The organism is Sulfurovum sp. UBA12169, from assembly GCA_002742845.1.
GTDB lineage: Bacteria > Campylobacterota > Campylobacteria > Campylobacterales > Sulfurovaceae > Sulfurovum.
Window position 1 is genome coordinate 1 of record DLUH01000004.1, and the last position, 105,355, is coordinate 105,355.

The 105,355-nt window shown below is 39.9% G+C and carries 112 protein-coding genes and 2 pseudogenes; 63 read left to right on the forward strand and 51 right to left on the reverse strand.

From position 1 onward, the window contains the following. A partial coding sequence (locus tag CFH81_04350) for a hypothetical protein (protein DAB40477.1) occupies positions 1 to 479 on the forward strand: 479 nt, incomplete at its 5' end. Between the two features lie 9 nt (positions 480 to 488). Beyond that, the gene (locus tag CFH81_04355) at positions 489 to 1,475 is read left to right on the forward strand and encodes a hypothetical protein (protein ID DAB40478.1); all 987 of its coding nucleotides are present in this window, start codon (positions 489 to 491) and stop codon (positions 1,473 to 1,475) included. A 46-nt stretch (positions 1,476 to 1,521) separates the two neighbouring features. Here the strand turns inward: CFH81_04355 and CFH81_04360 are convergent, their stop codons facing one another. Next, positions 1,522 to 2,097 carry a hypothetical protein gene (locus CFH81_04360; protein ID DAB40479.1) on the reverse strand — a complete coding sequence of 192 codons (576 nt, stop codon included), beginning with the start codon at positions 2,095 to 2,097 and terminating at the stop codon, positions 1,522 to 1,524. Positions 2,098 to 2,226: 129 nt separating this feature from the next. Between CFH81_04360 and CFH81_04365 the strand changes: the two genes are divergently transcribed. After that, on the forward strand, positions 2,227 to 2,673 hold the full coding sequence (locus tag CFH81_04365; GenBank protein ID DAB40480.1) for a MarR family transcriptional regulator: 447 nt from the start codon (positions 2,227 to 2,229) through the stop codon (positions 2,671 to 2,673). Then, positions 2,663 to 3,373, forward strand: a complete 711-nt coding sequence (locus CFH81_04370) for a short-chain dehydrogenase (GenBank protein DAB40481.1) — start codon at positions 2,663 to 2,665, stop codon at positions 3,371 to 3,373. Before CFH81_04365 ends, CFH81_04370 begins: the two co-directional genes overlap by 11 nt. A 73-nt stretch (positions 3,374 to 3,446) precedes the next feature. Here CFH81_04370 and CFH81_04375 read toward each other — a convergent pair whose 3' ends face one another. Together CFH81_04375 and CFH81_04380 are read right to left on the reverse strand one after the other, a co-directional pair. Beyond that, on the reverse strand, positions 3,447 to 4,244 hold the full coding sequence (locus tag CFH81_04375) for a hypothetical protein (protein ID DAB40482.1): 798 nt from the start codon (positions 4,242 to 4,244) through the stop codon (positions 3,447 to 3,449). Positions 4,245 to 4,265: 21 nt separating this feature from the next. Continuing rightward, positions 4,266 to 4,940, reverse strand: coding sequence for a phage repressor protein (locus CFH81_04380; protein DAB40483.1), 675 nt, complete (start codon positions 4,938 to 4,940; stop codon positions 4,266 to 4,268). Positions 4,941 to 5,094: 154 nt separating this feature from the next. On the opposite strand from CFH81_04380, the gene CFH81_04385 reads away from it, so the two are divergent. The 4 genes from CFH81_04385 to CFH81_04400 are packed head-to-tail and all read left to right on the forward strand — an operon-like array spanning position 5,095 to position 11,898. Next, the gene (locus CFH81_04385; GenBank protein ID DAB40484.1) at positions 5,095 to 6,384 is read left to right on the forward strand and encodes a DNA polymerase IV; all 1,290 of its coding nucleotides are present in this window, start codon (positions 5,095 to 5,097) and stop codon (positions 6,382 to 6,384) included. Between the two features lie 52 nt (positions 6,385 to 6,436). Then, positions 6,437 to 7,729, forward strand: coding sequence for a hypothetical protein (locus CFH81_04390; GenBank protein ID DAB40485.1), 1,293 nt, complete (start codon positions 6,437 to 6,439; stop codon positions 7,727 to 7,729). Continuing rightward, positions 7,602 to 8,804, forward strand: coding sequence for a hypothetical protein (locus CFH81_04395; GenBank protein DAB40486.1), 1,203 nt, complete (start codon positions 7,602 to 7,604; stop codon positions 8,802 to 8,804). Before CFH81_04390 ends, CFH81_04395 begins: the two co-directional genes overlap by 128 nt. Further along, on the forward strand, positions 8,797 to 11,898 hold the full coding sequence (locus CFH81_04400) for an acriflavin resistance protein (GenBank protein DAB40487.1): 3,102 nt from the start codon (positions 8,797 to 8,799) through the stop codon (positions 11,896 to 11,898). The genes CFH81_04395 and CFH81_04400 overlap by 8 nt, the downstream gene beginning before the upstream one ends. 78 nt (positions 11,899 to 11,976) lie before the next feature. Here the strand turns inward: CFH81_04400 and CFH81_04405 are convergent, their stop codons facing one another. Both CFH81_04405 and CFH81_04410 read right to left on the reverse strand, forming a co-directional pair. Further along, a complete protein-coding gene (locus tag CFH81_04405) occupies positions 11,977 to 13,218 on the reverse strand; it encodes a helicase DnaB (protein ID DAB40488.1) in 1,242 nt (413 codons plus the stop codon). Positions 13,219 to 13,755: 537 nt separating this feature from the next. Continuing rightward, complete coding sequence (locus tag CFH81_04410) at positions 13,756 to 14,862, reverse strand: hypothetical protein (GenBank protein ID DAB40489.1); 1,107 nt, start codon at positions 14,860 to 14,862, stop codon at positions 13,756 to 13,758. A 199-nt stretch (positions 14,863 to 15,061) separates the two neighbouring features. Here CFH81_04410 and CFH81_04415 point away from each other — a divergent pair, with 199 nt between their 5' ends. Together CFH81_04415 and CFH81_04420 are read left to right on the forward strand one after the other, a co-directional pair. Then, positions 15,062 to 15,682: a plasmid partitioning protein gene (locus CFH81_04415; GenBank protein DAB40490.1), complete on the forward strand. Its 621-nt coding sequence runs from the start codon at positions 15,062 to 15,064 to the stop codon at positions 15,680 to 15,682. 3 nt (positions 15,683 to 15,685) lie between these two features. Continuing rightward, the gene (locus CFH81_04420; protein DAB40491.1) at positions 15,686 to 16,549 is read left to right on the forward strand and encodes a hypothetical protein; all 864 of its coding nucleotides are present in this window, start codon (positions 15,686 to 15,688) and stop codon (positions 16,547 to 16,549) included. A 25-nt stretch (positions 16,550 to 16,574) separates the two neighbouring features. On the opposite strand, the gene CFH81_04425 is transcribed toward CFH81_04420, so the two are convergent. Together CFH81_04425 and CFH81_04430 are read right to left on the reverse strand one after the other, a co-directional pair. Beyond that, the gene (locus tag CFH81_04425; GenBank protein DAB40492.1) at positions 16,575 to 16,763 is read right to left on the reverse strand and encodes a hypothetical protein; all 189 of its coding nucleotides are present in this window, start codon (positions 16,761 to 16,763) and stop codon (positions 16,575 to 16,577) included. After that, entirely contained in the window at positions 16,760 to 17,149 is a 390-nt protein-coding gene (locus tag CFH81_04430) for a hypothetical protein (GenBank protein ID DAB40493.1), read from the reverse strand. Before CFH81_04430 ends, CFH81_04425 begins: the two co-directional genes overlap by 4 nt. Positions 17,150 to 17,288: 139 nt before the next feature. Here CFH81_04430 and CFH81_04435 point away from each other — a divergent pair, with 139 nt between their 5' ends. From CFH81_04435 to CFH81_04490, 12 genes and pseudogenes are all read left to right on the forward strand, one after another. Next, positions 17,289 to 17,654, forward strand: a complete 366-nt coding sequence (locus CFH81_04435; GenBank protein DAB40494.1) for a hypothetical protein — start codon at positions 17,289 to 17,291, stop codon at positions 17,652 to 17,654. 222 nt (positions 17,655 to 17,876) lie between these two features. Further along, positions 17,877 to 18,221: a hypothetical protein gene (locus CFH81_04440; GenBank protein ID DAB40495.1), complete on the forward strand. Its 345-nt coding sequence runs from the start codon at positions 17,877 to 17,879 to the stop codon at positions 18,219 to 18,221. Between the two features lie 17 nt (positions 18,222 to 18,238). After that, complete coding sequence (locus tag CFH81_04445) at positions 18,239 to 18,910, forward strand: cytochrome C (protein ID DAB40496.1); 672 nt, start codon at positions 18,239 to 18,241, stop codon at positions 18,908 to 18,910. A 1-nt stretch (position 18,911) separates the two neighbouring features. After that, a complete protein-coding gene (locus CFH81_04450; protein DAB40580.1) occupies positions 18,912 to 20,345 on the forward strand; it encodes a nitric-oxide reductase in 1,434 nt (477 codons plus the stop codon). A gap of 403 nt (positions 20,346 to 20,748) precedes the next feature. Next, positions 20,749 to 22,467, forward strand: coding sequence for a nitrite reductase (locus CFH81_04455; GenBank protein DAB40497.1), 1,719 nt, complete (start codon positions 20,749 to 20,751; stop codon positions 22,465 to 22,467). 187 nt (positions 22,468 to 22,654) lie between these two features. Further along, complete coding sequence (locus tag CFH81_04460; GenBank protein DAB40498.1) at positions 22,655 to 23,926, forward strand: hypothetical protein; 1,272 nt, start codon at positions 22,655 to 22,657, stop codon at positions 23,924 to 23,926. Between the two features lie 161 nt (positions 23,927 to 24,087). After that, a complete protein-coding gene (locus tag CFH81_04465) occupies positions 24,088 to 25,179 on the forward strand; it encodes a hypothetical protein (protein ID DAB40581.1) in 1,092 nt (363 codons plus the stop codon). Between the two features lie 73 nt (positions 25,180 to 25,252). Next, complete coding sequence (locus tag CFH81_04470) at positions 25,253 to 26,251, forward strand: type I glyceraldehyde-3-phosphate dehydrogenase (GenBank protein ID DAB40499.1); 999 nt, start codon at positions 25,253 to 25,255, stop codon at positions 26,249 to 26,251. A gap of 140 nt (positions 26,252 to 26,391) precedes the next feature. Then, entirely contained in the window at positions 26,392 to 28,488 is a 2,097-nt protein-coding gene (locus CFH81_04475; protein DAB40500.1) for a ribonucleoside triphosphate reductase, read from the forward strand. After that, a pseudogene (locus CFH81_04480) lies at positions 28,485 to 28,816 on the forward strand (hypothetical protein). Before CFH81_04475 ends, CFH81_04480 begins: the two are co-directional and overlap by 4 nt. Next, positions 28,809 to 29,291 carry a hypothetical protein gene (locus tag CFH81_04485; protein ID DAB40501.1) on the forward strand — a complete coding sequence of 161 codons (483 nt, stop codon included), beginning with the start codon at positions 28,809 to 28,811 and terminating at the stop codon, positions 29,289 to 29,291. Before CFH81_04480 ends, CFH81_04485 begins: the two are co-directional and overlap by 8 nt. 190 nt (positions 29,292 to 29,481) lie before the next feature. Beyond that, entirely contained in the window at positions 29,482 to 30,156 is a 675-nt protein-coding gene (locus CFH81_04490) for an anaerobic ribonucleoside-triphosphate reductase activating protein (GenBank protein ID DAB40502.1), read from the forward strand. Here the strand turns inward: CFH81_04490 and CFH81_04495 are convergent. Beyond that, positions 30,143 to 30,517 carry a cytochrome C gene (locus tag CFH81_04495; GenBank protein DAB40503.1) on the reverse strand — a complete coding sequence of 125 codons (375 nt, stop codon included), beginning with the start codon at positions 30,515 to 30,517 and terminating at the stop codon, positions 30,143 to 30,145. The genes CFH81_04490 and CFH81_04495 overlap by 14 nt on opposite strands. 71 nt (positions 30,518 to 30,588) lie before the next feature. Next, positions 30,589 to 31,506 carry a glycosyl transferase gene (locus tag CFH81_04500; GenBank protein DAB40504.1) on the reverse strand — a complete coding sequence of 306 codons (918 nt, stop codon included), beginning with the start codon at positions 31,504 to 31,506 and terminating at the stop codon, positions 30,589 to 30,591. Between the two features lie 238 nt (positions 31,507 to 31,744). Here CFH81_04500 and CFH81_04505 point away from each other — a divergent pair, with 238 nt between their 5' ends. The 5 genes from CFH81_04505 to CFH81_04525 all read left to right on the forward strand — a co-directional run bounded on the left by CFH81_04505 (position 31,745) and on the right by CFH81_04525 (position 35,898). Continuing rightward, positions 31,745 to 32,065 carry a cytochrome C gene (locus tag CFH81_04505; protein DAB40505.1) on the forward strand — a complete coding sequence of 107 codons (321 nt, stop codon included), beginning with the start codon at positions 31,745 to 31,747 and terminating at the stop codon, positions 32,063 to 32,065. Further along, on the forward strand, positions 32,065 to 33,192 hold the full coding sequence (locus CFH81_04510) for a radical SAM/SPASM domain-containing protein (GenBank protein ID DAB40506.1): 1,128 nt from the start codon (positions 32,065 to 32,067) through the stop codon (positions 33,190 to 33,192). Before CFH81_04505 ends, CFH81_04510 begins: the two co-directional genes overlap by 1 nt. Further along, positions 33,193 to 34,287 carry a nitrite reductase gene (locus CFH81_04515; GenBank protein DAB40507.1) on the forward strand — a complete coding sequence of 365 codons (1,095 nt, stop codon included), beginning with the start codon at positions 33,193 to 33,195 and terminating at the stop codon, positions 34,285 to 34,287. A 3-nt stretch (positions 34,288 to 34,290) separates the two neighbouring features. Beyond that, entirely contained in the window at positions 34,291 to 35,031 is a 741-nt protein-coding gene (gene cobA / locus CFH81_04520; protein ID DAB40508.1) for a uroporphyrinogen-III C-methyltransferase, read from the forward strand. A gap of 165 nt (positions 35,032 to 35,196) precedes the next feature. Beyond that, on the forward strand, positions 35,197 to 35,898 hold the full coding sequence (locus tag CFH81_04525; GenBank protein DAB40509.1) for a Crp/Fnr family transcriptional regulator: 702 nt from the start codon (positions 35,197 to 35,199) through the stop codon (positions 35,896 to 35,898). A 2-nt stretch (positions 35,899 to 35,900) separates the two neighbouring features. Here the strand turns inward: CFH81_04525 and CFH81_04530 are convergent, their stop codons facing one another. Further along, positions 35,901 to 36,902 carry an AsnC family protein gene (locus tag CFH81_04530; GenBank protein ID DAB40510.1) on the reverse strand — a complete coding sequence of 334 codons (1,002 nt, stop codon included), beginning with the start codon at positions 36,900 to 36,902 and terminating at the stop codon, positions 35,901 to 35,903. Positions 36,903 to 37,027: 125 nt separating this feature from the next. Here CFH81_04530 and CFH81_04535 point away from each other — a divergent pair, with 125 nt between their 5' ends. The 17 genes and pseudogenes from CFH81_04535 (at position 37,028) to CFH81_04615 (ending at position 52,757) form a co-directional block, all read left to right on the forward strand. Continuing rightward, positions 37,028 to 37,597 (forward strand): siroheme synthase, encoded by a 570-nt coding sequence (locus tag CFH81_04535; protein ID DAB40511.1) that lies wholly within the window; start codon positions 37,028 to 37,030, stop codon positions 37,595 to 37,597. 105 nt (positions 37,598 to 37,702) lie between these two features. Next, complete coding sequence (locus CFH81_04540; protein DAB40582.1) at positions 37,703 to 38,014, forward strand: hypothetical protein; 312 nt, start codon at positions 37,703 to 37,705, stop codon at positions 38,012 to 38,014. Between the two features lie 8 nt (positions 38,015 to 38,022). Then, positions 38,023 to 39,267, forward strand: coding sequence for a hypothetical protein (locus tag CFH81_04545; GenBank protein DAB40512.1), 1,245 nt, complete (start codon positions 38,023 to 38,025; stop codon positions 39,265 to 39,267). Positions 39,268 to 39,270: 3 nt separating this feature from the next. Continuing rightward, a complete protein-coding gene (locus tag CFH81_04550; protein DAB40513.1) occupies positions 39,271 to 39,591 on the forward strand; it encodes a DNA methyltransferase in 321 nt (106 codons plus the stop codon). 56 nt (positions 39,592 to 39,647) lie between these two features. Continuing rightward, on the forward strand, positions 39,648 to 40,559 hold the full coding sequence (locus CFH81_04555) for a hypothetical protein (GenBank protein ID DAB40514.1): 912 nt from the start codon (positions 39,648 to 39,650) through the stop codon (positions 40,557 to 40,559). Between the two features lie 180 nt (positions 40,560 to 40,739). After that, positions 40,740 to 43,556 (forward strand): periplasmic nitrate reductase subunit alpha, encoded by a 2,817-nt coding sequence (locus CFH81_04560; GenBank protein DAB40515.1) that lies wholly within the window; start codon positions 40,740 to 40,742, stop codon positions 43,554 to 43,556. 11 nt (positions 43,557 to 43,567) lie between these two features. Then, positions 43,568 to 44,419, forward strand: a complete 852-nt coding sequence (locus CFH81_04565; GenBank protein ID DAB40516.1) for a ferredoxin-type protein NapG — start codon at positions 43,568 to 43,570, stop codon at positions 44,417 to 44,419. After that, positions 44,409 to 45,212, forward strand: a complete 804-nt coding sequence (locus CFH81_04570) for a quinol dehydrogenase ferredoxin subunit NapH (GenBank protein ID DAB40517.1) — start codon at positions 44,409 to 44,411, stop codon at positions 45,210 to 45,212. Before CFH81_04565 ends, CFH81_04570 begins: the two co-directional genes overlap by 11 nt. 14 nt (positions 45,213 to 45,226) lie before the next feature. Next, on the forward strand, positions 45,227 to 46,189 hold the full coding sequence (locus CFH81_04575) for a hypothetical protein (GenBank protein ID DAB40518.1): 963 nt from the start codon (positions 45,227 to 45,229) through the stop codon (positions 46,187 to 46,189). Then, a complete protein-coding gene (locus CFH81_04580) occupies positions 46,189 to 46,731 on the forward strand; it encodes a nitrate reductase (protein DAB40519.1) in 543 nt (180 codons plus the stop codon). The genes CFH81_04575 and CFH81_04580 overlap by 1 nt, the downstream gene beginning before the upstream one ends. A 43-nt stretch (positions 46,732 to 46,774) precedes the next feature. Beyond that, positions 46,775 to 47,734 (forward strand): hypothetical protein, encoded by a 960-nt coding sequence (locus CFH81_04585; GenBank protein ID DAB40520.1) that lies wholly within the window; start codon positions 46,775 to 46,777, stop codon positions 47,732 to 47,734. A gap of 64 nt (positions 47,735 to 47,798) precedes the next feature. Beyond that, positions 47,799 to 48,275, forward strand: coding sequence for a chemotaxis protein (locus CFH81_04590; GenBank protein ID DAB40521.1), 477 nt, complete (start codon positions 47,799 to 47,801; stop codon positions 48,273 to 48,275). Positions 48,276 to 48,328: 53 nt separating this feature from the next. Continuing rightward, entirely contained in the window at positions 48,329 to 48,679 is a 351-nt protein-coding gene (locus CFH81_04595; GenBank protein ID DAB40522.1) for a nitrate reductase, read from the forward strand. Beyond that, positions 48,680 to 48,976 carry a hypothetical protein gene (locus tag CFH81_04600; protein DAB40523.1) on the forward strand — a complete coding sequence of 99 codons (297 nt, stop codon included), beginning with the start codon at positions 48,680 to 48,682 and terminating at the stop codon, positions 48,974 to 48,976. A gap of 2 nt (positions 48,977 to 48,978) precedes the next feature. Beyond that, positions 48,979 to 49,178 (forward strand): annotated as a pseudogene (locus CFH81_04605) (hypothetical protein). A 153-nt stretch (positions 49,179 to 49,331) separates the two neighbouring features. Then, positions 49,332 to 51,818 carry a hypothetical protein gene (locus tag CFH81_04610; protein DAB40524.1) on the forward strand — a complete coding sequence of 829 codons (2,487 nt, stop codon included), beginning with the start codon at positions 49,332 to 49,334 and terminating at the stop codon, positions 51,816 to 51,818. A gap of 225 nt (positions 51,819 to 52,043) precedes the next feature. Then, entirely contained in the window at positions 52,044 to 52,757 is a 714-nt protein-coding gene (locus CFH81_04615) for a cell filamentation protein Fic (protein DAB40525.1), read from the forward strand. 149 nt (positions 52,758 to 52,906) lie between these two features. On the opposite strand, the gene CFH81_04620 is transcribed toward CFH81_04615, so the two are convergent. The 5 genes from CFH81_04620 to CFH81_04640 form a co-directional block, all read right to left on the reverse strand. Further along, complete coding sequence (locus CFH81_04620) at positions 52,907 to 53,356, reverse strand: hypothetical protein (protein ID DAB40526.1); 450 nt, start codon at positions 53,354 to 53,356, stop codon at positions 52,907 to 52,909. A 127-nt stretch (positions 53,357 to 53,483) separates the two neighbouring features. Continuing rightward, complete coding sequence (locus CFH81_04625) at positions 53,484 to 54,758, reverse strand: hypothetical protein (protein DAB40527.1); 1,275 nt, start codon at positions 54,756 to 54,758, stop codon at positions 53,484 to 53,486. Then, a complete protein-coding gene (locus CFH81_04630) occupies positions 54,751 to 55,002 on the reverse strand; it encodes a hypothetical protein (GenBank protein DAB40528.1) in 252 nt (83 codons plus the stop codon). Before CFH81_04630 ends, CFH81_04625 begins: the two co-directional genes overlap by 8 nt. Further along, on the reverse strand, positions 54,999 to 55,439 hold the full coding sequence (locus CFH81_04635) for a hemerythrin HHE cation-binding protein (protein ID DAB40529.1): 441 nt from the start codon (positions 55,437 to 55,439) through the stop codon (positions 54,999 to 55,001). The genes CFH81_04630 and CFH81_04635 overlap by 4 nt, the downstream gene beginning before the upstream one ends. A gap of 25 nt (positions 55,440 to 55,464) precedes the next feature. Further along, complete coding sequence (locus CFH81_04640; GenBank protein ID DAB40530.1) at positions 55,465 to 56,067, reverse strand: hypothetical protein; 603 nt, start codon at positions 56,065 to 56,067, stop codon at positions 55,465 to 55,467. A gap of 238 nt (positions 56,068 to 56,305) precedes the next feature. Here CFH81_04640 and CFH81_04645 point away from each other — a divergent pair, with 238 nt between their 5' ends. The 10 genes from CFH81_04645 (at position 56,306) to CFH81_04690 (ending at position 64,506) form a co-directional block, all read left to right on the forward strand. After that, positions 56,306 to 57,265 (forward strand): histidine kinase, encoded by a 960-nt coding sequence (locus CFH81_04645; GenBank protein DAB40583.1) that lies wholly within the window; start codon positions 56,306 to 56,308, stop codon positions 57,263 to 57,265. Positions 57,266 to 57,274: 9 nt separating this feature from the next. Then, the gene (locus tag CFH81_04650) at positions 57,275 to 57,979 is read left to right on the forward strand and encodes a molybdenum cofactor biosysynthesis protein (GenBank protein ID DAB40584.1); all 705 of its coding nucleotides are present in this window, start codon (positions 57,275 to 57,277) and stop codon (positions 57,977 to 57,979) included. Positions 57,980 to 58,115: 136 nt separating this feature from the next. Continuing rightward, entirely contained in the window at positions 58,116 to 59,948 is a 1,833-nt protein-coding gene (locus tag CFH81_04655) for an indolepyruvate oxidoreductase (GenBank protein ID DAB40531.1), read from the forward strand. 1 nt (position 59,949) lies between these two features. Next, positions 59,950 to 60,474, forward strand: coding sequence for a ferredoxin oxidoreductase (locus CFH81_04660; GenBank protein DAB40532.1), 525 nt, complete (start codon positions 59,950 to 59,952; stop codon positions 60,472 to 60,474). 20 nt (positions 60,475 to 60,494) lie between these two features. Next, positions 60,495 to 61,802 carry a phenylacetate--CoA ligase gene (locus tag CFH81_04665; protein DAB40585.1) on the forward strand — a complete coding sequence of 436 codons (1,308 nt, stop codon included), beginning with the start codon at positions 60,495 to 60,497 and terminating at the stop codon, positions 61,800 to 61,802. Next, entirely contained in the window at positions 61,789 to 62,208 is a 420-nt protein-coding gene (locus tag CFH81_04670) for an amino acid-binding protein (GenBank protein ID DAB40533.1), read from the forward strand. The genes CFH81_04665 and CFH81_04670 overlap by 14 nt, the downstream gene beginning before the upstream one ends. Before the next feature lie 11 nt (positions 62,209 to 62,219). Next, positions 62,220 to 62,642 carry a thioesterase gene (locus tag CFH81_04675; protein ID DAB40534.1) on the forward strand — a complete coding sequence of 141 codons (423 nt, stop codon included), beginning with the start codon at positions 62,220 to 62,222 and terminating at the stop codon, positions 62,640 to 62,642. Next, a complete protein-coding gene (locus tag CFH81_04680; GenBank protein ID DAB40535.1) occupies positions 62,617 to 63,051 on the forward strand; it encodes a hypothetical protein in 435 nt (144 codons plus the stop codon). Before CFH81_04675 ends, CFH81_04680 begins: the two co-directional genes overlap by 26 nt. Beyond that, complete coding sequence (locus tag CFH81_04685) at positions 63,048 to 63,662, forward strand: lysine transporter LysE (protein DAB40536.1); 615 nt, start codon at positions 63,048 to 63,050, stop codon at positions 63,660 to 63,662. The genes CFH81_04680 and CFH81_04685 overlap by 4 nt, the downstream gene beginning before the upstream one ends. A 574-nt stretch (positions 63,663 to 64,236) precedes the next feature. Then, positions 64,237 to 64,506: a cell division protein FtsZ gene (locus CFH81_04690; protein ID DAB40586.1), complete on the forward strand. Its 270-nt coding sequence runs from the start codon at positions 64,237 to 64,239 to the stop codon at positions 64,504 to 64,506. A gap of 106 nt (positions 64,507 to 64,612) precedes the next feature. Here the strand turns inward: CFH81_04690 and CFH81_04695 are convergent, their stop codons facing one another. Further along, positions 64,613 to 65,053 carry a heat-shock protein Hsp20 gene (locus tag CFH81_04695; GenBank protein DAB40537.1) on the reverse strand — a complete coding sequence of 147 codons (441 nt, stop codon included), beginning with the start codon at positions 65,051 to 65,053 and terminating at the stop codon, positions 64,613 to 64,615. A gap of 173 nt (positions 65,054 to 65,226) precedes the next feature. Here CFH81_04695 and CFH81_04700 point away from each other — a divergent pair, with 173 nt between their 5' ends. The 3 genes from CFH81_04700 (at position 65,227) to CFH81_04710 (ending at position 67,766) form a co-directional block, all read left to right on the forward strand. Then, a complete protein-coding gene (locus tag CFH81_04700) occupies positions 65,227 to 66,429 on the forward strand; it encodes a methionine adenosyltransferase (GenBank protein DAB40538.1) in 1,203 nt (400 codons plus the stop codon). Positions 66,430 to 66,563: 134 nt separating this feature from the next. After that, positions 66,564 to 67,130 carry a hypothetical protein gene (locus CFH81_04705; GenBank protein DAB40587.1) on the forward strand — a complete coding sequence of 189 codons (567 nt, stop codon included), beginning with the start codon at positions 66,564 to 66,566 and terminating at the stop codon, positions 67,128 to 67,130. Beyond that, the gene (locus CFH81_04710) at positions 67,131 to 67,766 is read left to right on the forward strand and encodes a TetR family transcriptional regulator (protein ID DAB40539.1); all 636 of its coding nucleotides are present in this window, start codon (positions 67,131 to 67,133) and stop codon (positions 67,764 to 67,766) included. A 199-nt stretch (positions 67,767 to 67,965) separates the two neighbouring features. Here the strand turns inward: CFH81_04710 and CFH81_04715 are convergent, their stop codons facing one another. After that, the gene (locus CFH81_04715) at positions 67,966 to 69,096 is read right to left on the reverse strand and encodes a hypothetical protein (GenBank protein ID DAB40540.1); all 1,131 of its coding nucleotides are present in this window, start codon (positions 69,094 to 69,096) and stop codon (positions 67,966 to 67,968) included. Positions 69,097 to 69,564: 468 nt separating this feature from the next. On the opposite strand from CFH81_04715, the gene CFH81_04720 reads away from it, so the two are divergent. Together CFH81_04720 and CFH81_04725 are read left to right on the forward strand one after the other, a co-directional pair. Further along, positions 69,565 to 70,278: a hypothetical protein gene (locus CFH81_04720; GenBank protein DAB40541.1), complete on the forward strand. Its 714-nt coding sequence runs from the start codon at positions 69,565 to 69,567 to the stop codon at positions 70,276 to 70,278. 122 nt (positions 70,279 to 70,400) lie between these two features. Next, entirely contained in the window at positions 70,401 to 71,540 is a 1,140-nt protein-coding gene (locus tag CFH81_04725) for a hypothetical protein (protein DAB40542.1), read from the forward strand. A gap of 45 nt (positions 71,541 to 71,585) precedes the next feature. On the opposite strand, the gene CFH81_04730 is transcribed toward CFH81_04725, so the two are convergent. The 22 genes from CFH81_04730 to CFH81_04835 form a co-directional block, all read right to left on the reverse strand. Further along, a complete protein-coding gene (locus CFH81_04730) occupies positions 71,586 to 72,497 on the reverse strand; it encodes a hypothetical protein (GenBank protein DAB40543.1) in 912 nt (303 codons plus the stop codon). A 238-nt stretch (positions 72,498 to 72,735) separates the two neighbouring features. Further along, entirely contained in the window at positions 72,736 to 73,197 is a 462-nt protein-coding gene (locus tag CFH81_04735) for a hypothetical protein (protein DAB40544.1), read from the reverse strand. 9 nt (positions 73,198 to 73,206) lie between these two features. Then, on the reverse strand, positions 73,207 to 74,034 hold the full coding sequence (locus tag CFH81_04740) for an ABC transporter permease (protein DAB40545.1): 828 nt from the start codon (positions 74,032 to 74,034) through the stop codon (positions 73,207 to 73,209). Continuing rightward, positions 74,031 to 74,513 (reverse strand): hypothetical protein, encoded by a 483-nt coding sequence (locus CFH81_04745; protein DAB40546.1) that lies wholly within the window; start codon positions 74,511 to 74,513, stop codon positions 74,031 to 74,033. Before CFH81_04745 ends, CFH81_04740 begins: the two co-directional genes overlap by 4 nt. Further along, complete coding sequence (locus CFH81_04750; protein DAB40547.1) at positions 74,500 to 75,138, reverse strand: ABC transporter ATP-binding protein; 639 nt, start codon at positions 75,136 to 75,138, stop codon at positions 74,500 to 74,502. Before CFH81_04750 ends, CFH81_04745 begins: the two co-directional genes overlap by 14 nt. After that, entirely contained in the window at positions 75,135 to 76,043 is a 909-nt protein-coding gene (locus tag CFH81_04755; GenBank protein ID DAB40548.1) for a ferredoxin, read from the reverse strand. Before CFH81_04755 ends, CFH81_04750 begins: the two co-directional genes overlap by 4 nt. 12 nt (positions 76,044 to 76,055) lie before the next feature. Continuing rightward, the gene (locus CFH81_04760) at positions 76,056 to 76,538 is read right to left on the reverse strand and encodes a hypothetical protein (protein DAB40549.1); all 483 of its coding nucleotides are present in this window, start codon (positions 76,536 to 76,538) and stop codon (positions 76,056 to 76,058) included. Continuing rightward, positions 76,538 to 77,104 carry a hypothetical protein gene (locus tag CFH81_04765; GenBank protein ID DAB40550.1) on the reverse strand — a complete coding sequence of 189 codons (567 nt, stop codon included), beginning with the start codon at positions 77,102 to 77,104 and terminating at the stop codon, positions 76,538 to 76,540. Before CFH81_04765 ends, CFH81_04760 begins: the two co-directional genes overlap by 1 nt. After that, positions 77,101 to 77,853 carry a 4Fe-4S ferredoxin gene (locus CFH81_04770; protein ID DAB40551.1) on the reverse strand — a complete coding sequence of 251 codons (753 nt, stop codon included), beginning with the start codon at positions 77,851 to 77,853 and terminating at the stop codon, positions 77,101 to 77,103. Before CFH81_04770 ends, CFH81_04765 begins: the two co-directional genes overlap by 4 nt. Before the next feature lie 10 nt (positions 77,854 to 77,863). After that, positions 77,864 to 79,078: a nitrous oxidase accessory protein gene (locus CFH81_04775; protein ID DAB40552.1), complete on the reverse strand. Its 1,215-nt coding sequence runs from the start codon at positions 79,076 to 79,078 to the stop codon at positions 77,864 to 77,866. Between the two features lie 3 nt (positions 79,079 to 79,081). Continuing rightward, complete coding sequence (locus tag CFH81_04780; protein ID DAB40553.1) at positions 79,082 to 79,864, reverse strand: cytochrome C; 783 nt, start codon at positions 79,862 to 79,864, stop codon at positions 79,082 to 79,084. 136 nt (positions 79,865 to 80,000) lie between these two features. Continuing rightward, the gene (locus tag CFH81_04785; protein ID DAB40554.1) at positions 80,001 to 82,592 is read right to left on the reverse strand and encodes a cytochrome C; all 2,592 of its coding nucleotides are present in this window, start codon (positions 82,590 to 82,592) and stop codon (positions 80,001 to 80,003) included. Between the two features lie 107 nt (positions 82,593 to 82,699). Beyond that, complete coding sequence (locus tag CFH81_04790) at positions 82,700 to 83,407, reverse strand: beta-carotene 15,15'-monooxygenase (GenBank protein ID DAB40555.1); 708 nt, start codon at positions 83,405 to 83,407, stop codon at positions 82,700 to 82,702. Then, positions 83,407 to 83,913, reverse strand: coding sequence for a hypothetical protein (locus tag CFH81_04795; protein DAB40556.1), 507 nt, complete (start codon positions 83,911 to 83,913; stop codon positions 83,407 to 83,409). The genes CFH81_04790 and CFH81_04795 overlap by 1 nt, the downstream gene beginning before the upstream one ends. Then, a complete protein-coding gene (locus CFH81_04800; GenBank protein ID DAB40557.1) occupies positions 83,910 to 84,869 on the reverse strand; it encodes a hypothetical protein in 960 nt (319 codons plus the stop codon). Before CFH81_04800 ends, CFH81_04795 begins: the two co-directional genes overlap by 4 nt. Beyond that, positions 84,866 to 85,534 (reverse strand): ABC transporter ATP-binding protein, encoded by a 669-nt coding sequence (locus tag CFH81_04805; protein DAB40588.1) that lies wholly within the window; start codon positions 85,532 to 85,534, stop codon positions 84,866 to 84,868. Before CFH81_04805 ends, CFH81_04800 begins: the two co-directional genes overlap by 4 nt. A gap of 5 nt (positions 85,535 to 85,539) precedes the next feature. Next, positions 85,540 to 86,709 carry a hypothetical protein gene (locus tag CFH81_04810; protein DAB40558.1) on the reverse strand — a complete coding sequence of 390 codons (1,170 nt, stop codon included), beginning with the start codon at positions 86,707 to 86,709 and terminating at the stop codon, positions 85,540 to 85,542. After that, positions 86,696 to 86,938 carry a hypothetical protein gene (locus CFH81_04815; GenBank protein ID DAB40559.1) on the reverse strand — a complete coding sequence of 81 codons (243 nt, stop codon included), beginning with the start codon at positions 86,936 to 86,938 and terminating at the stop codon, positions 86,696 to 86,698. The genes CFH81_04810 and CFH81_04815 overlap by 14 nt, the downstream gene beginning before the upstream one ends. Positions 86,939 to 86,944: 6 nt before the next feature. After that, positions 86,945 to 88,063: a nitrous oxide reductase gene (locus CFH81_04820; protein DAB40560.1), complete on the reverse strand. Its 1,119-nt coding sequence runs from the start codon at positions 88,061 to 88,063 to the stop codon at positions 86,945 to 86,947. Continuing rightward, positions 88,050 to 88,853: a hypothetical protein gene (locus tag CFH81_04825; GenBank protein DAB40561.1), complete on the reverse strand. Its 804-nt coding sequence runs from the start codon at positions 88,851 to 88,853 to the stop codon at positions 88,050 to 88,052. The genes CFH81_04820 and CFH81_04825 overlap by 14 nt, the downstream gene beginning before the upstream one ends. Before the next feature lie 113 nt (positions 88,854 to 88,966). Beyond that, positions 88,967 to 89,782 (reverse strand): histidine kinase, encoded by an 816-nt coding sequence (locus CFH81_04830; protein DAB40562.1) that lies wholly within the window; start codon positions 89,780 to 89,782, stop codon positions 88,967 to 88,969. A gap of 13 nt (positions 89,783 to 89,795) precedes the next feature. Beyond that, a complete protein-coding gene (locus tag CFH81_04835) occupies positions 89,796 to 90,452 on the reverse strand; it encodes a DNA-binding response regulator (protein ID DAB40563.1) in 657 nt (218 codons plus the stop codon). A 285-nt stretch (positions 90,453 to 90,737) separates the two neighbouring features. On the opposite strand from CFH81_04835, the gene CFH81_04840 reads away from it, so the two are divergent. The 3 genes from CFH81_04840 (at position 90,738) to amrS (ending at position 92,963) form a co-directional block, all read left to right on the forward strand. Then, the gene (locus tag CFH81_04840) at positions 90,738 to 91,334 is read left to right on the forward strand and encodes an SAM-dependent methyltransferase (protein ID DAB40564.1); all 597 of its coding nucleotides are present in this window, start codon (positions 90,738 to 90,740) and stop codon (positions 91,332 to 91,334) included. 142 nt (positions 91,335 to 91,476) lie between these two features. Next, positions 91,477 to 91,914: a hypothetical protein gene (locus CFH81_04845; GenBank protein ID DAB40565.1), complete on the forward strand. Its 438-nt coding sequence runs from the start codon at positions 91,477 to 91,479 to the stop codon at positions 91,912 to 91,914. A gap of 23 nt (positions 91,915 to 91,937) precedes the next feature. Further along, the gene (gene amrS / locus CFH81_04850; protein DAB40566.1) at positions 91,938 to 92,963 is read left to right on the forward strand and encodes an AmmeMemoRadiSam system radical SAM enzyme; all 1,026 of its coding nucleotides are present in this window, start codon (positions 91,938 to 91,940) and stop codon (positions 92,961 to 92,963) included. Here amrS and lpdA read toward each other — a convergent pair. From lpdA to CFH81_04910, 12 genes are all read right to left on the reverse strand, one after another. Further along, positions 92,960 to 94,306 (reverse strand): dihydrolipoyl dehydrogenase, encoded by a 1,347-nt coding sequence (gene lpdA, locus CFH81_04855; protein DAB40567.1) that lies wholly within the window; start codon positions 94,304 to 94,306, stop codon positions 92,960 to 92,962. The genes amrS and lpdA overlap by 4 nt on opposite strands. Further along, the gene (gene lipA, locus CFH81_04860; GenBank protein DAB40568.1) at positions 94,303 to 95,157 is read right to left on the reverse strand and encodes a lipoyl synthase; all 855 of its coding nucleotides are present in this window, start codon (positions 95,155 to 95,157) and stop codon (positions 94,303 to 94,305) included. The genes lpdA and lipA overlap by 4 nt, the downstream gene beginning before the upstream one ends. Further along, positions 95,138 to 95,929 (reverse strand): ligase, encoded by a 792-nt coding sequence (locus tag CFH81_04865; GenBank protein DAB40569.1) that lies wholly within the window; start codon positions 95,927 to 95,929, stop codon positions 95,138 to 95,140. Before CFH81_04865 ends, lipA begins: the two co-directional genes overlap by 20 nt. Positions 95,930 to 95,934: 5 nt before the next feature. Continuing rightward, the gene (locus CFH81_04870) at positions 95,935 to 96,183 is read right to left on the reverse strand and encodes a phosphopantetheine-binding protein (protein ID DAB40570.1); all 249 of its coding nucleotides are present in this window, start codon (positions 96,181 to 96,183) and stop codon (positions 95,935 to 95,937) included. Beyond that, positions 96,180 to 97,307 (reverse strand): pyruvate dehydrogenase, encoded by a 1,128-nt coding sequence (locus CFH81_04875; protein DAB40571.1) that lies wholly within the window; start codon positions 97,305 to 97,307, stop codon positions 96,180 to 96,182. Before CFH81_04875 ends, CFH81_04870 begins: the two co-directional genes overlap by 4 nt. After that, the gene (locus CFH81_04880; GenBank protein DAB40572.1) at positions 97,304 to 98,287 is read right to left on the reverse strand and encodes an alpha-ketoacid dehydrogenase subunit beta; all 984 of its coding nucleotides are present in this window, start codon (positions 98,285 to 98,287) and stop codon (positions 97,304 to 97,306) included. The genes CFH81_04875 and CFH81_04880 overlap by 4 nt, the downstream gene beginning before the upstream one ends. Next, entirely contained in the window at positions 98,284 to 99,258 is a 975-nt protein-coding gene (gene pdhA, locus CFH81_04885; protein DAB40573.1) for a pyruvate dehydrogenase (acetyl-transferring) E1 component subunit alpha, read from the reverse strand. The genes CFH81_04880 and pdhA overlap by 4 nt, the downstream gene beginning before the upstream one ends. A gap of 12 nt (positions 99,259 to 99,270) precedes the next feature. Beyond that, on the reverse strand, positions 99,271 to 101,022 hold the full coding sequence (locus CFH81_04890; GenBank protein ID DAB40574.1) for an acetate--CoA ligase: 1,752 nt from the start codon (positions 101,020 to 101,022) through the stop codon (positions 99,271 to 99,273). A gap of 149 nt (positions 101,023 to 101,171) precedes the next feature. After that, positions 101,172 to 102,299 (reverse strand): 2-alkenal reductase, encoded by a 1,128-nt coding sequence (locus tag CFH81_04895; protein DAB40575.1) that lies wholly within the window; start codon positions 102,297 to 102,299, stop codon positions 101,172 to 101,174. 22 nt (positions 102,300 to 102,321) lie between these two features. Continuing rightward, a complete protein-coding gene (locus CFH81_04900; GenBank protein ID DAB40576.1) occupies positions 102,322 to 103,296 on the reverse strand; it encodes a calcium/sodium antiporter in 975 nt (324 codons plus the stop codon). Between the two features lie 122 nt (positions 103,297 to 103,418). Beyond that, on the reverse strand, positions 103,419 to 103,598 hold the full coding sequence (locus CFH81_04905) for a hypothetical protein (protein DAB40577.1): 180 nt from the start codon (positions 103,596 to 103,598) through the stop codon (positions 103,419 to 103,421). A 4-nt stretch (positions 103,599 to 103,602) separates the two neighbouring features. After that, a complete protein-coding gene (locus tag CFH81_04910; protein DAB40578.1) occupies positions 103,603 to 103,953 on the reverse strand; it encodes a hypothetical protein in 351 nt (116 codons plus the stop codon). A gap of 213 nt (positions 103,954 to 104,166) precedes the next feature. Between CFH81_04910 and CFH81_04915 the strand changes: the two genes are divergently transcribed. Continuing rightward, positions 104,167 to 105,222: a hypothetical protein gene (locus CFH81_04915; GenBank protein ID DAB40579.1), complete on the forward strand. Its 1,056-nt coding sequence runs from the start codon at positions 104,167 to 104,169 to the stop codon at positions 105,220 to 105,222. Positions 105,223 to 105,355 lie beyond the last annotated feature (133 nt).

Sequence of the window (105,355 nt, forward strand, 5' to 3'; positions counted from 1 at the left end):
TCTCTTTTTTGGCATACGCGCAAAATGCTTCTGCCAAAATTTACAATCCCTGCCAACTGTTGACTACAAAAGAGATACAAAGCGTATTTCCCGCTGCAAACATCACCATAACCCTGCAGGACGATAAAGCTGCAAATCCTCTTGGGACAAGAAGATGCTTTTGGGATGCGAATGAAACCAATATGCAGTTCGTCCAGCTTTCCATCACGTCAGATGCCGAAGCAAAAACGATGCAAACAGCCCAACAGTTTGAAAATAACAAGCAGTATATAGAAAATGTTCAATCCGTACCGAATCTAGGCGACGAGGCTTATTACGGAGGGAGCGGGCTTAAAGCAGGCGCAGGGCTTCATGTTCTGGTAAAAAACAAAGGGGTCCTCATCCATATCGTTGTAGGGCTTGGCTTTGGAAACAAAGACGAGCAAAAACATTTAGAGATTGAAACATCGATCGCAAAAAAAGTAATTGAAAAACTATAGGAAAGAACCATGCATAAAATATTGATACTGTTAACCATATTCTGTTTGAATTTTGTTATAGCGCAAACCGGACAAAAAGACATTCCCGGAAGTCAAAACCATCCTATGATATCCAAATATAAAGATTCGGTGATTGTCGGATACGCGTTTCAAGAATACGGAGAATTGACGCTGCCCCTTGGGAAAGCCGTTCTTAACAACAACGTGGCCTACCTTAAGAGTCAGAAGGAAGAAGGGAAGCTTACGCGTCTTCTTTATCTGATACCTCCCAAACGCTCTACGCTTGAAGTATATAAAAACTATGCATTAGAGCTTGAAAAAGCGGGTTTTGAGATTTTATTTACTTGTGCGGGCGACGATGAGTGCGGTACGCTTTTCCATCAAGCTATATGGGCGCCCCAAAGAGCATTGAAAAATTCACGTGATCTTTCAACGATTTTTGCAATGCCTTCAGAACAACGTCTGCTGGTGGCCAAACTGACCCGCCCTGAAGGCGATGTTTTTGTATCGCTTTATGTTGCATCCAATGACCAAAGCGAACCAAAATGGGCATCCAAAAAAGTCACCGCGCTCCTTGAAATTCTTGAAACGATTCCTATGCAAGAAGCGATGGTGAGCGTCAATGCTGAAACCATGTCAAAAGAAATAAACACGGCAGGACATATCGCGCTCTACGGAATATACTTCGATGTAGACAAGTCGGATATCAAACCCCAATCAAAACCCGTTCTTGATGAGATAGCAAAGCTGCTAAACGGCAATCCTGCATTGTCGCTTTATATCGTCGGGCATACTGATAGTACAGGTACGTTTCAGCACAATATGAATCTGTCGCAAAAAAGGGCTCAGTCTGTTGTCAAATCTCTTGCTTCAGACTACAAAATCAACGCAAAAAGACTTTCCGGGCATGGGGTTGGTCCTCTTTCTCCTGTAGCAACAAACGATACCGATGAGGGAAAAGCAAAAAATAGAAGAGTGGAACTGATCAAAAAATAATGGCTGCCCGCATACCGGCTGCACCCTGAAAAATGAGATACAAGAACTATAATTTTTTTGTATCGCTATTTTCATACATATTGTCAAGAATATTTAAAAGAGGCAGATAGATCATCTCCGCTTCCGAAATATCAAAGCGCGCCATATTGGGAAAAAAGAAATGACTGTTTCTGTTTCTCCTGGTGCGTATGATAAGATAGAATGCTTTGGCTATAAATTGAAACTTCTCTTTGTCTATGCACAGCTTCTCAAAAGATGCCTCGGCTGCCTTTAACGCGCTTGAGGCTGTTCCCGTGTTGATCTGTGAAATATAAGAAATATGAAGGTCTTTAAGATTGGTGTCAAGCCACTCATTTTTTAAGGCAGTGACCTTTTCTCCATACTCACAATTCTCACGTCGTTTAAAAAAATTGATGTGATGCTTAAGCAGCGCGGCTTTAAAAAGGAGCTCACACGCCAAAGCAATATTTCTATAAAAATCTACCGCCAAGTGCGGCTCTTTTAATTCATATTTTTGAAGCGAGAAAAAACCGTCTTTATAGCTTATGATATTTTCATAAGTTGCCAAATGGATTGCATAGTGATGGTTCTCTTGGGCTAAATTACTGATATCAATCGCCATGATCTCTCTTTTGTTTATTGTTTATTGTTTACAGATTTAATTTTAACATATTTAGAAGTTTTTAGATTCTTGTCTTGACAAGTATTTAAAAACTTTCTATAATGGTGTAAAAAAAGGAGGGGAATTGAAATGAAATTTGACATGGACAATTCATTGGGGTTTATCTTGAACAAGACCTCTTTGCTTTCAAAAGCAAACTTCAGCCAACAAATCAAAAAATTTGATATCTCTCCTGAACAGTGGTCTTTGCTGTTTCGGGTTGTAGAAAAAAAAGGCCTTACACAAAAAGAGCTGTCTGATTCTACCTATAAAGATCAGGCAAACATCACTAGAAGCATCGATAGACTTGAAAAAAAGGGTTTAATCCAAAGGGTTTCAAACGACTTTGACAGAAGGATTATCAATCTGTATCCTACTGATGAGGCAATCACGCTGACAGAAAAAATCATTCCGATATCCGCAGCATTCAATCGGCTTTTAGCCAGAGGTTTTACACAAGAAGAGTACAAAACGCTTCTTGTGCTGCTAAAAAAAATTTATTCCAATCTAGAAAAAAAGGAACACTATGAATCTTGAAAATAAAATTATTCTAATCACCGGAGCAAATGGCGGACTGGGAAGAGCATTTGTAGAATATGCCATTAAAAACCATGCAAAAAAAATTTACTGCTGCGCAAAAGATATCGCTGCACTTGAAGATCTAAAAAACAAAAGCAACGCCATTGAATTATGCAGCTTGGACATTACCGACAAAGAGCAGATTAAAAAACTGGCTTCAACTATCGAAGCTATCGATATTTTGATCAACAATGCAGGCGTCAATAGTTCAAAAAAAGTATTTGAAGAATCGGCTATTGATTTTGAGGTTAATGTCTTTGGCACACTCAACGTCTGTCGAACACTCAATCATAAAATAGCAAAAGAAGGCGCGATCATCAACGTCAGTTCGATCTTGGCATTGGTAAATCTTCCCGTTAACGGCTTATATTGTGCCTCAAAAAGTGCCCTGCACTCTTTAACGCAGGCAATGCGGGCCGAACTTGCTTCAAGACAGATTGAAGTTTATGAAGTTTTGGCAGGACCTATCGACACCAATATGTCAAAAGATCAGGAGATGGAAAAATCAAAACCGCAAGACATTGTAAATGGAGTTTTTAAAGAATATGAAAATAAAAATTATGAAATTTATCCTGATGGTTTTTCACAAATGATCAAAGAAGGACTCTCCAAAGATCCGCTCTCCGTAGAGAAGAATTTTGCACAATCTGTGCAATAAGACTGCGCAATCACCCGTATGCGGGCGATTGCGAACTATAGATGGGGGCACTAAACAGCTCTTTTTGCCTCGTCTATTCTTGCGCTTTTGGCTCCTTTAATTTTTTGCTCCATTCGCACCCTTCGGCATTCCCGCCTTCACAGGCCTTGTCAAAAAGTTCTGCCGCCTTATTTTTATCCTGCTCTGCCCCTTCTCCGTACTGATACATCAATCCAAGCAGAACACACCACTCTTCCTCTCCGCTTTCGCAGGCCTTAGCATAGAGTTCTGCTGCTTTTGGTTTGTCTTGCTTCACACTCTCTCCCCACGCATACATATTGCCGAGTTTGCCGCATCCAAATGCATCCCCGCCTTCACAGGCTTTGGCAAAACACTCCGCTGCTTTGGCTCTATCTTGTTTTACATTTTCTCCCATGTCATACATACTTCCCAGTCTTGCGCACCCAAAAGAATCCCCCCCCTCACAGGCTTTAGCGTAAAGCTCTTTGGCTTTTTGCTTGTCTTGCTCTTTGTCTTGCGCTGATTCATACATAGCGCCAAGCTTTCCGCACCCAAAAGCGTCCCCTCCTTCACAGGCTTTAGCGTAAAGCCCCTTAGCTTTTTGCTTGTCTTGCTTGACACCCTCTGCAGCTTCATACATAAAACCGAGCTTGCTGCACCCGCGAATATCTGTTTTCTCACATGCTTTGCTAAAAAACTCTACGGCGCTTTGATACTCTTTGTCTTCATAGGCCTTCATCCCTTTGTCAAAATCGCTGGTTAAAAGATTGATCCCCAGCACAATACCGGCTGCTGCTATTACAAGTCCTGCTATAATCAATATTATTTTTTTCACTAGTTTCCTTTTTTGTACATTTAAAACATTTCTCATTCAAGTGAAAGATCACACCGTTTATATAAGCGAAACTTTTCCGATCACCCGACCGACAAGATGCAGCTCCAAAAGCTCTTCGCTGCTTATCCGTTCACTGTTGTAGTTTTTGTTATCGCTTATCAATTCGATACTGCCGTCGATCATAAGAGCTATTCTTTTTACAAAAAGTCCGGCATTGGTAAAAACTACAAACACACCTCCTTTAGAAATATCGCAAGCCGCCGTATCAAAAAGAATGATTTCTCTGTCATGCAGCGTAGGTTCCATTGAGTCCCCTGTTACATTAAGTGCTGCCACATGAGAAGGGTTTGGCTGCTTTGTTTTGTAGAGAGAATCCAAAAAAACTTTATCAATGCCAAGCATCTCATAATTTTCTTCAAAATTAAAAGCTCCTCCTCCTGCGCTTGCATTTATATTTGAAAAATACTTAATCTTTGCATATTTTTCAGTTTCCTCTTCAAGCAATTGAGGAAACTGATCAAAAAGCATCCAATTGATCGATATTTTTCTCTTTGCACAAAAAATAGCTATCTGCTCATAGGGAATTGCGCCTCTTTTTTTGAGGTGGCTTAATGATTCTTTGGACAACCCTAAGACTGCTGCCACATCTTTGTCAAAAACTTTTTTGTTAGGCAGCTCAGAACTGATAACATCTTTTATTTTTTCTATAACAGCCTCTATTTCAGCGCCCATATTATATTTTAAAACCTCATAATTATGATAATGTATAACTATCTTTTTCTCTGCTTCCCGCAAATAATTGACATTGTATCAACTATTTTATAAATAGTTTCTACTTTAGTTATAGTTTTGTTCATTCAATAAAACACAAAAGAAAGGAGTTTTGATGAAAATTCACTTGGATTTGGATTGCTATTTTGTATCGGCAGAAAGAACAAGATATCCTTTTTTGAAAAACCGGTGTGTTGCCGTAGCAAAAGGAAGTGACAAAAAAATATTTTCAGACAGAAAAAAAGATGGTGTCTTTTTAGATAAAACAGGGGCTTTTAATTCGATGCTGGGATTTAAAAATGATTTTTGGCATCGCTCTCCTGTATCCGCCTGGAAAAATGAGTTTATTGATGAGGACGGAACCATTCACGGCATTGTCATTGCCAAAAGCTATGAAACGAAACCTTACGGAATCAAAACAGGGATGCCGCTTAAAGAAGCGCTACTGCGGTGCCCAGAGCTCATAGTGCTGCCGAGCGATCATCTATTCTATCAAGAGCTGTCGGGCAAACTGAAATCATTTTTGGAACTTAAAATTCCCCTGCTTGAACAGTATTCTATCGATGAATTTTTTGGCGATTTAGACGGCTGGATAAAAGATGAGGATACAGAAGCGTTTATTAAAAACCTCAAAAGTGAAATACTGCAAAAGTTTAATTTGCCTATTACCATAGGCGCAAGCCAATCAAAATGGATTGCTAAACTGATCACAGATAAAATAAAACCGTTTGGTGCCAAAGCGTTGTCACAAAATGATGCCGATAGGTTTATAGAGCATATCACTATCAATGATTTTCCCGGCATTGGAAAAGCTGTATCAAAAAAACTGGCCTCCTATGGCGTTAAAACACTTGGTGAAGCCAAAACCAAACCGCAACTTTTTGAATCCTACGGCAAAACAGGAAGAGATCTTTACAAAAGAATTTGCGGGATTGACAATGAAAAAGTAATACCCTACAGCGACAGACGGAGTATAGGAATCGGCAGAAATTTCAAGGCCGTCTCCGATAGACGAGAGGTTCGCAGGAGAACGATGATCCTTGCTAGATACCTAAGCCATGCTATACAAAAACTCAAACTCAACCCAACGACATTTTATTTTAAAATCAGATACGAATATGGTCTGAAAAGTGCTCAATCCGTTACCTGCGATAGGTTTTTTAATGAAAAATTTTTGGTCGATTTGGCTGTCGAGACAATCTCAAAACTGGATAATCATTTGGGATACAAAATTCATTACATTGCCATCAGTGCATCAAATTTTTCTACCAAACCTCACCCCAAGACATTTTCCGTTTTAGAGTACGACAAAGACAAAAAATATGCTGATCTTTCGGCGCATATGCTTAAAATACGAAAAAAATACGGCATAGATATCATCCGGTACGGAAGCGAACGGTTGTAATTCATATTGAGTCTATATTGACCGGCTATACTCCTGCGCAAAGGAGTATAACATGGTGCGTATCATCTATTTGCTTGTAATAAGCATGCCTCTGCTAGGCGCTACAATGCAAGAGCTCGTCGACTTGGGTCTCAAACAAAACACCGCAATAGAACAAAGCAGACTGCAAACACAACAGGCTCAACTGCTGCATCAGCAAAGCCAAATTGAGCAATACGGCTCGCTGGATTTAGTGGGAGACTTCGTGCATTACAATACTCCAAGGACCCTTGCACCGCTTACCCCGTCTGCCATCGGCAGCGGAACGCCTATTGCAACAACCGAAGACCTTTTTTCGGGGGGCTTGACTTACAGCGTCCCTTTATTTACAGGATTTGAACAAACCAGACAAATTCAGATACAGGCGCTTGGGAAGCAAATAGCACACATCAAACACAAACTAACACAAGAACAGCTTGTTTACAATATCAAATCGCTTTATCTGGCGATCTTAGCACAACAAGAGATCAAAAATGCACAACACACCTATACGCAAGCTCTTAAAAAACTTAAATCTCAAATTGCCTACGAAGTAGAATTGGGGAAAAAAGCCAAAATAGATCTGATAAAAGCACAGTCTGATCTGCGTGCATCGCAAACCCAAGAAGAGATCTTTCAAAGCAATATCACTATCACCAAAGCAACGCTTGCATCGCTTGTAGGCATGGATCAAATCGTCTCTGTTTCTCCTTTGCACATCAACATAAAAAAGCCTCGCTACAATGCAGATATGCTTTTAGACAATGCCTTGCATCTTGCAAAAATAGAGATCAAAGATATGGAAGTCAAAAAAGCAGACAAAACCGTAGAGAAAAATAAATCATCCGCGCTTCCCCAAATCAATCTTTCAAGCTATGTTGGCAAAAACTACGGGAAAGACGAAACACTTAGCGATTGGGACAATGAAACGCTTTGGCAGGTCGGCGTCAATATAAAATGGAATGTTATGGATTTTGGAAAACGAAAAATAGAGGTGCAAAAAGCCAAAATAGCCAAAATGGAGGCGACCCTTGAAAAAGAACAGGCAAGACTTGATTTAAAAAAAATGCTTATCGAGAGTATTGAAAAAATCAATCAGGGGTATGAGGAGTATAGTAGCAACAGCGCTCAAATAACACTTTTAAAAGAGAGTGAAACTATAGAAAAGGTTCGCTATCAAAACGGAGTCTCAACACTCAATGATCTTCTTTTGGCAAGAAGCAGAACGCATCTTGCGCACGCGCAACTCATTCAAAGCAAATTTGAGTATCAAAAAAATATCTATTATTTGGAATATATTATGGAAACAGGGGTACACAATGAATAAAAAAACCGCCATAGCCATTATCGCTATTGTACTCATCGCAGGACTTCTAATAAAAGGAAAAAACGTACTGCAAGAAAGAAAAGCACAGATTGCCAATGCTTCCTTGCCTCAGAAAGAAGAGATCGGCATCAATCTTATTGAACCAAGACAAGGAACCCTCCAAAACAAAGTTTCCTATTTAGCACATATCGAGGCAGACAAAAGCATTATGCTTTCCACCAAACTGTCAGGATATATAGAGCATATCACAGTAAAAGAATCACAAAAAATACACAAAGGCGATCTACTTGTCCGTATCGACGATAAGGAGTTGCGCTCCGAGATTGACGGACTTGAAACAACCCATGCCCAGCAAAAAAGTGATGCATCCCTGGCTAAAAGTATCTATGACCGCAATGTCAAATTGTATAAGGTTGGCGGATTGGCACGAGAACAGGTTGATATTTCCCGCGTTACCATGCAAAACAAAGAGGCTATTGCTGCCAACACGAAACAAAAAATTATCCGGTTGAACCATCAGCTCTCTTATTTGCAAATTCTTGCCCCTTTTAACGGAGTGGTCGATGCAATTATGCTCCATGAGGGGGATTTGGCAATCGCAGGGAAGCCGATCCTTAGCCTGAGCAACGGAGAGAAAAAGCTAGTATTTTCTTACGCTCCGGGAAATGTTCCTGTTAAAGAAGAGCAAAAAGTATTTGTCGGCAAAGAAAAAGTGGGTGAAATAAAAACTATCTATACCACGGCACAAAATGGTTTAATGCGAGCAGAAACAGGAAACACCCCCTCCCTCTCTCTTCCCTCGGGGAGCACACTCACTGTCGAGGTGCTTAAAGAAGAATCCCAAGGCTGCATTCTGCCAAATGATACCATTGTACACAACAAAGAGGGCAACTTCATCATGGCCTATACAGAAGGTAGTTTTACAGCAATGCCGATTAAGCTGTTGATGCAAAACAACAACGAATCCCTTGTTGAGCCTTGTCCTCATACGCCGGTCGCCCAGGCAAATGAGTCCAAACTGGGGCAATTGCCCTTTTACGGAAAAATAAATATTTCAGGAACAGTTCATGAGTAAACCATCAAGCAGCTGGATAGAAAAAATCCTCAAAAAACCCTATATCATTTTTTCTTTTTTGGCTCTTTTTGTTTTTTCCGGCATAATGGGATACGGAAAGATTCATCGCAACCTTTTTCCAAATTCCAACTATCCTGAAGTTGCCCTGGTGATTGTAGAGCCCGGCGCTTCAGCTAAAAGTATAGCAAGCAATATCGCCGTCACGGTAGAAGAAGAACTTTATGCACTTGATGAAATCAGGCGCGCCTACTCCAATACGATCGATGAAGTGACGGTCATTCGTGCAGAGTTTGAATACAGTAAAAATATCGATACCGCGGTAAACGACGTAGCCAACGCCCTTTCGAAAATACGCGCCAAACTCCCTTCGGACATTCAAGAACCGCAAATCATAAAAATCACCGAAGCAACTGCTCCCGTGCTTGTGGTTGCCATGTCGCCTAAAAACAAAAATATAAACCTAGAGGATATCCGCGATTTAGCAAGCGGGGACATCAAGCATACACTGCTAAAAACAAAAGGTGTTGCCAATGTCGATATTTTTGGCGGCTATCAAAAAGAGCTGCAAATTATTATAGACAAAAAGAAACTCGACAGCCTTCATCTTTCTTTAGGGGAAGTTCTTGCTGCTATCCAAAAAAGCGACAAAGAGTATGCAATTGGATTTATGAGCAACGATGAACATCGCTATCTGATCAAATCCCAAGGCAAAAGAAAACAGGTAGAAACACTCAAACTCCTCCCTCTTTCACCTGATCTCAAACTTGCTGATGTGGCAGAGATTTATTTTGGCCACTATGAAAATAGCGCTTCATATTTTGGAAACGGGAAAGAGGCAATAGCCTTATCGGTACAACGCTCTATCAGTGCGGATGTTATCACAACAATCGAAAAAGCAGAGCAGCTGATTGAAAAATTTAAAACAAAATATCCGCAAATCAATTTTGAAATATCAGATACGCAAAAAGAAACCATCGCCCAAAGTACACAAAATATGCTCGAATCTCTTCGTGATGCCATAGTGATGTCAACACTTGTTGTTTTTTTATTTCTTGCAAGTTTTCGCCAAATTTTAGTTGTTTTGGTCACCATTCCGTTGGTTTATGCTTCAACCATTGCTTTAATGTGGCTGACAGGGATAGACTTCAACGTCATCACACTCACTGCAATCATTTTGGCTCTTGGACTTTTGCTGGATGACACCGTCGTAGTAGTTGAAAACATAGAGCGACACTATAAAGAACTCAACAAGCCCATTCACGATGCTGTTTTTGATGGAACCAAAGAAATTATGTTTGCAGATTTAAGCGGCTCTATCACGACGATGATCGCTCTTGCGCCTATGCTTTTTGTCGGCGGATATCCCCAAACGGTTTTTGCTCCGCTTGTAGGAACGTTGCTTTTGGCACTTTTAGCTTCTTATGTCGTCTCTATTATAGCAGTACCCTTGTTGTCTCTTTATATTTTAACAATCCAAAACAGGTTTATCCTAAAAATAGAAAATGGTTTTCATAGGGTTACGGGTCAAGCCAACCAAATGATTCATACTTTTTTTTCTTCTATTGTACAAACGGCTGTCACACGCAAAAGTGTAGGAATAGTTTATTTTGTCCTCCTGCTTGGACTTTTCTTCGCATCTGTTAAATTTGTTATGCCCGTTGTAGGCCAAGAACTCATGCCTCCTATGGATACGGGTGCTGTAAACATCAAAATCACCACAGACGCAAATCTTCCTATAGAAAAAAGTGAAGTGATTATGAGAGAGACAAACAAAATAATCCAAAAACAGGGCAAACTTTTAAGAGTTTCTGGAAGCATTGGAAGCGAGGCAGGAATACTCAGCATCGGAAGCGGAAGCGGGACAGAGCATCTCTCTATCGTAGCAACTTATATAGACAGGCACCAAAGAGACAAAACTATCTGGGAGATATCTAATGCATTGCGCAAAGAAATCGTACAAATCCCGTATGTAAAAGATGTTGATATCTCCCCCTACGGAGCAACCGGACTTGCCAGCATACGCGCAAGTGTCAATGCCATGCTGAGCGGATCGAATTTTGATATGCTGCACCGCACAGGCGCCAAAGTAGAAGAAGCCTTACAAAAAACGCAAGGAATAGTTTCTACTTCTGCAACATGGGATATGGATAAAACCGTCTACAATCTTCTCATAGATGAAGCTCAGGCATTGAAATACAGACTAACCTCTTCTGAAATAGCACACCAAATACAAACCGCCCTCAGAGGTGCCACAGTCGCTACTTTTTCTAAAAGCAATCATGTGGACTACGGTGTAAGGGTTTGGCTTCCAAAAGAACAAATCAACACCCTTGACAAAGTTCTTTCCTTATATATAGACACCCCCGAAGGAAAGATACCCTTACATAAAGTAGCCACCCTTGCCAAGACAAAAGAGCCTACCATTATTACCAGAGAAGGACTTAACTATACGCTTGAAATCTATGGTCACAGAGAAAAAGAGGCCATTTCGCATGTTATGGCAAATTTTGAAAAACAGCTTGAAGATGTAGCTTTGCCAAAGGATATAGAACTTGAGCAAATAGGTGACATTAAACACTTTAAAGCCTCTGCAGAAAGAATGATTGGGGCAATCTCTGTGGCAATTGTATTGATATTTTTGACTCTTATTATCATGTTTAGCAGTATAAAAATCTCTTTAATGATTATCTTTTCTATCCCCCTGACAATCATTGGTGCTTCATGGACAATGCTGGGCATGAATTATCACGTCTCCATGCCTTCGATGATGGGATTTATCTTGCTTTCTGGAATCATTGTAAATAATGCTATTTTATTGATACATTTTGCACTTGAGCAGATGAAAGAGGGGGTAGACAAAACAAAAGCGATGCTAGAATCCATTAGAATCCGCACCAGACCGGTTCTAATGACAGCTCTTTCCGTATCGGTGGGAATGCTGCCTATCGCCCAGGGTGCGGCCATAGGACTTGAACGGCTTGCACCATTGGGAGCAGTAGCCATTGGGGGTCTTATTATAGGAACACTCATGACTTTGATTTTTATTCCTATCCTATTTATCTGGACTGTAAAAAATAAAGAAGCAATACTCTAAAACATAAACCGATTATTTTCTTGTGCCAAAGAAGATGATTGGATAAATTACATCGCACCTGGTTGGAATTTTCATCATCTATTCGTATTCGATCTCTATCATACTCTTTGTCTTTTTTGAAAATATCTGCCTTTTTACTTTACCGGCGCCCAAATATTTTTTGGCGCCATTATTGTCTTTGTCTAAAATAATATATCTGTTTTCCTCTTCGCTGATTTCATTTTTGTCATTTTTGATATGCTCTACCCGATAAACTAGCCTTACTGCGTCAACAAAGGCACTTGCCCCTCTGCTCTGCGATGAGTTTTTAGTCCCATGATGAATGAAAATAATCGTTTTCTTTTCTTTGGTGGCCCATCTGGTAAACAGATTAATAAACATTCGTGCATGAGCATTATTATTTTCATCCGCACCAAACATCGCTATAAGCGGGTCAAGAATAATTACATCATAAGCACTCAGTGCTCGTTTAAACTGATAAAATTTACTGCTGGTGGATATACTCCCCCTGTTCTCTTCTAAAAAATGTATTGTTTCTGCATCTGCTCCTACTATATGCAAATTTTTTTCAAAGACAGAAACATCTGTTTCCAAAATTTGCTTGGCTATCATTTCAAAGCGGGATCTCGATAACCCCAAAGGATCTTCGCTCAACCACATAAATACCTTAAGCCTCTCATCTCTTACCATTCTCATGGCTGCCTGCAAAAGCAAAAACGATTTTCCCACTCCCCCTCCTGCACTTACCAAAGAAACGGTGTCCTTGGGAAACGGCAACCAACTTTTGCAAACAAACTCTGCATCTTCTGCCTGTATCTCTCCGAAAGAAACAATTTTAAAAAGCTCCCTGCTTCCTTCTTCTGCTTTTTCTATCTCCTTATGGACAAGATGTAAAATTTCATCAAAATTCTTCTCTTGATCTACACTTTGCAAAATCTTATGAGCAAGTTGTTTAAACTGCCTTAAGCGGGAATACTCTTTCATTTTCTCTATATAAAAATGAATATTCGAAACCGGAAGTGCGGCCAATATTTCTAACATTCCGGATTCATCAAATGCTTTGCCTAAATACTCTTTAATGAGGGCTTCTTCTATGATGCTATTTTCGTAAAGATGGCCTAATGCATCAAAAAGCGCCCGATGAAAAGGAACATAAAAATCTTCGCTTTTTATTCCTGTATCCAGTACGTCTTTAAATATCACAGGCTCATAAATGATTGTACTTAAAACTGCTCTTTCAAAAGCTTCGCTATATATCAATTGTTGCATCTTATCTTCTTCATATGATAGTCTTTTTGCCCATTCTAGCTCTTTTTGCATTACATAGCAAGACTAAAATTTCATAGCATCCTTTTTGTCAAAAGAAGTAATATTAGAGTACAAAAGAAGTAATATTAGAGGAGTTTACTATTCTTCTGGAAGTAATATTAGAGGAGTTTACTATTCTTCTGGAAGTAATATTGGGGGGATCATAATTGTGCTTGCGGAAGCAATCTTAGAGGTAAAAAGTATATTTTGGAAGCAATATTAGAGTCTATAGGGGAGTTTTTGCTATTTACAGGGTATTTTTATCCTTATCATTGAAAATTTTCGTACCTTTTTTAAAAAACTTTCATATTTTTTAAAGCTGATATCTATGGCGTGGAAGTAATATTGGGGGGATTATGGCATTTTTATAGCAAACGCGGAGCTAATATTAGAGGGTTTTGGAAGCAATATTAGAGTATACGGAAGTAATATTAGAGGTAAAAAGCAGCTATTTTAGAGGGTTTTGGAAGCAATATTAGAGTTTTTCTAAGATTATAAGACTCTTTATACAAGAACATTAAGATTCTTGTATAAAGAGTGTGATTTTAATCACTCTTTATACAAGAGAGACTCTAAGTACAATATAACTTCCGTTTCAAATTCTTCTGAATTAAGTTGATTTTTATTAACGATTCTAAAATTTTTTTGATCATCAGTCTCAACATAAGCTGCACATACAAATGCGCCTTCACTCTCATACGAAATATTTTTTAACAAAACTTTATTTCCATCAAACAAAATAGCTTCGCCGATCAGATCTTTTGTTGTAATATTTATTGTAGGCTTTTCTGATTCAACAAGAGGAATACTTGAGTAATTAAATAAAGAAGGAATAAAGCCGACTCCGGAATTACCAAGATAATAAAACATTTCATCATTTTGGCTATAGTCAATTCCAAACGATTGTAACTCCCCTACTCTGTACCTGAGCTCTCTTTTTGCAACCTGCAAAGATTTTGGAGAATCAGTAGGAAACCCAAGCGCATCCAAAACAGTCAACAGTTTAAACCGTGATTCTTTTTTATGCGTAAAGAACCAACGAATGATAGCCTTGGTTAAAGCAGAATCGACTTTAAGTAGTTTTGGCAACTCTTTTTTGTAGTTAATAGAAAGTTCTCTTTCATAAAATTTTAAATATCGCTTATCTAATGTAATTGAATAGGCTTTGTGCTCTTCTAGATAGTCCAAATGAGAAATCAAATTAAAGTCAAAAGAATCTCCTTTCGTATTTACATAATTGATAGTAATATCACGGATTTCTTTGATTTTATCCCTAAGCCATTTTGTCTGTTTTTCCCAAGAGTTGCTTTTTTCTTCTCCGCTATACTCTTTGAGTATTTTTGTCTGACTGAAGATGATTACAACCTCTTCAGTAGGCAGTGGAATAATTTTTGCCGCATGCGTATAGATACAATCGAGTAAATCCCTATGAACCTGAGTCAAGAGTTTTCGACCTCTTATTTCGACTTTGCCCCAGCTTGTATGAATTGTTCTGATTCCTCCGTTATTTTTGAATTCTCTGGCGGTCACAGAATTTCCTGAAAGTTTCTGTACGGGAGAAAAAATTGGAATACGCAATTCAGTGATAGTTGACGTACTGCTCTCTATTTTTTCCACAACATTAAAAAGGGTGAGTTGTTGATTATCTGTTTTCATGAGTATATTGTACTATGCAATATGTGTCAACACCCTTATTTATTTTTTGTTTTCCTTGACTATAGTGTGAGGAGCCAATAAAATGGCGCTTTTCTGGGCAGACAAAATAAAAAAGTTTCGCATGCGAAATAATCTAATTGTAAACCAATTATAGTATTATTTGATAATAAATTTCGCATGCGAAACAAAAGGTGAATGTATGATTATTACCATTGCACACTCAAAGGGCGGAGTAGGAAAAAGTTTACTTTCATGGCATTTGGCCATCGGCATGAATGTACCCATTATAGATTTAGATTTTCAAAAAACATTGGTCTACACAAACAACCTTAGAAAAATAAATGGATATAAATCATTAAAAATTATTCAGCCCGAATCTCCGCAATCATTTGTAGAATTTATGGATAATTGGCCGGAAGAAAAAAATATTATTATTGATGTAGGAGGGTTTGACTCAAACCTTAACAGGGCCGCACTTTATATTTCTGATCTTATCATCACCCCTGCTGTTGATCGTGTAACGGAAATGGCAGGACTTTATAAGTTTCATCAGATTTTGGAAGAACTTTCAAAAAAAATGAAAACACATATCAAGGCAAATATTTTACTCAATGATGTTAATCCGAGTGCAAAAGATTTTTCAGTTATAGAGGATTTGGTAGACAACCTAAAGCATTTCAGTCTTATGGATACGATTATCGCGCACAGAGCAGATTTTTATAGAACCATGGAGGAAGGCAGAGGGGTGACAGAATTGGAAAAAAGCAAAGCAAAAAAAGAGATAAAACAGTTAATTAAAGAGATAAAGAGAAAAGGATAAAAGATGGCCAAACGTAAGATAAATGCAGCAATGATATTGGCCGCAGGCGAAGATGCACATCTTCAAACCAATGATACAAAAGTTTCGCATGCGAAACAAATAGATGGACAAGAGTTTTTGGAAATAGATGTTAATAAAATTATAAATAATCCTATGCAGCCACGAATTTCTATCAACAACCAAGAACTTCAAGATCTTATGTCCTCTATAAAAGAACACGGGCTTATACAACCTATAGCTGTTATCAGAACGTCAAAAGGCGAGTTTGTGCTTAAAGCAGGACAAAGAAGATGGTTTGCGCATAAAGAACTCGGCCTAGAAAAGATAAAAGCTATTGTAGAAGATGCAACACATTTTTCCAAAGAAGAAGAAGAAAAAAAACTTTTCGAAGTAGCAATTATGGAAAATACCCATAGAGATAATCTTGATCCATTGGAACTTGCTCTTTCTTTAAAGCAGGCTATGGATAAAAATTTCTATACCAATTTAGAAGAGCTAAGCCAGGCCCTAAGCAAATCGAAATCATATATCAGCAAGGTATTTAAAGTGCTCTCTTTGGAAGAAGAGATTATTCAAGACTTAGAAAAAAATAAATCCATTAATGATATTGAATCGCTTTATGAAATACAAAAGATTAAAGATCCGCAAGAGCAGGTGAGGGTGTATTTCGATTTTGTAGCTAAAAAATTAGACAGAAAAGCACTTAGAAGCCACAATAAAATTAAAATTTCGCATGCGAAACAAGAAGTTTTTTTTATTACTAAGCCTAAATTTATAAAATTGGATTTAGATACTACAAAATTGACCGAATCACAAAAGAAAAATATGATAGAAGAGTTGGAAAAAGTTTTAAAAAAATATTTTTAAAACTAAATTTTTCCAAAACTATCAACTAGGCAAATCGTAAAAAAATACCAACTAAAAGAGAAAGAAGAACAGTAAGCAGAAAAGTTAAAATATTGTACCATTTTTCAGGAAATGAAAATTTTTTATTTAACCATTCTGCTATTTTCATGGCGGGAAAGATCATAAAAAGCAGCATCACAATACTAAAAACTAAGGTTAAAACAAGATCTATCATTGTTCAATCCCATAAAATTGTTGAATAAAAAGAAGTTCTTCTTGGTTTTGCAACAAAATAGCGGCTATACTCACATTCTTGTCATCAAGAATGTGCAATTGAGAATTTTCTATTTTAAGATGACTTTTTCCCCATTTTTTTTCTAAAGTATCGAGTTGGCGAAAAATTTCCACATTACTTGGTTTTTCTTTAAAATCCTTATCGGTTTTGCTTAATATTTGCAGTCCACCAAAACGTTTGTCTATATAATAGGGGCTGTATTTCTTTATCTCTTTGTAAATTCGCTTGTTTTTTTGTTCGGGCTGACTTTCAAAATAGGCCGAAATAGCTATGGCGATAAACCCTATAGCTAAGAAAGCAAATAAATAACTTTTAAAATTTGACATTAAATTCCTTTATATAGCATATGTTAATATATTTATCAGTATAGATATTTTTAACTAAAAAATGCTTGATAAACATCAATTTGAACAGATAAAAAGTATGTTACCATTTTTAATAATTTTTAGAAAATAAGGTGAGGATATGAAACAGTTTTTTATTTTGGAAGGGGGATATTTAATCCTTGCATTGTTTGTGGTATTGGTTACAGTGTTTGTAGGAACTCGTCCGTTTGTGTCAAAAAATGCATTAAAAAAAGGTCTCATGGGTGTTGTGCCTGTTTTGGCTTTATTAATCGGAGGACATTATGCTGTGACAACCAGCCGTATGGCAGAAGTTAAAGCCGCTTTTGAAAAAGGCCGACCGATTATTTGTGAGAGCCGGATGGTCAGAAAAGCAGCCCAGTCGGTTACTGTTCTGAAATCACAAGAATGGTCTTTAGAGGGAGACAATTTTGTTTCACCAAGCTATAATAGGCCTTTTCACTCTGCAAGATGTATTGTTAAATAAAATACATCTTCTCTTGCAAAATCCGCTTAAAACCGTTATTATAACTTTTTCAAATAAATATAGGTTATATATCAATAATGTTTAATAAAACCATTAATTAATCTAATTTTCTTCTTTTTCTTGATATATGTCAATTGTTTTATTCTTATATACTGTCATAATTTACTGTGCTCGAGGCCATATTGGCCAGACGGTAAACAAATATTTAAAAGGATACATTTGATGGAACCCTTAATTGTACGACCGGAAATAGCGGTGGATCAATTCCTTCCTATTTTCATAGAGTCTACTCTTGTATTGGTGTTTGGCGTGGGATATGCAGCATTGATTACTTTAGCAAAAATGGGATTTTTTTCTAAAAAGTGGATGAATATTGGATATTTGTTTTGGGCATTACAAACTTACTGTTTGTACGATCTTTCTGTATTAATTCAAAGCAGCCACTTTACAACAAAAGTTTTGATGGTGACGATGGCAGCATATCTGTTTATTCCCCACTTATATTTTCATCTTATAAGTGAATCAGAAAAGCGATATAAAGATACAGAAACACCGATACAACCATAAAAAACAAAGGAGGAAGTATGGATAAGGAAAATTTATCAGTATGGACGAGTATACCATTTTGGCGTCGTTCAGCTGCTTGGGTAACTGGATTTGCAGTCATGCTGCTTATCTGGCTTAGTTTTGATACGCTAGGACAGATCAGCATGGGAACAGATGAGGATCTCAAAAATGGTATAACCAAGAGAGTACCCGGACCAACGGTTATCAACTATGAGATTGATTATAAAATGAGCGAAAAAAGAGGCAGCGAAGTACCGGTTATTGGTAAAAAAGAGCTATTTTTTGGAAAAGAGTGGAACGAACAAGAAGCTGCTGATTTGCTGCATCTTGGAAAATTGACTTCACAAGCGAAAAACTGTATGAATTGCCATACGCTTTTGGGTAACGGCGGATATTATGCGCCCGATCTTACTAAAGCTTGGCTAGATCCGGCATGGAGAGAGGGCGGTCCTTTACAGGGGATGACCGGGAAAAATACAAAAGAAGAAGCGATGGCTGAATTCTTGATGCACCCTTCACAGTATCCTACGCATGCAAGAATGATGCCGGATCTTGGTATTACAGCAGAAGAGGCAAAAGGATTGGTTGCTTTCTTAAAGCATATGAGTAGTATTGACACGAACGGTTTCCCGAGAAACTTCTCTAAAACCGTAGAACAATTCACAGCAGGAGGCACTAATGCTCGTTAGTATTAAATCAAATTATTTACAAAGTGAATCTAAAAAACTTGGAATGATGTATTTCAGGGTGGCTATTGTGCTTTTTGGCGCACAGCTTCTTATGGGACTTATCGCGGCAATACAGTTTATTGTGCCTGGTTTTTTGTTTGAAATTTTTGACTTTTCTGTAGCCAGGATGGTACATATTAACGCATTGGTTGTATGGATGCTTTATGCAATGCTGGGAGCAGTATACTACATGATCCCGGATGAGACCGGAATAGAAACAGTTGGTGTAGGCTTGGGTAAGCTTGCATTCTGGGTACTTACCGCAGCAGTTACGATAGTAGTTCTTGTTTATATTTTTGTCCAAGTGGGTTCAGGAAGCGAATCTACAATTTGGCTGATTAATGAAGGACGTGAATATCTAGAGGCACCTAGATGGGCAGACATTGGTATTGTGGTTGTGGTATTGGTTTTTTATTGGAACGTATTTACAACTTTTATGAAAGGGCAAAAAACAGGTATTATGACCGTTATGGTAGCAAACCTCATGGCACTTGCAGGTCTTTATTTGGCCGGAATGTTTTATACGGATAATATTTCCATGGATCAGTTTTGGTGGTGGTGGGTCATCCACTTATGGGTTGAAGCAACATGGGAAGTTTTTGTTGGAACACTTGCAGCCTATGCACTTATTAAGATTATCAATGCAAAACGAGAAATCGTTGAGATGTGGCTATGGATTGAAGTATTGATGCTTTTTGGTTCAGGAATTTTAGGGTTAGGCCACCACTACTTCTGGATCGGTACGCCTGAATATTGGTGGGAAATCGGAGCGCTCTTTTCTGCACTTGAGCCTGTGCCGTTGGTAGCGATGTTTGTACACGTACTTTACGATTGGGGCAAAGAGCAGGGGATTGCCGAGCAAGAAGGTCATAAAAATGTGATGAAAAACGGTCCTGCAATGGCATGGATTGTGGCAAATGCATTTGGAAACTTCTTGGGCGCAGGTGTCTGGGGATTTTTCCACACGTTGCCTCAAGTAAATATCTATACCCATGGTACCCAGTTTACTGCGGCGCACGGCCACCTTGCATTTTTTGGCGCTTATGCAACCATCTTGATAGGGATGATGTATTTAGGATTGCAGGGAGCTTATGGGATCAAAACACTTAAAGCAACCTTTAAATCAAAAATGGGGATCGTTTTGATTGTTTCAGGTGTGCTTGGAATGACAGTAGCATTGACAATTGCAGGATACGAGCAGGTATTGGTTGAAAGAGCTGAGCTTGGCGCAGGCTGGAATGCTTTCTTTGCGGCGCAGGAACTTCCGTGGTATATACAAGCCCAAATATGGAGGACCATCATGGGGGTGGTGACTTTTGTGGGGTTTGTTTACCTTGTGTGGGATTTGCTTACCATCGGCAAGCAAGCTCGCTTGGCACAACAAGCTGAAGCATAAAAGGTATATCTAAAAGCCATCCATAGGTGGCTTGATGCAGGCTTCGGGCACAAAGCACCCGAAGCCTCTTTATTAAAATAAGGAGTATAAAATGTTGTTTGAACCATTTACAGATATAGTGCCAAGTTTTTTTGGCTGGCTAAATCAAGGGCCTTTAACTTTGACTATCTTTTTGCATACGGTAATTATTTTGCCGATGTTTTGGATCTATGCACAAGAAAAAAAGAAGTTAAAAAAATAAAAAGATGCAACAATCTTATTAAATTTGATTGTTTTCTTGATTTTGGTCAAGAACTTGATAATGCAAAAAGTGCTATCATGATTAAATCAATAAAATTTATGTTTGTTCTAAGTTAAATTGAACTATACAGCAAATGATTTGATATTTAAAAGGAGGAAAGAAATGAAATGGAATAATATTTTAAGTTTTGCTGCTATCGCTTGCTTAAGTACAACAATGGCAACTGCCGGTACATCCACAATGGATTTTGCAGCAAAGTATGAGAAAGAGTGTCAAGGATGTCATGGACCGATTCACCAAGGTGGGGTGGGGTCGGACTTGAGACCGGAAGCGTTAAAAGAAAAAAATAGAGAAATGTTGGCAGAAAAGATTCTGCACGGTGTTGAAAATACTGCGATGCCTGCATGGGAAAGCACCTTTAGTAAAGATGATGCGACGGGCATGATTGATTGGTTGATTGACTGGAAAAATACGGTTGAACTGACGCTTAGCCTTGATGAAGTCAAAAAAACATGGACAAAATTGGCAGACAGAGAAGAGCTTGCCAAAAAGTATCCAAATCCAACCGAAGTGAAGTCTGTACTTGATATTACGTTTGCAACAGAAAGAGATGCTTCTTTGGTTGACTTTATCGATTCAACAAACGGAAAAGTACTTTCTCGCCATAAAGCAGGTTTTGCGGTGCACGTAACAGTGACAAACAAAAAGAACCCGCGCTATGCTTACTCTATCTCTCGTTCAGGACGACTTACGATGTTTGATATCGGTGCACCGGGACAGCCGGCACTTGCCTCAGTACAAGTAGGCCAGGAGTCCAGAGGCCTTGCTGTTTCTCCAGATGGCAAATATGTTATAGCCGGTAACTATAACCCGGGTGGAGCAGTACTTTGTGATGCGATGACACTTGAGCCGCTTAAAGCGTATGACACAAGCCGTGTTATTGACCCTGACGGACAAATTACTCCATCGCGTGTAGCTTCGCTTGCAGATACGCCATATGGGCCTTATTTTGCAATGGCGCTTAAAGATGCCGGCCATACGTATATTATCGATTATTCTAAGCCGGGTTTCCCGATCGTTGGAGATGTGCCTAATATTGGTAAAATCCTTCATGATGCATTCTTAAATGAAGATGAAGGTGAAGACTTCGGACGCTACTATATGATCGCTTCTCAAGGATCTGACGTAATGGGTATCGTAGACTTTAAAGAAAAAAATCTTGCTGCAAAAGTCTATACCGGTGATAAATCCAAACCGCACCCAGGGCAGGGAAGTTCATGGTACTCCAAAGGACAAAAGAAACAGCTTCACGCTACGGTGAGTATGAATATCGGTTCTGTGGTGATCTGGGACAGCAACTGGAAAGTAGTAAAAAAAGTTGAAACAACCGGAGGCGGTCTTTTCATTGGAACAGCACATGATACACCATACCTTTGGGCAGATTGTGTGCTGGGAACACCGGAATACTATAATGAAGTGCATTTGATCAATAAAGATACTTTGGAAACAGACCGCATCATCAAAGTAGGAAAAACAAAAGGGCAGCTTATTGATGCAAAAACCAAAAAAGTACTTCAAGAATGGGACGCAACCCAGTATGAAAAGGTACCTGTCAACGAAGTTCAGTCTACAGTAAGTAATGAAACGCTTTTGCCTTATCCTGAAAAACTGGGCGCAGCGGTGAAAGAACCTGTACAGCCAAGATTGCTGCATGCAGAGCCGGCAAATCATGGGGAGTGGACAATGATTTCAGAGTGGACAACCGGAAGAATCGGTATCTATAACTCTAAAACAGGTGAGTTTGTCAAGTATATTCAAAATTTGACAACACCTACGTTTACTTATTCAGTTGAGCACAGACAACATATTCCTGGTGCTTAATGTTCTTTCCCTTCTCTTAAAGCTTTTTTTAAGGGAAGGGAAATTTAAAATCTTATAAAGATAAATCATTAAGAAATTCATACGTTAAAATAAAAAGCATATACAAAACAATACATCAAGTATGTATTGTTTTGTGCAGGACTTGCAGGTTTTGGACGGAAAGTTTATTTAACAAAAAGGGGAAAAAATGAAAAGAACGATAGTGCTATCAATCATAGCATCATCAGTGATGATGGCAGGGGGAGAGATCGCACCGGTAGAGCCGGTGGTAGAAACACAGCCTGTGGCTACAAATTTTGGTATTTTTAATGATGTAAAATTCAATGGACAATTATTGACACGTTATGAATATGCGGATCAAAGCGGCAATGCGGCGGATGAAGCCAATGCGCTGACAACCCGTTTCGCACTCTCTGTAGGTGCGGGGCTTGGCGGTATTGAAGGGCTTAGCGTGTTTGGACAAGTGATGGCAGTAACCAACTTCGGGTTTGATGATTATGCTCCTGAAAAACTAGGGTATGATGTTATCAACGATCCTGAAAATTCACGTGTGACACAAGCGTTTTTAGACTACAAAACAGGGGATACGCTCTTTAGACTGGGACGCCAGATGATCAATATCGATGATGAGCGTTTTGTTGGAGCGGTAGGTTGGAGACAAATGCCTCAGACCTTTATGGGATACACCGTTACTAACAATTCTATCGAGGGATTAAACCTTATGGCGTCATATCTGACAGACCGTTACGGAATTACTGACGCTCTTACAGGCGGTACAGAAACGGTACTCTTGCATGCAGACTATCAGGTAATGCCTGAACTAAAATTGACCGGATACGGATATCTGATCGGTTCAGGCCCTACTATTTACGGAAGTGATACATTTGGTGTGATGGCATCAGGAAAAGCCGGAATGATCAACTATGTCGCAGAAGTGGCAACACAGCAGGATGCCTCCATGGAGTATGAAAATTATGGATTAGGAAAAGATACGGCAGATGCGATGTACTACCGCGTGGATGCAAGTACGGTTTATAACGGGTTTCTCTTTGGTGCAGCCTATGAGTCGTTTGGCGAAGCGGACGGCAATGCCCACGGATTTAATACACCGTTTGCCACACTGCATAAATGGCAAGGGTTTGCAGATGTGTTCTTGACATACACCGGGGGAAAAAATACTTATGGTTTGAATGATTTATACGGAAAGATCGGCTATGTAGGCGGTGACTACGGCAAACTTACGGCGTTCTATCATGTGTTTGGCGCAGAAGATAACAGCTGTGGTTGCGGAAGCGATGATGCGGGAACAGAGTTAGACTTGCTCTACACTTATGATTTCTCAAAAGATTTGAGTTTCTTGGCAAAGGCGGCTTTCTTCTCGGGAGAATCAGGTTCTGTAATTCCTGAAGCGACAGCCGACAAAGAAGTCTATTGGGTTCAGATTGACTACAAATTCTAGTCTAGTGCGTCCAAAGCACAAGCAATTTTATGCTTGTGCTTGTTTTTGAAGCTTGAAAAAGAGAATTTAATAAAAAGATGTATCGGTCTTTTTATTAAATTATCCAAAATGGTTTTATTTGGAGAGTAGCTGTGAAATATTTTATTTTCTTTCTTTTTTTAATGCTCTCAATTATGTCTTGGGCTCAAGAGACAAAATATATGGACAACTACTCATGCAAAGAGTGCCATGAGCAGATCTATGAGGAGTATCAGTCTTCCGCCCATTCGCAAAGTTTTTTCAGCAATACCTTTCATCAGGATATCGCCAAAGAAGCGCATACGCAAAAGTACGAATGCGCCGTGTGCCATATGCCGATGGCAGACAATCTTCAGGATTTGATGGAAGGGAAAGCCAAACCCGATATCAACAATAAAACCCATACAGACGGCGTTTCATGTTTTTTTTGCCACACGATCGCCTATGTGAAAAAATCCCACCGTTACAACATCAACATTCAAGCGCGCCAGGCCGAAGGATACAAGCCTACACTCTATGGCACATTAGTCAATCCCGACGACAGTGACAAACATACCTCGACAACCAATCCGGTCTATACGGCCAATGTGTGCAAGGGGTGCCATTCGCACAAAGTAAATGATAACAACATTACCGTATTTCGCACCATGGAGAGTGCACAAAACAGCAAAGACTGTATCAAATGCCATATGCCCGAGATTCAAGGCGGGCCTGAAAAGATCGATAAGCGAAGCAGGGGGCATCATGCGAGCCATAAATTTTTGGGTATTCATGATGAAGCATTCAGGGCAACGGGTGTGGATATAAACCTTTCAGTGGAGAATGAACGGTTAAGCGTTACGCTGACAAACAAAATGTCCCATCCACTGATTATCCAAGCAGCCCGTGCTAAATTTTTAAAAATTACGATTGAAAGGGATAGCAAAGAAATTTGGAAAAACTATCAAAAAGAGCCCGGCGAAGACAAAGCGGGATATTTTGCCTATAGTTTTGCGGCAGACAACCGTCATATCGTCGTGCCTGCTACGGCAACGCAAAGCACGGTACATAATCTTGGGGCCAAAGAAACAAAGCAGCTGGTGTATGAAATTTTGCCTTTGCAAAAAGAAGACAAAGTAAGCGTATCTCTCTATGTTCAGTTGGCTAGAGATGATTGTAAAAAAGTAATGAGAGAGGAAGATATCAATCTGAACCAGCCGCTTTTAATGAAAGAAGTAGTATACATTCAAAAATAGCAGCCAAAGGAAAAGGGCAAGAGTTGATGGGTATATATCGTTTGACGCAAAGACAGGTTGCAGGGATGCAAGAGTGAAGAGGATCCGAATCTTTATCAATGGATTTGGACGGATCGGCAGAAGTGCTGCGAGGATTATATTGGATGATCCCGATTTGGAACTGGCAGGGATCAATGACCTTTACAGTTTTGAGCAAATGGCATATCTTTTAAAGTATGATTCTCTCTATTCGACGCTTCGTTGTGAGGTAAGGCTTCAAAATGATGAACTCCGCATAGGTCATCAGACCGTAAAACTTTTTTCTCAGTGCGATGCAGCAAATATAGATGTCAAATCACTTGATATAGATATTGTTTTGCAGTGCAGCGGAATGTTTTTGACGCTAGAGTCCAATATGCCTTGGATTAAAAACGGGGCGAAAAAAGTGATTGTTTCTACACCCCCTTCCGATGAGATGCCAACCTATATTTTCGGAGTAAACCACAAAGAATATAAACAGGAAACGATTGTCTCAAATTCCAGTTGCTCTGCTAATGCCATCGTTCCCATATTTAAAATCATTGATAAGCATTTTGGTATCCGCTCAGCGATGATGAGTATGTACCATAGCTATACATTTTATCAAAATCTGCTAGACAACAAGCATTATTCGACTGAGATAAGAAGAACGCGTAGCGCTACACAAAACATCATTCCTCTTGCAAGCAGTGCCGCCAAAGCAACAGAATATTTTTTCCCCCATCTTAGAGATCAATTTCATGCTGTGAGCATTAGGGTGCCTATTCCTGCGGTTACGCTTTATGATTTAAGCATAAACCTTAATCACACAAGCACCAAACAGGAGATCAACAGACAGCTTATAGAAGAAATAGAGTTTTCTTATGAAAACATCTTAGATGCAACGAACACCCCGGAAGTGTCAAGTGATTATGTGAAAAATCCTTATAGTGCAACAATAAATCTTCCTTTCACCATGCTTACGGAAGGAAATTTGCTTAGGATTTCTGCATGGCAGGACAATGAGTATGGATATGCCAGAAGATTGGTGGATATGGCAAAAGCTCTATCATAACTCTAGGCTAAACAATTGATCTGCCTCAAAAAGTTTAAAAGCTTAAAAATTTAAACGAGCGACCTTCATTTACTTTGACATAAATCAAACTAAAGTTTTTTTAAATATAATATAATTAATTAATACGGGGGCAAAAATATATGGTAAATGTTATAGTAAAAAGAGACGGAAGCACACAAAAGTTTGTTCCTTTCAAGATTGAAGATGTTATCAAAAAAGCATTTCAAAGTGAAGTAAAGGAATATGATAAAAACGTTTTTACTGATGTAATAGATAGCATAAGAGAGAGAGAGAAGATTAGTGTCGAAGAAGTGCAAGACATTATAGAAAAAGCACTTCACGAGCGAGGCCATTTTGAGGTAATGAAATCTTTCATGCTCTATCGCCATATGCACAAAATCCAAAGAGAGCATGTTTTAGGGTTAAGCGAAGATACTACCTATATCAATTCTACACAAACCATCAAGGAGTATATTGATAAGTCTGACTGGAGGATTAATGCCAATTCTAATACAGGATATTCTCACGCAGGACTTGTCAACAATACAGCAGGAAAGGTAATTGCCAATTTTTGGCTGGATAAAATTTATTCCAAAGAAGAAGGATATGCCCATAGAGACGGAGACTATCACATTCATGATTTGGATTGTTTAAGCGGCTATTGTGCAGGGTGGAGCCTAAGAGTACTTTTGGATGAAGGATTTAACGGTGTACGAGGAAGAGTGGAGAGCAAAGCACCTTCCCACTTTAGAGAAGCATTGGGTCAGATGGCAAACTTTTTAGGAATTTTGCAAAGTGAATGGGCAGGTGCACAAGCCTTTAGTTCTTTTGATACATATCTAGCACCGTATGTATTTAAAGATAAGCTTTCTTATGATGAGATTAAAAAAGCAATTATCAGTTTTGTATATAATTTAAATGTTCCTGCTAGATGGGGACAAAGTCCATTTACCAATATTACTATTGACTGGACAGTACCATCTGATTTAAAAGATCAAATACCTACAAAAAATCAGATACATCTCTTTAGGGGATTACAAGATGAAGAGCTATTTGAAGAAGCAAAGACAAGAGGTGTTAACTCTTTGGAAAGCATGACATATAAGCATTTTCAAAAAGAGATGAATCTTATCAATAAGGCATACTATGAGGTCATGACCGAAGGAGATAAGACAGGACAGCCATTTACATTCCCGATTCCTACGGTCAATATCACAGAAGATTTTGACTGGTACGGAGAAAATACAGATATTCTTTTTGAAAATACGGCAAAGATCGGATCCTCTTATTTTCAAAACTTTATCGGCAGCCAATATGTTAGAGATAAAGACGGCAAACTGGTGCCTAACGAAGAAGCGTATAAGCCAGGACATGTGCGCAGTATGTGTTGCCGTTTACAGTTGGATTTAAGAGAGCTTTTAAAAAGAGGCGGCGGTTTATTTGGAAGTGCTGAAATGACAGGAAGTATCGGTGTCGTGACTATCAATATGGCGCGCTTAGGCTATCTCTACGCGCAGGAAGAAGAAAAACTTTATGCAAGACTTGCGGAGTTAATGGAGTATGCCTATTCAACGCTGGAAAAAAAGAGAATATTTGTACAAGAGATGTATGACAGAGGACTTTATCCGTATACGGCGAGATACCTTCCGGGGTTTAACAATCATTTTTCGACGATAGGTGTAAATGGTATCAATGAGATGATCAGGAATTTTACAAAAGACAAGCATGATATTACCGATGTCTACGGCAAAAATATGGCAATGCGCCTATTGGATTTTATGCGAGAGAAGCTTAAAGAATTCCAAGAAAGGTCAGGAAATCTCTATAACCTTGAAGCTACGCCTGCCGAAGGAACTACATATCGTTTTGCAAAAGAAGATATTAAACGATATCCAGATATTATCCAAGCAGGAACACACGAAAATAATTATTATACCAACTCCTCTCAGATCCCTGTATTTTATACGGATGATCCTTTTGAGGCATTATCGTTGCAAGATGAACTTCAATGCAAATATACCGGGGGAACAGTATTGCATTTGTATATGAGAGAAAAGATCAGTTCTGCTGAAGCCGCCAGAAAATTGGTAAAAAATGTTATTACCAATTTCAAACTCCCTTATATCACAGTAACCCCTACGTTTTCTGTTTGTGAAAAACATGGCTATTTGTCAGGAGAGCATGAATATTGTCCTAAATGTGATGAAGAGATTTTACAAGAGGTGCATGGAGGATAAAAGCCGGAGAAGGGAGATGCGCTGTTGTATTGACTTCTCAGGCAATAGGGTGGTGACTGCCTGTGATTATCAAGGGAGGGGAGAGAAAGAGCCTATCGGTTCAGTATCTTTAAAAGAAAAAAGAGAGTGTACAAATCATAAGCAAAGAAAATCATAAAAATTATGTAATTTCTGAGAGAATAGTGGGCATTATTTATGATAAAATAAGAAAAGATATTTTGGTAATTTGCGGTATCCATATCAGCAATGCCTCCAAAGAAGAAATTGATATTTTAGTTAATAATGCACAAAATGTGTTGATATCTTTTTAAGGGAAACAAATGATTGAGGTTAAAGACTTTAAAACACACGGATACAATGTAACAAATGAACAGGCTGGAATGCTTAATGAGCATTACCACAATCCTAAAAATCGTTGGGCTTTACAAGAGTATAATGCCAGAGGCATAGGAAGAAACCCCAGTAATTATGGGCAGTTTGATCTGTTTTTGTTGATTGATGACCAAGGGAGTATTGAAAATGTGGGTTATGAATTTAACGGGTGCCCGACTATTTCATTTGTAGCTTCAATCTATACAGAAGAGATGAAGGGCACTTCATTGGAAGAAGCACTCAAGACTGCACAGGTTTCTTTGGAAGAGATGGCTGCACAAGATAATTGTGAAGAGTGTACGCAAATGATATTGTTGGCATTTTTGGGAGCATATGAAAATTATCAGAATAGAAAAAACAATATAGACGAAGAGTATGGTTTAAAAATGATAGAGAATAATCCTTCATTTGCAAATCAAACATGCGGCTAAAAATCAATCAATTTAAAAGGGGATAAAATGAATAACGATAAAATCTTAGAGACAAACAAGAAAAAAAGAACAAAATGTATTGTGTATACTAGAGTAATGGGCTACCATAGACCCGTAGAGAGTTTCAATATCGGCAAAAAAGGCGAACACCAAGAGAGAAAATTCTTTACCGAAAAAACAGCACAATGTGATGTCGCATAAACCGCTTTACGATATAACCCCCTTTACTGCCTTGGACTATCCAGATCATTTGGCGGCCATTTTCTGGTTTGCCAAATGCCAAATGCAATGTGTCTATTGCTATAATAGAGATATTGTATTTGGTGATGGAAAAATTTCTCAAGAAGAAGCGTTGTCGTTTTTAAATAATAGACAAGGACTTCTTGAAGGAGTAGTTTTATCCGGCGGAGAAGCCACTCTCTATGGAGAGTTGGTAGAGTTTTGCAAACAAATAAAACAGTTAAATTTCAAAATAAAATTAGATACAAACGGTTTGAATCCTAAAATGGTTTCTGCTCTGGTAGAAAATGATTTGGTTGATTATATTGCATTGGATTATAAAGCGCCCAAGCAAAAATTCGAGGCGATTACCAAAAATAAGCATTTCGATAGTTTTTCTGCAACTTTGGATTATCTTATAAGCAAGTCATTTCCCTTTGAAGTCAGAACAACGGTTCATAGCGATTTGCTTCAGCCGGAAGATATCAATCAGATTACCGATGATTTATGCAAACGAGGTTATGAAAATAGCTATTATCTCCAAAAATTTGTTTATACTCCGGGCACAATCGGAGAAGTAGAAGAGCAAAAAAATGCATTTGATACATCAAAGCTCTCTGCTGATTTGAAAGTTATTTGGAGATAGTAGATTTCTTCTTTATCATCCATTTTTTGAAAGGCTGCAGCGAACTGATATAGTCAGCCACATTTTTGAACTCTTGATCTGTTAATGGCAATGTCGGCATAGCATTGGCGCTATATCCAAATTCTTCATAATAAGAAGACGGATCTTTGCTGTATTTTTCTATCTCTTCTTTGTGCCTAGTGTATGAAACCATATTAAAATCCGGCCCTAGTGCCGACCCGCCGTTTACAGTATGGCATATTGCACAGTTTTCAGTATATACTTTTTTCCCAGCTTCAACATCGGCAAATAAAAAACTGTTGATCACGAACAGCCAGAATATTTTTAAGTGATTCACGTCTATATCCTTTTTTTGAAACATATTAAAGATTATATACCAAATAGGATAAAATTAATCTTAATTAAAATGATAATGATTATTGATTTGTTGTCTCACTGTAATAATGCCGGAGAATTTTCTTTCAAGCTTACAAAACCGTCCTCTATTGTCTTGACTTTTCCATGCAAAAAGAGGATGACCGCTGCATTGAGTCGGGCGAGTTTCCATAGCTCTTCACTCGGATTGGTTGTTAGCTCAACAGAAGTTTCAAGCGTGATGGGGCGTGTAGATTTTTTATACTCAATGCCGAAATCTTTAGGGTCAACTTTTATTTCTTTAACAACACCGTTTTTAACAATAAAAATAGAACATTTTGAAAAGATTTCCGGTGTGCCTTCGTTGCCCTTGATGATAACAAGCGTTTTGTATCTGTTTTTAAAAAGCTGAATGTATTTATCGATAAAAGGTTTATGGAACGCACCGATGATGGCCACATCGCTTTGTGAAATATTCAACAATTTTTCCAAAGTATTGAACGGGGTTCGTATTCCCAATGTCATTCGAATTTTGGTCAGGCTATGAAGTTCTTTGAAGTATTTCGACCGGTCAAAATAATGAATATTGTCAGCAAGAGGCACATGCGCGCATATTTCTTTAAGTGTTATGCCTCCTTTTGCCGGTTGCAAATCATCCCCATGCAAGGAGAGCTGAATCCCAAAAGGCTCAAGATAGCGGGCAGTCAACGGAAAAAGATAAGGATTGTCGGCTTTTCCGTCATATGGATATCCGAATTCAATAGAATCAGGTACAGCATAAGGAATGACGAATTCGTCAAAAACCTCTATGCTTCCTTCAAGCTCCTCAAGACTTTCCCCTTTGACGCGCCATCCTAAAAGAAAAGCGCTTATTTGTTCGGGCGCCGCACTTTGCGTTAAAATCTTTCTTAGTGCGTCTTTTATTTCTTCCTTAGTTAAATTTCTATTGAGTTTTTCACCGGTTCCTACCGCTTTGATATAAGATAAAAAGTTCATTTTGACCCGCTTGATTTTTTAAAATTTTATCAAAAAGCCTCCCACTCTTTGTTGATTTGTATCAATAGCTACAAATGCCGTAACTAAGGGAGAGGTTTTTACGATTTTGTAAGAAAAGCGGTACATTTTGCAGAAGAAAAACAAAATGATTTAAAGATTTTCTTGGGCTTGTTTTAAATCAAGTTTTAAGGATAGAAAAATTGTTATAATCTGCCAAGATAAAAAAGAAGGGATCGCAATGGCATTAAAGTTTTTGGTGGTGTTTTTATCGGTATTGTGTGCGGGCAGTACACTTTATGCAGAAGAAGGGAAGAGAGTTTTTGAGACATATTGCTGGGGATGCCACCATCAAACGGCAGTAGCCTTCGGCCCTTCTTTTGCGCAAATAGCCTCCAAAAGAAGTGCTGAAGAGATTCGCGGAATGATCGTTGATCCTGCATCAGTCTCCAAAGCTTTCGGATATAAACGCAATGCGATGCCTGCATTTAAACTCACAGAAGAAGAGCTTCAAGCAATTACCGACTATATTCTTTCTTATAAACCAAAGGAAGAAAAATAATGTTTAGGCTTTCGAATCTTTTAAAAAGCGTTGTGGAGGGGAAGCCTTCGCGGGCGCTGGATGGAAGCATCGCGATATGGAATTTTACTAATCGCTGCAATTTAAGCTGCTTGCACTGCTATTCAAAAGCAGGTCTTGATGCAATAGATACGCTTACGACCTTGGATATTATGGATACTTTGCCGAAACTCAAAGCCAACGGCATAAAGTTTTTGATTTTTTCCGGAGGGGAACCTCTGACGAGAAGGGATTTGTTTGAAATTGCTGAACGCTGCAAAGAATTAGGAATTGTTACCTACCTTTCTACCAACGGACTTTATGTTAAACAGAGCAATGCCCAAAAGATACTTGATGCGTTTAATTATATAGGTATCAGTATCGACGGAAGTCCCGAAGTGCATGACAAATTCCGGGGGCTTAAGGGTTCTTTTGCAGAGTCGATGAAGGCCGTCGATCTGCTGAACAGTTTTGGCAAAACAAAAGTAGGCATCCGTTTTACGGTCACTAAAGATACCTATGATGATTTGGCATTTATCTTTGACCTTGCAGAGCAGCACAATATACCCAAAGTGTATATTTCTCATCTTGTCTATAGCGGAAGGGGATTGGATAACCTTGCAATGGACCTAAGCAAAGAACAGCGTATTGCAGCGGTGAATTACATTCTTGATAAGGCTTTTGAATATTATGAAACCAATAGAGATATCGAGATCGTAACCGGCAATATGGAAATGGATGCTATTTTGTTTTATGACAGATTTGTTGAGAAGTATCCGGACTATGCAGACGAAATGAAGTGCAGGCTTTTGGCATGGGGCGGAAACAGTGCGGGACAAAAGCTATTGAATATAGACAGCGAAGGATTTGTGAAGCCCGATCCTTTTTTCCCGGTTAAGATCGGCAATATTTTGCAGCAGGATTTTTCAGACATTTGGACCAACCATCCTGTACCGTTGTTGCAAAAACTAAGAGAGCATCCCAGAAAGCTTTCGGGCAAATGTGCATCTTGCTGCTATTTGGATATTTGCAACGGCGGCTCACGAAGCAGAGCGTATGCAATCTATGGAGATATGTGGGCAGAAGATCCTTCTTGTTATTTAAGTGAAGAAAAAATCAAAGGAAATTAAATGAAATTATTAGTATCGGCATTTTTATTGACGGGCGCCTTGTTTGCTGCAACGCCAAGCGCATCAGAAAAACTGTTTGTGGTAGAAAGAGAATCACAATCGGTAGCAATCATTCATCAGGGGCTGGTTAAGTCTAGAATGGAAAATATGCACAATATGAATCACGGAATAATCAAATTCGATGAGAAAGACGGGTATCTTATCAGCCGAGACGGTTATGTGGTTCGATTTGATCCGGTTCATGAGAAAATATTAAATGAGTATAAAACCAGCAAAAGCGCAATCGGTTTTGTAATCGGGAAAAATTATGTGGCCGTAGCCAATTATGATGATAAATCGGTTGATATTTTGACAAGGGATCTAAAGCCTATAGAGAAGATTAAAACGGATTCAAAAAATGTGGGAATCAAAATTTATAAAGATATGTTGATTTTTGCTCAAATGGATAGCGACAAAGTGACGGTTCTTAAAGACGAAAACGCAGGAAAAGGGTTGCCGAAATTTAAAATTTTTAAAGAGTTCCAGGTTGGCGAGATGCCTTTTGATGCAATGATCCAAGATAATGTCTATATTGTAGGATTTTTTTTAACGAAGGCATTTGGGGCTATTGATCTAGACAAGATGGAATATTCTCAAATTAAAATTACTGCAGAGGGCAACAAGCCCGTACTTAAAGTGCCTCATTTTGGGTTTTGGAGTTTAAGTAAAGACAAGACATTCATCCCTGCAGTAGGCGATAATGCGGTGTTGGTTTATGATAAACAATTCAATTTTATTAAAAATATTGCCGTGCAGGGATTGCCGGTATTTACTGCATTGAGCCCGGATAAAAAATATCTCGCTGTGACGTTTTCGGGCAAAGATTTTCCTGCGGTTCAGATTATTGATACGCAAACATATGAAATCATTAAAACTTTTACATTTCCTGGAAAAGTACTGCACGTAAGATGGTCTGATGCGGATGAACTTTTATATGTTTCGGTTAATGATGCCAACCAAATTAGTGTCATCAATACAAAAGAGTGGTTTTTGGAGAGAGAAATATTTCAACTTAAACATCCTTCAGGCATTTTTATCTATCAACACAAGGAGTAAAAGATGGGGAAAGTCTATTTGACCGGCGCAGGTCCAGGAGATATTGAGCTTTTGACTATTAAAGCGCTCCGTGTTGTAAAAGAAGCGGATGTGATTATTTATGACCGACTTGCCAATCCGGATATTTTAAATGAAGCTAAAAGCGGATGCGAATTTGTTTATGTGGGCAAAGAGGATTCTCACCATACGCTTCCGCAAGAAGAGATTAACGAAGTGATATATCAAAATGCGCTGAAATATGAAAAAGTCGTTCGGCTCAAAGGGGGAGACCCTTTTGTTTTTGGTCGCGGAGGGGAAGAGGGGATTTACCTCAAAGAGCGAGGGATAAAATTTGAGTTTATTCCCGGGATTACTTCCGCAATCGCCGTACCGCAGTATGCCGGAATTCCGGTCACACATCGGGGAGTTACCGTATCTTTCAGGGTTGTTACAGGACACGAATCGACACATAAAGATCATTCACAAATTCCGTGGGAGAACTATAAAACAGACGATACAATTGTTTTTTTGATGGGTCTTCATCGTCTGAGACAAATCGCGCAAAAACTTATAGCGATCGGAAAACCAAAGGAGTATCCGGTTGCGGTTATCAGCCGAGGGACAACCAAAGATGCTAAAACAGTCATAGGAACACTTGAAACAATTTGGGAACTTGCCAAAGATTTGCCCACACCCGCGTTGATTATAGTTGGCGAGGTGGTAAAGTTGAGGGAACAGCTTAATTGGTTTGAAGAAAACCAATAAAAGAAGATTCCCCCGTTGCATTTTGCTACATCTTTTTTGAAAATAAATTTCAAAGCCCAAAGAAAGTTTTAAAAGTTTATTTTTTAAACTTTCTTTGCTATAATCAGTTACCATTTGATTCAATTTAATAATAAAGAATCTGTTTTATAAATTGAAAGGTATCTGTTGTACAATTTAACTGATATTCAGCTCTTTTCTAAACTTTCGCCAAACTATCTTGCAGAGATTAGCCAAAATGCCATTCTAAAGAACTATACAAAAGAAAGTATTGTTTTTTATGAGGGAGACAGAGGGGAGTATCTCTATATCCTCCTTGAAGGTACCGTAAAACTTTACAAAACAGCCCCCAAAGGGACCCAAATTCAAATTAATCGTTTTGATGCTCCGGTAATAGTAGGGGAATATGCTTGTTTTGAAAGTCAGCCTTTTCCGGTAAGTTGTGAATTCATAACAGACGGAAAAATGGCATTAGTGCATTTTGATTATATTCTTAAAAATCTTGAAAATAAGCAATTTTCTTTGGAATTGATCAAATCTCTTACTTCAAAAATCATGGTTCTTTCGGCATTGATACATAAGGAGACGATTCTTTCCTCTGAAGCTAAAGTGGCAAAGATGCTTATAGAAAATGTTGAGATCTTTACCAAACTTAAATATAATGAGATCGCTTCTATTTTAAATCTTACTCCAGAAACACTTTCTCGTATTTTCAAGAAATTAAAAAAAGAACAGATTATCAAGATAAAGACCGGAGAGCATATTAAAATTCTTAATTATGATGCGCTCGAAGAGATTATTGAAAGCAATAAAGTCAAAAATTGTACAGATTGTTTGGCGCACTTTAAGGCAGAGATGGGGATAAAATAGTTTTATCTCCCCGCTATCCTTTGTTCCCATACCTGAAACGCATCGTCAAAATAGACGATACGCTGCTTCTTGAATTCTACAGTCGAATAGAGCTTTCCGTACTCTTTTAAGCCCGTTTCTTTGGCTATCTCTTCAATGATTATGTCACACTCTTCTTTTGTTTTGGCATGCACCATCGCAAAAAGATTGTAAGGCCATCCGGAATAGCTCGGACGCAAATAGCAATGGCTTACCGCAGAGAAGCTTGCTATCTCTTTTCCTATAGTTTCTGCTTGGTTTTCCGGTACTGCCCAGACGCTCATGGCATTGGCATTAAAACCGGCTTTTCTGTGGTTGAGGATCGTTGCAAAACGACGCATAACACCGCTTTCAATCAGCTCTTTGGCAATGTCGAAGAACTCCTCATAGGAGATGCCCAGCTGTTTTACAATGTCCTTAAAGGGCTCCTTGGTGGCTTGGATATCGTTTTGCAGTGCTTTGATAACAGCCATATGCAGAGAAGTAAGCTCTAAATTTTTATGGGCGGCTTTTTCTACCTTTTCTTTTTTGCTTCTTGTGCCCGTAGTATCCATTTTTACGGATATTTTAAACATCTTAAGTGTTGGAAGGACGATAAAATCATTTACTCCGGCTTGCTCTGCTAATAGCTGTACGGTTTTTTCCAACCCAAATTTGCTATCAGGAGCTACTGCCAAAGTAAACCACATGTTGTAGTCGTGATCACGAAGATAATTATGGCTTACTCCGGGATGTGCATTGATGAGCCCTGAGACTTTATCTATAGTGTCCTTAGGCACCTTAAATGCAACCAAAGAAGAAGCGTATCCTAACCTTTTTGTATCAAAAATAGCAGAAGTTTGCCGGATGATTTTTTGCTCTTTGAGATTTTGTACAAGACCAATCACCTCCTCTTCCGTGGCATTGAACCCTTCAGCCAAAACCTTAAAAGGTCTTTGGGCGAGAGGAAAAGCATTTTGCATTTGATAAAGCAACTCATTTTGCATTCTAGATACCTCGATTATTTATTGAATTATATTATATTAAATTATGGGCTGCTTTTGCTTGATGCACATCAAATTTATTATGGTAAACTTTTGCTACTTTCATAGAGAATGACAAAAGGAATATAATGTCTTTTTTTCCAATGTATATGGACATGCAGCATTTAAAAATATTGGTAGTAGGCGGAGGAAAGGTTGCAAGCGAGAAACTAGAGAAACTTGTTGACTTTACCGAACAGATTACAGTGATCGCCATCAAGACAGATGCCCAGGCGGAATGTCTTATTGAAGAGCATGGTTTGACACTGTATCAAAGAATGTATAAAGAGGGCGACATAAAAGGGTTTGATATGGTGATTGTGGCAACAGATACCATAGATCTTCATCGGGCGATTTATGAAGAGTCAAGAGAGAGCAGAATACTGGTCAACAGTGCAGACAATATAGCCTACTGTGACTTTGTTTTTCCATCTTATATCAAACAGGGAGATTTGACTATTTCTTTTTCAACAGGGGGAGCCTCCCCCGCGTTTGCTAAGCAGATACGTAATTATTTTTTGGATAAAATTCCAAACACAGTAGATGAATTTTTGCAAAAGATGAAATTTTTACGTGCTCAAATGCCCAAGGGCAAAGAACGGATGCAGAAATTTGATGCGATGGCAAAAGAATTTATAGAAAAAAACTTTAAGTCTTGACGCGAGTCAACAAGATTAGAAAAAAAGCTGACTATAATGCAATAAATTAAACTATAGGAGATAATAATGAAAACAATTAATAAACCAGACAATGCAGAAGAGTTTATGCCGCAGGGGGCTACGGTTCCTTTTTTTAAATATCAAATGGGAGAAGATCAAATTATCGAATTTGATACTTCAAGATGCGGACCCCCAGAGCCCATGGTGAACGCTATGATAGGTCTTAAAATGGTGGATGAACACACGAAGCTGTTGATGATCAACCACAAAAGACCAATGGGTTTGCTCGAAAAAGTTCAACAAAATTTTAATCTTGAAGAGGCAGACACAGAAGAAGGAAATGTGCAGCTTCTCTTTTCTCATAAAGCAGGAGAGAGCGAAAAAGCAAATCTTAACGATAGCGCTTGCCACGGTTGACAGTATAAATGTTTAGTATATCCAAAGAGTATGCCCCGCCGTTTGAAATGATTGCTCCTTTTTTTAAAATGGGAGCGCTTTTTTACTTAATAGGGGTGATATTTTTACTTTTTATAGATCCAGGCAGCTCTTATTCGGACATGACTATTGTAGGGTGGACCCACTGGTTTTTATTAGGTTTTATCATGATGATCATTTTTGGAGCAATGGCGCAATTGGTGCCGGTGGTCGTAGAGGTGGGGCATTTTTCTGTGGATCTTTATCTTGTGATTTGGCCGCTTTTGATGGCGGGAGCAATCATTATGAGTATAGGGTTTATTTTCATACCCGCCGCGTTGCCGTATGGTGGGCTATTGGTGCTTACAGCCATGATCATTTTTCTTTACGATACAAGCATGACACTTAGAAGAGTGGAGCACATTTCGTTAACGGTTAAAACAGTAGCGGCTGCAAATCTTTTTTTGCTCTTAGGTATTGTGACAGGTTTTATTATGTCTTTAGCCATAGGGGAAGGCTTAGATGTTAATATAAACAAATGGCTCGGCGTTCATGTTGTGTTAGTGTTGGGCGGATATGTAACATTGACTATCATGGGGCTATCGCTTATACTGTTGCCCATGTTCGGGCTTTCGCATGGGTTTGATGAAACTCCCATCAATCGTGCATTCAAGCTGATGATTGTCGGGGTGTTGGGCTACTTTTTTTCATCGCTCTTTGGGATCAGCTGGGGAAACATTTTATTTCTTCTTGTGATGTTTGCCTCGGTGAGTTTTTATCTCCAACAGATCGTCATTATTTACAAAACAAGAGCACGAAAAGAAAATGATATCTGGGCTAAATCCATGTTCTTTGGATACGGTTCTCTTTCTTTTGCTTTGATTTTGGGAATTTTATGGCTTTTTATAGATGCCCGGCAGTTATTGCTTGGTTCGGCATGGTTTTTGATAATGGGCTTTTTTGCTTTTTTGATCAATGGCCATCTTTACAAAATTATTCCTTTTTTGGTATGGTTTAAGCGTTATAGTCCTTTAGTCGGAAAAGAAAGGGTTCCTATGCTGCATGAAATGTATCCCAAAAAAGAAGCCGAATATGAGTTCGTTTTTTCTGCATTTGGAGTCGCGATCGCTGGCATAGGAATTTTATTTGGAAGTACCATACTTTTCAAAGCTGGTGTATCTTTTTTAATTGTAGGTGCCGGATTTATGTTTTATAGTGTGGTGTGGATGATAAATTATGGAAAAAATAAGGAGTAAACAATGTGCAATATAACAAAAGAGCAAGTCTATGAAGCAATCAGTACGGTCATAGACCCTGAAGTGGGTTTTAATCTTGTTGAGATGGGGCTTATCTATGATGCGCTCATTGAAGAATCTTGTAATGTAAAGGTGGTAATGACTCTCTCAACACGAGGTTGCCCTTTGCATCAAATGATTACACAATGGGTGCGTGAAGCAGTGGAGCGTCTTGAAGGGGTAGGTGTCGTTGAAGTGGATGTAGTCTGGGAGCCTGCTTGGAATATTTCAATGGCTGATGATAATGTTAAGGTTGCATTGGGCGGCGGCACTGCGATGTGGTAACACTTTGATACTATTTGTCTGGATACGTAAAAATTTTTAAAGAAAAAGAGAGAAACATGCAGCAGCAATATACCAGTCTCAAAGAGGATTATAAATTTTCGCAAGAAGATAATGAATTGCTGCTGAAGCTTAAGCCTAGGATGGAAGAGTTATCTGAAGAGTTTATCGATGAGTTTTATGATTATATTTGGGGATTTGGAGCAACAGCCTCTTTTTTAAAAAATAAACAAATTATTGCCTATCATCGCGAAAAAATAAAAGAATGGTTTGTAAATCTTTTTTGCGGACAGTATGACATGACCTATTTTATGTATTTATACAAGATAGGGGAAGTGCACGTAAGGATCGGATTGCCGACACATTATGTAAATGCTGCGTTTACTTTCGTCCGAACATTTGTCTTGAAAAATATTGAAAAGAACGCTTCAGAAAAAGAACGTTATGCTAAAGAAATTATAGCTGTTGAAAAAATTATCGATATGAATCTGGATGTGCTTACCAGTTCTTACAGAGAAGAAGAGTTGAGCAAGTTTTTGTCAATGTCAAAATTTGAAAAAACCATTTTATCCGGATTAAAAAAATTTACATCCTATATCAATTTTCTTCTTGCGGGTGCATTGGCTTTGGTTGCTTTTTTTGCTATAGGCCTGTTTTCATATGATATTTATCTTCTTTTTTTTACTGATATAGGCATGGAAAAAGGTATTCTTACGGTATTGGGAAGCTTGCTTGTTTTGTGGGCAGCGATAGAGCTGATTCATGAAGAGATCAAACATTTGCAAGGACAGGGATTTGCGATAGGCGCCTTTATCATGCTCGCGATGGCCGCACTTATTCGAAAAGTTCTAATCTACTCCCTGTCTACTGAAAAAAGCACAGAACTTTTAATTATAGGGGCCGTCATAGTGGGCCTGGCAGTCGCCTACTGGCTTGTAGGGATAAAGACAAAAAACTCTTCGGATCTCTAAATAAGACAAATTTTATCCTTAATTATTTCTTAGAAAAATCATCGTTTAGAGCTAAAATCTTGATTTGAATCAAGATTTTAGCTCTAAACAAAGTGCTATTATTATCAAGTAAATTTATGTTGTTTTTAAGTTCGATTGAACTATCATAGAATGTAAATTATAAATATCAAAGGAGGCTATATGTCAGTAAGTAGACGAGATTTTTTGAAAAATTCAGCAGCAGTGGCAGCAGCTGGGGCTGTAGGGATTACTATCCCTGCGGCAGCACAGGAAGCGGCAGCACAAGCAGAGTCGGATTGGAGATGGGACAAGGCGGCTTGCCGTTTCTGTGGAACGGGGTGTGGAATCATGCTTGCTACAAAAGGCGGAAAGATTGTCGCTGTCAAAGGCGACCCGGCAGCGCCTGTAAACAGGGGTCTTAACTGTATTAAGGGATACTTCAATGCGAAGATCATGTATGGTGCAGATAGGCTTAAAACACCGCTTTTGAGAATGAACGACAAGGGTGAATTTGACAAAAAAGGTAAATTCCAACCTGTAAGCTGGAAGCGTGCGATAGATGAGATGGAAACTCATATCAAAAAAGCACTTAAAGCAAGCGGGCCGGAAGGTGTTGCAATGTTTTCATCCGGACAACACACAATTATGGAAGGGTATGCGGCTCAAAAGTTATGGAAAGCCGGATTCCGTTCAAATGCTCTTGATCCCAATGCGCGTCACTGTATGGCTTCTGCGGTTGTCGGATTCTATCAAACGTTTGGTATCGATGAGCCATCAGGATGCTATGATGATATCGAATTGACAGATACCATTGTCTCTTGGGGCTCAAATATGGCAGAGATGCACCCTATTCTTTGGTCTCGTGTTTCTGATAGAAAGCTTTCTAGTCCAGACAGAGTAAGAGTAGTCAATATGTCTACCTATACCCACAGAACTTCAGACCTTGCAGATATAGAGATTATTTTCTCTCCAAATACAGATGTGGCGATTTGGAACTATATTGCACGTGAAATCGTCATGAGAGACGAAGCAGAAAAAATCATTGATTGGGATTTTGTAAACAAACATATGGTTTTTGCCGTGGGGCCGGTTAATATCGGTTATGGATTGAGACGCTCAGACGACAAATCTATCAAAGAGAATAAATATAGCGCTCTTGAGATGGAAACAGTTTCTAAAGAAATGGAAAAGACTATTTCAGCAAAAGAAGCACCTGCGCTTGAGCCATACGGATACAAAGAAGGTGATGTAATGAAAAACATCCCCGGTACACTTGCGCACTGGGAAATTTCTTTTGAAGAGTACAAAAAATCACTTGAACCCTATACGCTTGAGTATACAGCAAAGATTGCAAAGGGTGATCCAAACGAAGATATTGAGCAGTTCAAGAAAAAACTTCAAGCGTTGGCAAACCTTTATATTGAAAAAGACAGAAAAGTGGTTTCTTTCTGGACAATGGGTATGAACCAGCACACTAGGGGAACTTGGGTAAATACGCAGTCATATAACGTACACTTTATGCTTAACAAACAAGCAAAACCTGGTTCAGGGGCATTCTCGCTTACCGGTCAGCCCTCAGCTTGCGGTACGGCAAGAGAAGTAGGAACATTTACTCACAGATTGCCGGCGGATATGATGGTTGAAAACCCAAAACATAGAGAGATTACTGAAAAAGGCTGGAATGTGCCGCTTGGTACTATCAACCCCGTAGGTGATCAGCATATTATGAAAATTCATAGAGATATTGAAGACGGTGTTGTAAAATTTGCGTGGGTGAGCGTATGTAATGCGTATCAAGATTCTGCAAGCGCGCACCACTGGATCAATGCAGCCAGAGAAATGGATAACTTTATCGTTACGTCGGACGGATATCCGGGAATTTCTGCAAAAGTTTCCGACCTTGTGCTTCCTTCAGCAATGATCTATGAAAAATGGGGCGGTTACGGTAACGCAGAGAGACGTACGCAGCTTTGGAGACAACAGGTGGTTCCGGTAGGTGATGCGATGAGTGATACTTGGCAAATGGTTGAGCTCTCTAAGAGATTTAAAGTCAAAGATGTTTGGGGTGAGTATACTCTCAGAAGCGGGACAAAGCTTCCAAATGTGATCGAAGAAGCTAAAAAGATGGGCTTTACTGAAGAGTCAACAATGTTTGATATTCTTTTTGCAAACGAAAGAGCAAAATCTTATAAAGCGGACCCAAATAAATTCCCGCAACAAGGATATGACAACACGGAAGTGTTTGGTGACAACAGAAACGTAAAGGGATCTGACGGAGAAGTATTTAAAGGGTATGGCTTTATGCTTCAAGAATATCTTTTTGAAGAGTATGCAAGCTTTGGTAGAGGGCATGGCCATGACTTGGCTCCGTTTGAAGTATATCACCAAGTTAGAGGACTTAAATGGCCGGTTGTTGACGGAAAAGAGACGCAGTGGAGATTTAACGTTAAATATGATCCTTATGCGGCTAAAGCAGCTAAAGAAACAGGAGCAGACGATTTTGCATTCTATGGCACATTGGCAAAAGCATTGCCGCAGGGTGACTTGAGAGGCATTAAAGACCAGACTGCAAAACCATTACCAAATAAAGCAAAAATATTTGCAAGACCTTACATGGATCCACCGGAAATGCCGGATGAAAACTATGATATGTGGTTGTGTACCGGACGTGTGCTTGAGCACTGGCATTCAGGTACGATGACCATGAGGGTTCCTGAACTTTTCCGTGCGGTTCCTGAAGCGCTTTGCTACATGCATCCCAATGATGCTAAAAACAAAGGATTTAAACAGGGCGAATTGATCTGGGTGGATTCAAGAAGAGGAAAAGTAAAAGCAAGGGTGGAGACTAGAGGACGTAACAGACCGCCTCAAGGTTTGGTATTTGTGCCTTGGTTTGATGAGAAAGTATTTATCAACAAAGTTTGTCTTGATGCAACTTGTCCAATGTCTAAACAGACAGACTATAAAAAATGTGCGGTAAAACTGTATAAAGTTTAATAGGAACAATTATGAAGGATACTACTAAAAAATCTCAAATTAGTGAAAGACGAAAGTTTTTCACTAACATTGCACACAATGCAGGATTGGGCGTAATGGGTGGATTATTGTGGGCTGGCTATGCTGATAAAGCAAAGGGTTCGACTTTGACACTTAGGCCTCCTGGTGCACTGAAAGAAGAGGATTTTTTAAGTGCATGTATTAAATGCGGGCTTTGTGCTGAAGCATGCGTAAATCGGCCATCCAACATAAACAAGCAGACGGGTAAACCAAGACCAGGAACGCTTAAGATGGCAAAAGCAAAAGATGATGTTACTATCGGTACGCCTTTCTTTATTGCAGCTGACATCCCTTGTTATATGTGCGAAGATATTCCTTGCGTGCCTGTGTGTCCCACCGGAGCTTTGGATATTGCGTCGTTGACAAATAAAGACAGTGAACTTGATTTTAGATTGATGGATATGGGTATTGCGGTGGTTGATCCAAACTCTTGTATCGCTTTTTGGGGAATACAGTGCGATGCCTGTTATCGCGCTTGCCCTTTAATGGATGAGGCGATCAAACTTGAATATGACAGAAACGAGAGAACAGGCAAACACGCGTTCTTGAAACCTGTTATAGTAATGGATGTCTGTACAGGATGCGGGTTGTGCGAAAAAGCTTGTGTTACAGAGAAGCCGGCCATCTTCATTCAGCCTAGAGAAATTGCGCTTGGAAAGCCGGGGGATCATTATGTTAAAGGATGGGACAGCAAAGATGAGCAAAGAGCTGTCAGCCAGGAAGTTAAAGATGTTACAACAAAAACAGAGAGAAGCGAACAAGGTGCGGCTGACTATCTGAATGAAGGAGTAGATTTTGAGTAATGTTAAATATCTCATCCTAAGAAGGATCAGTCAGATTACACTTTTGGTTCTTTATTTTGGTGCCAATGCATATGGGTGGAAGATGCTTGCCGGTACCATGTCAAGTTCTTCTGTGTTAGGGAAAATACCATTGAGCGATCCGTTTGCAGTACTGCAAATGTTTGCGGCAGGTGCAGTGCTTACGTTTGACATAATTTTGGGCGCAATGATCATTGTGTTGTTTTATGGGATTATCGGAGGACGTGCTTTTTGTTCTTGGGTATGTCCTGTCAATATGGTCACGGATGCTGCAAATTGGCTGAGAAGAAAACTCTACATGGATAAAATAGAACGAAAAGTATGGATGAGCCGTAATATCAGATATTATATGATCATTCTTGCCTTAATTGTCTCTTTTGTGAGCGGATTGGCTGCGTTTGAGATTATCTCTCCCATCACGATTTTAAATCGCGGGGTGATATTTGGTTTTGGTGCCGGAGCGGGATTGCTTGTGGCTATCTTTCTGTTTGATCTTTTTGTGCTTAAAAACGGATGGTGCGGGCATATCTGTCCTTTAGGAGGAGTGCATTCTATTATTGGTAAGTACAGTCTGCTAAGAGTAAAACACAACAGCGACAACTGCACGCTTTGTATGAAGTGTAAAGAGGTGTGTCCTGAAGTGCAAGTGCTTGATATGATAGGTAAGCGCAGTGAGTTTGTTGTAAAACAAGAGTGTACCAACTGCGGAAGATGCGTTGATGTGTGCAATGATGATGCGCTTAGCTTTAATATACGAAATTATTTAAAACAGTAATCTGGAGGAAGAAAATGAACAAAATGATAAAACTAGCAACATTGGGCGTGTTGGTTGCTGCTCCTACTCTTTATGGAGCAAGTGTAGCCGCATGTGTGGGGTGTCATGGACAGCAGTTTGAAAAAGCTGCAATGGGTAAGTCAAAGATCGTTAAGGATATGGCAAAAGAAGAGATCATCGCATCGCTAAAAGGCTATAAAGACGGTTCTTATGGCGGCGCAATGAAAGGGTTGATGACAGGACAGGTTGCCTCATTGGATGATGCAAAAATTGAAGCAATTGCCGCATTGATTAAGGGGGGTGCCGCCGTAGCTTCCGATAAAGCTACAGAACATGCGGCTGCATCTGCAGTGGCTGAAGCGAAAGTAATTGATATCAATGAAAAAGCATGTGATCCTGAAAGAATAAAAGCCGAAGACCTTGCAGCTAAAAAGAATTTATCTGCAGATGAGATAGGGCTTAGAAAAACGGCTCTATTTGAAGAGGGAGATGAGACAACAGGCGTAAAAACAGACTATGAAAGACCGGCTCCCGGACAATCGACAAGGTTTGAAAGAGCGTATATGAATGCTCCGCCGATGGTTCCCCACAGCATTGAAGGAATGGAACCTATTACAAAAGAAAATAATCAATGTTTGGGTTGTCATATGCCAGAAGTTGCTACAGGCATAGGCGCGACACCACTCCCGGTGACACACTTTACAAACTACCGGCCAGAGACGGTTATGAAAGGGAATGAAGTGCTTATGGAAGGCAAGGTCGTAGGAACAGAGCTTAAAACCGTTGGCGATATTAAATTGGCCAAAACAAGACAGACAGACGAGATATATCAAGGAAGATTTAACTGTACACAATGTCATGCTCCGCAAGCCAATGTTGATACTGCTGTTGCCAATACGTTTACGCCTGACTTTAAAGACGGCAAAGGTGAAACTGCTTCCAGTTTGATGGATGTAATGAATGAGGGTGTTAGATAGTGGCATCACGTCGTGATTTTTTAACAGCATTTAGAAAACCACTCAAGAATATCAGTGAGGAGTCTGCCCTAGTGGTAAGGCCTCCTTATTGCTATAGCGAATCTCTTTTTCAGAGTGAGTGCCCGGCTTGTGAAAGTAAAGCCTGTGTTGCTTCCTGTGATGAAAAGATTATTTTGATACGGGCGGATGGAACACCTATGCTCAATTTTACGAAGAGCGGATGTACATTTTGTGAAGAGTGTGCGAAAGCCTGCCAAATGAATGAAATGGATGTTTTAAGTTTGGACTATGAACATACCAAAGAGAAAGTGAATGCAATCTTTCGCATCTCAACCGAAGCGTGTGTGGCGCACCATGGGGTGGTTTGCTTTTCCTGTAAAGAGCCATGCATAGATAATGCGATATTGTTTAATGGAATGTTTAATCCTGTAATTGATATGGATAAGTGTACAGGATGCGGCTTTTGTCTAGGAAGATGTCCGACAAAAGCGATCAATTATTTTGCAACACAGATTGTGCGAAATCCGAAGGATGAAGAATAAAATGAATTTGCAATTTTTTAGATACCCAAAAAAGGAGGCTTAAATGCTCAAAACAATATTGGCGGGGTTGTTTGTCTGTCTGTCTATAGCGCATGGCGTGGAAACATACGCACCTGTGCAGCAGATAAAGCTTAACGGAACCGCAAAAGATATAGTACTTCATGAAGATAGGCTTTTTATTGGTACGGAACAGGGTTTTTTGCAAGTGTATGACTATACGGCTCAAAAATTTACATACGCTATCGAGCTTCCAAAAATCAAAGATTTTGTAGGTGATATGGTTCCTCCCAGAGTGTTCAGTGTGGATTTTAGTGATGGGAGATATGTTCTTTTGAGCGACAGCGGCCAAGGAGGATTTACCAACATGTGGATTCACGAAAACAACACAACAACACAACTTATCAGCCCAAAAGATAAAAAAGCATTAGTGAAAGCACGTTTTATTGATAAAGAGCATCTAATGCTTGCATATTTGAGCAATGAGGTGGCTCTTTTTAATATAGAAACAAAAAAAGAACTGTACCGTGTTCAGTTGAGTGAGTCTAAATTTTCTGATTTTGCCCTTAATGAAGATAGAACCATTGTTGTTTTTAGTTGTGAGAGCGGTGTATTAAATGTGATTGATGTTTCCGCCGGAAAAGTTTTAAAAGAATTAAAGGGCGTAAACCTTGACAATGTTTACAAGGTAGACTTCAAAAATGGTATTGTTTCGGGAGCAGGGCAAGACAGAAGAGGCTCACTTTATGATGCTGAAAGCGGAAGGGGCGATTATATTGAAGGAAATTTTCTTATTTATGCTACAGGCTTAAGTCCAAGTGCGTCAAAAGTGGCATTCGCTATGGATGAGCATAATGATATTTCTGTATATGATGTTGCCACAAAATCTAAAATAGCACTACTTCAAGGACAAAAAAGTACACTAAATACCATTATTTTCAAAGATGAAAAAATACTATTTTCCACCAGCGAAGACAATACGGTCATGATGTGGGAGTTAAAATAAATCGTTTGGTTTAATGTCAATGTGTTGTTGACGCCAGTAATTTACTAAAATTTAAGGAGATGCAATGGATACCTCATTTGATATGTTTATAGAAACAGAAGTACCGGAAAATGAATTAATCATTTCAAGAACAAGTTTGAGTGGTGTTATTACTTATGCTAATGAAACATTTGCTAAAATAAGCGGCTATGAAGTAGAGGAGCTGATCGGCAAACCTCATAATATAGTAAGGCATCCTGATATGCCCAAGTCTGTTTTTAAAGAGGTATGGGATACTCTTGCGCTTGGAAAAAATTGGCAAGGTTTTGTTAAAAACAGACGCAGTGACAATGGGTATTATTGGGTGCATGCGGATATCTCAGGTGTTTACAAAGACGGGAAGCTCGTTGAATATAAATCGCTTCGTTCTCCTGTTGACCGAGAAACCAAAATAAAAATGCAAAACCATTACGATGCGCTCCGAAAAACCGAAGAAAAAAGCTCACGCGTTGTGCTTTATCTAACCGATGAGCAAATCGAAGCAATCACCAAGATCATCTGATCACTTTTTTAGTGATAGGATCGGGTTACACTAGACAAAAAAAGGAAGAATAAATGAATATATCAAGTATTGTGGTTCAGGTAAGATCAGAAAGATATGATGAAGTCAAAGACGCACTGGAAGCAAGCGGTTTGTGTGATTATCATTTTGGGGATAAAGAAAGAGGGAAAATCATTATCACAATTGAGGGTGAAAATGTTGAGGAAGAGATAAAAAAGTTAAAAGGCATCCAGGCAATTCCCGGAGTTATTGCGGCGGATATGATGCAAACCTACCAAGAAGAGCTTGATGTAGCGATTAAGGCGCTAGAGGCCGCTGATAGTGTACCTGATATTTTACAAGATGAAACGATAGACATTCGAGATATTGTCTACCATGGCGATCTTAGAAAAAAAGATTTATAAATGTCAGGTCTTATAGCTTCAACCATAAAGACAAATCCGATGGGGCGTTGGTATATTGAAATCAGTGACACCTCTAAACCGGAGAAAGTTGAAATATGTTTTGATATTGTTGAGTATGAAGAGAAAATTGCCGCGATGGGTAAAGAATATGACGGAAAAATCGAAGTTGTATGGTCGGCAGATACTGATGTTACTCCTACGCAAATCCATGAAATCAGACAACAGATAATGGTCTATGAATCCGAACAGGATGCGATCGATAACAGTCTTTCTGAAAACAAAGATCAATTGTTGTAATCTTGAAAATTTTTTTCAGAGAGATTTATGGAGCGGGAGCGCTCTTTTTTATTACATGAAATATATTATCCTTGTAGGGTGGCCTGTCCTTTATTTTGGACTTGACTATAAGCCGAATTTTATTATGCATGGGGTATGGTTTTACTGTTTTGTTTTAATGATAAAAGATTTTATATTAGTATTTTTTTCAAAGAAACCATAGGTTGTGCAAAAGAGCGCCGCTGCAATAAAATATAATTCTGATACGGTATGCAAAAAAAGTGTAAGCGATAGTTTTATCTGCGTATCAGTGCATCTTCAAGAGGGTTGTTAAAAATTTGATTTCGTTAAAATGTATGTTCAAAAAAGATAAATGATGGTTCTAAAAAAATATGTTGATTTTGTGACACGCCATTTTAAAGGCGTTTTACTTTTTATGTTTATTGCAACAGCAATTTTTTCATATTATTCGCGGTATTTAACTATTGATGCTTCAGCAGAAACGCTGTTGTTGGAAAATGATGCTGATTTGAAATTGACGCGTGAAGTGCATGGACGGTATATCAGTCCGGATTATCTGGTCATCGCGTTCAGCCCGAAAGAGCCTATGCTGTCTGATGCGACTCTCACTGCAATAAAATCTTTTAAAAAAGATCTTTTAAAGATCGAGAGCGTCGAGAGCGTTACTTCTTTGCTAGACGTTCCTTTGCTTCAAAGTCCGCCGATGGAAATTTCAGAAGTGGTCAAAAATGTCCGTACTCTTTCTTCTGCGGATATAAATTATACGCAGGCCCAAAAGGAGTTGACTACCAGTCCGCTCTATGCAAACAATCTTGTCAGCAGTGATTTTAAAACGACCGCCATCACGGTCAATCTCAAAGAAGATGCCAAATATACGGAGCTTCTTAGCAAAAGAAATGCATTTCTTGATCTAAAAGATAAAAGAGCTTTGAACGGAAAAGAAAAAAAAGAGTATGAAGTTGCAAAAAAAGCGTTTAAGGCATATGTAGACAGCACCAAAGACGATACGCACAAGCTTATAGAAGAGGTACGATCGGTACTGGATCCGTATCGCCAAAGCGGCGAGCTCCACTTGGGCGGAGTGATGATGATCGCAGATGATATGATAAGCTTTGTCAAAGATGATATCGCTATTTACGGAACTGCCATTTTGGTGATTATGATCTTGATGCTTTGGGTTATATTTAGACAGGTACGGTTTGTTGTGCTGCCTATCGTTATCTCGTTTTCCGCGGTAGTGATGACAGCCGGCATCATCGCCTTGATAGGATTGGAAGTTACGGTTGTCTCATCAAATTTTGTGGCGATGCAGCTCATTACTACACTCTCTTTGGTGATTCACTTGATAGTTTCCTACCGCGAAGAATATGCCCTGTTTCCCCGCTATAGCCAAAAAGAACTCATCGAGATCACTTTGAAGCGGATGTCTGTTCCCTCGGTGTTTATCGTTCTTACTTCGGTAGCGGGGTTTGTCTCGTTGATGACGTGCGATATTCTGCCCATTATCGATTTGGGCACGATGATGAACATAGGGGTTACCGTTTCGCTTGTCGCTGCTTATCTTATCTTCCCGTCAGTAATGATGCTTTTGCCGAAAAAAGAGCCTGTGTATATTTTTGACAAAGCCTTTACGCTCAATAAAAAGTTTGCCTATATTGTCGAAAATCACGGCAAAAAGATACTTTTGACTGTGGTGGCGATCCTTGCGTTCAGTTATTACGGTGTTACAAAACTGATTGTAGAAAACAGCTTTATCAATTATTTTAAAGAAGATACGGAAATATACAAAGGAATGCAGGAAATCGACAGCAATCTCGGCGGTACGACACCTTTGGAAATCATTGTAAAATTTCCCGATACACAGGAAAAAAACAATCCAAGCTCAGAAAATACACAAGAGGGCGACGAGCTGAGTGAATTTGCAGAAGAGTTTGAAGAAGACGAAAATAATGCACAGTATTGGTTTACCGACGAAAAGAGGCAAACCATTTTAAAGGTGCATGACTATCTTGAATCTATCCCGGAGATAGGCAACGTATCATCGCTGGGCACCCTGTATAAAGCGGGAAGAATACTCAAAGAGGGCGAAGATTTTGACGGCCTTGAGATGGCGCTGATGTATAATGAATTGCCGTTAGAATACAAAAAGATTCTTTTGCTGCCTTATGTCAATACAGACAACAATGAAGCAAGATTTGTTGCGCGCATTATGGATTCCAATAGTGAATTAAGACGCGATGCGCTGCTTAAAAAAATCAAACAGGAACTCCAAACAGAAGTCGGACTTGACCCGGAAAACTTTAAACTTGTGGGCATGATGGTACTGTACAACAATATGCTTCAATCATTGTTTGATTCTCAAATATCGACGTTGGGGCTTGCGCTTTTGCTGCTTGGCGGAATGTTTTTATTTTTATTCCGCTCACTTAAAGTGGCGATGGTGGCGCTGACTGTAAACTTGGTGCCAATCAGCGTTATTTTTGGCATCATGGGAGTGATGAACATCCCGCTTGATATTATGAGCATTACGATTGCTTCCATCGCACTTGGCATTACCGTCGATAACACGATTCACTACTATTACCGTTTCAGAGAGGAATTGCAGTCTGACGGAGATTACCTGGCTTCGATGCATAGGGCGCATTCAACCATCGCATTTGGGATGTTTTACTATTCGATCGCAACGATTGTCGGGTTTTTGGTTTTGGTCACGTCAAACTTTATCCCGACGCTTATTTTTGGGCTGTTGACAGTGATTGTTTTGCTTGTGGCGATTGTGTCGGATCTGCTTTTCTCGCCTTATCTGGTGCTGCTTTTTAAGCCCTTTGGCACGAAAAAGTAGGCTTTTTTTGGGTGTTTGTTGTATCTCATGCAGGCATAAGAAACGCTCAAATCGTTGTTAAAATTTTTCGGGACATTATGTAACTCACATTGATAAAGCCTTGGAAGCCGCAAAGCGAAGCTATCCTAGTTTATTGTTTTATTATAAGCCAGTCCCCATGGAATGTAAAGTATGTTATAATTTTTTTATATAGAAAGCACACAAAGAAAAGGGTGGGGGATAATTATGGAGCTGAACGCATGTGAGATTAATACCATAGATACCAGTGCGCTGAATTTTGTTCCTGATAAAAAAAAGTACATATTCTTAGCCAAAAAAGACAAAATCGATTTCATCTACAACACTGCTGCCTTGGAAGGGAATATGATGACCTATCCCGAAGTAGAAACGCTTTTGGAAGGGATTACTGTCGGTGGACATAAACTCAGTGACGAACAGCAGATACTTAATCAAAACCGAAGTATCAATCTATTGTTTTCCATGCTCGAAGAAAACTCTTTTGGACTGGATAAAAAAACGCTGTGTTCTCTCCATGCTGAAGTGGCACGGGAAGAGGCGCTCTCGTGGGGGGTATTTCGCGATGGAAACGTCAATATCGGCGGAACAGAGTATCTCCCTCCTTCGCCGAACGAACTTGACAGGGTGTTTGACGAGGGGATTGCACAGATCAGACAGATACAACATCCGGTTCTAAGAGGTTCGACTTATTTTCTTTTTGGTGCCAGATCACAGTTTTTTTATGATGGAAATAAGCGGGTTTCGAGACTGATGATGAACGGCATTGTGCTCTCTGAGGGCTATCCGATGCTTAATATCAAAGTCAAAGACAAGTTGGAATTTAACAAGCAGATGATTGCATTCTACGATACCGCAGACTACATTAGTGCTTTGATCTACCTGCGTGATTATTATATCCGACAAAACAGCCGACTGAAGTAACTGTATGTCCAGAAAACCGAAATTTTTTAAATTATCTATATCAAACTATTTTTTGTACTGTTTAAAAAAAACAAGGAAACTCTACTAATTTAAGTTAAAACCATAGCGTCAATATAGATAAAAAAACCAAACGGTCTTCAAACAGAATGTTATAATTTTTTTTCAAGTATCGCTTTTGTTTTTTGATGGCGGTATTTAAACATGCTTTGAATATCAAGTTCGATCAATGGTTCAAATAGTTTACCTAATACCCCAAAGGGCAATTCAAACTCAATGATGTCTTTGAGTTCGCATAGATTTCCTTGTTTACTGAACAGATGCAGATGTTTCCAAAATTTAAAGGGTGATTTTATGGCTATATCCACTAGAGCATCGGGTTTTTGGAGTTTTTCGATTTTTACTTCCCAATAGATAGGGATGAAAAATTTGGTAATCTTGATTTTTATGATTTTGCCTTCATATGTTTGGGTATCTTGATCTACAAGTTCTACTTTGATATTTTGAGGAGTGATTTTGATGATATTGTTTGAATCGAGATGAAAATCAAACATCTCTTCCAAAGTACAATTTATCAAGGAGGTGTGTATGATAGTTTTCATTTTTATTCCCCTTCTTTTTTTGTTCTAATTTGAAATGATTTTTATTTTTGATTATGCCATATTTTGGATAGATTGTGTATGGATGCAGCATTAAAATTGGTTTACTGAAGCTTTCGGTTCATATGTTTTAATAATTGAATTTCTGTCCCTCTTTTTGGGTTTTAACGTAAAGATAATGGGCATGGATAATTTGATAGCCCATCCATCCAAAGGAAAGCATTGTCAAAAGCGAGGCAAGCAAAATGAGTTGAGGCACCACAAGAGAGAGGATGACTGCAGCTATCATGCTGCAATGTATCCAAAAATGTTTTTTTGCGGTTTTGGGATGAATGATCTCATGCATCATCGGTGCGGTAAAGTAGCCTTGGCTGCTTAAATGAAACCATGTAAGAAAAGGTATGATCTTGTAAAACATCGCAAAAACAATGCTGAGTGCAAAAGCGCCGAACCATAGATATGCCAGCGTATGAACCCATGCCGTCTGAACAAAAAGCCCGAGCATAAAGCAGAGCATACTGACAATCAAACCTCCCAGCCCCAGCCGCCAAAACCATACGGTAGCATCACTGATGGGGCGTTTGCGCTGTGAAAGCCTTTTTAGCGTGACTGCGGCATAGGCGACTAAAAACAGTGCTAAGACAAGATGGCAAACAATCCAGACATCAGGCAGAAAAAAAGACAGTATTGAAGCTGCGGCCAATAACAACAGGATGCCGCCGGAGAAATACCTGCCCATTACGCTCGGATAGGGCGGCGTAACGTAAAACATCTCGATCACCTGAAAAGAGATGGAGACGATCAATACGGCAATCCATCCAAACAGCCCGAACGAATAGTGCGCGGTTTTGATTTCAACATAGTGCACTCCTTCATTGTAGCCTCCGAGTGCTGCGGTAAGATACAGCGCAGCAATTATCAAGAGCACCAACGAAAACAGTGCAGCGGTAATGCCTTTTGATGAAGAGGTGTGGTTGGGAACTTGCAGCAGTTTTTTGATCATTTCAAAAGCGATAAACAGCAGTGGCCCCCCAAGCAGCAGCGAGGCGAGCAGATAAAGCCAGGCAATTTTGCCCAAATGAAATGCAAGCAAAAGCAAAACAATGCCTGCAATAAGAGGATACTGTACCCAGTTTGCTTTTTTTACGGGCGAGGTAAGCTTGACACCCGCAATTACGGGAAGCATTTGAAAGAGCGCAGCCAGCATAAAAGAGAGCATAATGCCTAGCGTAAAGACATGCGTCAGTACAAGCGCACCGTTTGATGCCGGATCAAAAATCCCGTTTTGATAGATTGCCAGCAAAATTCCTCCGAGTATACCGAAAAGTGCTCCTTGCAAAAAGAATCTGAAAACAACAGAGATCGGAGGCGCCTGGTCTAGCGAGAGACCTTTTTGACTAAACAAAGAGATACTCCTTCAGATCGACCGAAGGGTTTTTTGTTATCAGGATATGCCAAATTCCTTCGGTATCTTCGCGGCTGATTACCTGAAAATTATGTTCTTGAGCAAGGTCAATAAGCGGAATAGGATTTTTTCGATGAATCATATAAAGATAATCGTCCTCCTCCAGAGCTCTTAATATATTGATAGCCATTGCCAATGGTTTGGGATGTTCTAATTCTCTAGCGTCAAGTGTAATTTTTTTCATAATTCCGTATGTTTCATTGTCTCCAGGGTTTCTTCTTTGATTGCAGCGGGAAGAATGTTGTCGCACATGGCATACAGCATCTGTTCTTCTTTCATATTGTGCTGCTGCAGCAAAATCATCATCGATTCAGCCAACGAAAGACAAGCATCCATGTCCTCATCAATAATGGCTGAAGCCATTTTTCCGATCAACCCTTTGACTTGTTCGTGTTCATATCTCATGACCGCCGTAGGTCCTTCTGTGCTTCCTGTTTGTTTTTCAAAAGCAGGGAAAAGCACCTCTTCCTCTTTTTTAAAATGCTGAAGCGTTTCGTGCGCAAAAATTTCAAATTGTTTGGTTGCTTCCTCCCAATCTTTTTTTGATGCAGCCTCTTCTGCTTTGGCAAAATAATCGTCGCACAGCCTGTGTTCGCCTTTCATGTAGTGAGAAATATTCATGCGCTATCCTTTATCGTGTGAAATTTTAATGTATCGTAATCATTTGATCCCACAACTCTTTTGTGAGAAGTATTTTGCTGACGCGTTCTTGCCATAGCTGCCCGAAAAGTTTTTGTTCTTCTTGGGAGGCAGCCTTGCTAAGACATTTGCCCATAAGCGGCATCATGTTTTTATCGCCGGGTACCATGGACGGATTATAGCTAAGAGAAACTGATTGGTTGGTGTCTAGTCTTGTGAGCGTAACTTCTCCTTGCATCGGTTTGTTAAATGCCACGAGATTGTTTCTGCTAAAATTGCCTTGGATTCCTTTAAAGCCGCCAACCCCGCTTGCCCCTACAATAAAAGAGATTACGTTGGCAATGACGCCTTCTACCCCTTCTTTTTCGTCTTCTTTCATGGCAACATGGATATTGCCTCTTTGGGGAAGCCCCTGGGGATAAAGGGTTGCAAGACCTTTGAGCGCCATCAGATAGGCTCCGGCTACGGTTGGACAGGAGTGTCCTGCCAATTTGACGCAGTCTAAATAGGTAATTTCAACCTCTCCGTTTTCTACGGCTCCCAAAAAATTGCTTAAAGCATCATACAGCTGTATGGATTGAACATTGTCGTAAAAATCAGGATATTTCATTTTGTTTTCCTAAGTTATTTGATATTTTAATGTTTATTATAGTCAAAAGAGCTTTTTTTTTGATTGATATATATCAATTCTTTGTTTAAAATAGTTTGATAAAGATTTTGCGGCAAAAAGTTTTGATTTGCCAAAACAGAGATTCTTGTTTGAGATCAAAGGATACCTCAAATAAAAAGTATATAATTCTTAAAATTGATAAAAAAGGGTGCAGATGAGTGAGTTTTTGGGGAATGATATGTTTTCTGTTTTGCCGGAGGGGCATCCGGCAAAAGTTTATATAGAAGAAAATGCATTGACAAGAGAGTTGATCGGCAAGCTAAGAGATGTCAACATACAAAGCCAAAAGGAAGAGTTTGCAGAGCTATTAAAAAAGTTGATGCTTATCGAAAAGCATTTTGCCAGAAAGGAAAACCAGCTTTTCCCGTATCTGGAAAAATACGGCTGGACAAGCCCCAGCCAAAATATGTGGGCGTTTCATGATCAGATCAGAGATGAGATAAAAGCCGTACGCAAAGCGATAGAGTCAGACGATATGGTTTTGGCCTCTCAAAATCTCGCGCAAGTGTTTCGAAGTTTGGAGCATTTGATGATCGTCGAAGAGAACAGGCTTTTGCCCAATGCGCTTTCTATGCTTAGCGAGGAAGACTGGAAAGAAATGCGAGAGGGTGACGAAGAGATAGGATGGATGTTCGATGCTCCGCCTGTTGCTTATCCTGCACCAAGCGAAGAAGCCTATATTCACCCCAGCAAAGATACCAAAAAACGAAACCTTCCTTTTTCTATCGAAGACAGAATCAAATTGGACGAAGGGTACATGCTTCCCGAGCAGATCAATCTTTTGCTGAAATTCATGCCGGTTGATATTACCTATGTAGATGAAAACGACATGGTTATTTTTTACAATCGGGGAGAGGATCGGGTTTTTCCCAGAAGCGCAGGCATCATCGGACGCGAAGTGAAATTTTGCCATCCTCCCAAAAGCGTCGATCAGGTACTGATGATACTCAGGGAGTTCAAAGCCGGAAGAAAAGATGAAGCGGAATTTTGGATAGAGTTTAAAGGAAAGTTTATCCATATAAGATATTTTGCGATACGCGATGAAGAAGGGGCCTATAAAGGCGTCATAGAGGTAAGCCAGGATGTAACGCACATAAGAAGTCTCAGCGGAGAGCGAAGACTTTTGGATTGGGAGTAAACGATGAATATGAATGGCATAGCAGCAGTATTGTCCGTACAGATCGGAAGCGTCACTAAAGAGGGTGAAGAAAACAGCAAAGAATTTCTTACAAAAACCTATGAGACCGCTTCGTATAAGCTTCCTGTCTCTTGCGGTGTAAGGGTGACAAAAAACGGGATAGAGGGAGATTTTGTTGCCGATACAGTCCATCACGGAGAGGTTGACAAGGCGGTATTTGCCAACAGTTTTAAAAATTATGAAAGCTGGAAAAATTTTTTGGGGCTGGATGCCTTAGCATTTGGCGCTTTGGCTGAAAACCTAACGTTTGATGCCATAGACGAAACCGACGTATGCATTGGCGACGTGCATAAGATAGGCTCAGTGATATTGGAAGTTTCCCAGCCCAGAAAACCTTGCTGGAAAATTTCCAGAAGATGGCAAAACAAACATTTTACCAAAGAGATTTACGACACCGGGAAAACCGGATGGTACTATCGGGTGATACAAGAAGGGATGATGGCCAAAGGCGACAAGGTCGAGCTTATCAGCAGACAAAACGTTTTGGTGAGCATTCAAGAAGCCAACGAAGCTTTTAAAGACCCCGACGAGCATCCTGATACGGTTGAAAAACTTATGCAGCTTGATGTGCTGGCGCCTGCCTGGAAGAGAGGGCTTGAAAAAAGAGTCGCCAACAAGAATGAAGTTTTAGAATATATGAAGATTGATGATTAGTGTTTTTGCCCTAAGCGTTATCTGTTTTATTTTAATTATTGTAAATTTATTTTTTAAATAATTAATTTTCCAAATTATTGTGTAATTTTATCTTGTTTAAGTATAATTTTCAAAATATTATAGCGGATAGTATACGATGAAACAAACATTAATGGGAAATGATGCGATTGCGTGGGGGCTTATCCATGCAAATGTGGATATGGTCAGCGGATATCCCGGAACGCCTTCGAGCGAGATATTGAGCGGGGTTCAGAAGATCAAAAAGATGCTCAGCCTTCCGGTCTATGCGGAGTGGGGAGCCAACGAAAAGGTAGGGTTTGAGGTGGCCTATGCAGGCGCGATTGCAGGGAAAAGAACGTGTGCCACGATGAAACAGGTAGGGCTCAACGTGGCAAGCGATGCATTGATGAGTGCGGCATATATCGGCAATCTAGGAAGCATGCTGCTCGTTTCTGCCGACGACCCCGGATTTTACTCCTCCCAGACAGAGCAAGACAGTCGGGTGTTTGCAAAATTTGCAAGAATTCCCGTGCTCGATCCTTCAACACCCCAGGATGCGTATGATTTTACAAAACTCGGAGTGGAGCTTTCTGAGAAATTCCAAATCCCCGTCATGCTTCGCCCGGTCATGCGCGTATGTCATGCGAGAGAAATTATCGAAATGGACGATGCCACAGAATTTAAGCCAAACGCGGGCAAGTTTGTACGCGATGTGCCAAGATGGGGCGCAGTGCCCAGAGACGGCAGGTTTGTTCAAGGATTGGATCAGCTTGAGCGTGTTGAGACGATAGCCAAATACAATTGGGAGCATTTTTTAAAACCGCAATTTGAGGCATACCAGGGCGGCGGACTGCTTATCATCACAAGCGGCACGGGGTACGGGTTTACGCAGGAGACGCTTAAAGATTTGGGTCTTGAAGCAGACGTTGTGAAAATCATCATGCCTTATCCTCTTCCGGCAAAAGAGATTCAAGCCCGTTTTGATGCCTACGAAAAGGTGCTTGTCGTCGAAGAGCCGTATCCTTGCATCGAAGAACAGATCGCTCATCCCAAAGTTTACGGCAAAAATACAAATACTGTTCACAAAATCGACGAGATGAAAAAAGAGGAGATACTAAAAGCGCTCCAAAAGATAGAGTTTTACAAGGGTGAAAATATCTATGAAGCGCCAAAGATCGATTTGGGCTTTAGCGTTCCTGCGCGTCCGCCTGCCCTTTGTCCCGGATGTCCACATAGGGATGTTTATTATGCGATCATGAAGGTGTTTAAAAGAAAAAAATCCATCTATCCTTCAGATATCGGATGCTACACGTTAGGCATCGCACAAGGCGCGATCGATTCACTCTTGTGTATGGGCGCTTCGGTGGCTATGGCAAGCGGCTTTGCGCTGGCAGACCCTACCAAAGACGTGGTGGCAACGATCGGGGACGGTACGTTTTTCCATTCGGGTATCCCGCCTCTTTTGAACGCGATCTATCAAGGACACAGATTTGTGCTGGTGATTTTGGACAACTCGACCATTGCCATGACAGGAAGACAGGTAACCCCAAGCCGAGTCCACCGCCCTATCGATATTAAAAAGATCGTTGAAGGAATGGGGGTCGAGTGCATGGAGCATCACTATAGTTATAAGATGCACGAAAATGTCGATTTTTTCAAAAAAGTCAAAGCAAAATATGAGGCAAATACTTCCGGTCCGACGGTTGTGGTGGTACGGGAGTTTTGTATTCTCGATGCGGAACGTGCGCCTGATTTCGTTCCCAGCATTTACGTGAAAGTGGATGAAGAGTTGTGTGTGGCATGCGATCAGTGTACCACCGTGTATAAATGCCCTCCTATGTCTTACAACGAAAAAGGCAAAATCGAGATAGATCCTTTCTTGTGTGCAGGATGCGCAGGATGCCTTGAAGTAGTCTGTCCTACGGATGCATTTATCGTTGATGAAAATTATCTCAAAAAGGGGATGTAGTATGAAGTATCAAATCGTCATCGCCGGATTCGGCGGGCAAGGGGTGGTTTTTTTGGTCAAAGTGCTTGCCATTTGTGCGGGAAATCGGGATATTGCCTTTTTGGGCACAGAAAATCACGGAATGAGCCAAAGGGGAGGGGCTGTCAGCTGCGATATCAAAATCGGCGATTTTACAAATCCGGTTATTGATAAAAACCAAGCCGACGTCATCATAGGGCTTGATTCCAACGAGAGTTTAAGAAATATTGCCTTTTTGAAAACCGGCGGTACAATGGTCGTGAATGCCAAACCGGACTATCCTTCTTTGCCTTTTGCTGTCGCAAGAGCGGATGCCAATGCAAAGGCGTTGCAAGGAGCGTTCCCCATCCAGGGGCTGAACGTGTATATGCTCGGGGTTGCTTTGGCCGGGGTGAAGGATTTTCCGTTCAGCGTCGAAGAGGTAGAAAAAGCTATTGCACAGATGAATCCAAAAGTTGCGCAGCAAAATATTGAAATTTTGCAGATGGCGATGAATGATTGTAAATGATGGGGGACACAAAAGAGATGATTTGGAATAAAATTGAAAGCAGTCCAAGAGAAACGATTGAGCAGCTTCAGCTGTCGCGGCTAAAAGATACCGTGCAAAGAGTATACACTCTCACGCCTTTTTATTGTCAGAAATTTGAACAATCGGGCATAAAGCCAGAAGATATCACCTCTTTAAGCGATATCAAAAAACTTCCCTTTACCACCAAAAAAGATCTGCGCGCACACTATCCGTTCGGACTTTTTACCGTTCCCATGAGCGAGGTCGTTAGAATTCACAGTTCGAGCGGAACAACCGGAAAGCCCACCGTCGTAGGATATACACAGTCGGATATGGAGGTTTGGGACGAGGTCATGGCAAGAGTATTTACAATGGCCGGAACAACCGCAGAAGATATTGTCCACAACGGATACGGCTATGGACTTTTTACCGGAGGCCTGGGAATGCATAACGGCGTGCAAAAAGTGGGCGCAACGATCGTTCCTGCCAGCAGCGGTTTTACGGAAAGGCAGTTAATGCTGATGAAAGATTTTGGCGCAACGATTTTGGCGGTGACGCCTTCTTTCGCACTGCACATGGCCGAAGTTGCAAAAAAAGCCGGATCTGATTATCTGAAGGATTATAAACTCAAAGCGGGTGTCTTCGGCGCGGAACCTACTTCAAAAGGGTTGAAAGAAGAAGTAAGCAAAGCATGGGGGATAGACTATCACGAAGTATACGGGCTCAGCGAGATTATCGGACCTGGCGTTGCGTGCAGCTGCAAAAAGTCCGACCTTTTGCATGTCTTTGAAGACCATTTTTTTGTCGAGATTATCGATCCGGCAACGGGAGAAGAAGTACCCGAAGGCCAAAGGGGAGAACTGGTGATCACCCCGCTTACCAAACAAGCGCTGCTGCTGTTAAGATACAGAACGGGCGACATTACCTCTATCACGAAAGAACCATGCCGATGCGGCAGAACGATGTTAAGAATGGAGTCTATCGTAGGAAGAACAGATGATATGCTCATCATCGGCGGCGTGAACGTCTATCCTTCTCAGATTGAGCATGTCATTTCCAATGCGTATGGCGTGACGTTGAATTATCAGATTATCGCCGATAAAAAAGGCTACCTGGACAAGCTGGAAATTCATATCGAAGTGAGCGATGAGATCGTATGCGATAATGTTGCCCAGATGGAAAATATCAAAAAAAGTATCCAGGCGGCGTTGTTGAACAATCTCTACATCAATGCGACCGTCAGGCTGGTAGAGCCAAGAAGCATAGAGCGCAGCATGGGCAAAGCAGTAAGAATTATTGACAAAAGGAAATCCGATGAGCAAAATTAAGCAGCTTTCCGTTTTTATGGAGAACAAAAAAGGAGAATTGAGCGACGTCATGACTCTCCTTTCGCAAAACAACATTTCGATCAAATCGATCAATCTGGTGGATTCGGCTGATTTTGGAATTTTAAAGCTGATCGTGGATGAGGAACAAAAAACAAAGCATATCTTGGATGAAGCCGGATTTTCGGTAAAAATCGTTGATGTTTTTGCCGTTGCCATAGATGATCATGTGGGCAGTTTTCACGAGGTTGTCTCGGCGCTTTCGCAAAATGATATCAACATCGAGTATACCTATACTGTCAACAACGGCCAAAACGGTGCATTCGTTTTTAAAGTGGGTGCCGGCGATTTTCAAAAAGCAACAGAAGCGTTAAGCAAAGCAGGCGTACAATTGCTGCAAAAAATATAAGCGGGGATCCTTTGGACAAAAGCGAAGTAGAAAAAGAAGATATCGATTTTTTGCAGCATATCGGCGGAGAACTTATCAATTTAAGCGACGGGTATGCGGAAGTTGCCTTTGAGATACAGCCTTATCATAAGCAGCATCACGGTACCGTGCACGGCGGAGCTATCGCAACGCTGGCGGATCATACAGGGTGGTATGCGGTCATCTCCGAAATACCCAGCGGCTTTAGCAGCGTGACGATAGAACTGAAGGTAAACTATCTCAAGCCTGCCGCCGGAGAAGTGCTCAGTGCGCAAGCAAAAGTGATCAACCGGACAAAAAGAACGGCGTTTGCCACGATAGAGATTTTTGCAAAAGACACATTGATTGCTTATGCAACGGGGACATACGCCGTTTTTCAAGAGAGAGAAAATGCTCACACCCAAAGAGATAAGTAAACTGTTTGAAGTACAGGTCAATACGCTGTACAATTGGCAAAAAACAAAACCAAAACTGTATCGGTATTTGCAAAATGCAGACTACAACATCCAAAAAAATGATGAGATCAACGTTTTGCTGCAAGAATACGCAGTGACGGTACAGTTTAATTTCACTATAGAAGAGATCCTTTATCTGGTACATTCCAAGACGGAACTTTTGTCGATAGAGGACATTAAAAATTTTGAAAAGATATTTATGGGGGCAGAGTATAAAAACATTCCCGAAAATCCGATCCTCTTTTCTATCTATGATAAAATTTTGGGATTAAATATCATCGAAAAGTATATTTTTTATAAAAAAATCTACAAATACAGACAGTCGCCTGATATCAAGATCCATGAATTTTTTAGCGAGTTTCTTGCGTGATTTTCTCTTTTATAGAAGGTTTTTTGCTGGGAGCCGGCGCAGCTGTTCCGCTTGGTCCGATCAATCTTTTGATCATGAATGAAGCTATCAGAGAGTATAAAAACGGCGTGATGATAGGTCTGGGCGCTATGAGCGCAGACATTACCTACCTGCTTTTCATTTTATTTGGAATCATCGCCTATCTCAATCAGCCCTTTGTACTCAATGTTATTTCGTTGGCAGGAGGAATATTTTTGCTCTATCTTGCCTGGAATATTTTCAAAGGCAGAAAAAAGCCTCTAGCGGACATTGCGGCGGATACGGCGCAAAAAAATGCATTGAAGCTGTATATAAAAGGGTACCTTTTGACGTTGTTAAATCCCTATACTATCGCTTTTTGGCTAAGTGCTGCAGGGTATGTTGCAAGTAAAAATCTGGATTTTTTCATTACATTTTTTGGCTTGTTTAGTGCTATCTTTCTTTGGATAACACTGATGCCGCTCATTATCTATAAGACAAAACATAAAATCTCCCATACTCTTTCCCATAGGATTCATCTTGTCTCTTCGCTTATTCTTTTTGGATTTGGAACGATGATGCTGATGAATTTTGTTTCTCATTTTCACGTTTAAAACTTTTGTGCAGGTTTCTCTTTTTTGCATCGCGAATGACAGAGATACTTTTATATATTGCTATGAAATACTACGCTGCATATAGTGGAAAGTGTGAGAACGGCAAAAACTAACCCATTAACATTGAGGCGGTATTCGCCTACAATTATAAAAATCCATAGGAAACCAAAGATGACACAACAACAAATAAGTAAACTTTTAGACTTGCCGGAGAGAATACTAAGAGATTGAAACTTGCCTCTTTCAACATGTTTAATCAAAAATTGTTCTAGCAAGACAAAATATGTCTAATCGTTTTATTATAATTTTTAAAATAATAGGACATTTTTGACAGAATTTGTGCGCCGGTTTCTTTGCCGCCGCAAGCCTTTTGAAGAGTATCAACCAAATTGTTTTCTCATCGCTCTTCGGATAAACGGAGGAGAAAAAGTGATTTGTGATAGCGGATCGATTTCTTGGAAATTATTATATAATGTGTGCTGGACTTCATGTCAAAAATAGCAGGATCGGAGGAATAGATATGAAAGAGAAAAACGAGATAGATGAATTTGATATTACAATCACAAAAGTTTCTATGGCAAAAAATGTAAAAATCGCCGTAATAGGGGTTGGAGGAGGAGGCGGGAATATGATTAACGTTCTTGCAAAAAGTGCCATCCGAGATCATATCAAACTGGTTTCTGCCAATACGGATGCTCAGGCCCTAGAAGACTGTACAGCTGATACAAAAATTTTATTAGGGCCAAATACTACCAAAGGGCAAGGTGCCGGTATGGACCCTGAGTTGGGCAAAAGAGCAGCGCTTGAAAGCTATGAAGAAATCAAAGAAGCCTTGAAATACTAGACTCTCCGATTTCATAAGAGAGAAAAAGAGAGTAAAGAGTATGAAATCGCCCATAAGCAGCAAATGAAATCCTGCCGCTTATGGTAAGAGGAAGTTATTTTGGAGGTTATTTTATTTCGATTTTTTTGACGTCTTTGTCGATCTTTTTCAATTTTGGTATCACCACCTCAAGCATTCCTTCTTCACAATTCGCTTTGATATTTTCACTGTCTGCATTGTCAGGCAATGTAAAACTTCTTTGAAATTTGCCATAACTGCTTTCCATTTTGTAGTAATCTTTTTTCTTGACTTCATTCTTGATCTTTCTTTCACCCGAAATGGTCAAAACGTCATCTTTGAGGTCAACATGGATATCTTTTTTGTTTACACCGGGCAAATCTACTTCGATATGATAGGCAAACTCACCTTCTCTTGTGTTGACTGCCGGGGTAAAACCGGAAATATTCGCAAGCTCTCCTCTCCCTGATGAGGGAACATTAAACGCACCCATCAATCTTTCTTCTAATTCTCTAAAATCTTTTGCCGGATCAAATTTTGTCAGTAACATAAAAACTCCTTTAAAATTTTATATTTTATTATAAGACTTTAGTCTTCCATTGTCAAGTATTTTAACAAAAAATTTAAATATAGTTTATCAACCGATAATATTTGATTTTCTAGAGCGTTTTTACATATTTTTTGATATGCTATAAAATAATAAGATAAAAAGAAGGAGAAAATATGTACCTTTTTGCTTCCGAAGCCGTATCGGCAGGACATCCTGACAAATGCGCCGATATCATTGCCGATGCGATAGTGGATGCGCTTTTACAGCAAGATCCCGAAGCCAAAGTGGCTACCGAAGTTATGCTAAGCGGCAAGCATGTTATTATCGGCGGGGAAGTTAAAACGAAAGTGCCCGTCGAGGAGGCATTTTATCGCCGTATCGTTTTGGACACTTTTGCCAAAATCGGCTACCCCGAAATCGGTTTTGATGTCGGAGAAACGTTGGATCCTAAAAAATGCGATATTTATATCTTTGTAAGCCGGCAGTCTCCCGATATTACGATGGGGGTTGTAAAAAAAGATCGCCAAATCGGCGCAGGGGATCAGGGCCTCATGTTCGGCTATGCCACAAGCGAGCGTGAGGATTTTATGCCCACAGCATTCGTGTACGCCAGAGAAATACGCGATGTGCTTTATGAGCACGCCAAAGCGCATCCGGGCATATTTGGCGTTGACCTCAAAACGCAAGTGCTGATGGATTACGGAACCAAAGCAAATTTTGATGAATGCAAACCGCTTTGTGTCTCAAAAATCATTGTTGCCGTCTCTCACAATAAAGATATTCCTTTGCCGCAGATTCAAGAACTCGTAAAAAAACTGATATGCAAAAATGTTTCTTTTGCCCCCGGACATTATGATGAGGCAAAAATCGATTTTTATATCAATAATACGGGCAGATTTGTGGTGCACGGCCCTATTGCAGATTCGGGACTTACGGGCAGAAAAGTGGTATGCGATACGTACGGGGGATATGCTCCCGTCGGAGGGGGCTCGCAAAGCTCCAAAGACTACTCCAAAGTAGACAGGTCGGCATTGTATGCTTCAAGATGGATTGCCAAGCATATCGTGGCAGCAGGTTTGGCGAAAAAAGCATTGGTGCAGCTGAGCTACGTCATCGCCGAGCCAAAACCCACCTCCCTGAGTGTAGATACTTTGGGCACTTCATTAACAAAAATGACTGATGAAGTCTTATCAGAAAAAATTTTTGAAAAATTTGAATTGACACCACGATGGATTACCGATAAATTTAATCTTGACAAGCCCTCTATCAGTAATTTTCTCTATGCCGATATTGCAGCGAAGGGTCAGGTGGGCTATGCGGCTTATCCATGGGAACAGCTCGATATGCTAGAGTGGTTTAAAACGCTAAAAGTCTAGCCAGGTTTTTGTTTTTTGGCTGAGTCGTTGATGCCGCAGGGTTCTTTATCCTAAAATTAGAGTAATTGCCCTTGACAATAATATTTTACCACGTTATCATGTAACATAAATACTTTAAAGGATAAATTATGAAAATTTCTAAAATACTTACAAACGGTTCAGTTTTCGCAATATTGTCAGGTTTTCTTTACGGTGCTCCTTTCGAAGTAGACATTGAGCACTCAAGCGTAGGGTTTAAGATCAAGCATCTTATGATCAGCAATGTCAAGGGACATTTTTCCAAATTTAACGGAACGTATGATCTAGATAATGGCATACTTAAATCGCTAAACGGTACGATAGAAGCCGCCTCTATCGATACGGGCATTGAAAAACGTGACAACCACCTTCGAAGCGCAGATTTCTTGGAGGCGGAGAAATATCCTCAGATCACTTTTAAGATGACCTCTTTTAAGGATAGTGATGAAGTCTCAGGAGATCTCACTATCCACGGGGTCACCAAAAGCGTAACTTTAGAGGCAGAGATATCAGACGCCATTAAAGACCCGATGGGCAATACGCGCAGCGGTATTTCTCTTGAGGGCAAGATCAAACGCAGCGATTTTGGACTCACATGGAATAAAGCACTTGAGGCGGGCGGCGTTGTCGTAGGCGACGAAGTGAAGCTGTCTATCGAACTGGAAGGAATCGAAAAGAAATAAATGCCAAGGCCCGCCACCAAAGAGAAGATCCTCTCCGCTGCACTAAAACTGTTCAACGAGAAAAACACTCAAGCCGCGACAACAAATCATATCGCCGCGGCTTTGGAAATGAGCCCCGGAAACCTTCACTACCATTTTAAAAATCGCGAAGCGATTGTCTTTGCACTCTATGAGCAGATGCTGTCCAAAAGCGTTCTTGCGAATGCAGCGCTTCCTTCTTCGATCACGCAGGTGCACGAACATCAAATATATTTGGCAAAAGTCTACTGGGCATACCGTTTTTTTAACCGAGAACTGCTTTTTTTGCTTTCTCGTGATCCTAAATTGAAAACCCGCTACATCAAAGAAAATACGGCACACAAACAACGCATCCGTATCGTGTTTGAGCAGCTTTCAGCCAACGGATATCTTGACATCCCCGCAGATCATGTTTATACCCAGCTTACAGATACCGTACTGCTTTGCAACCAGTTTTGGCACTCACATCTGGAGACATTGGGCATTGAAGTGGATGAAGCAAACTTTGCGGGCGGCTTTGAGCATATCGAAGGGGCAATGCACCCTTATTTGACATCCAAAGCATTAGAGGAACTCGCCGCATTGCAAGATAAAAATCTTGGAAAAAAGAATATTTAAAACAATCCCGAAGATAAACCTAAAGAAGCAAAATTAATTAATTTACCAAATATGCTTCACGATTATAGTAGATTAAATTTGTTATGAAATGGATATTGAAACAAGCGGATGAATTTAGTTTTCAGCTTTTCGCCCGCCATTTTTTGAAAGAAAAATCCTATTTTCTCTTGCTGTCTTGAGCCAAGCTCTCAAGACAGCATTATTCTTCGATCGTCCGCCCTATCTTTATAGGCGCATTTTTATTTACAGTGGTACCGTCGCCAAGCTGGCCCTCACTGTTACGTCCCCAGCTCCAAAGGGTACCGTCGCTTTTGATCGCAGTAGTATGATAATACCCGGCAGAAATTTGTTGCCAATTACTATCATCATTGACCGGAATGGGTTTATAGCTGGACGCATTAGTACCGTCGCCAAGCTGTCCAAAACCGTTATCTCCCCAGCTCCAAAGGGTACCGCCGCTTTTGATAGCGGCGGTATGAAAATACCCGGCAGAAACCTGTATCCAGTCGGCGGCATGGGTAGCTTCCTGTACCGGGCTACTTCGATTTATCGTGGTACTATCGCCAAGCTGGCCATAAGAGTTATATCCCCAGCTCCAGAGGGTACCGTTATTTTTGATAGCGGCGGTATGAAAATACCCAGTAGAAACCTGTACCCAGTCGGTGCCATGAGTAGCTTCCTGTACCGGGCTATTTTGTCTTGTCGTAGTACCGTCGCCAAGCTCGCCATAAGAGTTATTTCCCCAGCTCCAAAGGGTACCGTTATTTTTGATAGCGGCAGTATAATTACCTCCGGCAGAAACCTGTACCCAGTCGGTGGCATGAGTAGCTTCCTGTACTGGGCTGCTTTGGTTTATCGTGGTACCGTCGCCAAGCTGACCATCACTGTTATATCCCCAGCTCCAAAGGGTACCGTCGCTTTTGACAGCGGAAGTATGAACACCTCCGGCAGAAACCTGTATCCAATATAGAGCATGAACCGTCACGGTTACCTGCACGGCATCACTGCCGTCTGTGATCTCGATGGTTCCTGTATCGCTTGCATTAGTCTCTTGCGTTTTAGTATAGGTGATTGTACTGCCGTTTATATCAAAGTGACCGTAATTCCCCTGTGTAAGAACTTTCGCATTGAGCGTATCGTTATCTTCATCTTCGCTAGATGAGGCAATCTCCCACTCAGCGGTGATGTTGGATTCATTGACATTCAACGTCATATTAAAATCCGATGCGCTTGGCACATTGTTCTCAACATAATGCACATTACTATCATTACACCCGCTTAAGAATACTCCCGCGACCAATAAAGAAAATAACCACTTTTTCAAATACATACCCCTTCCTTCTCTTCTTTTACTATATTATACTATAAGGTCTATATCAATTGTCACCAGAATGTATCCAGATACAATAAAATTTAGAAGCTTTTATCTATGCGCTTGACAAAGTCCCAAAAGATAAGCTTGTGTTTGACCATCAAAAGATTTTTGAAGAGCACATGAAACAAAGAGCCGACGCTCAAGAGAATGATACTTTGCCGATCGTTTAGCGCACGAGTGAGGGTGCGGTCTTTGCTTTGATGTACGCTTTGAGTATAGAAGGGTGAATATGCTCATCATTTTTCACACCGTAAACGAATTGTATAAATAAGATTATTTTAGTCTTGTTTAAGCGTATCATACTATAATGTATTTTTATGCAAAAAATAATATATGATAATAGTACCGTTATGTTTGCCCTTACGGGAGTGTACGGCAACGGCATTCATAGAGTAAAATATTTTTAAATCTCAAGGAGACACTATGCGATATTTGGCAGGGCTAATCATGATTTTGATACTCTCAGGATGCGGAAATGACAAAAAAGAGGTGCGCTATAACGGTGCAGCACTTTTAAAAAACAAGTGCGGGGCATGCCACAATCTTAAAATGCCGCCTGATACTTATGAAGACGAGAAAGCGCCTCCAATGATGGCAGTTGTTTTTCACTTAAAAGATTTTATGAAAATTAAAGACGATAAAGACAAAAACGAGAAGTTCATCCCTTTTATTCAAGACTATACTCTCGAACCGAGCAGGGAAAAATCCTACTGCGACGAAACGAGTTTGGATGCCTACGGCCTGATGCCTTCGCTAAAAGGGAGTGTAACGGAAGACGAATTAAAAGCGATTGCCGAACATATCTATACTTTTTACAATCAGGAAGAATACCTTAAGGATATGCAGGCAAAAGCAGCCTTTTATGCATTGCCAAAAGGCGAACAGCTGGTGAGAAAGACCGGATGTCTGAATTGCCACGATATACAGAAAGCGAAAGTCGGCCCGTCTTTTGCAATGATGGCAGACAGAGAACCCGAAGAGATCATAAGCGTGATTCAAAACGGAAGCCAAGGCAAATGGGAGGGATTTCGCAATATGCTGATGCCCGCATTCAAAAATAAATTTACACAAGACGAGTTGCGCATTTTACAAGAATGGATACATACTTTAGGGGGCAAGGAGAAAGCAAATCCTTGAACTGCCAAAAAAAGTAAATTACGTCAGGATAGTGCATGAAATGCTTTGTCTGCAGCATAACATCAATTATGCTACACTATTAAAAGAAGAAGCTAAAAATAAAAAAAAGAGGGGGGGGGAATATGTCATCAAAAAAAATACTCATCGAATTTGAACCTAATGCAGACAATCTGGACAAAAAGAAGGAATTGCGTGACGGGCTCTCGGTTGTTCTGCAAATCAAAGATACTCTCTGGGTTGCAAACGATGAAACCGTTGGATTAGAGAAACTTCGGCTGCTTCGAAACAGCACAGACGAAAAGTTTGCAAAGGCCTCAAGGCATAAGCATTATTGTTTGTACGACTTTCTCAAACTGCCTGTCGATAGACCTGAAAATCCCAAAGATCTTGAAGAGATCGATGTTGAAGGGTTAGCGTACGACGGTCACTACTTGTGGCTGACAGGCTCACACAGCCTCAAGCGTAAACGTCCTGATGCTGCATTGAATGCCAAAACCATTGCAAAGGAGCTTGGAGAGCTCTCCAGCGACGGAAACAGGTATATTTTAGCCCGAATACCTGTCGTCGATGATGAGGAGGGGGTGGAGATTGTCAAAAAATACAAAAAAGAATCCAAACTTTACCATGCTGCCCAGCTTGCGGGAGATGAAACAGGCAATGAATTAACCAAAGCCCTTCGAAAGGATCGTCATATTGGCCCATTTATGGGAATTCCCGGCAAAGACAACGGTTTTGATATCGAAGGTTTGGCTGTTTGTGGGAAGCGGATATTTTTAGGGCTCAGAGGCCCGGTTCTCCGCGGATGGGCGATGATCATTGAAATCGAACCCAAAGCATCTTCAAAAAAGCCTTCTTGGCTGAAACTTAAACCCATAGGTCCTAAAAAAGCACTCTACCGCAAACATTTCATCTATCTTAACGGGTTAGGGATAAGAGATCTTTGTGCCGACGAAAATGATATGCTGATCCTGGCAGGGCCAACCATGGATCTTGACGGTCCGGTCAGCGTCATGAGATGGAAGGGCGGCGCATCACCCAAAAAGCCCTCTGCCGTTTTGGCAGATGAACTTGAAAAAGTTTTCGACATTCCCTTTGGCTTTCGCAAAGATCATGCGGAGGGTATTGCATTTTTTGCTTCCGAGGGGAATCGTATTGATTCTGTCATTGCCGTTCATGATTCTGCTTCCCAAGAGAGGCAGATTGGCGAAAGTTCCGTATTGGCTGATCTCTTTGATTTGCCTGCATCCGATAAAGCAGACTAATGCCAAAATAAATTACGACGGTTTCGACAGTACGGCAGCAAGATCTTACAATGTATCCAGATAGGCTCGCTGAACTTCTTTCTGGTTTGGGTTTGTGTAGATCATAGTTGTTTGAATGCTTGCATGGCCAAGCAGCTCTTTGACCGTTACAATATTGACGTCTTTGGCGAGCATCGTTTTTGCAAAAGTATGTCTTAAGATGTGTGCGCCACTATAGTGGATGCCTATTTTTTTATACACATTGTTGAGTAATCTATAGATCTGCGATCCGTCCATCACTTTGCCGGATTTTGTTGTGGCGATATAGTCTATTGTATTTCTTTTATAGTAAGAGAGTTCTTGTTCTATATATTTTTTTGGGATATAGAGCGTTCTTTCCTTGTCACCTTTGCCGATCGTATGGATCACATAAAGCTCGCCGTCTTCATGAAAATCGTTTGCTTTTAAAACTTCCAACTCCCCTCTTCTGGCTCCGGAATAGAGGAGTATTTTGAGTATCAGCGAAACCCTGACATTCAAAAACTTCTCAAGTCTAAGCGACGCTAAATAAGTTTCAAGAGCTCTCACATCCCTGTTTTCAACGCCTTTTGGGGTTCGCCTGGGCACTTTTATATTGATCTTAAAAATTGTAGAGAGTTTGATGTCGGTATCCAAATTTTCATTGATGAATGTAAAAAATGTTTTGAGATGGGTGATGTAAAGCTTTTTAGAACTCATCTGCAGTTCGCTCTGTTTTTCCAAAACAAGGTTTTTGTATTCCAAAAAATTCATGATGTCAATTTTTTTCAAATTCTCAAATGAAAGTGCTTTGTCATACTGTTTGGCGAATTCGATGAAACTTTTAATCGTAGTATTATAGGAGATAATGGTATATTTTGATTTGTTGGTCAGTTTTAGCTCATTGACAAAATACTCGAAAAATCGCTCCAATTCTCCTGCAAATGATTTATTTTTCATCAAAAACCTCCATTTTTACCAAATTTTTTTATATTATACACTATTATAATCATAATAGTGTATTAACAAAAAGCATTTTTTGACATTAAATAGATATTTGTACATGAATAAAGTAAAGAGCAGGGCGATATATTGGCAAAAGTCGGGTATAAATCTAAAAAGGAATTTTCACCCATTTATCTCCGCTTTTACGGAGATATAGGTAGAGAGGGGAAGAGGAAGAGAAAAATGCAGACAACTACATATTTAGATAGTCAATGAGAGCTTTTGTAACTTCTTTAAAACTTAGCACTCTTTTGCCGTTATTTTTTTCCATGTATGTCTTTGCCGCCCAGGCATTTGAAAATGCGGGAAGATCATCACCAGCCGGTGATGTGTTGTGGCTTCCAAAAACATAATATGCTTTTGTAGCATCAATCGCTTCAAGCGTATTAAAGTCTGTAACTAAAATTTCTGCGATATCCAGATTGTCTTTTAACTCATACTCAGGAAATCTTGATGGATCAAAATAAAAATCAAACATACTTTTTGGGCTGCAGAAAAAAGCGACTTTACCATTTTTCATAGTAATTTTTGATACCCACGTCGGCGCTTTATATACATTCAGCTTTCTTATCAAACAAATATCATCTTTTGATGCCTTAATGGGATCAGCAGACAGTAAAACAAAAAACGACATTAAAACTAGTAAAAATTTCATAGATTCTCCTTACACCAAATCTTTTTTTCGAAATACATTATAGCCTACTATGGCAAACAGAAATCCAAGCAACGTTGGATAGAGGATGGAAAAAATAACAAAAGTCAATTGACTCATCGTATCAAGAATGTAAAAAGCAACAGGGCCCATGACGGTTAATTCGGGATCAAATAGAGATATTGCAGCCACTCTAAAGATTTCCATTGGATTGGCTAAAGCAATGGACAAAATCACGCCGTCATTTACTCTATTTTGCATCATTATTGAAATAAGCGCAATGTCGATAAATGCAAGCAGAAAAATCCAGATAAAAAATGCAACTCCCAATGCCATCTCCGATGAACGAACGATCGAAGAGATCAAAAAAGCAATGCCTAAAAATGAAGAGGTCATTGCAAACAAAAGTCCTACATAGAGAAGAAAGATAGACCAAGGTATTTCAGCGCCCCTAAGAACACCGTATAAAATAGCGGCCACCATTGCCAAGAATACAGGTAAGAATACTGTTATAAATCTCCCAGATATTTTTCCCCAATAGTACTGCGACAATGAAATGGGAAATGATAGCATGTATTCCAATGTATGGTTGTCTCTGTCGCCAGAAATTGACCTTACGGTAGTAATAAGTATAAAAATAGGAAGTATTACGATAGTAACCTGAATGTACATCAAAAGCAATCGGCTTAACCCGCTAAAACCCATCACTTGTGACTCTGTTATTCCTGCTATAAAAAATAACGCGATAAGACCTCCAAACACTAATGAATATATCAAAAACCATTTTGCACGCAACGATTCTTTCAAGTCAAGATACGCTATTAACATTAAATTTTTCATTTTTTAAAACTCTTTACATTTTTTTTATTTTCAATAAAAAGAACCCTCTGGCACATTTGTTCATAATTTAACACCTCTTCCCCTGCAGGGATAGAACTATTGCTTTCATGTGCACCAAGGCCATAAGCCATCGGGGTTAATGTGACAGTATTATAGAGCGCTTTTCTGGCATCTATCCAATTTCCTGTTGTACAATCTGTCACCCAAATTTTGGCTTTATCTTTCCATTCAATTTTTTCTTCTTCAAACCAAAGAACCGCACATCCTATGTCATCGAACTTATAGTTTTTTCCATTTTCCGGATTTATGACTTGTGCCGCATTTTTTCTGTCACTTATTACCATAACACATCTTACGCACATATCCCTATCCCAATGAATTTTTTCAACTGCATTGGGATCTTTTTCTTCGCATCCGCTCAAAAAAATTGATGCAAACAAAGCTATAACCAGAAAAAAGATTAAACTAAATTTTTTCATCAGATACAATTTCCCCCAGATCCATATAAATCTGACGATTTACCAAATCTTTTACTTCATCTAGTCTATGCGTAACAAAAAGCATTACTTTCTCGTCACCGTTTTGCTTTAACAGACGATAAAAATTGTCTCTTGCTTTAGGATCAAGATTGGCGGTTGGCTCATCGTAGATCATTACGCCGCTTCTCTTGGCTAAACTGATAGCAATGAGCAATTTTTGTTTCATACCCCCGCTAAGTTTAAAAAATGATTTATTTAAATTTCCTTGCAGATCTAATTCCATCTCTTTTGTATAGTAAAAAATATCTTCTCTTTTTACACCGGAACTTTTTTCTATATAGCCAAGCAGATCATCTAAATTAAGTGAAATAGGCGGCGGAAGCTGCGGAACAAAACTGATATCTTTTAGTACATCTATTCTATTTTTTATCGGGTCAAGTCCATTTATGAGAACTTGTCCACTATTTGCGTGATAATACCCTAAAATAGACCTTATAAGTGTTGTTTTGCCAGCCCCGTTTGCTCCCATAAGCGCAATATGATCATTTTTGTTGAAATCTACACTTACATTATTAAGCGAAATGGCTTTGCCGAATTTTTTAGTTAAATTTTTAATTTCTATCATACTAAGGACTTTAATCTAAAATCGAATTTCAAAGCGTCAACATGACAAACATCTACGCATCTTCCGCAAAGTGTACAGTCAGCACCTGTTATATATTCAGTTTTTATATTATTTTCTTTTCTTTGCTCGTCATATTTTGCTTTTGTAATCTCAAGTACATGATTTTCAAAGCACACATCATGGCACACCATGCAATGATCACAATTATCATTCCATTCGATTCTCAAAGCACTTATAGGTCCTATAAGTCCGTACGTTGTACCAATCGGGCAAAGATATTTACACCATGCACGTCTGGCAAAAAATATCTCTATGATTAAAACGGCAACCACCCATGCAAGTGCAACACTCCAACCATAGGCTACCGCTCTACTCATAATACCAACAACGTTAATCGTTTCAAACACCAAGTACCCGCTTGTAAATGACAATATTAAAAATGTTGCCCAAAACAGATATCTTACTCTATGATCGAACTCTCTACTTTTAATAATTTTTTTACGAACTAATGTATTATGAATTTTTTCGCCTATCTCACTCAGTATTCCATAAGGGCAAACCCATGCACAATACGTCCTGCCCCCGATAATAAGATAAACCAATAGTATTGTTACCGCGCCTATGATCATATTGACATGCAAATGATGTTCGGCCAAATAAACTTCCATCGTAGTAAATAGATCAATCAGGTGAAAACCTAAAAATCTTGATGCATTCAATGTACCTTCAAGCATTTGAATATCAACTGCGAAAGATAAAAAGAACAAAAGATGGATAGAAATGACCGCTATCCATCTTTTTGCACGATAGCTAAGCTTTTTTTTCTTAGTGCTGCTATCGACATCAAAAAAAGTTGACCAAAAAGATGTTTTGGCAATGGTAGCTCTTTCTTCATACTTATTCATAAGATATCCCTTTTATTGTTGGTTTCTTTGTGCTTCAGCACGTGCCGGAAACTCACCAATCTCATCAGCAAATTCTTTTAAATCTTCTTCGGTTAAGCTTAACAAGAGCCCTTTCATAACAGTATTTTCTTTTCTTCCGCTCTTAAATTCGATTAATGCATTATAGATCTCTTCGCTTGTTTGCCCTATAAGTTTTGGACCTACGGTACCTTCACCATTTACTCCGTGGCATGATGCACATTTGCTTTTATAATTATCGCTTACTTTAAATGCATTGATATTGCCTGCTTTTTCTTTGAGAGATCTAAGCTCTTCCTGCTCGATATCTCTGTCGTCTTTGCCTTCAGGGGTTGCAGATGCGCTTTGCTGAGAATCCTGAAATGCTCCAAATCCCTTTGATGCTTCTCCTCCATGATACGCTCTTCCGTTACTTGCAACATACGCCATGCTTGCAAATATTACTACCGCTAAAACTCCAACAATTGCATTTTTCATTATTTACCCTCTCTCATTTCTTTAATTTTTGTATTGAACATAGCAATTTCGTCTGCTATATTTTTTAATTGTTCGTCACTCATTAGTTTTACCAAATCAGTCATAAGCGGATTTACTTTTGTTCCGTTTTTGTAGTCTATAATTCTTTGAAATATAAATTCACCGTCTCTGGAAAGAAGAGACGGACCAATAATTCCGTTAGCATAATCATCATGACAAGGTGAACATTTTACGATAAAATCTTTACTGAGTTTGCTTGCCATCATCCGAATCTCTACAGCTTCATATGGGCTTCTTAGATGGCTATACGCATCAACTTTTGTACGCGCCTCTTCCTCTTTTACAGCTTCTTTTTTTTCTTTGTTATAGTCATAATAGTACGCATCACTATCGTTTTTATCCAGTGCTTTTTTCTCAATTTTAATCTCATGCGCATTTTTATTTTCTACTATTTCAATTTTGGATGCACTTTGTGTCGTATCTACAGTTGCTTTTTGCTCTTCTTTGGGCTTATCAGAACACCCTAAAATAAAAAAAGGAACTGCTGCTAATATAATTTTTTTCATGACTTTTTACCTTTTACATAATAATCTTCGTAACTTAGTCTCGGTTTTATGACGATAGCTCCCGAATTTGCAGCAGGACATAATTCAGCGCAAGCGCCGCACCCTATACACCCATCATAAAATTCTGGCCTCTTGCCGCCCTTACTGTCCGGTACCATAGCGATGGCGCTAATCGGATTTGGAATAGGGCACATATCTGCGCAAATCGTACACTGTTTACCCTCAAATTCATCCAGTTTTTTTACATTTTCCAATTCGAGTTCAGTAACATTTCTCTGATCATTTAAAAAATCATGTATGCGCTGACTATGGCCTTTAGGTACCGGGGTGTTCGTTATCGCAATACAGCGTTGCGGAAATTCTAAGACCGCAATACCCATTTTAATATCTTCAGGTTTTTCGCAGCTATGATCCAACGCTCCGCTAGGACAAGCTAAAACACATGGCACGGCGCTGCATGCATAACACCCTCTCTCTCTGGCATCAATATAGGGGGTTCCTACACCATGGCCTTTTCCGAAATCAGCTAATTTTATAGAGTGGTACGGGCATACCTGCAAACATTGGCCGCATTTTATGCACAATGCCAAAAAATCATCTTCTTCGACTGCACCCGGCGGTCTGAGTCTAGTTTCTTCGCCCAACAGATAGGGGCTTAAGGCTACTCCGCCCGCCAAAGCTAGACCAAAAGCACCGAGTGTCGAGTATTTGATAAAATCTCTTCGTTGTGTTTTTACTGTTTTTGCCATCTATAAGTCCTTAACTTTTTACTTTAATTATTGGCTTTAAATCTTCCATTAAAAAAATCGGCTCTGAAAACGGAGCTAATTTCGCTAGAAAATTTAGCAGCGATATTACCGGCGAACCATAGAAAAATTTAACATCAGGATTGTACATCCAAAGTTTATCGGCATATTGATATACTTTATGCGGGGTATCGCCGTACCCATCTTTATTTTTATCAAAACCTTCATAATTATCCCAAAAATTGCCTTCAAAGGTATTACTGTAGGTTCGTGTACCGGTCGAATCATTTATGACATCTTCTATATTACCCAAAAAAATATTATCTTTTATAATATTATTTTCAGATACGGAATGAAAATGCATTGCTTCTGAATTATACAAGATCTTGTTACGGTTAATAAAATTATTTGTATCGGGCTGAAACGGGGATCTATCAATATAAAAACCTCTTGCACAATAAAGAACCGTGTTGTCTTCTACGGTAAAATTGCTTATTTCTTTAAATCCTATACCCATACCTGTGGCACCCAAAGAGCTTCTCACCACATTTCCTGTCGCAATAGCATCTTGAGAATACATAAAAAATATACCGACTGAATTAAAATTATAGGTATTGTTTTTTACATAATTTTTGCCTGCATACATAAAGTGCAGCGAATATCTGCCATACTCTCCATAATTTTCTTCGATGGTATTTCCGTGAGAATACCATACTACCATATCTCTTGATCGTATAAGCGAATTTTTTTTGATCAGGTTGTCATTGCTATACCAAAGCCTTATTCCATCGCCTCTAAGCCCAATATCTACATCTTTTGAATAAATAGTATTGTTTTGTATAATGGAATTATTTGTCATTTGCATATCAATTCCAAACAGACAATCATCAATGACAACATCACTAATCTCGCATTGATCAGCACCATTGATTGCTATGGCGCCGTCTTGCTGATGATGTAAAAAACCGCTATTTATAATTTTTACATTTTTGATAGTAACAAATGAACTATTGATGCGAACTACCGTTCCATTATTGTCACCATCTAGTATTACTCCATCTTCTTTACCTATAATAGACAAAGGCTTGTCTATTATGATATTTCCTTTATATACGCCTGCAGGTAATTTAATGACTGAACCTTCAGGGGCATTATTGATAGCCTCCTGCAAAACATTTGCAAAAGACATTATCATAAGCAGATGGAAAATAAAAATGCTTCTTAACATTTCTTAGACTTTCATCTCTTTCAAGGCTTTTTGTTTAGCAAAATAAGCCAGCAAACTCACAACGCTGATCGCTACAAGAATATAAAAGCCTATAGTTGGATAAGAATGTGTTGTAAACTGTGCGATTTTACCGTCACCAAAAACTGTCGGCATAAAAGGTTTTATCTTGAACATACCCCAGTCATGAAGATTGTGTCCAAAATGATAAAGCCAATACGAATAATCAGCTATAAATACGATAGGCAACACTGCCGGAATCAGCATAATATAACTAAAGATTTTCACGTTATATGCCATAAAAAAGATAACTCCAAGAGAAAGAAGCAAGAGTGCATACGAACCAATTTCTCTTTCTATGATGCCGCCAGTCCACATCGGGTCCATACCGACATAGTGGTTGATCGTATTCATTTCATGCACTTCTCCGCTGTATCCGTCAAAGTGAAAATAGACAGGGATGCCTTCTGGAAATGCATCTTTTGGATAGTTTGGCGCCTCAAGAGAAACAGCCCACAATGGTGTAGACGCAGGTCCAATTTCTGAAGATGTCTTAATCATCTGCTCTAGATTGTTGTGTGCCTCTTTTGGCGTCGTTACACTTTTATATCTTCCTTCATTGTAAAGATTCCATACGCTTTTAGCAATCGGTGCAACCTCTTCGCCTTTGCCTTTATCTATCTTATTGAGCGTACCATGAAAGGCGACCATTGGAAACGTAAAGGCGACTGTCAGCAGCACCAGCGCAATTCCTGCAAATATTCTTGCTTTTAGCAAACTTTTATTCATTTTTATTCCTTATGTGTTAAAGTCTTGGGTATAATCCAACGTTATTTTTATTATAACTAAAACTTTATTTAATTTAAATTGAAAAAAAAAAGACAAGAAGAGCAACGCTCTCCTTGTCTGATATTATACCGTAAGATTAGAAAAGATTAGCGTTTTCTTCTACCCATTTGAGGTATTCAACGATATTTTTTGCGTCTTCCGGACTCATGTTTTGGTTAGGCATTCTTAGATTAAAGTAATCAATCATAGATTTTACATAAGGTTCAGCAAAGTGTTTTTCCGGGTTTAGAATAAAGCTCGCAACCCATTTTGCACCGTCTTCATGTCTTTGTAGAACACCTGTTAAGTCAGGACCTGAACTTACTTTACCGATAACGTGACATCCGTTACATCCGCCTTCAGCAAATGCTTTTTCTCCAGCAACTGTTTCGGCTGACTGCTTAGTTGCAATAAGTCTTACAAGTGCATCTTTTGCACGGATACCAACGTCAGCTGTTTTAACCATATATTGCCAGATCATGTTTTCAAACAAGATGGCTTTTTCCATGTCGCCGGCTGCTACAGCTTCATCAGATTTTTTCTTCTCTTCTGCAATTTTACCATACTGATCAAGTGCATCCACAACAAGGTTTTTAACTACTTCATGTTTATCGTAATTATTCTCTTTCAAGAATTTCACAACACTTTGGATAACTGCATCAGTTGCAGCATTTACAGATACTGTTTTGTCATACTCGGCTTTCAACTGCTCAGGTGACATTGTTTGCATTTTAAGTTTTTGCGCACTTACATATTTTTTATTCGGGTCTTTAACCATCAAATAACCCATCATTTCTAAGTGAAGCGCGGAACAGAACTCTGTACAGTAATAAGGGAATACACCTTCTATATCAGCTGTAAACTTAACACTAGCGGTTTTACCCGGCTCAAGTGATGCGTGAACATTGAAATGGTCTACAGTAAATCCGTGAGTCTCATCTTGCGCTCTTTCAAGGTTTGTCAAGTAAATAGTTACTTCATCGCCTTTGTTAACAGTGATTCTCTCAGGATTGATGTGAGATCTAACAAGTGTTGCGTATACTTTTACTTTGTTGCCGTCTCTTTCAATTCTTTCTTGACCTGCAAGTGTTTTACCCTCATGGATTTCACCTGTTCTAGCGTTTGTACCCATCTCATATCTTACATGCGGATGAAGTCTTTTAGCTTGTATCGCAACAGCATTGTGCGGTTCACCTAGTGGAATCGGCATATCTACCAAAAGATCCATTGTTTTCCCGCTGATATCGATCAACTGGTGGTTTTGCGGATGTAACGGACCAACGTTTTGGAATCTATCAATCGCAAGTTTGTTAAGCGAAACGATATATTTACCTTGAGGCGTTACAGTCTCACTTTCCATACCCATAAGGTGACCTACGTTATAGTGTACGTTTTCTTTGTCAAGTACTTTTAGCTCTTTATAGTTCCATTTTACGATTTGGCTATCCACATATAGTGATGTATAAATCTCACCGTCTACATTTGAATACTGGTTATGTAATGGCCCCAAGCCCAACTCTACTTGTCCGTGAAGTGATTTTTTCATATCAAGGATCGGTATACCATAAGGATCTTTACCTGCATACTCTTTATTTTTGATCAATTTTTGAATTTTTTCAAAATCATAAACAGAAGTATGTGTATCAAGCTTACCGCACACTACGATGTATTTCCCATCAGGAGACACATCAACACCGTGTGGTGATTTTGGCTCTGGAATCAAGAATAATGCATCATTGGCAACTGCTACTTCCATTGGAATTACTTTATGGTCGTTGATAATTTTTACATTTTTAGGATCTTTTGCCAGTTCAGCCAATTTCTGCCAATTGTACACATGTAAAAAGTCGGTGTCATTTCTACTACATCCTGCTTCAAACGGTGGCAAACCAACCTCTATACCCCCTGTATACATCTCAGAGTTAAATGAGTTTGTGAAACCCCATCCAAAAGACATATTTTTACCTGCGTCAGACAAATCCTGCATATAAGGCGGAAGCTCTAGTGTGAAAGATTCTTTCTCTTGGATTCTTCCGATTTTAGGATCAAATTTCCATAGTGTTACACCACCACGGTAAGTCTCTTTATACTCTTCAATCGGATGGTAATCATTATCAAACGGTGCCGCATATTGGCATGCTTCCAAGATATACTCAGAGTTAGGCGTAAAGAAAGATCCACCATGTTCAGATTTAAGTACCGGGTTTACAACGATTTGTTTTGTCTCAAAGTCTGCAAGATCGATTACGGCTACTCTTGGGTTTGCTTTATCATTGATAACAAGCCATTTCCCATCGTATTCACCATTTGTTTCTGAAAGACCCGGATGGTGAGTATCACCCCAATTGATTTCTCTTCCTCTGATATTTCCTTGTCTTAAGACTTTCTTTGACTCTTCGTCAAATCCATATCCTTGCCAAGGCTCCGGCGTAAATACACCAATATACTTCAATAGTCTCATTGACGGAACACCGTAAACCATCATCTGTCCACTTTGGCCACCTGAACTGAATGCAACGAACTCATCCCTTCCACCTGATGGATTGTAAGTTTTGGCTGCTCTTACGACATCTTGCTCTGTTAAGCCTCTGTCTTTCATAACTTTCTCAAGCTCAGCACTAGCATATGACATACTAGAAGCCATACCCAGCCCGAGAGTTACACCTATAAGTTTTTTTGTTAAACTCATCTTTTTACCTCCTTTAATTTTCTTAATGTTAACACAAAATTAACACATTGTCAAGAGAAAATGATAAATTAAACAAATAAGTTCAAAAAGTTTAACTTATGAACTTATCAATGGCAATTTAAGATAGATGCTTCGGGATTGAAGATAAAATCGTAACCGCGATAAAGCGTATATAAACCAAAAACAATGACCGCGATAGAAGCGAGCCGCAACATAACACGTCTTATGGATGTGTTTTTAAAAATGCCGACGAAAAAAGAGAGAGAGAACATGGCAGGTATTGTGGAGATTCCGAATATAAACATCACCACCGCACCCCAAAAAGCACTGGCGGTGCTTGCGGCCGTTATTGCAAAGAAATAAACAAATCCGCAGGGAAGCAATCCGTTTAGCAATCCCAGAAGATAGAAGCTAAAAAGGGACTTTGCTCCTAAAAGTTTCGCGAATCGATCCTGATACCACCTGCTTTTGGAGACTGAGCATTCAATCAAAGACAAAAATTTGATTTTTCCGACCAATGAAAGTCCGGTCAGCACCATAGCGCTTCCTGCAACAAGCAGTAGAATTCCATTGGTAGCATTCGAAAACGTAGCAACCCCCCCAGCAAACCCAAAAACAGCCCCTAAAACAGTATAGGTAGTAACGCGTCCAAAAGAGTACAGAAGATGAGATAATGCCTGGATTTTTCTAGGCGTATGACTGTCTATTTTTGTACTGGCATAGGCAATGGCTATACCTCCGCACATCCCTATACAATGGCCAAAACTTCCTAAAAAAGCAATAGTAATAATCGATAATATAGATGCGATATCCATCAATATCCCAATGCTTTTTTTCTAAGCTTTGGATTTTGCAGGGTTTCTCCGCGAAGCACACGCAAATTCATCTCTTCATAAGTTATGTAATCACCGTTTTTGTTTTTGTACGCACCAAATCCGTAACTCATTGGGGTTATCTCATTGGTTGAATACCAGGCTGCTTTGCCGTCTATCCATTCATTGGTGTCTTTGGTGTAAACCCATATAACCACTTCATTTTTAAATGATTTGTCTTTCAGATAGTTTGCCATTCCTCCGATATCGTGAAAAAATCTTGTTTTTCCATCATTGGTTATGATTTGAGATGCAAACTCCAAAGATTCCACTACCATGCCGCAATCACTGTCTTGATATTTGCCCAAAATGATTTCAAGAGGCTTTTTTTCCATATTGCCCTCTTTTACAGTAACCATCTTCTCTGATGTGACCATAGAGGTAAAAACTGTGGCAATGATGCCTACTATTATCGCAACCACAAGGGCCGGTATTAAAAATTTTTTCATAAAAACACTCCATTTTTCAGATAATACGCCACAACATATAAAGTGCAGACCGATATAAATATTGTATCTAAAACAAGAGAATTTCTATACAAATAATCTGTTTTAAATCGTGTAAGCCTGGAAACAACCAGCCCCGCAATTGCATAAAAAGAGCCTCCGATTAGTGATCCCCAAAGAAGATACCCTATATAGTGATATTCTTTCTGGAAAAGACAATAAGGGCACTTGTGTGTTGGCAGTTCATAAACATACGTTGAAAAAAAGTATGTGAGTGCATAAAATGAGAGCACGAGATACAGTATGTTTGCTACAGTGTTGATAAGCAAATACTTTTTAATATACGTTAAAAACAACAAAACCCATGTCGCATAAAAAAGATATAAAATGCCAAAAATATCCAGCCCAAACGGGAGTGTCAAGCCGCCTGAATTAGCGCCATAAATTGCACTGCAGCACAAAACTACCTCTTCTGTACTAATATTTGTAAAATATAAATATTCTACAACCAGCTCAAGAATAATAAGAAAAAAAAGTATCAAATAGAGATAATATCTGGACTTAATATATGGCAAATTAACCTCAAGTTTATCTTTTGCATTCAAGATCAACCAAGTACCGCTGACAAAGATAATCACCACTTTTAAAATAAGTAAAATCTGTCCGTATTCGTTAGCACTTACTACTCCTGCTGCACACATCGCCCCGGGCAATTTTTCTGACAAAGAATTGAGAAGATTTATAAAAAATGGAAGCAAAACAACTTTTGAACTTAGTGCAAAATAGAGTATCAAAGAAACAAAATAGTCTCTTTTTTCCAGCGTATACTGCAGTTTTGAAGGTGAATTAAAATTCCAACGAGTTAAAATCATATACGCAAAATAAAAAGAAAAAAGAAAAAGCAGACCTATCGTGCCTTCTACAAACAAGAACGCAACCAGTGATTTGGAAAATATCATAACAACATACCCTCTTTGATATGAATAACTTTTAAGTTTGGCACCATTTGTTCAAAAATCTCATCATGGGTTGCCACTAAGACCGTTGTTCCGTTTTGATTGAGTTTGGTTAAAATCTCTATCACATTTTCTGAATTTTTTCTATCCAAATTTGCAGTTGGTTCATCAGCTAAAATCAGCTTGGGATTGTTGATCAACGCTCTTGCAATAGCGCATCGTTGTTTTTCGCCGCCGGAGAGATTTCTTGCAAAAGTATTTTTCTTTGTCTCAAGATTTACCAAAGAAAGAAGCTCCAGTGCTCTTGCTTTCATTTGAGCTACAGGAGTATTTGTAGGGACAAGAGCGGTTTGCACGTTTTCCAACACTGTAAATTCATCAAAAAGATTAAAGTTTTGAAAAATAAACCCAAGATGCTCTCTTCTAAAAGTAGATGCGTGAAAGTCGGGCATTTTTGATACAGGATTGGAAAAAACTTCCAGTTTGCCGCTTGTAGGCTTCAAGAGTGCTCCCATAACCGAAAGAAGCGTACTTTTTCCGCTTCCGCTTACACCCTTGAGTATACAAAATTCGCCTTCTTGTACATGCATAGAAATGTTTTTCAGCGCATGAAATTCCCTTGGCGTGTGCGCTGAAAATACAAGATTTAAATTTTCTATTTCGATTATATTTGTCATTTGACTGCCTCCGTCGGATCTGCGATTGAACTTTTCCATGCAGGATGCAGCGTGCTTGCAAGGTATGGAACAATGGTTATAAAAAAGAGTATGGCAAACGAATTGATATCAAAAAACGGCTCAAGGCTTATATCTTTGTATACATTGTCGCTTCCTAAAAAAATAGAGACAAAAATATTATTTTTAAACAAAAAGATATAAAGATACGAAAGCAAAATACCGCTCAAGAAAGAGACAAACGAAACAATCATAGCTTCACTCATTTTCCACTTGATGATGTCATTGATGCTCCATCCTATCGCTCTTAATATACCAATTTGTTTTTTGCCGGCTCCGCTGATTGAACTGGCCTGCGAATAAAATATGACTAAAAAACCCAAAAAAGAAGTAATAAACAATGAGAGGAATATGCCTCCTTTATAATCATACAGTTCATGGGAGTATTTGTACATATTGGCTTTGGTGATGATTTTTGATGTGGGTGTAATCACGAGCAATTTCTGAACAATATTGTCTATTTCAAGTTTATTGGGGACGATAATACCAATCTCGCTTGCTTCGTTTTCTTCATATCCCAAAATATCTTTGGCAATGGCTATATCCATCACGACACTGTCATTTAAAAAAAGGTTAATTTTTTTATCAAATACGCCGGAAATATAGACCTTTTTCGGCTCCTCGTCTTCCACGATAAAGTTAAAAAATTTATCATAATAATATTGTTCAAACAGTTTTTTTACCGCACTTGAAATAAGCATATTGTCTTCTTGCAAAAAAGCCTTCAAATCAAAATTCTTATACAGATGCTTGATCTGTTTTTCTTGGTCTTCATCTAAAAAATCAATACCGATCACATTGATATACCGGTTTGCCGTATCAAAAAAATAATAGCCAAAAACTCTTTCATATGCTTTTTCGACTCCGGGAATTTCATTTATTTCATCCACGATGCTGTTATCTATGGGGTGATTTCTAGAGGCCTTCTTGTGCTGAATAATGATATCAGGCTGTCCTTGCAGTTCCGCATCAAGCGAATTTTGAAGTGATGATGAAGTAAAGATAAAAGAAGAGGCTATAAAAATAAATAGCGTAAAAAAAATAAAAATTACAATATTTTTTGATAAATTTCTTATCAGTGTCAAAGATGCAAATTTAAAAAAATTCATGGGCGGTCACCTTATTTTTATATACAAAAGAGTTCTTTTCTGTTTTTTCAATTCCAAACCGATCGTATCCAAATCTAGTCTCTGCCTCTTTGGATGAAAAAGCGAAGACTGAAGGGGTGTTTAGGCTCGGTGTTGTGTTGGATGGCTCAGTTTTATTTACAACCACGGTAATAAAACCTGCCAACAATATGATAAAAATAGTTATAAAATATTTATAAAATTTATTCATTATGCCTCAATTGTCAAGTTCGTGTACTTTTGCTTCTGTAATTTCATTAAATTTCAATACTGTTTTACCGTTATGTTCTTTAAGAAACGTATCAGCATCCTTTTTATTTTCAAACGGAATCAACTCATTTCCCATAGGGCCAAACACATTTGAGTGCAATACATAAAAAGCTTTTTTACCGTCTATCTCATTTTGCGTATAATAATCAGTGACTCTTATCTCTTCAAACTCTTCGGTTGTATGTGAAGAGCCAAATTTTGAAGGGGCAAAATAAAATTTCATTAAATCTTTTACGCCATCAAAATAGTGCGTATGTTCCTTCGTGACAATTTTTGCTGCCCATTTTGGATATTTTGAGACAAACATTCCGCATACGGGACATTTTGCCTTATCGGGAACCTGCATAATGTTTTTGTTTTGTATAAGATCACCGAATCTTTTCACTTCCCATAAATACACAGAAACCGTCTGTAAATTATCAGCGCTCAATCTTCCGCATCGTTTATTTTCCTCTATATCTGTTTTTAAATCAAGCAAAGAGCTGTATTGGTTTGGATCAAACTTTTCGCATAATCTTTCAAAGATTTTTTCGCCTTTTTTGTAAAGTTTCTCTTGTTTTGCCTTAAAAAATTCTCTGTCTAAATCCAAATCTTTTATTGCAAGATACAACGTAAAATCAAAATCCCTTATGTCTCCTCCAAACTCTTTTACAAAATCTTTGGCATCAGCTTCATTTTCGAATGCTATTTTTGAAAATTTTGAATAGGTTGTTTTTGCTTTTGAATTGACAACATAATGGGCCGTCAAGGCATTTACAAACTTTTCATGTTTTGCATCAACCACCAAAAGTTCTTTTATCCTTGTTTTAATAGCATCGTAATCTTCTGCTAAAAACCTTAATGCGGCGTATTGTTTTGTTTGACCGTCCGTCAATTTTGCCATATAGTTTGTTTTATACGTGTCGGCCAACTCTTCTGCACTGACAGAGCACCATTTTTGAACAAGTACGGGGTTTTTGCCGGTCACTCTTTCTTTAAACGTTTTTGCATCTAAAGAAAGAGTGAATAAAAGAGTAGCCGCAGTAAAAACTGCAGCTACTTTAAAAGAAAAACTATTTATTGCCATTTTGTTCCATCATTTTTTTCTTAAACATCTCAGCATTTGCCTTTATCTCTTTATTTTCTCCGTATTGCTTCTCAAAATTTCCAAGCTTTTGATCCCAAATATGAAGAGAAATTGTCTGCAGCTGCATATCGTCGAGCTCTCCGCATGCTTTTGAATCCCTAATCATAGTTTTCATTGTTCCTATATTGTGTGCATGAAATGTGTCTATCTTGGCTTTATCACACTTTTCATTGTAGAGTTTTTCTCCCATCTTCCACATCTTTGAGCTTTTCATTGCCAAAAGCATTCCCATGTCTTTTGTAAAATCATTAACGGCTGTTTTGTATGTCTCATCAAAATCCATCACTGTTCCGCCATTTTTAGCAGCAAAATCTTCTGCTTGTGCTTTTTGTCCAAAAGCGTATTTGCTGGTCATTGTCATAGTTCCGGGTTTGCTGCTGCCCACCACATAAAAAGCTTTTTTTGCATCTACAAATTGATTGGATGAGATATCAACCACTTGAATGGATTTTATGCTCTCTTTTTTGTCTCTTAGGTATCCCATCTCCATCTCTTCTGTCAAGCAGTGTATGGAACAATACTGTCTGTGTGTTCCGTCTGTCAGCTCAACGGCATGAGAGGTTTTATAATACTTAGGAAGATTCATTCCGCAATTTGGACAGTAGAGCTTATCTTCTCCTTTTTGAAGCAGGGTCGCTTCTTTTTCCGGAACCGACTGAAACATTTCCTGTGCATACGCACCTACAAGTGTAAACACCATTGCAACCATTGCCATTTTAAACAACTTCATGAAACTCCTTTGATAGTTTAAGAATCTTATATATACACTATAAATTCCGACACTTCTATTTTATTTTGTGCACATATGTGCATATGCACAGAGCTATACTACCATACAGAGTATTAATTAAATGTTAATTTTTTAAGATCCAAACATATTTTTGTGCCTTCGTCTTTTTTTGAAGTGATCTTTATTTCTATTTTATTGTTATCGCAAAACTCTTTGACAATATTCAGTCCTATGCCATGGCCAAAAATATTGCTGTCCTCTCTGTAATATCTTTCGAATATGCTAAAAAGATTTTGGTTTTCTATTCCTATGCCGCTGTCTTCTATGCAGAGCTTATCGTTTTTAAATTCTATATGTACAAATCCGTCTTTTTTGTTGAATTTAATGGCATTTGAGATGAGATTTTCTATCGTTTTTGAAAAACCTCTTTTGTCGCATTTTATATGGTGTACAGGACAATTCACTGTTATGTTAACTTCTTTTTTTACATCATCAAACTTTTTAACTGTCCGGTCTAAAAACTCCCTCAACTCAAACTCTTCTATCTCTATGCATCCATTTTCTTTTCGCAAAAGATATTCAAGTTCGTTGTATAGGTCTTGAAGGTTCGCGGATGAACTGGAAATTCTTTGCAGCCGTTTTAAATTTTTTTCATCCTTGAGTGTGCCTGCAAGGAGTTTTACATTTGCATCTATGGTCGCAATAGGAATATTTAACTCATGCAGTGTATTTTTTATGTACTTTTCCATAGCTATTTGAGAATCGAATAACGGTTTTGCTACAGCTTTTGCCAGATAATACCCCAAGACGGCTATCAAAATAATATTGCCGGCAAAAAAAACAATCTCATTAAAATGAAAAACTTCCCGCAGTATTTCCAAGCACACATATGAAAATAACATTAAAAATAAAAAAGTCAATGTCTGCAAAAGGGCATATGAATTAGAGTTTGAGTTTATAGCCTACTCCTTTTATGTTTTCTATCATATCTTTGCCAATAAGATTTTTAAGCTTTGTTATATACACTCTGAGTGATCCGCTGCTAAAAGTATCATCCTCCCAAACATTTTCTATAATATGCTCTTTTGAAACCACTTGATTTTTATTTTTTATAAAAATCTCTAAAAGCTTTGCCAGCTTTTGTGGAAGTTTTGTGCTCCCTTTTGGGGTCAATAAAGTACACTCTTTAATGTCATAAGATATGTCCTGGGTTAATTTGATTTCTGTATTGTAAGCGGCGGTTCTTTTTAGCACAGCTTCCACCCTGTGAATCAACTCATCATTATCAAACGGTTTTTTGATAAAATCATCACATCCGCTTGAAAAAGCCTCATTTAATACCTCTTTTTCTTTGTGGGAAGTTAAAAAAATAGCCGGTTTGTAGGTATTGTTTATCCTTAATTCTTCTAATAGCTTTATGCCGTTTGAGCTAGGTAGATTTATATCCAAAAGATAAAGATCAAACACTTCCGTGCAATCTAGTTCAATTGCTTCTTCATAATTATTCGCGATTTTACTGCTAAAACCATTTACCTCCAAGACATCCTCTAATGTTTGCGCAAGAAGTTTATCGTCTTCTACGATTAATATATGGTTCATAGCAGGACCTCTTTTAAAAAATCTTTGCTCATTCTGTGCCCTTTTTCTTCCTTTGTATCTTACTTAAGATAATTAAAACATATAATTATAATAACCGTTTTTAAATTAGCACAAAATTAATTATAAGCAAATTTGGACATATATTGTCTTAAAAATTCTTTAAAAGCTTTTAAATCTCTATTTTAAAATGTATTTACTGTTTATTTGTTCCCGAATCTCTAACTGCTATAATAATAGCTGGATTCAATACGATGTTAAGATAAAAAAGAAAGGATAACTATTTTAATGGCAAAAACACAGAGTTTCGAACAACATGCAGACGCTTATGAAGTATGGTTTGAAAAAAACCAAACAATTTATGAAGACGAGGTGCAGACCGCAAAAAAACTGATAGGCTCGGCTTCCAACGGCCTTGAAATAGGGATAGGAAGCGGAAAATTTGCGCTCCCTTTGGGCATCAAAATCGGTATCGAGCCTTCAAAGAGAATGAGGCAACTTGCGCAGGAAAAAGGACTGGAAGCCATTGACGGCATTGCCGAAAATCTTCCTTTTGAGAATGAAAAATTTGATTTTGCCGTCATGATCACAACGATTTGTTTTGTGGACGATCTGTTTGAAGCCCTATCGGAGGCCTATCGCGTCATCATTCCGGGCGGATTTCTTCTTATCGGCATGGTTGAAAAAAATTCGCCGATGGGGAAAAAGTATCTAGAGAAAAAAGCCGAAAGCAAATTTTACGGAGAGGCTTCTTTCTATTCGACCCAAGAAGTTACCACACTGGCACAAAAAGCCGGTTTTGTTTATGATACTGCTTTGGGGGTTAAAAGTACAAACAACGGTTTTGTCTTTATCAAATACGTCAAGCCGAAAATATTATCATAATGCGGCAAAACAATAATCCATGAAAAATTTTTAAGTTTATTATAAATTTTGGAATTTTTTTTGAGTTAATTTTGGTACAATAAATTAGCTGGGATTGAAATTGTCATATTTCAACAGGAGCTATAAAATTAGAGGAGTTCACATGTCCACAAAACTTATTATTATTACTGATCTGCAACGCTTTAAACTTTTTGGCAGCAAAATTGATCCGATGGGAAGAGAAGCCCTTGATCTTATTCAAAGCATAGACAGCCTGGAAACACATCTGAGAATCAGAGAAAAAGTTTCTGATCGTCAAGGGAATTTTCACGGTGTAGGAGGAAGCGGTTCGGGCGAAGACCACAACCTTGGCCTTGAAGAAGAACGACGACGGATCAAAGAGATAGCACAGGAAATCTCAAATGCACTTGCAGAGCATAAGCATGAAGAATGGTATTTGGCTGCACCAAAAGCTATCAACAATCAAATCGTGGAACTTTTAAACCCTTCAGTAAAAAGCAATATGACAATCAATCTTCAATCAGATCTCACTAAGATTCCTGACGATCAATTGTTGAAACATTTTACCAAAGAGGCGTAAAAAACGTTTTCAAAGGAGTTACAATGTCGTCCGCAGCATGGCTTTCTAAAAAACTCGAAGACGGGAGGATTGCATGCGAAGCATGCAATCAGCACTGCAAACTTCATGAAGGAGAATACGGCATCTGCGGTATTCGCAAGGTTGAAAACGGGGAGTTGAAACTTCTTACCTATGGCCTGGCTGCTGCGGTCAATGTCGATCCGGTTGAAAAAAAACCGATGTTTCATTTTTTGCCTGGATCAAAGGCCTTTTCGTTTGGGACGGTTGGCTGCAATTTTTCTTGCAAATTTTGTCAAAATTTCGATATTTCCCAATACCCAAAAGAACACAACCATGAAGTTTTCGGACGCCCTCTCTCTCCGCAGACAGCAGTAGATTTAGCGCTTCAGCAGGGATGCCAAAGTATCGCTTATACCTACAATGAGCCTGTAGTTTTTTTCGAATATACCTATGATACCGCTAAACTTGCGCATGAAGCAGGACTGAAAAATATCTATGTCACCAGCGGCTATGAAACCCGTAAAGCAATCGATACAATCGCTCCTTTTTTGGACGGAATGAATATCGATATCAAATCCTACAGTCAGTCTTTCTATAAAAATATCTGTGGCGCATCGCTTAAACCTGTGCTTGATACCATTGAATATGCGCGCAAAAAAGAGATATGGGTAGAGACAACCACCCTGCTCATTCCGGGACACAATGACTCAGATGAAGAGATCCGCGCCATCGCTAAATTTCAAGCGGATCTTGATCCGTCGATGCCATGGCATATCAGCGGTTTTTATCCGATGTATAAAATGAAAGATGTTCCCCCTACTCCGCCCCAAACACTTCGCCGCGCCTATGAGATCGGCAAGGAAATGGGGTTAAAATATGTTTATGTAGGAAACATCGACGATGAAAGTCGTGAATCAACCTACTGTCCCAACTGTCATCATTTGGTGATTGGCCGGCATGGCCATATCGGTCAATATGTAACGAATCATTTAATCAATGCCAACGAATGTCCTTCCTGCGGAACCAAGATCGAAGGGGTATGGAGTTAAAGCTGGGATATTATCTCCGAAAGAGTGGGATGCACATGAATAAGCGCAGAAAGCTCTTTAACAGTTAGCTTTTTCTCAACAGCCAATAGCAGCTGATGAATAAGCTCTGTTGCCTGCATTCCGACAATGCAGGCCCCTAGCACTTCATTGGTTTGAGAACACGCAATTAGTTTTATAAACCCCGAATCATCTCCTGCAATTTTTGCTTTAGCGTTTGCTTTAAAAAAAACTTTTTTCACGTCAAAAGCATAACCTTGCTTTTTGGCTTCTTTCTCGTTTAGCCCACAAGAAGCAATTTGCGGATCTGAAAAAATCGCGGAAGGAGAAACATGCGTATTGATGACAGTTTGACCTGTAATAATATTATGTGCTGCGATCTTTCCTTCGGCGTAAGCTGTATGCGCATAGCCCGGCGTATCAATACAATCTCCGACGGCATAAATATGTTTTTGGCTTGTCTGAAATGCCTCGTTTACCTCGACAAACCCCTTTTCATCTTGCCTGATAGCGGCATTTTCAAGTTTTAACTCCTTAGTGCGGGGCACTCTTCCGATGGCACACAAGAGTGTTTCGCATGTTATCCGCTCTTCGTTTTCTGTCTTAAGCAGCAATTCAACCCTTTCATTGTTTACCTGCACGCCTAAAATATCCGCCGAAGTAAACACTTGAATGGAACGCTTTTTAAAAGAACGCAAAAGCGCTTTTGATACATCTTCGTCTTCTTTGGAAAGCAGCTGAGGCCCTCGCACAATCATCGTTACTTCTGTGCCAAACGTACTAAAAAATGTAGCAAACTCGCATCCGATCGGTCCGCCTCCGACAATTGTGATAGACGAAGGAAGCGATTGCATCTCGAACACCTCCCTGCTGGAGATAATACGCCTGCCGTCCAAAGGAAGATTCTCTGCTTCTTTGGTCTGCGAACCTGTTGCGACAATACACCGCTCAAAGCCTATCGTTTCTCCTGAAACATCGATATGATACGGATCTATAAAAGATGCGCTTCCGTAAAAGATCTCTACGCCGGCTTGTTCTAGCAGCCACACTACCCCCGAGCGAAGCTCGTTTTTTAGCGATTGGGTTTTGTTTAAAAGCCGGTGTATGTCTAATCCTTTAGATTCCATTTGTAATCCGTAATCACTAAAAAGCGAAGCTTTTGTGGCAAACTCCGCACATTGCAAATAGTTTTTGGTCGGAATACATCCTTCATTGAGGCATACGCCGCCGATCTGCTCTTTGTTTTTCTCTATAAGCAACGTTTTCACTCCTGCTCTACCAAGCTGCAAGGCTGCTTCATATCCCGCAGGCCCTGCTCCGATGACTACCGCTTGCATCTGTTTCATTTTTCCTCCAAATATTCATGTGCCATATAGCTGCTTCGCGTATAAGGCGAACTTTTAATATGATCAAATCCCATCTGCATGCCTGTCCGTCGGAACATTTCAAATCGTTCCGGATTTACATACTCGACAACCCTTTCATGGCGGGATGACGGCGAAAGGTATTGTCCGATGCTTAAAAGACGGCAACCTGCGCTTAAAAGGTCCTCCATCAGTTTAAACACTTCATCGTCTCTCTCGCCAAGACCAAGCATAATGCCGCTTTTGGTTGCGCAAGAAGGATTAAAAGACAAGAGTTTTTGCAATACACTCAATGAGCTTTGATAGGTTGCGCCTTTACGTATATGATACAGCCGCGGCACCGTTTCTAGATTGTGGCCGATGATTTCGGCGCCGCTCATTGCAACATGCCGGAGTGCGGCATCGTTATTTTGCAAATCGGGAATGAGAATTTCAACAATAATTGCATCATCTATCGCCTTTATGGCCTGTACCGTTTTATAAAATTGCGCTGCACCTCCGTCATGAAGATCATCCCGTGCAGGAGAAGTGATCACGACATGCTTCAATCCCAGCTTCAAAACTGCCCAAGCTATATTTTCAGACTCTAAAGGATCAAAAGAAAGCGGTTTTGCTCTATCTACGGCACAAAAGCTGCATGCGCGGGTACAGCGGGTTCCCAAGATCATAAAGGTTGCCACTTTTTGTCCAAAACATTCGCTGATATTGGGACACCATGCTTCTTCACAAATAGTATGAATGCTTCTTTCCCCTAGCAGCTCTTTCATTGCCCGATGTGCACTGGGCGTAATTTTTTTGCGAAGCCAATCGGGTTTAGGAGCAAAGCTTGCCATAAAGACTCCAATTTTCCTGGGTATACTTGCTCGCCAAAAGCGCTTTTGCGTTTTGCTCTTCAGCCAAACTAAGTGAATCTGCCACCGTATCTGCTTCAAATGTTTCACAAAATGCTTCAATCAATATAGTTGAAAGCTTCTCATAGGATAGCTCAACACCAAGCTTCTGAAGCGTCGCTGCTTTACTGAGGCCCGATTCTTTAAAAAACAAAGTCTCAAACATCCTCTCATCAATCTCTATAGGTATGCTTCCCTGCTGCAAAAGTGTATGCTTTGTGTATCGCTGGGCATTGCCTCCCATTTTTTTGCCTTTAATGAAAAGATCATACGGTTCGCATCCTGCCAAGCAAACACTTGAAGGCTGGCTTTGAATGCCTGTTTCGCATGCGAATTTTGCCTTAAGACCGATTTTTTCGTACAGACATATCAAAAACCGGCATAAATAGCGATAATTTTCTTTAATACTTCTTTCGCCCATCAAGGAACGAGAAAGGATAAGCGAATACGAAAGATCCTTATCGTGCACCAAGATACCTCCGCCGCTTAAGCGCCGAACAATACCGATCGATTTTTCTTTTACGTTTTGCAGATCAAGATCCTTTGCAGGATCACAAAAACGCCCTACGCTCAAAGCCCTATCCCACCGGTATAAACGAAGAATAGGCAAATCGCCCTTTTTATGGCTCTCTAGCAATGCCTCATCCACGGCCATATTCCATGCCGCATTTCCCGTTTTGGTCTCAATAATTCTCCAGCATTTTTTAGTAAACATAGCTTTTATGATGCAATTCGTTTGGCAAAATATGCAATCATATGATCAAGCGTATCTACTTGACCGTAATCGGCTTCAGGCACTGCAATCCCCAATACGTCATTGAGTGCGGTAAGAATTTTTAGAAAATCGAAAGAATCAATCTCCAGCGAACGCTGAATGTTTTTATCAGAAACAATTTCATTCTCTTCAACATCCGGTGCAATCTCTAAAATTTGTTCGATAATAGTTTGTTTAATCTGTTCTTTGGTCATAGCAACTCCCCTGGCGTTTGTAAGATTTGATTGAATTTGTTTAGAAATTGTCCTCCGGTGCGTCCGTCGGTTGCCCGGTGATCTCCTGCAAGGGTTGCCTGCATCACTTTGCGTACACAAAGCGCATCTCCCTCTGCCCACGGTGCATCGATGATACGTCCCAACCCTATGAGCGCAACTTGCGGCGGGTAAATCACTCCATAAACGTTTTCAACCCCCAAATCTCCCAAATTGGTGATGGTAATCGTCTGCTGGGTAATCTCTGTATTGCGGAGTTTTCCCGAGCGTGTACGCGTGATCAGCTCGCCGAGCGCTTGCATCGTGGTATCCAAATCCATCTGCTCTGCCCCCAAAATCGCCGGAGTAATAAGTCCCTCTTTACGCAGCGCAATTGCAATGCCCGGATTGATCTGCGTACTCATTTGCAATTGGTCATTTTTCCAAAAACCGTTAAGCTCCGGGACTTCTTTAAGCACAAACACCGCTGCACGTATCAAAAGGGCCACAGGCAGAATGCGCTCTTGGATGCTTCTGTTTTTGTTATACGCTTCAAGCCAATGCAGTGCCGGCGTCATATTGACGGAAGTACTGAGATAGTAATGGGGAATCTCGGCATTGGAGCGGCTCATCGCTTTGGCGATGGCTTGACGCATACCGCTTGGCTGCAGTGTTTTGGCCGTAACTTCAGATTCGATTGCGGCAAGATGTACCGTTTTTTTGTCTGCCACAACACTTGAAAGCTCTACGCCCAGCTCTTTGGCTCTCTTTCGTGCTGCAGGAGAGGCTTTGATCCTCTCAGGAGTCACCGTTTCGTGTTTAGGCTCTTTGGGAGTTTCTAAAGAAAGTGTTACAAGATCTTGGGTTATTTGCTTGGCGGTTGTTGCCGTATCTTTGTTGCCAATAAGCGCCAACGGCATCCCTACTGCGCATTCGGTTTCCTCTTCGACTAAAAGCTTCTCTATAATGCCGTCTTCAAATACTTCAATTTCAATCACCCCTTTGCTTGTCTCCACTTCAGCGATTACCATTCCTTTGCTTACAGGATCGCCTTCTTTAACCTTCCATTCCATCAAGACAGCCGATTGCATATCTGCGCCGAGACTTGGCATGACAAATGTACTCATATCCCCTCCATAAGTTTTTTTGCCGCAGCAACAATCTTTTCAGGTTGCGGCAAGGCGGCCTGCTCAAGATGATTGGCATAAGGAAAAGGCACTTCAGCCGAACAAACCCGCATCATCGGGGCATCAAGCTCATAAAAAGCCTGCTCATTGATGCGCGCCATGATCTCCGCGGAAATACTGCCTGATTTCCACCCCTCATCAACGATGAGCACACGATGGGTTTTGCGGACAGAACGCATGATTGTCTCATCATCCAACGGACGCAGAGAACGCAAATCGATCACTTCCGTCTCCATCCCCTCTTTGGAGAGAATTTCTGCTGCTTCAAGCGCCTTAAAAAGACTGATGCCGTAAGTAAAGATACTGAGGTCTTTTCCTTCACGATGTACAAGCGCTTTGCCTATCTTGAGCGGTTCTGCTTGCCTATCTAGCGCCCCTTTGGCATTGTAAAGCAGAGAATTTTCAAAAATCAATACCGGATCAGGATCGGCAAGGGCAAGCCCCACCATATCGTATGCATCCTGCACAGTTGCAGGCGTAAGCACTTTGAGCCCTGGGATATGGGCATACCACCCTTCCAAAGAATGCGAATGCTGCGCGCCGAGCTGTTTTCCCCCGCCTGTTGCCATGCGGATCACCAGCGGCACGTTAAACTGTCCGCCGGACATATGCAGTATCGTAGCGGCATTATTCATAATCTGATCGAGCGCCAAAAGACTGAAATTAACCGTCATGATCTCTACGATAGGCCGCATTCCGTTAAGCGCAGCACCGATTCCCGCACCGGTAAAGGCCGACTCGCTAAGAGGGGTATCGATGATCCGTTCGCTTCCAAACTGCTCCAGCAATCCCATACTTACGGCAAAGCTGCCGCCATAGCGTCCGACATCCTCTCCCATTAAAAAAACTCTCTCATCGCGCTGCATCGCTTCGCGGATAGCCACTCTCACTGCTTCACGATATGTGATTGTTTCATTCATTGATCTGCTCCCGAAGAATAAACAAATTTTTCCAAATCCTCAAGAGGCTCCGGCGTACCTTGCTCGGCATACTCTACCGCTTCGTTTACGATGGCGGCAACCTCTTTTTCGATTTCGTCTTTTTTTATACTTGTCCAAGAACCCTCGGACTCAAGTTTGCTTTGCAGCGCCAGAAGCGGATCTTTTTTTTTCCACTCCTCGACTTCTACTTTATCTCGGTAAAGTTCCGCATCAAACATCGAATGCCCCCGAAAACGATAGGCAAGGCACTCCAAAAAAAACGGCCCTCCGCTTTCTTTGATCTGCAATACTGCATTTTTTGCCGCTTTTGCAACCTCCAACACATCCATGCCGTCAACTTGGCCGGCCTTTATACGGTAAGAGAGGGCTTTTTGGGCAAGATTGGGTTCTGACTGGGAAAGCTCCAGCGCCGTTCCCATCCCGTAGCGGTTATTTTCACAAACAAAGAGAATTGGCAGATGCCACAATGCTGCCAAATTGAGCGATTCGTGAAACTCCCCTTCGGCTACCGCACCATCACCAAAAAAACAAATAGTGACACGGTTGCTTTTCATCATCTTGTCCGCAAGCGCCATACCCACTGCCAACGGCAATCCTGCTGCCACGATAGCGCTTCCGCCGTAAAAACGCGTTGCTGCATCAAAAAGATGCATTGAGCCGCCCCGCCCAAGACAGCATCCCTGGGCTTTACCAAACATTTCCGCCATGATTGTTTTAGCCGGAATGCCCCGTGCTAATGCATGACCGTGCTCACGATAGGTAGCAAGAATACTGTCTTCAGGACTTAAAGCATCCATCACACCCACCGCAATAGCCTCTTCGCCAATATAAAGATGCAAAAATCCTCGAATTTTCTCATGGCTGTACATTTCAACACACTTCTCTTCAAACCGCCGTATCAGCAGCATTTGGCGATAGTAGTGCTCCAGAAGAGCAAAATCTGTCTGCATTTTCGTTCCCCTTTATGCTTCCAAAGTAGAAATGTCGCCTTCGGGAAGGCCCATTTCGCGCGCTTTAAGGAGCCGGCGCATAATTTTTCCGCTTCTGGTTTTGGGAAGGCTTGGCAGAAATTCAATCTCTTTTGGAGCAATGGCTGCGCCTAGTTTTTTTCGCCCAAAACCGATCAGCTCTCGCCGAAGCTCCTCACTGGGCTCAAATCCTTCTTTCAAAGCGACAAAAGCTTTTACCAACTGTCCTACCGTCGGGTCAGGTTTGCCGATCACCCCTGCTTCAGCCACAGAAGGGTGTTCCATCAGTATACTTTCGACCTCAAAAGGCCCCACCATATGGCCGGAAGTTTTGATAATGTCATCAGCACGCCCGATAAACCAAAAATACCCCTCTTCATCTTTATAGGCCAAATCTCCTGTCAGATACCATCCCTCAACAAAACATTTCTCATAACGCTCTTCGTCATGAAGATAACCCCGAAACATCGAAGGGCCGCCCGGCTTAAGCGCAAGCTCCCCCTCTTTATACGGGCCAATGATCTCGACAATACCGCCGTTTTCTTTTTTTTGAACGATTGCTGCTTCTACTCCGGGAAGCGGCCGCCCCATAGAACCCGGCCAGATTGGCTGGGAGATCAGATTGGCAATCATGATCCCCCCTGTTTCCGTCTGCCACCAATTATCATGAATAGGCAGTTTCAATTTTTCTACACCCCAAACAACCGCTTCGGGATTAAGAGGCTCTCCAACACTTTGAATGAGCCGCAGTCTCGAAAGATCATACTCTTTTGGCGGTTCAAAACCAAGACGCATCAGACGCCTTATCGCCGTAGGGGCCGTATACCAAACGCTTACTTTTTCATTTTGTAAAATCGCATACCACCGCTGTGCATCAAATTCTGATTCATCCACAACGTTTGTAATCCCATGAAGCCAAGGAGCAATGATACCATAAGAGGTTCCTGTCACCCAGCCCGGATCCGCAGTGCACCAAAAAATATCATCAGGATGAAAATCCAAGACATATTTGCCGCTCATCCAATGCATATAGATTGCCTTATGTACATGCACAACACCCTTGGGCATTCCTGTCGTCCCGCTGGTAAAATGAAGAAGAGACATATCTTCGGGGTCTGTGGGCAAAATCTCAAAAACATCGGAGGCTTTTTGCATCAAACTCGCCAAAGAGCGCACTTTGCTGCTCTCATCTTCTTGCGCATCAATAAGCAGCACAACTTCCAATTGCGGCAGCTGATCAAGCAAAGGACGCACTTTCTTCTCAAAAAGAGCTTTTGTCGTCAAAAGCGCCTTGGCGTCGCCCCGCACCATCCGCTGCAATATTGGCTCCGGGCCAAACTGGGAAAAAAGCGGACATAAAACACTGCGATTTTTAAAAATGCCCATTGCCGCAATATAGAGCTCCGGAAGGCGTGTTGACAATGTAAAGACACAATCCCCTTTGGAAAGACCGAGCGAACGGAGCACATTGGCAAACTTGGCGCTCTCTTGCTTCATCTGCTTAAATGTAAATTCGCGCCTTTGGCCGTCTTCCCCCAGCCACACCAAAGCGGTTTTTTGAGCCAACGGGCCATTGGCATGCCGATCGATCGCTTCATGCGCAATGTTTAATCCTCCAGATGGCAGCCCCTCAAACTGCGATGCTACCTCTTCCCATTGAAACTCTTTATAAGTTTTCTCATACTCTGTCAAATGGGGACGCACCTTCAGCTCTTCTACCTGTTTCTCAATACGATTTCTTTCCACTTTGCAGCCTCCGCATTATTTTTTGCCTACTGTATAAATTGTACCAAAAAAATATTAGATTAATTAATCTAATTTTATAAAAACTTTATGTTATATCTATATGCTGCAGGTCATACAAAAACTGTGCATCTGTATTTCTGTCCGAAATTTTATTGGGCCAAGCGTACTTCTACTTTAATTGTGTTTTGGTTTCTAATAATTCCAAGCGTTACTTTATCACCGACTCGATGTTCGTCCAAGATGGCAAAAAGATTAGAGAGCGAACGAACCTTTTTCCCGTCAACAGATACGATAACATCACCAAGAATAACATGATCGCTCCTATCAATCCGGCTTCCGGTAATGCCGGCATGAAAAGCGGGCGAATCTTTTTGCACACCCAATACCGCTACGCCTTCCATGCCAAACTTCTCGGTAATCAAATTATTTAAACCCTCATCTACAATAATTCCTAGTGACGGCCGTATGTATTTGCCGCTTGAGATGAGTGGCGGAACGACACGGTTGATCGTATCTACAGGCACCGCAAACCCGATACCCGCATAGGCACCCGACGGACTGTAAATTGCTGTAGTGATGCCGATCAACCGTCCTGAACTGTCCAGCAAAGGCCCGCCTGAATTTCCGGGATTGATGGCCGCATCCGTCTGGATCAAATGCTCAATGGCCAGACCGCCCTCAAGATCCAATGTGCGGTCGAGCGCCGAAACGATGCCGCTTGTAAGCGTATAGTCCAATCCGAAAGGATTGCCGATAGCAAAGACTTTTTGTCCGACTCTTAGATCGTGGCTGGAACCTATTTTTAACGGGGGAGGCGAATTGAAAGCCACAAAGATTTTTAAAACGGCAAGATCATGCTCAGGACTTGCGCCGACAAGAGATGCCTTATGGCTTTGTCCGTTATTGAGCCAAACGGTAGCCTCTGAAGCCCCTTCGATCACATGAAAATTGGTTACGATATGGCCATGAGTATCCCACACAAAGCCAGACCCGGCTCCTTTTGGTACGCTAAAGACGTTTCTATTCCAAAAATCCCTCACTCTTTGGCTTGTTGCAATATAGACAACCGAAGGACTTGTTTGCTCAAAAACAGCGATCGTTCTTTGTTCGTCATCGCACAGATGCTCTTTTGGCGTCACTTCCCTAGGGGAAGAAGAAGGAATGATAAAATTTTTATACACAATTATAGATAGATAGACAGCAGCCAGCCCTGTGATCAGAAAAAAAACTGCCGTTGTTATTTTGGATGTGTTTTTATTTTTGTATTCATTATCCATACCGCATAATCCTGCTGCGAGATTAAACTTCCAAACCTATTCCCAAATAAGTATTATACGCTATATAGCAAAGAATTAAACTGATCCCTTTTGCTCTTGTTAGAGTTCCGTTTCCCCCGTTGGCTTTATATGCCATAGCCAAAAGCGCCAAAGTCAAAACAAACATCACCATCCAATCTCTTTGTAAAACTTCAAACGGCATTGTGTCCACAGGAGAAATTACCGTAGCTATCCCTACAACGGCTAAAAGATTGAACATATTAGATCCTACGACATTGCCTATGGCAATATCGTGCTCACCTTTTCGTGCAGCGATAACCGAAGCGGCGAGTTCCGGCAGCGAAGTGCCAAGCGCCACAATGGTAAGACCGATAATCAAATCGCTTACGCCAAACTCTTGCGCCGTTCCGACGGCGCCCCATACAAGCACCCGTGAGCTTACTATCAAAAGAATCAAACCAAAAACAAGCCAAACAATGCCGGCCTTTAGACTCATTGCGTGTGCTTTAAGCTCAGCCTGCATTTCATCTTCAAAAACATCGCCTTTGCTTTTTACGGCAGCAAAAACGGACCAGCCTATCAGTGCAAAAAATCCGATTAAAAGCCATATGCCTTCCATGAGCGTCAAACGATAGTCCAATAATGCATATCCGCTTGCAAGCACAATCAAAACCAAAAGCGGAATTTCTTTTTTAACTATTTTAGAATGAACGGCTATAGGGGCGATCATAGCCGTCACACCCAATATAAGCGCGATATTGACAATGTTGGATCCTAGGGCATTGCCTAGCGCCAATGAAGGGTTTCCTTCATATGCTGCAATTGCAGAAACCACCATTTCAGGCGCGCTTGTGCCAAACCCGACAATCAAAATACCGATCAAAAGTGTCGGCATCCCTAAATGTTTGGCTGTCGCTGCTGCTCCTTCGACAAACTTATCCGCACTCCAAACCAAAAGCGCAAAACCTGCGATAATGGCCAACAAATACATTAACATCCAACCTCTTTTTTGTAAAATTGCAATCGCTTATTTCTAGTTAAACAGCTTTTTGCTTTTGGGCTTAAGCGCCGCACTATCAAATCATCAGCGTTTTATATGCTGTCTGCTTTTTTATTTTGCTATTTTATCCAAATTACATAGCCAGCAAAGACACCCGCATCAAACATTTTTAAATCGGTCATGAGAAAGGAAGTAATTTTAGAGGCCAAACCGTTTATCTCTATGAAACCGCCCCGCCCTTTGAAAGGAAAAAATTCATGCCGCCCCGCTTGCAATACGGCATGACAGAAAGATAGCACAAGGCTACATATTCAGCTTTTTTGCATCTTTAACACAATAACGTGCATGCGGCATAGCGCGCAACCGTTCAAGCGAAATGACGTCGCCGCTTTCTTCACATATGCCATACGTGCCTTTATCTATCTTGGAAAGGGCATGGATGACCTCTGAAAGTTCGTGCTGCTGCTGCGCTAAAAGCGTATTGTCGTGCATGCTTTCTCTTTCCAATGACGCCAAATCTTCCATATCGTTGATTCCGTCTTCACTGCCGACAACCAGCTCAAGCTCGTTTCTTAACCCCAAAATCGTATTTTGCAGTTTTGTTTTCATTTGTGCTAATTGTGTTCTAAATTCTTCAAGTTCTTTTTTTGTCATTCTATTCTCCGTTTTCTATATAATAATGCCAATTTGTTAAAATTATGATTAATCATGATACCCGTCTAAACCAAAAAGATCGGCCGATTTCATTTTTTGTTTGCCCAACAGCATGCAAAACCGAAGTCATAAAAAATTAGAAATTGTGCTAAAATAAAAATTATTTCAGAGCAAAGCCTCAAAAGAGAAGAGCGCAAAGAAAGAAGGGAGAATATGGTGCTAAAAAAAAATTTTGGTATAGTGCTGATGATTTGTACACTGCATGCCAGCAGCAGCCAAAACGATACTAACCAATCCTCTTACGTTGATGAACTCTACACCGATTTTTCGGGCAAAATACTAGAATGGTCCGAGCTTATAGATACCAAACTGTGTAATTGGCTTGAAGATCCGTACAATGACACCCCCGATACTGCTGCACCCAATGATCCCCTTAGCAATGAAGTCAAAAAAATGGATTCTTTTTTTCAAAACCAAAAATTTTTTGATGAATCGGAAAAAACATATCTTCGCCTCAGGCTTGAAAGCGATTTTCACTCAAAAGAATCAAACAATTTTAATGCCAATCTCAATGCGCAGCTGCCTTTAAGCAGAAGCAAAAAACATTTAAAAATTTTTATCGACAACCTTACGGATGAAAACGCTAAAGATCTTTTTCATGAAACCCTAGACAAAGAAGAGCCGTCTTCAGGTATCGGTATTCACTATTTTGCTCCTCAAGCATACGGTATTGTCTCCAGATACTCGTTAGGAATGACGGGTATAACTCCCTTTGTGCGCGCCAAATACAACATCCCCCTCAAGGTCGATAATTGGCTGATAGACCCAATCCAATTGTTTCAATACTCTACCAAAAATGAGTTTATCGAACAGACCAATATCTACTTTGATAAAAAACTTGAAAATTCCGCTTTTTTCAGACTGCTTCTGCACAGAAAAACCGAATCGGAAATAAACGGCATGGATTATGCTCTTGCACTGCAATACTTCCAAAGCCCCAAAAAAGATAAAGGTTTTAGTATCTCTCAATCGTTTGAAGGAAACACCGAGTATCTTGATTTTTCACCGAGCAACCCCAACCCCGAACAAGCGAAAACCTACAGCGGCATCAACAACTACACCACTTCGCTCAGATGGAGAGAAAGCATCTGGCGCAAATGGTTCTTTTATGAGATAGGGCCTGCCGTGAATTTTCATAAAAAATTTGACTACAAGCCAAACTACAGTTTAAATTTCATGATTGATTTTTATTTTGGAAACTACCGCTAGCACTAAAAGACGTTAATATTGACATAAACAGAGATAAAAAGCTAAAATGGTCAGAATGCGGCAAAAAATATCATCAAAGGTTCAGCAATGGAAAATCGTTATATTTTTAAATTTATGATACTGCTTGTCGGAT

What these genes read in the sequence shown, in the direction of transcription:
- CFH81_04355 (DAB40478.1), top strand. Translation starts at nt 489, where the DNA reads ATGCATAAAATATTGATACTGTTAACCATATTCTGTTTGAATTTTGTT.
- CFH81_04360 (DAB40479.1), bottom strand. Translation starts at nt 2,097, where the DNA reads ATGGCGATTGATATCAGTAATTTAGCCCAAGAGAACCATCACTATGCA.
- CFH81_04365 (DAB40480.1), top strand. Translation starts at nt 2,227, where the DNA reads ATGAAATTTGACATGGACAATTCATTGGGGTTTATCTTGAACAAGACC.
- CFH81_04370 (DAB40481.1), top strand. Translation starts at nt 2,663, where the DNA reads ATGAATCTTGAAAATAAAATTATTCTAATCACCGGAGCAAATGGCGGA.
- CFH81_04375 (DAB40482.1), bottom strand. Translation starts at nt 4,244, where the DNA reads ATGAGAAATGTTTTAAATGTACAAAAAAGGAAACTAGTGAAAAAAATA.
- CFH81_04380 (DAB40483.1), bottom strand. Translation starts at nt 4,940, where the DNA reads ATGGGCGCTGAAATAGAGGCTGTTATAGAAAAAATAAAAGATGTTATC.
- CFH81_04385 (DAB40484.1), top strand. Translation starts at nt 5,095, where the DNA reads ATGAAAATTCACTTGGATTTGGATTGCTATTTTGTATCGGCAGAAAGA.
- CFH81_04390 (DAB40485.1), top strand. Translation starts at nt 6,437, where the DNA reads ATGGTGCGTATCATCTATTTGCTTGTAATAAGCATGCCTCTGCTAGGC.
- CFH81_04395 (DAB40486.1), top strand. Translation starts at nt 7,602, where the DNA reads ATGATCTTCTTTTGGCAAGAAGCAGAACGCATCTTGCGCACGCGCAAC.
- CFH81_04400 (DAB40487.1), top strand. Translation starts at nt 8,797, where the DNA reads ATGAGTAAACCATCAAGCAGCTGGATAGAAAAAATCCTCAAAAAACCC.
- CFH81_04405 (DAB40488.1), bottom strand. Translation starts at nt 13,218, where the DNA reads ATGCAAAAAGAGCTAGAATGGGCAAAAAGACTATCATATGAAGAAGAT.
- CFH81_04410 (DAB40489.1), bottom strand. Translation starts at nt 14,862, where the DNA reads ATGAAAACAGATAATCAACAACTCACCCTTTTTAATGTTGTGGAAAAA.
- CFH81_04415 (DAB40490.1), top strand. Translation starts at nt 15,062, where the DNA reads ATGATTATTACCATTGCACACTCAAAGGGCGGAGTAGGAAAAAGTTTA.
- CFH81_04420 (DAB40491.1), top strand. Translation starts at nt 15,686, where the DNA reads ATGGCCAAACGTAAGATAAATGCAGCAATGATATTGGCCGCAGGCGAA.
- CFH81_04425 (DAB40492.1), bottom strand. Translation starts at nt 16,763, where the DNA reads ATGATAGATCTTGTTTTAACCTTAGTTTTTAGTATTGTGATGCTGCTT.
- CFH81_04430 (DAB40493.1), bottom strand. Translation starts at nt 17,149, where the DNA reads ATGTCAAATTTTAAAAGTTATTTATTTGCTTTCTTAGCTATAGGGTTT.
- CFH81_04435 (DAB40494.1), top strand. Translation starts at nt 17,289, where the DNA reads ATGAAACAGTTTTTTATTTTGGAAGGGGGATATTTAATCCTTGCATTG.
- CFH81_04440 (DAB40495.1), top strand. Translation starts at nt 17,877, where the DNA reads ATGGAACCCTTAATTGTACGACCGGAAATAGCGGTGGATCAATTCCTT.
- CFH81_04445 (DAB40496.1), top strand. Translation starts at nt 18,239, where the DNA reads ATGGATAAGGAAAATTTATCAGTATGGACGAGTATACCATTTTGGCGT.
- CFH81_04455 (DAB40497.1), top strand. Translation starts at nt 20,749, where the DNA reads ATGAAATGGAATAATATTTTAAGTTTTGCTGCTATCGCTTGCTTAAGT.
- CFH81_04460 (DAB40498.1), top strand. Translation starts at nt 22,655, where the DNA reads ATGAAAAGAACGATAGTGCTATCAATCATAGCATCATCAGTGATGATG.
- CFH81_04465 (DAB40581.1), top strand. Translation starts at nt 24,088, where the DNA reads ATGCTCTCAATTATGTCTTGGGCTCAAGAGACAAAATATATGGACAAC.
- CFH81_04475 (DAB40500.1), top strand. Translation starts at nt 26,392, where the DNA reads ATGGTAAATGTTATAGTAAAAAGAGACGGAAGCACACAAAAGTTTGTT.
- CFH81_04485 (DAB40501.1), top strand. Translation starts at nt 28,809, where the DNA reads ATGATTGAGGTTAAAGACTTTAAAACACACGGATACAATGTAACAAAT.
- CFH81_04490 (DAB40502.1), top strand. Translation starts at nt 29,482, where the DNA reads ATGTCGCATAAACCGCTTTACGATATAACCCCCTTTACTGCCTTGGAC.
- CFH81_04495 (DAB40503.1), bottom strand. Translation starts at nt 30,517, where the DNA reads ATGTTTCAAAAAAAGGATATAGACGTGAATCACTTAAAAATATTCTGG.
- CFH81_04500 (DAB40504.1), bottom strand. Translation starts at nt 31,506, where the DNA reads ATGAACTTTTTATCTTATATCAAAGCGGTAGGAACCGGTGAAAAACTC.
- CFH81_04505 (DAB40505.1), top strand. Translation starts at nt 31,745, where the DNA reads ATGGCATTAAAGTTTTTGGTGGTGTTTTTATCGGTATTGTGTGCGGGC.
- CFH81_04510 (DAB40506.1), top strand. Translation starts at nt 32,065, where the DNA reads ATGTTTAGGCTTTCGAATCTTTTAAAAAGCGTTGTGGAGGGGAAGCCT.
- CFH81_04515 (DAB40507.1), top strand. Translation starts at nt 33,193, where the DNA reads ATGAAATTATTAGTATCGGCATTTTTATTGACGGGCGCCTTGTTTGCT.
- cobA (DAB40508.1), top strand. Translation starts at nt 34,291, where the DNA reads ATGGGGAAAGTCTATTTGACCGGCGCAGGTCCAGGAGATATTGAGCTT.
- CFH81_04530 (DAB40510.1), bottom strand. Translation starts at nt 36,902, where the DNA reads ATGCAAAATGAGTTGCTTTATCAAATGCAAAATGCTTTTCCTCTCGCC.
- CFH81_04535 (DAB40511.1), top strand. Translation starts at nt 37,028, where the DNA reads ATGTCTTTTTTTCCAATGTATATGGACATGCAGCATTTAAAAATATTG.
- CFH81_04540 (DAB40582.1), top strand. Translation starts at nt 37,703, where the DNA reads ATGCCGCAGGGGGCTACGGTTCCTTTTTTTAAATATCAAATGGGAGAA.
- CFH81_04545 (DAB40512.1), top strand. Translation starts at nt 38,023, where the DNA reads ATGTTTAGTATATCCAAAGAGTATGCCCCGCCGTTTGAAATGATTGCT.
- CFH81_04550 (DAB40513.1), top strand. Translation starts at nt 39,271, where the DNA reads ATGTGCAATATAACAAAAGAGCAAGTCTATGAAGCAATCAGTACGGTC.
- CFH81_04555 (DAB40514.1), top strand. Translation starts at nt 39,648, where the DNA reads ATGCAGCAGCAATATACCAGTCTCAAAGAGGATTATAAATTTTCGCAA.
- CFH81_04560 (DAB40515.1), top strand. Translation starts at nt 40,740, where the DNA reads ATGTCAGTAAGTAGACGAGATTTTTTGAAAAATTCAGCAGCAGTGGCA.
- CFH81_04565 (DAB40516.1), top strand. Translation starts at nt 43,568, where the DNA reads ATGAAGGATACTACTAAAAAATCTCAAATTAGTGAAAGACGAAAGTTT.
- CFH81_04575 (DAB40518.1), top strand. Translation starts at nt 45,227, where the DNA reads ATGAACAAAATGATAAAACTAGCAACATTGGGCGTGTTGGTTGCTGCT.
- CFH81_04585 (DAB40520.1), top strand. Translation starts at nt 46,775, where the DNA reads ATGCTCAAAACAATATTGGCGGGGTTGTTTGTCTGTCTGTCTATAGCG.
- CFH81_04590 (DAB40521.1), top strand. Translation starts at nt 47,799, where the DNA reads ATGGATACCTCATTTGATATGTTTATAGAAACAGAAGTACCGGAAAAT.
- CFH81_04595 (DAB40522.1), top strand. Translation starts at nt 48,329, where the DNA reads ATGAATATATCAAGTATTGTGGTTCAGGTAAGATCAGAAAGATATGAT.
- CFH81_04600 (DAB40523.1), top strand. Translation starts at nt 48,680, where the DNA reads ATGTCAGGTCTTATAGCTTCAACCATAAAGACAAATCCGATGGGGCGT.
- CFH81_04610 (DAB40524.1), top strand. Translation starts at nt 49,332, where the DNA reads ATGGTTCTAAAAAAATATGTTGATTTTGTGACACGCCATTTTAAAGGC.
- CFH81_04615 (DAB40525.1), top strand. Translation starts at nt 52,044, where the DNA reads ATGGAGCTGAACGCATGTGAGATTAATACCATAGATACCAGTGCGCTG.
- CFH81_04620 (DAB40526.1), bottom strand. Translation starts at nt 53,356, where the DNA reads ATGAAAACTATCATACACACCTCCTTGATAAATTGTACTTTGGAAGAG.
- CFH81_04630 (DAB40528.1), bottom strand. Translation starts at nt 55,002, where the DNA reads ATGAAAAAAATTACACTTGACGCTAGAGAATTAGAACATCCCAAACCA.
- CFH81_04635 (DAB40529.1), bottom strand. Translation starts at nt 55,439, where the DNA reads ATGAATATTTCTCACTACATGAAAGGCGAACACAGGCTGTGCGACGAT.
- CFH81_04640 (DAB40530.1), bottom strand. Translation starts at nt 56,067, where the DNA reads ATGAAATATCCTGATTTTTACGACAATGTTCAATCCATACAGCTGTAT.
- CFH81_04645 (DAB40583.1), top strand. Translation starts at nt 56,306, where the DNA reads ATGTTTTCTGTTTTGCCGGAGGGGCATCCGGCAAAAGTTTATATAGAA.
- CFH81_04650 (DAB40584.1), top strand. Translation starts at nt 57,275, where the DNA reads ATGAATGGCATAGCAGCAGTATTGTCCGTACAGATCGGAAGCGTCACT.
- CFH81_04655 (DAB40531.1), top strand. Translation starts at nt 58,116, where the DNA reads ATGAAACAAACATTAATGGGAAATGATGCGATTGCGTGGGGGCTTATC.
- CFH81_04660 (DAB40532.1), top strand. Translation starts at nt 59,950, where the DNA reads ATGAAGTATCAAATCGTCATCGCCGGATTCGGCGGGCAAGGGGTGGTT.
- CFH81_04670 (DAB40533.1), top strand. Translation starts at nt 61,789, where the DNA reads ATGAGCAAAATTAAGCAGCTTTCCGTTTTTATGGAGAACAAAAAAGGA.
- CFH81_04680 (DAB40535.1), top strand. Translation starts at nt 62,617, where the DNA reads ATGCTCACACCCAAAGAGATAAGTAAACTGTTTGAAGTACAGGTCAAT.
- CFH81_04690 (DAB40586.1), top strand. Translation starts at nt 64,237, where the DNA reads ATGGCAAAAAATGTAAAAATCGCCGTAATAGGGGTTGGAGGAGGAGGC.
- CFH81_04695 (DAB40537.1), bottom strand. Translation starts at nt 65,053, where the DNA reads ATGTTACTGACAAAATTTGATCCGGCAAAAGATTTTAGAGAATTAGAA.
- CFH81_04700 (DAB40538.1), top strand. Translation starts at nt 65,227, where the DNA reads ATGTACCTTTTTGCTTCCGAAGCCGTATCGGCAGGACATCCTGACAAA.
- CFH81_04710 (DAB40539.1), top strand. Translation starts at nt 67,131, where the DNA reads ATGCCAAGGCCCGCCACCAAAGAGAAGATCCTCTCCGCTGCACTAAAA.
- CFH81_04715 (DAB40540.1), bottom strand. Translation starts at nt 69,096, where the DNA reads ATGTATTTGAAAAAGTGGTTATTTTCTTTATTGGTCGCGGGAGTATTC.
- CFH81_04720 (DAB40541.1), top strand. Translation starts at nt 69,565, where the DNA reads ATGCGATATTTGGCAGGGCTAATCATGATTTTGATACTCTCAGGATGC.
- CFH81_04725 (DAB40542.1), top strand. Translation starts at nt 70,401, where the DNA reads ATGTCATCAAAAAAAATACTCATCGAATTTGAACCTAATGCAGACAAT.
- CFH81_04730 (DAB40543.1), bottom strand. Translation starts at nt 72,497, where the DNA reads ATGAAAAATAAATCATTTGCAGGAGAATTGGAGCGATTTTTCGAGTAT.
- CFH81_04735 (DAB40544.1), bottom strand. Translation starts at nt 73,197, where the DNA reads ATGAAATTTTTACTAGTTTTAATGTCGTTTTTTGTTTTACTGTCTGCT.
- CFH81_04740 (DAB40545.1), bottom strand. Translation starts at nt 74,034, where the DNA reads ATGAAAAATTTAATGTTAATAGCGTATCTTGACTTGAAAGAATCGTTG.
- CFH81_04745 (DAB40546.1), bottom strand. Translation starts at nt 74,513, where the DNA reads ATGAAAAAATTTAGTTTAATCTTTTTTCTGGTTATAGCTTTGTTTGCA.
- CFH81_04750 (DAB40547.1), bottom strand. Translation starts at nt 75,138, where the DNA reads ATGATAGAAATTAAAAATTTAACTAAAAAATTCGGCAAAGCCATTTCG.
- CFH81_04755 (DAB40548.1), bottom strand. Translation starts at nt 76,043, where the DNA reads ATGAATAAGTATGAAGAAAGAGCTACCATTGCCAAAACATCTTTTTGG.
- CFH81_04760 (DAB40549.1), bottom strand. Translation starts at nt 76,538, where the DNA reads ATGAAAAATGCAATTGTTGGAGTTTTAGCGGTAGTAATATTTGCAAGC.
- CFH81_04765 (DAB40550.1), bottom strand. Translation starts at nt 77,104, where the DNA reads ATGAAAAAAATTATATTAGCAGCAGTTCCTTTTTTTATTTTAGGGTGT.
- CFH81_04770 (DAB40551.1), bottom strand. Translation starts at nt 77,853, where the DNA reads ATGGCAAAAACAGTAAAAACACAACGAAGAGATTTTATCAAATACTCG.
- CFH81_04775 (DAB40552.1), bottom strand. Translation starts at nt 79,078, where the DNA reads ATGTTAAGAAGCATTTTTATTTTCCATCTGCTTATGATAATGTCTTTT.
- CFH81_04780 (DAB40553.1), bottom strand. Translation starts at nt 79,864, where the DNA reads ATGAATAAAAGTTTGCTAAAAGCAAGAATATTTGCAGGAATTGCGCTG.
- CFH81_04785 (DAB40554.1), bottom strand. Translation starts at nt 82,592, where the DNA reads ATGAGTTTAACAAAAAAACTTATAGGTGTAACTCTCGGGCTGGGTATG.
- CFH81_04790 (DAB40555.1), bottom strand. Translation starts at nt 83,407, where the DNA reads ATGGATATCGCATCTATATTATCGATTATTACTATTGCTTTTTTAGGA.
- CFH81_04795 (DAB40556.1), bottom strand. Translation starts at nt 83,913, where the DNA reads ATGAAAAAATTTTTAATACCGGCCCTTGTGGTTGCGATAATAGTAGGC.
- CFH81_04800 (DAB40557.1), bottom strand. Translation starts at nt 84,869, where the DNA reads ATGATATTTTCCAAATCACTGGTTGCGTTCTTGTTTGTAGAAGGCACG.
- CFH81_04810 (DAB40558.1), bottom strand. Translation starts at nt 86,709, where the DNA reads ATGAATTTTTTTAAATTTGCATCTTTGACACTGATAAGAAATTTATCA.
- CFH81_04815 (DAB40559.1), bottom strand. Translation starts at nt 86,938, where the DNA reads ATGAATAAATTTTATAAATATTTTATAACTATTTTTATCATATTGTTG.
- CFH81_04820 (DAB40560.1), bottom strand. Translation starts at nt 88,063, where the DNA reads ATGGCAATAAATAGTTTTTCTTTTAAAGTAGCTGCAGTTTTTACTGCG.
- CFH81_04825 (DAB40561.1), bottom strand. Translation starts at nt 88,853, where the DNA reads ATGAAGTTGTTTAAAATGGCAATGGTTGCAATGGTGTTTACACTTGTA.
- CFH81_04835 (DAB40563.1), bottom strand. Translation starts at nt 90,452, where the DNA reads ATGAACCATATATTAATCGTAGAAGACGATAAACTTCTTGCGCAAACA.
- CFH81_04840 (DAB40564.1), top strand. Translation starts at nt 90,738, where the DNA reads ATGGCAAAAACACAGAGTTTCGAACAACATGCAGACGCTTATGAAGTA.
- CFH81_04845 (DAB40565.1), top strand. Translation starts at nt 91,477, where the DNA reads ATGTCCACAAAACTTATTATTATTACTGATCTGCAACGCTTTAAACTT.
- amrS (DAB40566.1), top strand. Translation starts at nt 91,938, where the DNA reads ATGTCGTCCGCAGCATGGCTTTCTAAAAAACTCGAAGACGGGAGGATT.
- lpdA (DAB40567.1), bottom strand. Translation starts at nt 94,306, where the DNA reads ATGAAACAGATGCAAGCGGTAGTCATCGGAGCAGGGCCTGCGGGATAT.
- lipA (DAB40568.1), bottom strand. Translation starts at nt 95,157, where the DNA reads ATGGCAAGCTTTGCTCCTAAACCCGATTGGCTTCGCAAAAAAATTACG.
- CFH81_04865 (DAB40569.1), bottom strand. Translation starts at nt 95,929, where the DNA reads ATGTTTACTAAAAAATGCTGGAGAATTATTGAGACCAAAACGGGAAAT.
- CFH81_04870 (DAB40570.1), bottom strand. Translation starts at nt 96,183, where the DNA reads ATGACCAAAGAACAGATTAAACAAACTATTATCGAACAAATTTTAGAG.
- CFH81_04875 (DAB40571.1), bottom strand. Translation starts at nt 97,307, where the DNA reads ATGAGTACATTTGTCATGCCAAGTCTCGGCGCAGATATGCAATCGGCT.
- CFH81_04880 (DAB40572.1), bottom strand. Translation starts at nt 98,287, where the DNA reads ATGAATGAAACAATCACATATCGTGAAGCAGTGAGAGTGGCTATCCGC.
- pdhA (DAB40573.1), bottom strand. Translation starts at nt 99,258, where the DNA reads ATGCAGACAGATTTTGCTCTTCTGGAGCACTACTATCGCCAAATGCTG.
- CFH81_04895 (DAB40575.1), bottom strand. Translation starts at nt 102,299, where the DNA reads ATGGATAATGAATACAAAAATAAAAACACATCCAAAATAACAACGGCA.
- CFH81_04900 (DAB40576.1), bottom strand. Translation starts at nt 103,296, where the DNA reads ATGTTAATGTATTTGTTGGCCATTATCGCAGGTTTTGCGCTTTTGGTT.
- CFH81_04910 (DAB40578.1), bottom strand. Translation starts at nt 103,953, where the DNA reads ATGACAAAAAAAGAACTTGAAGAATTTAGAACACAATTAGCACAAATG.
- CFH81_04915 (DAB40579.1), top strand. Translation starts at nt 104,167, where the DNA reads ATGGTGCTAAAAAAAAATTTTGGTATAGTGCTGATGATTTGTACACTG.